The following is a 90,550-nucleotide window of genomic DNA, read 5'->3' as shown; positions in this document are numbered from 1 at the left end:
ATTCACACGCATTGATTCTCTGATAGCGAGTGGCTCACCAAATGGGGTCCTACCAACCAGTTCGGGGTCGAGCGCGGACGTCGGCTCGTCGAACAGCATGAGCTTCGGGTCCATCGCGAGTGCGCGGGCGATGGCAACTCTTTGCTGCTGACCACCCGACAACTGGGCCGGGTAGGCGTTGGCTTTGGCGCTCAACCCGACCTGATCGAGGAGGTCCTTCGCTCGTTCGACAGCCTTCTTCTTACTGACGCGCTTCACCTGCGTCGGCGCTTCGATGATGTTCTCGAGAGCGGTGCGGTGTGGGAACAGATTGAAGTGCTGAAACACCATCCCGATGTCGCGGCGCTGTTTGGCCGCTGCTCGCGGGTGAAGTTCGTACAGTTTTCCGTTCTTCTCCGAGTAGCCCACCAGGTCGCCGTCGACGTACAGTCGGCCGGCGTTGACCTGCTCGAGGTGATTGATGCAGCGCAAGAACGTCGACTTGCCCGACCCGGACGGCCCGACGAGGCACAGAACTTGGCCGGGATCGATTTCGAGTGAGACCCCTTTGAGAACCTCGAGCGCGCCGAAGTTCTTACAGACCCGGTCTGCCTTGACCATCGGTGTCATCTGCGTTCTCCTCCTGGAATATCCGGGAGTGTCTCCACTACCGTTTCTTTGCCCTGTGCGTCGGCGAGTGCCTGAAGCTGGCGAGTGGTGAGCGTCCTCGTCGACCCTTTCGAATAGTGGCGTTCGACGTAGTACTGGCCGACCATGAGAACACTGGTCATTGCGAGGTACCACGTAACCGCGACCATCAAGAGTGGGATCGGCTCGAAATTTGCACCGGATATGTCTCTCGCTCGTCCGTAGAGTTCGGTACTCAACGGCACTGCGGTCACCAGCGAAGTCGTCTTGAGCAAGCTGATCAATTCGTTGCCGGTCGGTGGGATGATCACCCGCATCGCCTGGGGAAGGACCGTTCGCCGCATCGTCTGGCCCCACGTCATTCCCAAAGCCACTGACGCTTCGGTCTGACCTTCGTTGACCGAGGCGATACCTGCACGGACGATTTCGGCCATGTACGCCGCCTCGTTCAATGCGAGTCCGATGACTGCGAAGAGAAACGCCGCCTGGAGATCCTGCATGTCGAAATGCACGAACTGATGGACGAACGGAACGCCGAGATCGATGCTCTTGTATATGGAGGGGAAGAGACCCCAGAAGACGAGCTGGACGTAAACGGGCGTGCCGCGGAAGACCCACAAATACACCCAGGCAGCGGACTTCAGCACCGGGTTCGGCGACAGCCGCATTACCGCGAGGACGATGCCCAGAACGATCGCGGCTGCCATCGACAGAATTGTCAGTTGAATGGTGACCCAGGCGGCCTTCGAAATTCGATCGTCGAAGAGGTACTGGCGGTAAGTCGCCCAGCCGAACTGTTCATTGGTCGCCGAACCGTAGATAAAGAGCCCTACCAGGACCACCACCACGACTGCTGCGACCCATCGGCCCGGTCTGCGCAGTGGGATCGCCTTGATCGGCGCCGGATCGCCAGTCTCAGTTGTTGTCATGTTCATCAGCTTTCCGCGCCGTTGATCTTGGATACTTCGATGACGCCGGCCTCGACACTCCAGGTCTGCGCGATCTGTTGATAGACGCCGTTGTCGATCAGGTACTGCATTGCCTGCTGCAGGGCGGGACCAAGGGCGGAACCCTTCACGATCGGCCAGCCGTACGGCGCGGAATCAAAGGGCTGACCCGCAGCTTCCATCCGCCCCTTACTCCGTTTGATCGCGTAGCCGGTCACCGGTGAATCCGCAGACAACGCGTCGACTCGACCCAGGATGAGTGCGTTGGCCGCATCGTCCTGACTGTCGTACTTGATCTTCTCGATGGGCGGCTTGCCCGCAGCAACGCATGCCTCGCTCTTGGCGGGTACTTCGTCGATGTCCTCGGTAGTTGTGGTCTGTACCGCCACTCGCAACCCACACGCATTGTTCGGGTCCACGGGATTGTCCGGCCGCTGAGCCCACTGGATACCTGCGCTGTAGTACGTGACGAAGTCGACCGACTTCTCCCGCTCCTTGGAGTCGGTGAACGAAGACATGCCGAGGTCGTAGCTTCCCGACTGGATAGCGGGGATGATCTTGTCGAAGTCGGCCTGGTTATAGACAGCTTCGACCCCGAGCACAGTCGCCACTGCGTTCATGATGTCGACGTCGAAGCCGACGATTTTGCCATTCTCATCTTTGAATTCGTTTGGTGCGTAAGGAATGTTGACCCCGACCTGCAGCTTGCCCGACTCCCTGACGTTCGGGGGCAACAGGGCGGCGATCTCGGGCACCTTCTGGATGTCAAGTGGCGGCCCCTCCGGAACGAGGCCCTCGTTGTTGGTCACACACCCGCCGCACAGTGCGACGATCAAGCCCACCAACAAGACTCGCACCACGTTGGCGCGGATACGCCCGCCACTGCTCGAGCCATAACTCACGCCACGTGGCCTTGGTGCCCGTGCGTTTTCATCGACCACGACTCTGCTCTCCACTCGTCGATCGCCGCACTTGCAACGTCCATCCGAAATTCAGTCGAACGGTAGGTTACGGCAGGAGTTCCACCGTCGCCGACTTCGCAAGATTCCGGCCTGTCGTACAAGAATCAGCGACGCAGAGTGTGTGCGTACACGACTTCGGAAAATTCGCTGGTCGATGCCAAACCGCCGAGGTCGGCGGTCGCGATGCCCGACGCGATGGTCGTGCGAACGGCATCTGAAATCCGGCGTGCTGCCGCAGACAACAACCGATCGCCACGCGCATCACCGAGCCAGTCGAGCATCATTGCACTCGAGAGGAACAGTGCCGTCGGGTTCGCCCGATTCTTCCCGGCGATGTCGGGTGCGGCACCGTGCGCAGCCTGAGCCATGACCTGCGTCTCGGAAGCGTTGATCGACGGCGCGGTTCCGAGTGAACCGGACAGCTCGCCCGCCAGATCCGACAAGATGTCGCCGAACATGTTTTCGGTCACCACGACATCGAAGTCGCCGCCGCGCCGAACCAGGTGCGCCGCCATCGCGTCGACGTGCTCGTCGTCGACGACTACGTGTGGGTACTCCGCAGCGACGGTTCGGCAGGCGTCACGGAACAGGCCGGTGGTCAGTGTGAGGACGTTGGCTTTGTGGACGATCGTGACGTGATTGCGCCGTCGCGACGCCAACGCGAAGGCAGTGCGTGCGATCCGTTCACACGCAGCGCGGGTGAACACACCGACGGCCAGCGCGATGTCGGGCGTCGGCATGAATTCACCACTGCCGACTGCCATGTTCCGATCCGCGTACAACCCCTCGGTGTTCTCGCGGACGATCACCAGATCCATGTCGGGGACCATCGCCTTGACACCGGGGAACGCCGCTGCCGGCCGAATGTTCGCGAACAGCTCGAACTTCTTCCGGATGACGCCGCCGGGTGTGAGTTGTCCGCGAAACCTCTCCGGATAGGACGCACTGTCGTGGGGTCCGAGAATCCAACCCTGCAGCTGCCCCAACGCATCGATGGTTTCGTCGGGAATCGGCGTGCCGTGAGTGTCGATGGCCGTACTCCCGAGCGGAAGCTCGACCCACTCGACGGGCGGAGCATGAACCGCTGACAACGCCGCATCCACGATCTGCCGTGTCGCCGGGACGATTTCGTGGCCGATTCCGTCGCCGTGCATGAGTCCCAGCCGCATGGCCGAAGTACCGATTGCGCTCGCACCTGTCATCAGGCAATCATTGCTCACCATGGTCCAGTCGGTGGAATTGCTCCTCGATCCGGTGAGTGAGTCGGCAGTCCGAGCACAGTGGCAGCTTCTCGCCGACGCCGGTTTACCCAGTCAGGCCTCTCATCACAGCCCGTCCAACCGTCCGCACATCACACTGTTCGTCGCCCGTGAGATCCCCGCGGAGGTCGACGGACTGTTGAAGCGGCGCTTCTCGGCCCCGGACTTCGAGGTCCGACTCGGTGGCTACGTCGTGTTCGGCGGCAAGCAGATGGTCTTGGCGCGCTCGGTCATTCCTTCGCGCGCACTCCTTCACCTGCACCGAGAAATAGCCGAGGCAACCGTTGGTTCGACGGCGCTTCCCGCCCACGTCGAGCCCGGCGGGTGGACTCCTCATGTGACGCTCGCCCGACGCGTCGAACCTGCACGTCTGGGTGAAGCCATTGCCCTGGTCGGTAACGACGTGATTCACGGGCGCAGCGGCGCGATCAGGCGCTGGGACGGCGAACAGAAGACGGAGTGGTTACTGACGCCGCCGCTGTGACAGATCGGGTTGCACGTCGGGTCACCAGGATTCCCGCGATCACCGCGAGTGCACCAACCGGCTGATTCCAGCCAACGCTTTCGTTCAAGACTATTGCGCCGAGAGCGACGCCCACCACTGGACTGAGGTAAGTGACGGTGGACGCCGCAGTCGGCCCCCACCCCTGAACGACATTGGTGTTCCAGATGAATGCGAGCCCGGTCCCCAGTGCGCCCAGAGCGATCATCGACAGGACAACTGCCGGCGTCAGGTGCATCGGTGTATTCGCGATGACCGGTGAGGCCAGAACCATCACGAATGCACCGATACTGATCTGCAATAACGCGACCGTGCGGGTGTCGACGCCGAGAGGAAGCACGAAACGTCTGAGGTAGACAAACGAAATCCCGTACGAGGCAGTCGCTCCCAGGCAAGCGACCTGAGAACTGACACTTCCGCCGACGCCGAGATTCCACGGCGCCAATACGATCAGCACCCCACCGAATCCGAGAAGCAACCCCAGCGATTTGTATCGCGTCAGCGTCTCCCCCGGCAGAAAGGCAAGGGAGACAGCCATAGTCATCAGTGGCGTGGTGGCGTTGTAGATGCTCGCGAGTCCCGAGGACATGTTTTGCTCCGCCCAACTGAACAGCAGCCACGGCACGATGCATTGTGTCGCTGCGAGAAAAGCCATGTGTTTCCAGACGCGAAAGTCCCTCGGTAGGCCGATCCGGCTGACCGCTGACACGAGAACCAGCGCGAGCGCACCGAAGACCAAGCGCCACAGAACTACCTGCGTGAAGGACAGACCTTCGAGCCCGATCTTCATGAAGAGGAAACTGGCTCCCCACACCACCGCAGCTGCGGTGTATTGAAAGGCCAGACTTGCCCTCAAAGGGTGAAGTCTCCGTGCGGACTGACGTCGTGACGAGTGTCGGGCGTTCGGCCGGCAAGAGCTAGTACGTTCAGGACCAGTAGGACCAAGACGCTGACGACGATGATTGCCATGTGTCCAGCCTGACGGAATGTCCCACGTGGCAGTAGTGGCAGAAAAGCCAGACTTGGACGATTTTCTGCCACTTTCCTGTTTTTCTGTCACACTCGAAAGATGCTCGCGAAAGTGGTGGTCCCACTGATGCCGATGACCGAGGCGTTCGAACTCGGCGTGGCATGTGAAGTCTTCGGCTTCGACCGATCCGACGACGGCCTCCCCACGTACGACTTCTCTCTGATCGCCGCAGTTCCGGGTCCGATCCGAACGCGGTTCGGGTACAACATCGATGTTCCGTACAACCTCGATTCTCTCGACGACGCCGATCTCATCGTCGTGTCCGCCGGCGGAACCTACGACGCCGGCGACGCGTACATGTGCTCACCGAGTCCCGACTCGAGTGTCGATCCCCTGTTGGTCAAACTCAACGAGGCCGTAGCCCGGGGCGCCAAGGTGGCGAGTCTGTGCACCGGAGCGTTTGTCCTCGGGGCAGCTGGACTACTGGACGGAAGGCGATGCACGACGCATTGGCGGCATGCAGAGAGGCTTGCCCAGACGTATCCGGAAGCCAAGGTCGATCCGGACGTGTTGTACGTGGACGAAGATCCGGTGTTCACCAGCGCAGGCACCGCGGCAGGAATTGACCTGTGCCTGCACATCGTCCGAAAAGAACAGGGTTCTCGCGTTGCCAATGGCATCGCGAGAAGGATGGTGGTGCCGCCCCATCGTGACGGTGGGCAAGCCCAGTACGTTGCCACTCCCCTCGCCTCGACGCCGAGTGCAACCCTTGCCCCGCTCCTCGACTGGATGACGGAGAACCTCGCCCTCGACCTCACTGTGGGCATGGTCGCAGCCCGCGCGAACATGTCCGCGCGCACGTTCGCGCGCCGTTTCCAAGCGGAAACGGGAACAACCCCCGCCCGCTGGCTCAGCGATCAGCGAGTACTGGCCGCCCAACATCTCCTCGAGAATTCCGACCTCTCCGTCGACGTCATCGCAGAACGCGTCGGATTCGGCGGCGGTGCCGTGCTTCGCCAGCACTTCATTCGTCTGCGTTGCACCACGCCGCAGGCCTACCGCCGGACGTTTCGGGCGACCGAGAACGCAAGCTGAAATCGGCTCAGGGAAGAATCAGCGGTTCCGGGGCGTTGCACACACCAACAGCCCGCACAATGGAAAGGACCCCTGTGGCCACCCAGACACTCACCCAGCAGAACTTCGACGAAACGATCAACGGCAGCGACGTCGTCCTCGTGGACTTCTGGGCCTCCTGGTGCGGCCCGTGCCGCCAGTTCGCACCGACGTTCGAAGCCTCTTCGGAGAAGCATGCCGACGTCGTTCACGCCAAGGTCGACACCGAGGCCGAGCAGGGAATCGCAGCGGCCGCCAACATCCGCTCCATCCCCACGATCATGGCCTTCCGCGAAGGCGTACTCGTGTTCAACCAGGCCGGCGCGCTTCCCGCCGCTCAGCTCGAGGAGCTCGTCACTCAGGTCAAGGCACTCGACATGGACGAGGTCCGCAAGCAGATCGCAGAGCAGACCGCATCTGCTGAATAGCGTGAAAAGGCTGGGCCGGAATCGAAGTCGATTCCGGCCCAGCCTTTTTCGTTGCTGCCTAGTGAGCCGCGCTGTCCCAGCTTCGACCGGTTCCCACCGAAACATCCAGAGGCACCGACAGCTCGATGGCTGTGGCCATCTTGTCCTTGACCAGAGCGGTGACCTCCTCCAACTCGGAGGCAACCACTTCGAGCACCAATTCGTCGTGCACCTGCAACAGCATGCGCGACTTCAATCCGGCGTCAGCGAGAGCCTTCTGCACGTTGATCATCGCCACCTTGATGATGTCGGCCGCAGTGCCCTGGATCGGCGCATTGAGGGCAGCACGTTCGGCAACCTCACGACGCTGACGGTTGTCGCTGTTGAGGTCCGGCAGGTAGCGACGACGACCGTAGAGCGTCGAGGTGTAGCCGTCCTTACGTGCCTGCTCGACCACCGCGTGGAGGTAATCCCGCACGCCGCCGAAACGAGCGAAGTACGCATCCATCTGCTGCTTCGCTTCTTCGGTCGAAATCTTCAGCTGCGACGCCAATCCGTAGGCACTGAGCCCGTAGGCCAGACCGTACGACATCGCCTTGACCCGGCGCCGCAGTTCTGGAGTCACCTCTTCGATCGGTACACCGAATGCGCGCGAGCCGACAAAGCTGTGCAGGTCCTCACCGGTGTTGAATGCCTCGATCAGTCCCTCGTCGCCTGATACGTGCGCCATGATGCGCATTTCGATCTGGCTGTAGTCGGCAGTGAGTAGAACGTCGAACCCTTGCCCGACTACGAATCCGTCGCGAATCTCGCGCCCCGCGTCGTTTCGCACCGGGATGTTCTGCAAGTTCGGATCGGTCGACGACAGACGTCCGGTCGCGGCAACCGTCTGGTTGAACGTCGTGTGAATGCGTCCGTCTTCGGCTACGGCCTTGAGAAGACCGTCGACGGTCACCTTCATACGCGTCGCATCACGGTGCGCGAGAAGGTGTTCGAGGAACGGGTGTCCTGTCTTGTCGAACAGACCCTGCAACGCCTCGGCGTCGGTGGTGTAGCCCGTCTTCGTCTTCTTCGTCTTGGGCATGTCGAGTTCTTCGAACAAGACCACCTGCAGCTGCTTCGGCGAACCCAGGTTGATCTGCTTGTCGATCACCTCGTAGGCCGAGTTTGCTGCGTCGGCGACCTGGGAGGCGAAACGGCTCTGAAGATCGTGCAGATGCGCGCTGTCGACGGCGATGCCGGTGGCCTCGATCTGAGCGAGCTCGATCGTCAACGGCAGTTCCATGTCGGAGAGGAGCGACTTGGATTCGATCGACTCCAACTCGGTGTCCAGTGCAGCTGCCAAGTCGAGAACGGCCTGAGCGCTGAGCATCGCGGTCTCGGCCGCTTCGGCATCGAGCTGTTCGGTGTCGTCGAGCAGTGAAAGCTGTTCCTGGCCGGATGTTTCGGCGCGCAGTTCACGCTTGAGGTAGCGGAGCGAGAGGTCGTCGAGATTGAAGCTGCGCTGGCCCGGCCGGACGAGGTACGCGGCCAGAGCAGTGTCGCTGGTCAGTCCACCGAGCGTCCAACCGCGCCCACGCAGAGCATGGATCGCCCACTTGGCTTCGTGCAGCGCCTTCGGCTGCGATGCGTCGGCGAGCCAATCACCGAGAGCTGCTTCGTCTTCCGGTGTTGCCGTCGACGCCGCGATGTATGCACATTCACCGTCGGAGGCCGCGATCGCGAGTGCAGTGACGTCGCCGGCAAACGGAGTTCTGGTTCCGAGCACCGTCACGCCGTGACGCTCACCGGTTCGTGCGTGGGCGTCGAGCCACGCGGCAACCGCACCCGGGGCGAGTGCGTCGCCGCTGACCTCGAACCCTTCCTCTGCTTCGGGCTCGGACGACGACAGGGTCGCGAACAGTCGATCGCGGAGAACCTTGAACTCGAGATCGTCGAACAACGCATGAATCTTCTCGCGGTCCCACGGGGCCAACACCAACTGCTCGGGCGTGTACGGCAAGGGAACGTCGCGAACCATTTCGGTGAGCTGACGATTGAGCAGGACGTTCGCGAGGTTCTCCCGCAGTGAGTCGCCCACCTTGCCGCGGACCTTGTCCACGTTGTCGACCAGTCCCTGCAGGTCGCCGTACTCACGGATCCACTTGGTGGCGGTCTTCTCGCCGACGCCGGGGATGCCGGGGAGGTTGTCACTCGGGTCGCCGCGCAGTGCAGCAAAATCGGGATACTGCGCCGGGCTGAGGCTGTACTTCTCCTCTACGGCCGTCGGCGTGAATCGGGTGAGCTCCGAGACACCCTTCTTCGGGTAGAGCACAGTGACGTTGTCGGTCACCAGTTGCAGCGAGTCACGGTCACCGGTCACGACGAGAACCCGGTATCCGAGGGCCTCCGCCTGCGTGGTCAAGGTGGCGATCACGTCGTCGGCTTCGAAACCTTCCTCGGCCATGACCGGGATGCCCAGCGCGCCGAGAACGTCCTTGGTGATGTCGATCTGGCCCTTGAATTCGTCCGGAGCCTTCGCGCGCTGCGCCTTGTATTCGGGGAACAGGTCGGCGCGAAACGTCTGACGCGACACGTCGAAGGCCGCGGCCAGGTGGGTGGGCTGCTCGTCACGAAGAAGGTTGATCAACATCGACGTGAAGCCGTACACCGCGTTGGTGGCCTGCCCACTGTGTGTCTTGAAGTTCTCTGCAGGCAGCGCGTAGAAGGCGCGAAACGCCAACGAATGCCCGTCGAGAAGCATCAAGAGAGGGCGATCGTCCGCCTTGCCGGTGGTGCCGGCTGGAGCGGTGGACGTGCTGGACCGAGTTGTGGTTGCGGGGCTCACGGTTCATCAGTCTAGGGATCGCGACCGACATCGACGCCTTCGCCGTTGTTTACGCAGGAACAGACACAAGAATCGGACAATTGATGCAGCCTTCGGCCTTCGATACGGAACCGAAACATCCCGGAAATCTCAGAACCCCATCTGAAGCGAACGGAGCCGTTAGAGTCCGGAAATCGCAGCAGCGAAACAATCCCTCTGCTGCGCGGCACCTTTGTCCAGACGCGCTATTCCCGACCCGCTCGGAGGACGTACGTGGCCCCACCCGTAGTGAAACGGCAGACCCTCGCGACACTCAGCCGACTACTGGCCTTTGCATTACTGACGTTCTTCGCATTACTCAGCCTGGCCGGAACTGCTTCGGCTCAGGAACCGACCACTTCCCCTACACCGCCGACCCCGACAGCATCCGCAACACCGACAGCACCGGTTCCCGACAACGCTGTCCCCGTCAGCGGCAATCTCAACAACGGCGGCACACGCCTCGAGGGCGTCACCGTCCGTGCACTCGATTCTTCCGGCACGGAAGTCGCCACCGGAGAATCGGCATCGAACGGCCGTTGGGAACTGGCCGTGGCACCGGGCACCTACACCTTCGAGATCGTTGCCGACACACTTCCCGACGGGGTCAGTGTGCAAGCCGCTGTCGAACGCGAGGTGGTGGCCGGCCGCGCGAACACCGTGATCTTCTCGTTCGGCGAGGTACGTACCGCCTCGAATGTCAGCTTCGGCGAGAAGCTGATCCGCACGACGGTCGACGGTCTGCGGTTCGGCCTCGTGATCGCGATCGCCGGTGTGGGTTTGAGCCTGATCTACGGCACCACTGGCCTGACCAACTTCGCTCACGGCGAGATGGTGACGTTGGGAGCCGTTGCTGCCTGGGTGATCAACACGTCCTTCGGCGTTCCGCTGATTCCCGCCACGATCCTCGCGATCTTCGTCGGCATCGGCATCGGCCTGCTGACCAACGGAATCGTCTGGAAACCACTGCGTAAGCGCAAGACCGGGTTGATCGCGCAATTGGTGGTCTCGATCGGTCTCGCGATTTCATTGCGCTACTTGATCCTGATCTTCTTCTCCGACCGCGCCGAACCGTTCGACGACTACCAGGGCCAGGTCGAGAAGAACTGGGGCCCGATCGCACTGACCGACGCCAACGCGATAGTCATGATCGTCAGTCTGGTCGTCCTGGTCGGCGTCGCACTGCTTCTGCAGAAGACTCGCATCGGAAAGGCCATGCGTGCCGTCTCCGACAATCGTGACCTCGCCGCTTCGTCCGGAATCAACGTCGAGCGCGTGATCATGTTCGTCTGGGGTCTCGGCGGCGGATTGGCCGCCCTCGGCGGTGTGCTGTTCGGCATCTCCGAACTCGGCGGACGCGTCCAGTGGGAAATGGGCTTCAAACTGTTGCTGCTCATGTTCGCCGGAATCACCCTCGGTGGTCTGGGAACCGCGTACGGGGCGCTACTCGGCTGCGTCATCGTCGGACTTCTGGTCCAACTCTCGACGCTCATCATCAACCCAGACCTCAAATACATCGGCGGACTTCTCGTCTTGATCGTGATCCTCGTGGTTCGCCCCCAGGGCATCCTCGGATCCAGACAAAGGATCGGGTGACGAACATGGACATCATGGGAGCTTTCCAGGTTTCCTTCGCCCAGCTGATCGGGCCGTCGGCAATCTTCTACGCACTGTTGGCAATCGGGTTGAACCTGCACTTCGGCTACGCCGGACTGCTCAATTTCGGTCAGATCGGTTTTGCCCTTCTCGGCGGCTACGGCGTCGGCATCATGACCGTGACCTACGACCAGCCGCTCTGGCTCGGCATCCTCGTCGGACTCACCGCAGCGGGGCTCCTCGCGCTCGTGCTCGGTATCCCGACGCTGCGTCTGCGCGCCGACTATCTCGCCATCGTGACCATCGCCGCTTCGGAGATCTTGCGTCTGATCTTCCGCTCGACCGCGTCGGATTCGGTGACCGGTTCCACTAATGGCCTGTTCGGTTTCGCAGACCCGTTCACCGCACTGAGCCCCTTCGACTCGGCCAAGCAGTACTCATTTCTCGGCGTGAAGTTCTACGGAGACGACCTCTGGTCGATGGTCGTGGGGTGGACGCTGGTCTTGATCTTGTGCGGATTTGTCTACCTGTTGACGCACAGTCCGTGGGGGCGCGTCCTCAAGGCGGTTCGCGAAGACGAGGACGCAGCGCGATCGTTGGGCAAGAACGTCTTCGTGTACAAGATGCAGGCGCTGGTTCTCGGCGGCGTGATCGGTGGTCTGGCCGGGGTGTTCAACGCTTTGCAGACCAAGTCCATCAACCCGGACTTCTACTCGACCGCGCAGACGTTCTTCGCGTTCGGCGCACTGATTCTGGGCGGGGCGGCAACGGTATTCGGCCCGGTGGTCGGCGCAATGTTGTTCTGGTTCCTCCTCGCCATCCCTGATGCCTTGCTGCGTCAGGCGATCTCCGGCGAGAATCCGCTGCTCTCGCTGACCGAACAACAGGTCGGGGCCACCAGGTATGTCCTGCTCGGATTGATGATTGCTCTCCTGATGGTCTTCAGACCGCAGGGAATACTGGGTAACAAGCGGGAGGTGCAACTCAATGCTTGACGCCGATACCAGAGCACAGATCTTTGCCGACGTTCCTCACCTTCCCGGATCGGCGAAACCCGACCCGGTGTTGGTCGCTGACAACGTCTCGCGGACGTTCGGCGGTCTCAAGGCCGTCGACGTCGATCACCTCGAGATTCAACGAGGGTGCATCACGGGTCTGATCGGTCCAAACGGTGCCGGAAAAACGACGCTCTTCAACCTCCTTACCGGATTCGACCGGCCGGACACCGGTACGTGGTCGATGGACGGTCAATCGCTGGGCCGCATGTATCCCCACCAGGTAGCCAGGAAAGGAGTGGTACGGACGTTCCAGTTGACCAAGGCGCTCTCCAAACTCACCGTGCTGGACAACGTACGTCTCGGTGCCACCGGCCAACGTGGTGAACGCATTTTTGCATCTCTCGTCCCGTGGATCTGGAAAGGCCAGGAACGCGAGATCACCGAACGCGCCAACGAACTCCTCGCACGATTCAAACTCGACACCAAGGCCGACGACCTCGCCGGTTCACTCTCCGGTGGGCAGCGCAAACTGCTCGAAATGGCTCGCGCACTCATGACCTCGCCCTCGGTGGTGATGCTGGACGAACCGATGGCGGGGGTCAATCCTGCTCTGACGCAAAGCCTGCTCGGACACATCAAGTCATTGCGCGACGACGGAATGACCGTCGTGTTCGTCGAGCACGACATGGACGTGATCCGAGACATCAGCGATTGGGTGGTGGTCATGGCGCAGGGCAGCGTCATCGCCGAATCCACCCCGGACGAACTCTCGTCCAACACAGCCGTCGTCGACGCATATCTGGGCAGCCACCATGACCAGGCTCTCGAGTTCGACGACAACGGAAATCCGGTGGGCGAGACGGCCGTTCTGGCCGCCGCCCTGGCTGAAGCCGAGGTCGAAACCCTCGAGTCGGGCGGGGACCTGTCGGAACCCGACGTCGACAACCTTCCGGCCGATCTCGCCGCGACGCTGGAATCGAGTCCCGAGGAACCGCGCGGAAGGCACGAGAAGCCATGAGCGAGAACAAAGCACGAGCACTCACGCCTGCAGAGTTCGCCGCGACGGCCGAGGAGCATCAGCGACTGTCGGCAGGTGCCCTGCTCCGCGCCGACAGCCTCGTCGCGGGCTACATTCCCGGCGTCAACATCCTGCGTGAGTGCAACTTCTTCCTGAAGGAAGGGGAAATCGTCGGGATCATCGGACCGAACGGCGCAGGCAAATCGACACTCCTGAAATCACTGTTCGGACTGATACCGGTACGCGAAGGGTCGGTCACCCTACGCGAGGACAACATCACGTCTGCGCCCGCTCACGTCCTCGTTCAGAAGGGAGTCGGGTACGTCCCTCAAACGCAGAACGTCTTTCAGACTCTGACCATCGAAGAAAACCTCGAAATGGGCATTTATCTGCGTCCCAAGGCATTCGCGGAACGATTCGCCTTCGTGAGTGAACTATTCCCTCTTCTGAGTGAACGACGAAAGGTGAAGGCCGGCGCACTCTCGGGTGGTGAACGCCAGATGGTCGCGATGGGCCGGGCCCTGATGATGGATCCGTCGGTGCTGCTGCTCGACGAACCGTCCGCGGGCCTGTCCCCCATGTTCCAGGACGAGGTGTTCATCCGCTGCAAGAAGATCAATGCTGCGGGTGTCTCGGTCATCATGGTCGAGCAGAACGCGCGCCGCTGCCTTCAGATCTGCGACCGCGGTTACGTACTCGATCAGGGTAAGAACGCGTACACCGACACCGGCGCCAATCTGATGAACGACCCCAAGGTGATCGAGTTGTACTTGGGAACGCTCGCTGGAAGCAAAGAGAAGTAGGACAGACACGAGAATGGGCCAGGGTCGCGAGACCCTGGCCCATTCTCCTTGGCTGCTTACTTGCCCACCACCACGAATCCTTCTGTGGTCAGGGTGTTCTCAGGGCCGAACTTGAGCTTTCCGTACGAACCGATGGACGGCTCCCCCGAATCGTTGAAGTCCAACTCACCGGTGATGCCGTCGTAGTCGATGTCGGTTCCCGCCTTCACCAACGGCAGGCACTCGACGTAGGACGTGCACTTGGTGCCGCCTTCGGTGACGCTGTTGATGTTGGCCGCGATGTCGGTACCGGCCGTCGACTTCGCCTGCTCGGCAGCGAGCGCTGAGATCACCACCGCGTCGTATGACTCTCCGGCGTAGTTGAAGTCGATCAGAGAGGGGTTCACAGCCTTCAGACGATCCTGGAAGGCAGCTCCGACGTCCGTCAGGGGCGTCGTTCCCTGCATGGTGTCGAGCAACGGCTTCGCCACGGATTCGCCGAGAGCGTTGCCCATGTTGCCGTCGACGCCGTACATCGCCATTCCGTCCGACGGGCCGATGCCCACTTCGTGCATGCGCGTGATGATCTTCGCCGACTCTTCGAAGCCCACCAGTGCCACTGCATCCGGATTGAAGTTCTTGACTTGATCGACTTCGGAGTTGAACGACTGCGCGTTCGGGTCGTAGATGATCTTCTCGATCTGATCGGAGGGGACACCCGAATCGATCAGATTCTTTTCGATGTTGTCCGCCAGACCCGTCCCGTACGGGTCGTTGAGGGCCATGATCGCTACGCGCTGACCACCGTCGTCCGAAATGAGCTGTGCGACGGCCTGAGCCTGTAGTACGTCCGTCGGAGCGGTGCGGAAGTACATGCCCTTGTCTGGGTAGCAGACGAATTGGTCCGAGGTGTTGGCAGGCGAGAACATCACGACGCCTGCGCTGGCGATCTTGTCGATCACCTTGAGCGAGACCGAAGACGATGCGGCGCCGACGATGACCTGAGTGCCTGCAGCCAATTCGCGGTCGACGGTGGTATTGGCGGTGTCCGTTGTGGTGTCACCCGAATCGCCGGGAATCAGCTGGACCGGTTGGCCGAGAACACCTCCGGCTGCATTGACGTCGTTGACTCCCAGCTGGGTGCCCGCGACCATCGGCGGCCCGAGGAACGACAAGCTGCCTGTATCGGGAAGAAGCGTGCCGATGCGCAGCGCTTCCGTGGACGGGGTGGCGCCGGCCTTGGCCTGCTCCGGGGTGCAATCAGTCGTGACGGATGTCGTCGCGGCAGAAGCGCCGGACGTAGAGCCACTCGAAGACGAGTCATCCGACTTGTCCGAGCTACAGCCTGCAAGTGCCAGTGATGCCGCGCCGAGAACTGCAGCAGTACGCACAAGTGTTCGTCTAGCCATCCCACGCTCCTAAGATCAGCCGGTGCTCGCGCCACCCGAACTGGCGCTCGCTGTGGGATCAGACGCTAGACCTTGGAACCGTTTCGCGATCCTTCAAGAAAGCCCTGTGACCTGACTGTTATCTGAAGGTGCACAGTGTTTACACGGCTGTAGCGCTGCGCGACGTTTCGACGGTCGACGCAGCCACTCAGTGCAGCCGGATAACCCGGACACTTTGCTCAAGCGTCCGGTTCACCGCCCAGAGTTTCCAGTACGACCTGTGCGACCGCCTTCATCGTGGAGCGCCGATCCATCGCGGCGCGCTGAATCCACTTGAACGCCTCAGGTTCGGTGAGCGCTTGGCGAACCATCAGAACACTCTTGGCTCGCTCGATCAGCTTGCGTGCTTCGAGCCGGTCGGAAAGATCAGCGACCTCACGCTCGAGCGCCGTCACCTCGCGGAAACGACTGACCGCCAATTCGACAGCGGGAACGAGGTCACTGATCGAGAACGGCTTGACCAAGTAAGCCATGGCGCCGGCATCGCGTGCGCGCTCGACCAACTCGCGCTGACTGAACGCTGTGAGAATGACAACAGGAGCGATGCGTTTGGCGGCAATCTCCGAAGCGGCGTCGATGCCGTCTCTCCTGGGCATTTTCACGTCCATGATGACCAGATCAGGCTTGAGCGACTCGGCCAACTCCACCGCAACCTGCCCGTCACCGGCCTCACCGACGACGTCGTAGCCCTCTTCGCGGAGCATCTCGACCAGATCCATGCGGATCAACGCCTCGTCTTCAGCGACGACAACACGACGGGGTGCGAGCTGATTGCCTTGCGGCTGCGGCGAATTCATGGCCACCATCCTCCTCCATCGAACCGCCCCGACACGAGACGCGAACGATTAGAGGGTACCGGTGTTTGACATTGAAATCGCATCTTCTAATGTAGTCATCGCAACAAGCCCTCGTATCCCAATTGGCAGAGGAAACGGATTCAAAACCCGTCCAGTGTGAGTTCGAGTCTCACCGAGGGCACAACGAGACAAACATCAAAACCCCCTGGAGACAGGGGGTTTTGGTCATCCTAGAGCGGCTTCCGGTGAATCTTCTGGACACGCTTTGGACACAGACTCCGCCGCCGCCGCGTCCAAGGCGTCTGCGAGGTCTCCCAGTTGGTCGGCGAACAGGTGGCCGTACCGGTCCATCGTCAGCGTCGCCGACGCGTGTCCTAGCTGAGCTTGGATCGCCTTCGGATTCGCCCCAGCCGCAATCATCAACGAGGCCGCCGTGTGGCGCAGCGCGTGAACACTAATCTGCGGGAAATTTGGGTCGTCTGCCTGGCACCGTTCCACCGCACCGGACCACCACGACTTCCCCGAGGGCAACGTCATGTGGCCGCCTCGCACGTTCGGGAAGACGATGTCATCCCTCCCCTTACCCTCGCACTGCCTCGCGAGTGCCTCCGCGACCAAACGAGGTACCGCAATGGTGCGTTGGGCGTGAGACTTGGGCGAGCCCAACTCGACTCGTCCAGCCACAGTGACCGCGTTCTCGACAACGCGAACCCGTCGGCGCAACAGGTCCAGGTGACGAACCCTCAACCCTGCCGCTTCACCGAACCGCAGTCCGCCGAACCCGAGGAGCAACACGAGACCTCGACGCTCCCCCGCCTGCTCGGCCAACGCTTGCAGTTGCGTCATCGTCAGGTAAGTCTGCTCCCCCCGTTTCCGTCGAGGCAGTTTCACCCCGCGAGCGGGGTTGACCACTAGCAGTCGATCCGCGACCGCATCATCCAAGATCGACGCGAGGACGCCGAAGCACCGCGTGATGGTGACGGGACCGCTGTCCACCGACATATCTGCCACCCATTGTTGGACATGGGTCCGCTTGACGCGCCCAACCGGGGTTTGACCCCACTTCGGTTGGACGTGGTTGTCCCACGCCGATTTCACGACGCGGGCAGACGAGGGTTTGAGATGCGCCTGCCGCCCGAGCCACTCAACGCCCAACTCTCCGATAGTCGCTCGCCCTGCGCTCTGTAGTACGAATGCCCCTGTCTGCTTGTCCACCTCGACTCGCGCTGCGTACGCGTTCGCGTCCCGCTTCGTCTTGAACCCGCGCTTGCGGGTCGTTTGGTGGTCCGGTGTTCGGTAGCGGACCTCGTACCGGGTTCCAGCCTTGGTCGCATACTCAGAAACGGTCGCCATTACTTGGACTCCAGGGCGGCCGAGAGCTGTGCGCGCAGGTCTCGTGAAATCTGTCCTCGGCGCTGGTTGTTCGCGTCAGGCTCGAGTGCTGCCAGCCGCTCCCGCTCGTCGGCGAGTGAATGACCCCACAGCCGCAGTGCTGCCGCCATCAGCTCTACCATTTCAACGTCGAATGCCTTAGCTGCGCGCTTGTCCGCCAAGGCCGCGCCGTCCGCCGCGTCGAAGACCGCGTTCAGTTCGGCATCCGTAGTAACCCTCAGATCCGCCTTCGCCTCGGCAACCCCCGGCCACCCGTTCGCCCGCGCCCGGTCCGTCAGCGTCTCGTGCACCTCATGTTGCTGTGCGGTCTCGACGCCCGCCCAGGGTGCGCGGTCGTCGCCCTCGAACCGGACAGGTCCACCTTCCAGGGCTCGTGCGAGCGCGGCCGACGAGACCGCGAGGCCGCCCGTCAGCTCCACGAAGTCGTCAGTGGCGACCAGGTCCACCAGTCGCACAGTGCCCCCTGTCACCTCCCCGAGTGCGTCTGCCAAACCGAGAATCGTGGGCATCGTTGGGTTGACCCTCCCGGCTTCCATGTCGCCGACACGTCCTGTGCTCCAAGGCATTCCTCGATCCCTCAGTGCTCTAGCGAGCTGCTCGAGCGTTACTCCTGTCTCCAGCCGCAATCTTCTTGCGTTCACACCGATCACATCGGCCAAATCTGTTGTCATGCGCCCACTATAGAACAAGTCGCGCCACTTGACGCGATGTGACACGACGTGTTTATATTTTCTCGTGTTACTGCTCCTCAAGAGAACATTCATCGACACGAGATCGGAGGCGATTGTGACTTCCACCGAGATTCCACGGTTGCTGTCAGCGAAGGAGGCAGCCGAGGTGCTGCTCACGAGCGAAGGAGCGCTGGCCGCGCTGCGGTATCGAGGCGCGGGTCCGAAGTTCAGGAAGCTAGGCCATCGAGTCGCGTACGCGGTCCAGGACCTGCGGGACTACATCGACTCCGACATTCGTACGGGAACGGCCGCCGACGCGACGGCCTGAATACGAAAACGCCCCCAGTGCGCCAACACCGGGGGCGAATCCAACCACCAACCCGAGCACGCAGCTCGGACCGAAAGGGAAATCAACGCATGCTTATTCAATCAAGCACCCCCGAGAACGCGCAACCAAGCCCCGACGCCCCCGTTCGCGCCAAGTTCGCGCCGACGGATGGATCAGTCTCGATTGGCCGTCAATCTGGCCCACGTTTTGTCATGCGTGATGTGGACGACGTCCATTCCCTAATTGACGGCCTGCAGTCTGCTGTCCGCGAGATGGCTCGCCACCAGGAAGCCGAGGCCACGGCATGAAAATTCCGGCCAGCCAGAGGACCGAACGCCGGGACACGACCCGGCCGGTCGGCGAGCATCGTCGTTCGGGAGACGGTACGACACCGAGCAGTGGAGGCCACCAGACGAGCGTCACCGCTAAGCAGATGGAAGCTCTCGGCGCGCTGCTGCGACTCATCGACGAACGTTACTCCTCCGGAACCGCTTCCGAGTTGGTCTATTTCAAAGGTGTTCGAGTCTCGCTCCACATACGAAACAGCCAGTCGCCCGACGGAATACTGCTCCGCATCAGCTCTACCTACGGTGCCGAAGTTCTCAAGCTGGTCCCGGCAGTGTCCCAGCAGTTCGCCGCGGAGACCTTGGACAGCCAAAGCGTCCAAGACACCATCGACCAGGCACGCGACTGGCTCGACCGCGAGGTGCGCAGGGTTGTTCCTGCAGTGCAGCAAGCCAAGGTGCAACTACTCACCAAGCAGCTCGTAGACGCTGAGCAGACGCGGCAGAGCGCCAACGCCTCAGTGTGGAATCGGCCGACCACTACGGAGGCCACCGAATGACCGCCCAGGAGCGATTCGAGCTGAAGGCGACCGGGTGGGCGTTCCTCGTCTACCTGCTGATCTGGGGCGCGCTCGTCTTCTGACCGCGTGACCCCTGACACCAGTAATCCATGACGCGCCCAGCGGACCCCGCCCCCATTCGGGTACCCGCTGGGCGCGTTCGTTCACTCGGAATCCCAACGAGCGCCCACGAGGACCCGTCTCCGGAATCTGTTGTCGCCGAGTGTTTTTCTCCCTCTTGACCTCCCTCAATTCCGACTGGCCTCGACCAAAATAGTAATACTTCTCCGGCAGGGACATCACATGATTTCGTTTCCTATGAGCAACCAAGAACCTAGACACGACGAGGCCGCAGAGGCCCCGGTACAGCGACCGAAACCCGGAACTCCCGAGCATCAGGAGTGGGTCCGCGCCAAGGCTCGCGAGAGGGCTAAGAAGCGATCGCGACGGCTCATGGCCGACCCTGCAACTGCGGCCGTCGAACGCGAACGTCGTCGGCTCCGCAGCATGGAAGCGCGGCATCGCCGAGCAGTCGGAATCCTGCCTCTACCAATCGGCCAACGCGTCCCGAAAGAGCAGTGACCCCGAACAGCAGTCCGCCCCAATTGCTGGCAGGCAACCGGGGCGAACGGAGCGCGCACGTACACGCTGAACACGACAACCCCAGCGTAACACGCGCTCCTCAGAACAAATGAGGAGCAATAGTGAAATCCGCAGCACAACAAGCCAAATCAACACCCCGCCCCATAGCGCCCCCTGCTGGCCCGTTCGCTGACCACGCCCTCGCGCTGGCCGCTGACGGCTGGTCCGTCTTCCCTCTCGTCCCGCGAGACAAGATCCCCTTCGCGGGGTTTCGTTGGACCCACGAAGCGACCACCGACCGGGCGCAGATCGAACAGTGGACCCGCACCTACGGAAAGGCCAACATCGGCCTCCGTCCGGACTTGGGAATGCTCGTTGTGGACATCGACTCCGCAGCTCTCCTCGCCCCGTGGATGAACGAGCGCGGCCTCTCGTTGCCACCGACACGTGTCGTCCGCACCAATCGCGGAAGCCACTACTATTACGCGCACTCATCGGAACGTCCTCTACTGGCCACGATTCCGGGCGTGGACCTCAAGACCTCGAAGGGGTATGTCCTGGCTCCGGGGTCCGTCCACAAATCCGGCCGCATCTACCGCGTGTGGCGAGACCTCCCCATCGCCGAACTTCCGGCCGAATGGCTGGAGCATATTCAACGCCCGGAGCCGAAACCCCGTCCTCCCGTGGTCACGAGGCCAGGAGGAGCTTCCGTGGGAACACCTGGTCTTCAACTCGTCCGACTGCTCGCGGTTAAGCGGCCAGGCGACGGACGCCGCAGTTACTACCAGTGGTGCGTCGGCGCAGCGTACCGGGACTATGGCGGCTCGCCTGACCTCGTGAACCGACTCCGCGACATGGCAGTACAAATCGGACTCGACCCGGCCGACGTGGACCGAATCGCGGCCTGGACTGCGGATCAATACCCCAATACAAATGACTCTCTCCCTCCGGTCGATGGGGTCTCCAACCTGGATCGGAGCACACTCAATGCCTAAGCTCGGCGAATTCGAGGGCGACCTCAGCAGCATGAAACCGAGGATCATCGACCCCCGACTGGAAGCGTGCGTGACGCCTGCGACGCCGGCTGGGACGGCCGCTGGGACAGGTACCCGTCCCACCTCCGACAACGCTCCATCGCAGGTCAGAGCATATGAAAAAGCGAATGGGACGGGTGGGACGGGTTCGAGGGGGGTAGACCAAAAGACCCCTGATTCAGCGCCGCTCGGATCAATTCTCGATGACACCGAGAAGCTGATCCGCAGGTGGATTACCTACACCCACGAGGCCCATTACGTCACCAACGCTCTGTGGGTCGCCGCAACTCACCTCATTGACGAGTCGAACTACGCCCCGCCATTGGTTCTGAACGCTCCTCGCATGAACTCCGGCAAGACCACGGTCCAGGACATCACCCGGATGATGTCTCGAGACTCCCTCGCCGCTAGCAACGTGACAGGCGCAGCCCTGTTTCGACTGATCGACGCGAAACACCCGACGATCTTCATTGACGAGGCCGACAACTCGAACCTCGACGCGGAAGGTGGTGAGGTCTTTCGCGCCGTCATGACCTCCGGCTTCAAGCGCGGCGCGTCGTCCAACTTCATTCGTTCCGTTCAGGGCAAAGGCGACTTCGTGCCGAAGGTCTATAACGTGTTTGGGTTGGTCTGCATCGCGGGCAACGGCAAATTCGCTCCGGAAACGGTGCTGTCTCGCGGGTTCGTGATTCCGCTTCTCCCCCGCACAGCAGCCGAAGAGGCCGTCGCAGAAGAGTTTGACGAGGAATACCACGAGGGCTTGTTGGATGAAGTACGCGGACGATTCGACACCTTCGTTGCCGCAATGGAACCGGGCACAGTTCGCGGTCGAGAGGTCGAATGCACTGTTGGTGGTCGCAACGCACAGAAGTGGCGGTTTTTGCTCCGGATCGCGGACCTTGCCGGGGGCGAGTGGCCTAGACGAACACGGGAAGCCGCCGAGTACCTGTGCGGTGTCGGCAAAGAATCGAAGGAATACGCCAACGAGGCCACGTTGTTATTGCGGGATCTTCGGACGGTATTCGTCTACCTGCTCGCGACAGACGATCCGCAGAACCCCGACGCGAAACTGCGGGAAGGGATTCCGACTCGAACACTCCTGTCGTACCTGCATCAGCCCGACCACCCGGACTTCACCCGTCCACTCGTGAACTCGAAGGGCGAGTTGGTCGAACTGCCTCCGGTCGATCCGTGTTGGGCATCGAAGTCCGACGAGTTGGACGACAACCGTTTGACTCGAATTCTGCGGGAGTCCTTCGCGATTCACTCGAGCAAGAAGCGGAACATGTACCCGGACGGTAAGCAGCTCCGGGGCTACGCAGTCGCAGACTTGGTGGACCTCTTCGGCAGGTTCCTGTGACCTCCTTTTGGTCTAACCCCGGAAACCCGTCCCATACGTCCCATTTTGGTTTCTCACCCCCTCTGACCGGCCACGGAGCACTACTGAGGACCGGGACGGGTAGCCGTCCCAACGACACGTCCCAGACGCACAAAGCGTCCCCAGCGGGACGCCTGGACGGGAGCGCACTAGACGTCGATGCACTAACGCCCTCTCGCGGCTCGCTCTCGAAAGCCAAAGCGGAGGCGTTCCCACGCCGCACGGGCACCGAAACCGTCGGAACGCCCGCGAGGCCAAAGGGAAGCCAAACGAGACCCACCGACGCCCCCTTCGGGGGGAGCGCCTCCGCTTTTGGCTCGTCTGGGGGACCTTCCGACCTGGCCGTTTCGCGGGAAACGCCCCCTGGCCTTCTGGCCTTTGGCCTCGCAAACAGCACCCAATCGGAGGCGTCCACCCCCGCCGCCCTTGAACCCAAGGAGATTCTCAAATGACGCGGAACCTGCAGTACAACGAACTGATCGAAGTTGTCAGCGCCTGGTGGGACTCCCGAGTAGTCCAAGACACCCAAGGTTCGCTCTCGACTGCCGAGGCCCTCGGCGACCTCGCCAAATGGTGCAACAACCTCGGGTACGAGACACCGCTCGAGCTTCATTCGAAACAGATCATCTCGCAGAACCACGCCGGGAAAACCACTGACCTGCACTCCCGCACGCAGCGGGGTTGGCGCGGGTTCTCGATCCCGAACCTGGAGGACACCAACTGGAAAGCAGCGTGGGCCGCAGTCCCGACTGAAGAAGTGCCGAAACGCCCACGAGGGGTGCTCGGGTTGGCGGTCCGAGTTCGCCGCTTATGGCTCCAAGGTCGCCTCGGGTTCATCCCCTGTTCGGAGATCCGTCCGACCCGCCAACTCCTCGCGCTGACGAACGCCAGCGCCGCAGACCTTCTGTTGGCGGCCGAGCTCATCAACAAAAATCTCGACCTCGTCCTGTCGGCTGACGTGCGGGATCGCGAGGTAACCGCGCATTGGGCGAAAGTCGAACTCCGAGAATCGCAACGCGAGTTGAACCGTCGCGTTCAGGCTCGCCAACGTCGCGACATGTTCCCACCGACCCACACGGAAATCGAATCCGAAGCGGCTTCCCTCGCCGTCTGAAACCTCGTGCGGGTCGGAACGCCCACCAACCCCCGCGAACGTCTCCCGTGGACGGGAAGACACCAGAACACCACCCCGAGAGCGGTTCGGCCAACAACCTACGACCGGACGGAAAACCCGTGAAGATCAACGTAAATATCGACACCGCCCTCTCTGACGACAACGTTCTCGACCTGATCGACGAAACCCGTTGCGCAGGCATCGGACCGCAAGCGCAGGTGGCGTCCCGAATGGCAGTCGCGCAGGCGCTACTCGGACTCACTCAGGAAGTGCGAGCACTCCGCGAAGAAATCGCCGCCAAGCAATGACCCCGGCCGCATTCATCACAGGCGTCGTCGCGCTCGACCCCAGAGCTGCCGCGCTCGTCGCGAAGGCCATCCGAACCGGAAACGAGCAGCTCCGCGCCCACGGCGCACCGGGGTTCACCCGCGACGTACTGGCCGCAGGCGTAGCGCTCGAGAACGCCAGCCGCGCAGGCGCGAACGCCATAACCGCCAGTGCCGCAACAACATCCAATGATGGACTGGTCCAGGACGCCGAGCGGCTGACAACCGAGCAGGCCGCAAACCTTCTCGGGGTCACTCCAAACGCCGTGCGGGACTTGGCGCGCCGAGGTCGCCTCGACGGCCACAAGATCGGCCAGAACTGGACCTTCGACCCCTGGCAGATCGAGGCCCGCAAACGACACCAACGACAAGGCAACTCATGACCACCAAGAAGAAACCCCCAATGACAGCGAAGGAACGGACACGAGTCCTCGCCGCTGCCGCCGACAAACGCGCATTGAAGCGCCAGTATCCGGGCTTCTACGCCACGCGAGACGCCACCGTGAAAGCGGCCGTAGCCACAGGCCGAATCCTCGCAGCTCGAATCGGGTACTGGAACGACCAATACGACCTCAACCCGGTGGAGACCACCGAACGACTGCGGGCGTTGCAGCCCGTGCTGCTGGCCTCGAACAACCCGACCTCCACGGAAGACCGCGTGTGGCACGAGCGCCACCTCGCCGCAGGTGGGAAGCAACCCGAAGCCGACCTCGGATGGTTCGACACGGCAGACCTCACCGCCTCGGCCGCACCTCTCACCCCCGGCACCAGCAACACCACCCACCTCGCCAGCGTCGCCAGCGCCGACGACCTCGGATGGTTCGACGCCGCCGACCTCGAAGCCGACATCGCCGCATCGGCACCGGCCGAGACCCCAACCACCAACAACACCGCCTCGTCTGACGACGACGGCTGGTTCTCCTGAGGAGCTAGAACATGGCTGCAAACATCAATGACGTCCAACGCCTCCGCGACACCGTTCAGGCACTCGGGGCCGAACTGCCCCAGTCGCTAGCCAAGACCGCCGAGCTTGCATCGGCTATCGCCAGTAGATCGGAGGTTTCAAGAGCACCGAATCTCGAAGGGCTTCTGAGCGATCCTGATCTGACGGCCGCTGAAATCGAAGGTTTCATTTCGGACGTGGGTACGGCCAGCGCCCGCGAGTACCACTCGTCGCGCCCACGCGAAATCGCCGTCCATACCCTCATCCAGCAATTCACCGAAGACCTGCGCGGAGCCGGGGGTGACGCCCTGATGGACACCCTTCGACCCAAATTCGAGGAAGCCGCCGGCGCCTTCGCCGAGGCGGGCCGGCGGCTGAATGGCGGGGCATCGGCCGAGTCCATCCTCGCCAGCGGCGAACCCGAGCAGATCGACGCATGGCGCGCCCTGCCACAGGCGCAGGCAAAGGCCGATTCGATTCGCAACCTCGTTCGTCTCATGGTTGTGCACTTCGGTGTTGTGAGGACAACCGAGTACACCGAGGACCACGCACAAGCCGCGTTCTTCTCGGCCTCGTCTGCTCAGTTGATTCAGGCGGGGCACGCATTCGGGGGTACACACCACGGCCTACGGGGTGGAGTGTGGGCCAAGGTGCCGTTGCGAGTGCTCAACACGGTCACCGAAGCGCGAGCGATCATGGCGGATGCAGAGTCCGGACCGTTGGAACCTGCCCGCAAACCCACCGAGCGCGAGCTCGATAGTTTGCCGCACCGCTAGACAGTTCGAGGGGGTCCGAGAGGGTCCGGTCCGATATACCCCGTCACAAATGTCGAAGTACCTGGGGGCCAACTCCTCCGAGGTCAATTGGCTGTTTCTCCCTCCGACATTCTGCGGGGCTCTCGTCCCCGGTCGTGGGGGTTCTCGACCTCCTCGCGGGGTATTCCGAGGCCCCCACGGGCTCCGAATCCCTCCGAGGCCAAGCGAGACCCCAGAACGACAGTGCCGGAACCAATTCCACAGCGGGCGTCAACGTCACCGGCCTGGTACTCCAATTCGCATCAGGAACCGGAATCGAAGGCAGGTTAGGGCAAGCCATTCTCCCCCACTGATCCAGCCTGCGTCCGGCCCTTCGCGTGCAGCAACCCGCCGCGACCAGGGAACCCCCTAACCAACTCGGCCACTGGCCAGCAGGTAGGGGGTTCTGTGGTCTCCGGGAGACTCCCCCTGATCATCTAGTCTGTGCTGGCCGGGACGCGCTTGAGCTTCGGCCACTTCGCCGTAGCCCTGCCGCGTAGCCCCTGCGGCCGGGTCAATCCATGGCTTGCGACTAGAGAACGCGTCGCGTCTTCGATTGCGTCGAATGCGTTCTCCGTTTCTCTGACCAGTCGCCGCACTTCGAGAACAGATGTCTCGGGTATCACACCCTTGTCGACGTAATTGGTCGGCAGCATAACCTCCCCAAAAGTCAGTTCTCGAAGCTGCTCAAGCGTGGAGTTCAAAAATCGGTCGACGGTTAGGAGTGAAACCATTTGAACTCTTCGCCGCAGTTCTTCGGTGTGTTCTTCGTACATCTGGATCTGATTCTCGACAACATCGCTAGCTGCCTCACTCAGCGCTTTGTCAGCCTCGCTCGACCCCTCGCGATCCGCTGCGGCGTCCGCATCACGACCCTGCACCCAAGCAACCGCGAGGTCTGTCTGCAGGCGTGTAGTCGTCGCACGCAATGCCAAGAGTTCGCTGACTTCCTCTCGCAGCTTGTCTTCGACCTGCAACTCGCGGTCTCGTTGTTTCTCGGAACGCGAGTTGCGTTGGGTCAAGAAGACTCCGCCTAGCGCTAGCACTCCGCCCATCGCTGGCCCGCTGACCAGTTGCGCCCATAAACTCATCTGCGGATCGTAAGCGACCACCACGACAGCTACCCTGCTGACGGACGTTCACAGGATGAATGCCTTCATCAGTGCCACTCGACCGAGACACTCGACACCGAATAACAGTCTCGATTGCGATTCGCTTACCCTCGCATTTGTGGAAACTGCCCAAATCGCCCTCATAGTTTCAGTTGTCAGCGCGTGTGTCACGCTCGGCGGCCTCGTGTGGCAGTTCATGCTCTATAGACTCTCCGGGTCTCGCTTGAAGGTCCGTTTGCGGCCGGGATTTCTCGATCACCAAAACACTATTTACCGAGGCAAAGGAAGAAGTGGGCTCCCGGCCAATCAACATCTCTTCGATGGCGGAATTAGCCAATTCGGAGTGGAACTGGCGCTAATCCAGGTCACGAACATCGGCCGCGTTGCGGTCTCAGTAGAGGACGTTTCGCTTGACCTCGGACGAATGACCTGGTGGAAACTTTGGAGACGAAGCATTGCTGGAATACCCGTTCAAGCACACGAGGGGCACGACAAGAATTCGGCACGACTGGAGCCGGGAGCCAGTGTCACCGTGATATATCCCCTTTGGGCATTGGTGAAGGGGACCAAGCACGCAGCTGACCGTAGGTCCTTGACCGTTCGCGGGACCGCAACCCCAACAGGTCGCCGCGCGCGTCTATCCCCTCGCCGACATTCATGGCGAATCCCGCGCAATATGAATTCGCTCTTCCCAGACTTTCAGCTCACACCCGACGTTCGCGCCTACCGAATGCTCTGGCACATGACGTCCGAGAAAGACGGCAGGACGCCTTTCGCGAGACACTGGCACAAAATTCGAAAATCGCTGTCAGAAGGTGCCAACGAACTAGAGCTCGACAAATTACTTGAGGACCTGGCTCCTGACTCCAACGCATTCATGACCGCAGCGAATGTCAAAGCCGCCTACGACGGCGAAGATTTAGCCGAGTGGGGAATTGCACAGGTGTACTGAACAATCGGGGGCGCTATGTGGACACGGTTTGGACACATTCCGCCCTCAGTGAGCATCAAGTCGTGTCACTAGATAATTGGTAAATTTGCAGGTGGCGGCCGGTACGGCTCCATCGCCGCTGGACCCTCGGTGGTCGATTTTTATTTCGAGTCTCACCGAGGGCACCACCTGCCGCAGCTGGCCGCACCGCAAGGTTTCGGCATTCGGCTGTACCCCAGATCGACCGCCGTTAGATTCGATCCATGAACGGTCACCGGCTGATTGCTCTGCTCGGAGCCATATCGATTCTCGCGCTGCTCACCGGGTGTCAAACAGACGGCCAATCCAATACTGCCGGCGAATCCAGCACTGCCGGCGAATCTTCCACCCAGGCCGTGCTCGATGCTGCAACACAGACCGGCACCCTTCAGGTCGGCTCTCCCCCGATCGATGCCCCATCCACCGAGATCTCCATGCCTCCCCCGTTCCCGAACGACACGGAGGTCCCTTCACCGACTCCGCGCGTCGATGTGACCGAGATCGACGTAACCGATCACGATGGTTTCACCCGAATCACCTACCGATTCGACGGAAATGGATCAGTGTTCTGGAAAACCGAATACGTCAGTGAAGCAATCCGAGCGGGTGACAGCACAGTCGTGGACGTCGGAAGTCGATCGATACTTCAAGTCGACCTGATGGGAGTCCAATCGGATTCGTCGCTCAACTCCGTATCTCACGAGGGCGAAAACATCACGCGCATAGACAGTGCAGCCAGGAACAGTGCGATCCTGCAGTCGTTTGTCGGCACGGTCGACATCCGTCCGGCATACACCGTATCGACATCCGATTCACCGTCCCAGTTGACGATCGACATCCCCAAAGCAGACAGCTGACTGTCGAATACCCAATTGCGCGCTCAGCTCAGCCATTCCAGCGCAGCGGTGCTCGACGCGGTAATTCGGGTATCGCGGGGCGGATGAATACTCCGTCTCGAAACCGAGGTCTCACAATCGATCCGAGGCGATTGCGGGGTCCGGTTCAACACGACTGTCATGATTCTCACTGCATGCCCGAACTTCCGCTGCTCGAACTGCTGCTGCCAGTGTTTGTTCCAGCAGGACCGCCACCGTCATGGGGCCGACGCCACCCGGCACCGGTGTGATCGCACCGGCATGTGGGAGCGCAGCGGCGTACTCCACGTCTCCGACGTTGCCCGCGTTGTACCCCGCATCGATTACCACTGCCCCAGGCTTGATCCACGCCCCTTTGATCAGTTCCGGAACACCGACGGCCGCGATGACGACGTCTGCCGAGGCGACGTGGGCGGCCAGGTGGACGGTTCGCGAATGGCAGTACGTCACCGTTGCGCCTCGACGCAGGAGGAGCATTCCCATCGGCAATCCGAGTATCGGGCTTCGGCCGACCACGACGGCATGCTTTCCGGTGAGTTCGACGCCTGTGGCGTCGAGGAGGCGCAGGATGCCACTCGGCGTACACGATTCGAATCCCCCACCGGTCAACGCCATTGCCGCAAAAGATGCCGAAGTGACGCCGTCAACGTCTTTGTCGGCCGAGATGGCATCGAACGCGGCCCGTTCGTCGATGTGGTCTGGCACCGGGTGTTGCAGCAGTATGCCGTCGATCGAAGGGTCCGCCGACAACGCTCTCAGCACGCCGACCAGTTCTTCGGTGGTTGTACTCACCGGGAGTTCGACCGTCCGCGACGTCATTCCAACGGCGACAGATCGTTTGGCCTTCATCTGTACATACGCCTTCGAGGCCGGGTCCGCTCCCACGATGACGGCGGCCAGGCAAGGAACGTGCCCCGCCTCATCACGAAACTGCCTGGTGCGCACTGACAGGTCCGCGAGCGCAGCATCGGCAATTGCGCGTCCGTCGATTATTCGAGCGGCCACGTTCTGGCTGGGCAGATTTTCGGGAGACAGATTTTCGGTAGGCCGATTCTCGGTAGACATGGATCCCCCTTCACACAAGATGTGTGAAGCACCCAGGCGGTCGATGCCTCGCGATGTGCACTCCCCGGTGGTAATCCCCACCCGCGCCAGTCGTGCGTGGTCAGCGTACCGCGCGGTTGCTTCACCGCCACGAAACGCGTCGAGAACGCCACTCACACAACGAGACAAATCGACATAACCTATCAATAGGTAACGATCTGACCTGCAGTTATTCCATCCTGTGCAATTAGATGGCACGATGGGGGCAACCGCACGGGCACCAAGCATTGGAGGCACCGATGGACAACGGCAAGATAAACCTGACCTATGACGGTCGGGTGTCACTGAGCTTCCAACTGGCGATTCCGCACGCACCGGACAAGGTCTGGAAAGTGATAACGGAACGCGAGTACCTCGACGCCTGGTTTCCGGCGGACGTCGATTTCGATCTCACTCCCGGCGCGGATCTACTGTTCAAGGTGACACCGGAACAAGTCGAGCGTTTCGGACTGCCCGCAGATCACGTGACGCGCGGGACGGTCATCAGCGTCCACCCGCACCGAATTCTCGAATTCCTCTGGGACGCAGACACTCTTCATTGGGAACTGGCACCGGACGGCACCGGCGGCTGTTGGCTGACTCTCACCCACACGATGGAGGACGAGGAATCCGCGTACGCGCACGCCGCCGGCTGGCACGCGGGCTTGGAAGTTGTTGCGGCCCAACTCGATGGACGCGAAGTCGACTGGTCTCCGTGGGACCGCGCCGACGAACTCTCACCGCAATATCGCAAGTCTGCTTGATTCTGGGCCCGAGTTCAGTCTCGGGCCCGCATCTCATTCCCCTTTGCGCGGGAAATGCCTGATCATTCCTTCTTGGACCACCGTCGCCAACAGCAGTCCTTCCACCGAGAAGTACCGTCCCGTTGCCAGACCGCGCGAACCTGCGGCGACCGGCGATTCGGTGGCGTACAGAACCCAGTCGGTGAACCGGAACGGGCGATGGAACCAGATCGAATGATTGACCGTCGCCGCGACGATACGATCATGACCCCAGGACAAACCATGAGTGGTCAGAATCGAATCGAGCACGGTGGTGTCGGACGAATATGCCAGCGTCGCAGCGTGAATGAGCGAATCGTCCGGCAGATCACCGTCGGGGCGCATCCACACCCGATTGTGGTTGAGTTTCTCGCCGGTGCCCTTGAGGATCCACGCCGGATCGTTGGCGTACCGCATGTCGATCGGCTTGAGCGCCGCACTGAAATGCGGCAGTTTTTCCTCGTACCCCACCAGATGATCGCCGATGGGAGGCAACGACTCCGGAAGTGGAACATCCGGGATCTCGACAGCATGGTCGAGCCCCTTGCCGGAGTCCTGGAACGCCGCGAGCATCACGAACAATTCGTTCTCACCCTGATAGGCAGTCACCTGACGGTTGGCGAACGCCCGCCCGTCGCGATGACGATCCACCCGATACTCGATGGGCGCCTTGACATCTCCGCCGCGAATGAAATGGGCATTCACCGCATGGATGGGGCGATCACCGTCGACGGTCCGCCCGGCGGCCATCAGTGCCTGAGACACCAACTGACCGCCGAACGTCCGCGAACCTACCTGTTTCGGGTGGTATCCACGGAACGCGTCTTCACCGATCTGCTCCAGATCCAACAGACCGAGGAGAGTACCGAGGTCGGTGGACGCGTTCGCGTGGGTCACTCAGTGGTCCTCTTCGCCGATACGGTGGACGTGAATGAGGTTGGTGGAACCGACAGTTCCCGGAGGGGATCCGGCAACGATGACCACGAGGTCGCCCTTGACGTACCGCCCGAGGGAGAGCAACGCACTGTCCACCTGACGCACCATCTCGTCGGTTGTGGCCACCGCATCGACCAGGAACGTCTCGGTTCCCCACGTCAGCGTCAGCTGACTGCGCACCGCGGGCAGCGGTGTGAAGGCGAGCAACGGCAGCGGCGTGTGCAGACGAGCCAGTCGACGCACAGTGTCACCGGACTGAGTGAACGCAACCAAGGCCTTGGCGTCGAGACGTTCGCCGATGTCGCGTGCTGCGTACGAGATGACACCGCGCTTGGTGCGCGGGACGTGGGTCAACGGTGGGACACGGGTTGATTCGTTCTCGACGGCCTCGACGATGCGGGCCATGGTGCGAACGGTTTCCATGACGTACTTGCCCACCGAAGTCTCGCCCGAGAGCATGACTGCGTCGGCGCCGTCGAGAACGGCGTTGGCGACATCGGATGCCTCTGCGCGAGTGGGACGTGAGTTCTCGATCATCGACTCGAGCATCTGCGTCGCGACGATGACCGGCTTCGCGTTCTCACGAGCAATCTGGATTGCGCGCTTCTGAACGAGCGGGACCTGCTCGAGCGGCAACTCGACACCGAGGTCACCGCGGGCGACCATGACGGCGTCGAACGCGAGCACGATGGCTTCGAGATTGTCGATGGCCTCGGGCTTCTCGAGCTTCGCGATGACGGGAACGCGGCGCCCGACTCGATCCATGATGGCGTGAACCAATTCGACGTCCGCCGGTGAGCGAACGAAGGAGAGTGCAATGAAGTCGACACCCAGCTTGAGAGCGAACTCGAGGTCGGCGATGTCCTTGCCCGACAGGGCTGGAACGGAGACGTTCATACCGGGCAGTGAGAGGCCCTTGTTGTTGCTGACCGGACCGCCTTCGGTGACCCGACAGACGACGTCGTTGCCGTCGATGGACGTGACGACCAGGCCGACCTTTCCGTCGTCGACCAGCAGTCGATCGCCGGCCTTGGCGTCGCGCGCCAATTCCTTGTACGTGGTCCCGACGCGATCGTGCGTTCCCTCGACGTCGTCGACGGTGATACGAACCTCTTCACCGTTGGCCCAGGTGGTCCGCTCGTCCTTGAATCGGCCGAGGCGAATCTTGGGCCCCTGAAGGTCGGCGAGAACACCGACGGCCTTTCCGGTGGCGTCCGACGCGGCGCGGACGCGAATGTAGTTTTCTTCGTGATCGGCATGCTCGCCGTGGCTGAAGTTGAGGCGCGCCACGTCCATGCCGCTCTCCACGAGCTCACGGATGCGGTCGCCAGAAGCTGTCGCAGGTCCAAGTGTGCATACAATTTTTGTCCGTCGGTTCACGGCTCGAGCCTAGTCGCTACCCCACCGCACTTCTATCCGGCATTTGCGACCTGCACTTTCTGTACTTACTCGATTCAGTTGGTCAGCTCACGAACAGCGGAAATGCCTTTGGATGAACCGGAGCCGGAAGCGCCGACTCGCCTGTGAGAAACATGTCGACGGCACGTGCGGCCGACCTTCCCTCGGCAATCGCCCACACGACCAGCGACGCCCCGCGATGCGCGTCGCCGCAGACGAATACGCCGGGTGTCCGGGTCTGCCACCCGACATCACACTCGATTCTGCCGAGTGGATCGGTGCCGACATCAAGGTCGGTGAGCAGTGGAGCGGTTTCGACGCCGTCGAAACCCAGAGCGAGCAGGACCATCTCGCACACCAGATCCGTCGTGTCGCCGGTCTCCACCAGGGTCCGTTGTCCGTCCTTCGCTCGTGACACGGCTACCGGAACCATCCGGATTGCGCGGACCGCACCCCCACCGTCGTCGAGAAATTCCTGCGCCGCCCATCGGAATCGTTTGTCACTGCCCTCCTCGTCCGCCGGCGAGGTGCGCAGGACCCGCGGCCACAACGGCCATGGGTCGCGATCTCGATCGCGGCGTGCCGGAGGTGGGACGTGGTAGTCCAATTCCGTCACCGAGAGCGCACCCTGGCGATGCACCGTGCCGAGGCAGTCGGCGGCCGTGTCGCCGCCACCGATGATCACGACGTTTTTACCTCGCGCCGAGATGCTCGACGCACCATCACCCTCGCATTCGCGGTTGGCCGCCCGCAGGTACGTCATCGCAGGATGGATTCCGCGAAGACTACGACCCGGTACGTCGGTGTCTCTGACACGATCAGCCCCGACCGCCAGGATTACCGCCTCGAAATCCGTCAGGAGGTCGTGCGCGCTCACGTTCACTCCGACGGCGCAGTCAGTGACGAATCGGGTCCCCTCGGCGGTCAGTTGGTCCAGCCGCCGGTTGATGAGGGCCTTGGGCAACTTGAATTCAGGAATTCCGTAGCGAAGCAGTCCCCCGATCCGATCGCTCCGCTCGAACACCGTGACACTGTGTCCGGCTCGTGTCAGTTGTTGAGCCGCGGCCAGTCCCGCCGGTCCCGAACCGACAACCGCAACACGGTTTCCGCTGTGAACTACCGCAGCCTGCGGCCCCAACCAACCCGACTCCCAGGCGTTGTCGACAATCGCCTGTTCGATGCGCTTGATGGTGACACCCCCCGACGTGTGCTTGTCGTCGAGTGCGAGAACGCACGCCGTTTCGCACGGTGCGGGGCACAGATGTCCGGTGAACTCGGGGAAATTGTTGGTGGAATGCAAATTCTCCGAGGCTTCGGACCACCGTCCACGCCGAACCAGGTCGTTCCATTCCGGAATGAGATTGCCGAGCGGACACCCCACGTCGGCCGAATGGCAGTACGGCACAGCGCAGTCCATGCAACGCGAGGCCTGTGCAGATACGTCTCGATTTCGCACGACGGGATCCAGCGACTCGTATACCGACGCCCAGTCGCCGACACGCACATCGGTCGATCTGGTCGGTGAGCCGGATCGTTTCACGTTGAGGAACCCGCGTGCGTCAGGCATGAGCCGGCTCCACCAGTTCGTTCTCTTCCACGACCTTCCGGTAGTCGACAGGCAAAACTTTGGTGAATCTCGGACTCTGGCCAACCCAGTCGTCGAGAAGTTTTGCCGCCACCGGCGAGCCGGTCGCAGCCAAATGCTCGCCGAGAATTTCGACCAGCTGACTGCAGTCTTCCGCCGAAGGCCGCTCCAGAACGACCATGTCGCCGTTGACCTTCTCTGCCTTCACGTCGAGTACGAAGGCAATTCCGCCCGACATTCCCGCAGCAAGGTTCCTACCAGTTGGGCCGATGATGACGACGCGACCCCCGGTCATGTACTCGCACGCATGGTCTCCGACGCCTTCCACCACAGCGACCGCGCCCGAGTTGCGCACCGCGAATCGTTCCCCGACACGCCCCCTGGCATAGAGCGCACCGCTCGTAGCGCCGTACAGCAGCGTATTGCCGGCAATCACCTGATCCTCCGCCACGAAGGGCGCGTCCTCACTCGGCCGAAGCGCGATTCGTCCACCGGAGAGCCCCTTCCCCACGTAATCGTTTGCATCGCCGACGACGACCAGCGAGATGCCGGGCGGCAGGAACGCACCGAGTGACTGGCCTGCCGTTCCACGGAGCACGACGTCGATGGTGCCTTGAGGTAGCCCGACGGCGCCGTAGCGTCTGGTCACCTCTGCGCCCAGCCTCGTCCCCACCGCCCGATCCGTATTGTGTACTGGCAGTTCGATATGCACGGGTCGAGCGTCCTCGAGTGAGTTCGCGGCGCACTCGATCAGGGTGCGTTCGAGTTCGCTCGAAACAGGTACACACGGCGGGTAGGCCGCGCCGGTCGGCGCGGCCGGAACGTCGAAGAGTGGTGAGAGGTCCAACGTGCGGCTCTTCCAATGCGCCACCGCCGGAGACATTTCCAATACGTCTGCGTGCCCCAGCGCATCGTCGATACTTCGAAACCCCAGTTCTGCCAACAACCGTCGTACGTCGGCGGCGATGAAGCGAAAGAAGTTCTCGACGTACTCGGGCCGGCCGGTGAATCGCTCGCGCAGTTCGGGATTCTGCGTCGCTACTCCGACAGGGCAGGTGTCGAGGTGACATACCCGCATCATGACGCACCCGGCCGCGATGAGTGGCGCCGTGGAAAACCCGTACTCCTGCGCCCCCAGCAACGCGGCGACGACGACGTCCCGCGCCGTGCGCACACCCCCGTCACACTGGACGACGATCCGATCGCGTAACCCGTTGAGCACCAGGGTCTGCTGAGTTTCGGCCAGCCCGATCTCCCACGGCGTACCCGCGTGGTGGATGGACGAGAGTGCCGCAGCACCCGTCCCGCCGTCGTGACCGGAGATCAGCACCACGTCGGCGTGCGCTTTGGCCACACCTGCCGCAACAGTCCCGACTCCGGCTGCGCTGACCAACTTCACGTGTATCCGCGCGCGATTGTTCGCGCACCTGAGGTCGTAGATCAATTGGGCGAGATCCTCGATCGAATAGATGTCGTGGTGCGGGGGCGGAGAAATGAGCCCGACCCCAGGCGTCGAGTACCGGGTTTCCGCGATCCACGGGTACACCTTGGACCCCGGAAGCTGCCCTCCTTCACCCGGCTTGGCACCTTGGGCCATCTTGATCTGAATGTCGGTGGCATTGACCAGGTAATCGCTGGTCACCCCGAAGCGACCACTCGCGACCTGCTTGACAGCGCTTCGACGCTTGTCGTCACGCAACCGCTCCGGCGACTCTCCGCCCTCACCGGTGTTGGAACGCCCGCCGAGAGCATTCATCGCAACCGCCATCGTCTCGTGCGCCTCCGCAGAGAGGGAACCGTAGCTCATCGCACCGGTGTTGAATCGAGCGAGAATCAACTCGACGGGTTCGACCTGATCGAGCGGAATCGGCGGACGAACCTCACACCGAAATCGAAACAATCCCCGCGGTGTTCCGCCCTGCGCGCTCAGTCGATCGACTTCATCGCTGTAGCGACGAAACATCTCACTTCGCCCGGTCCGGGTCGCATGCTGAAGGAAGAACACGGATTCGGGTGTGAACACATGCAATTCACCATCGCGGCGATACCGGTACTGTCCGCTGTCGGTCAACTGACGATTGTCGAACTGACGATGCTGCACTGCGGACGACGAGAACGCAGCCGTGTGGCGCATCAGAACTTCGCGCGCGACTTCGGTGATACCGATCCCGCCGATCCGGCTCCGTGTGTTGCAGAAGTATTCGTCGACCAACTCTCGACCCAAGCCCACGGCCTCGAATACCTGTGCGCCCGTGTAGGAGTGAACCGTAGCGATTCCCATCTTCGACATCACTTTGAGCACGCCGAAATTTGTTGCTCTCAGGTAGTTGTCCGACGCAGTCTTCGGATCTATCCCGGGAAGTTCGTCCTGCTCGCTGAGGGCTTGGACAGATTCGAGAGCAAGATACGGGTGGACAGCCGCCGCACCGTAGCCGATCAGCAGCGCGATGTGATGAACTTCGCGCGCGTCACCCGAGTCGACGACGAGGGAAACCTTGGTCCGCAGGCCATGACGAACCAGATCGTGGTGCACGGCTGATACTGCGAGCAATGACGGAATGGGAGCCTGCTCAGGGCCTGATCCACGGTCGGAGATCACCAGAATCTCGATTCCGGCTGCGGCGGCTGTTCGGGCGGACTCACGAAGCCTCTCGACGCCTTCGGTGAGACTGCCCCTCGGATCGAAACCTGCGCGAAGGACAGCGCTTCTCGGAGTTCTTGCGCCGTATAGTTCGGCGACCTTCGCCATCTTCCCCGGTCCGATCACCGGTTTGTCGAGAACAATCCTTCGGCACGACAGCGCCGACGCTTCGAACAAGTTCTGCTCAGCGCCGAGGGTGACACCAAGCGTAGTGACGACTTCCTCGCGAATCGCGTCCAAAGGCGGGTTGGTCACCTGAGCAAAGAGCTGAATAAAGTAGTCGTACAACAGCTTCGGCCGATCCGAAAGAACGGCGAGAGGCGTGTCGACACCCATCGATCCCAACGGCTCCGATCCTGAGCTTGCCATCGGGACAAGAATGTCCCGCAGGTCCTCGGCGTGGTATCCGAAGAGCAACTGCCGTTGCAACAGCGGAGCCGGATCGCCTCGGGCAGGCGCAGTCTCGGGGATGTCCTCGAGGTCGACCAATCCCCCGTCGACCCAGTCCCGGTAGGGGGCTGTGCTCGCGAGTTCGGACTTGATCTCCGCATCGGAAACGATCCGATGGCGAGCGGTGTCCACGAGAAACATGCGTCCCGGTTCGAGGCGCCCCTTCTCCAACACCTCGGACGTGGGAGCGTCGAACACACCGCTCTCACTGGCCAACACGATACGGTCGTTCTTCATCCGCCACCATCGCCCTGGGCGAAGACCGTTGCGATCCAACACGGCCCCGACAACAATGCCGTCGCTGAACGTCACGGACGCCGGACCGTCCCACGGTTCCATCAGACAACCGTGAAATTGGTAGAAGGCCTTTATCTCGTCGGGCATCGAAGAATCGTTCTCCCAGGCTCCGGGAATCATCATCGCGATGGCGTGTTGCACACTGCGGCCCCCGAGCGTCAAAAACTCCAGTACTTCGTCGAACGACGAAGAGTCGGATCCTCCCGGGGTGCAGATCGGAAACAGGCGATCGATGTCCCCACCTAAAAGTGTGCTCCGCAGCATCGGCTCGCGAGCGCGCATCCAATTCCTGTTTCCCACAATCGTATTGATCTCGCCGTTGTGGGCGATGCAGCGATACGGCTGAGCGAGTGGCCACGACGGAAATGTGTTCGTGGAGTATCGACTGTGCACGACTGCCAACGCAGTTCGCATTCGGTCGTCGCGTAGGTCGGTGAAGTAACCGGATAACTGCGTCGGCGTCAGCATGCCCTTGTACACGATGGTTCGGGCGGACAACGAGGGAAAATACACTGCAGTGTCGGCCGAGTGAATCCGCTCGGCTTGTCTCCTGAGGGCAAAGACTCGTCGGTCCAAGGCAATTCCGCCCACACTACGATCCCGTGACTCGGCGCACGTCACAAAACACTGACTGATGTACGGAGCGCACTGCGCGGCAACGGTTCCGACGCAGTCGCGGTCGACCGGCACCTCTCGCCACCCGATAATCCGCAGTCCTTCTGCCGCTGCGTACCGGTGTATCCGAACTACCGCGCGCCAACGTGCTTCCTGATCCACCGGGAGAAAGCAGTTTCCGGCCGCGTAGGTGTTCTCACCCATAGCGTTGGGTGGTGGAAGCTCGAACTCGGTCACCGCGTCGAAGAACTCCGTCGGCAGCTGAATCAGAATGCCCGCGCCGTCTCCGCTGTTGGATTCGCGCCCAACTGCGCCGCGATGGGAGAGATTGCCCAGGACCGCGAGCGCATCGTCGACAATGGAATGCAGGTGGCGTCCAGAGGTGTCTGCTACCACGGCTACACCACACGAATCGGTTTCCTGATCGGGGTCGTACAGGCCCCGAGGTTCAGGTATTCGAGAAAACAGCACTCGGCGACCTCCACGCGGACATGCAGCCGACGTGCGCTAGTTTATCAGCCCATAACCGCAGGTCGCGAGAGCAAAACGGTGACCCCCTGATACGGAGGCATCAGGGGGTCACACTTGCCGAGGGTCGTTTCGATCAGCTACGCAAAGGGCGGTTGTACTGATCGCGCACACTGCCGGTCAACATCATGATTCCGTCGATGAGCGGCCAGATGCCACCGATTCCACACGTCAACCAAGTGACCGCGATCTGTGCGACAGCCATGCCGGGCTGGTTGAGATAAAAACGTCCTGCACCGAATCCGCCGAGCAGAATGCCCAGCAATCCGGCAGTCGTCTTCGACTTGTCCGAGTACGGTTCACCGGTCATCGGGTCACGTCCGTATGGTGCGGACGGGTCGACCAGGCCGTAGCCAGGCTGAGGATAACCCTGAGCTTGTGGGTACCCCTGAGGCTGACCGTAACCCGGCTGTGAGTATCCCGGCTGGGGGTAGCCCTGCGGCGGAGCCGCGTAGGGATTCGGAGTCTGATCTGCCGGTGCACCGTAGACGGGACCGTCCGTCGGGGTTTGGGTCGGCCTCGAGTAGTCCGGCGCCGGATAGTCGGTCGCCGGATAATTCTGGGCGGCGTAACTTTCCTGCGACGTGTACGGCGCTGTGGGCTGATTCGGGGTGGAATCAGAATCGGCAGCGGGAAACGCTGTGGTCGATTCGGTTCCGGTCGGCGGCGGGTAGATGGGGTGGTTTCCCCATCCCGGACCGTTTCCGACTCCCGAATACGTGTCCCAGCCTGGACCGGTGCCGGTGGTCTCCGTCGACGGCGTCTTTTCGGTGGGTGCCGAGGTTTCCGTCAACGACGCATCCGCCGTCGCGTCGTAGTCGAACGGCGACCCGAACTGCGGTGGAACCGGCGGCTGTGATCCAGACGAGTCCCCCGACTCGGAAGGTTCCGGATTCTTGTTCAAGTTAGGCAACGTACTTTCCTTCGATTCGACGACGGTACGTAATAGCTTTTGTTATCGGACTTCGAGAAGGTTCGACCTTCTCGAGGCCAGTCCCCCACACATGTTTCCTCGGTTCGCGCTCGCGACTCATCCTCGCAATGGCCGGCGAGCACCGTCCCGCGCATTGCCCGAAAGTATCACGATGCCGTCGACGAACGCCCAGATCCAGATTCCGATCGCAAATGGAATTCCGATGAGGACCGCCGACATGAACAGCGCGAAGAACATGCCGAGCAGTTGGCACAATCCGATGCCGACACTTCCGATATAGAGGCGCCCGACTCCACAGATTCCGAAGAAGCCCAGCAAGATCTGCAACAGTCCAGCGGTGGCCTTCGACTTGTCGGAATACGGTTCCCCGGTTACCGGGTGCCGACCGTACGGGGCGTAGGGATCTCCGAACCCGTACATCGATGGAGACGGCAATGGCTGCTGATATCCGTACGGATTGGGCGCGCCGTAGACCGGTCCCTGATCCTCGGGGAATCCCCCCTGCGAATAGGGACCTGTCACGGCTTGTCTTTCTTCGACAGCTTCACCGCGTCCGACGACTCATCCGACGCTGCCGTGGAGTCGCTTGCCTCACTGGAAGCGGATTCAGCAGCATCGGATTCAGAATCTTCAGCGTCGGCGCCTTTCGCGTCGGCCTTCGCCGAATCAGTTTCGGTAACTGGCGCCGCGACTCCTGCTTCGCCGGCAGCTACCGCAGCGACGTAGTCCTTCGACTTCAAATCAGCCGGATCCTCACGACCCTTCTTCGCCAGGAAGAAGTAGGCCAGTGCGGCGAAGAACACGATCCCCGAAGTGAATGTGTTGACGCGAATGCCGGCGATCTCGTAGGCGAAATCGTCGCGCATCAGTTCGACGACGAACCGGCCCAGGCAATAGCCCGCGACGTACAGAGCAAATAGGCGTCCGTGGCCGATCTTGAATCGGCGGTCGACGAGGACCAGCAGGATCACGATCAGGACGTTCCACACAGCTTCGTAGAGGAACGTCGGGTGAACGACCCGAATGACTTCTCCGTTGGAGACACCTGCCAGTTGATCGAGCTGGCCGGAAGAGTTCACACGCTCGAAGATCTCGAGGCCCCACGGGACGGTGGTCTCGCGACCGTACAACTCCTGGTTGAAGTAGTTGCCGATACGACCGATGGCCTGCGCGAGCAAGATTCCGGGCGCAATCGCATCACCGAGCGCGGACACCGGAATGCCGCGTCGACGGCAGCCGATCCACGCACCGATGCCGCCGAGGAACACTGCTCCCCAGATTCCGAGGCCTCCCTGCCACACCTTGAGTGCGTCGAGTGGCTGACCGTTCTCGCCGAAATAGGCGGGCCAGTCGGTCAAAACGTGGTAGAGCCTGCCACCGATCAGACCGAAGGGAACGGCCCAGATCGCGATGTCGAGAACGGTCCCCTTCTCGCCGCCGCGGGCGACCCAACGACGATCTCCCCACACGATCGCGACGATGATGCCGAGGATGATGAAGAGCGCGTAGGCGCGAAGCGCCACCGGTCCGACGTACCAGACGCCTTGGGGCGGGCTGGGGATATAGGCCAGCAGGTCCACAGTTGAGGTCACGACGCCACGGTAGCCGAGCGGACGCCCTCGGCGAGTTCTTCGGTGAGCGAGCGAACCGCTCCCAGGCCGTTCTCGACCGCGGAGACCAGAGCCGAGCCGACGATGACGGCATCGGCGTATGCCGCGATTTCGGCAGCCTGTGCGCCGGAGCGAACTCCCAATCCGACGCCGACGGGAATGTCGGAATGCGCGCGGATTCGTGCGGTCAGTTCCGGAGCCATCGAAGACACGGCGTCGCGAGCGCCGGTGACACCCATCGTCGAGGCCGCGTAGATGAATCCACTACTCGCATCGAGTGTCATCGCGAGTCGTTCTTCCGTCGAGGACGGAGCGACAAGGAAGATCCGGTCGAGGTGGTGCTCCTCGGATGCTTCCATCCAGGCGCCGGCTTCTTCCGGAATGAGGTTGGGGGTGATCAGTCCGAGCCCGCCGGCGGAAGCGAGGTCTCGTGCGAACTTGTCGACGCCGTACTGCAGTACCGGGTTCCAGTAGGTCATCACGACGGCCTTGCCGCCGACCGAACTGATCTGCTCGATCACGGTGAAGATGTCGCGAAGGCGAACGCCGTTGGTGAGTGCGGTTTCGGCTGCACGCTGGATGGTCGGACCGTCCATGACCGGATCGGAATACGCGACACCGACTTCGATGATGTCGCAGCCGCCGTCGACCATCGCCTTGAACACGTCGATCGATTCGGGAACGGTCGGATAACCGGCAGGCAGGTAACCGACGAGGGCGGCACGCTTGTCAACCTTGCACGCGGCAAAGGTGGGTGCGAGGCGTGATGGTCGTTCGCTCACTTGTCCGAGCCTTCCGTGTTGTCGTTCTCGTCTGCTGCATCATCCGGAGCGGCTGCCTGACCTGAGGCGCCGTCGAAAAGACCGAACCAGCTTGCGGCGGTGTCCATGTCCTTGTCACCGCGACCGGAGAGATTGACGACGATGATCGCGCCCTCACCGAGTTCTTTGCCCAGTCGGAGTGCGCCGGCGACGGCGTGGGCCGATTCGATGGCCGGGATGATGCCCTCGCGGCGTGAGAGCAGCAGCAGCGCATCCATGGCTTCACTGTCGGTGACGGGTTCGTAGGTCGCGCGCCCGATATCGCTCAGGTAAGCGTGCTCGGGTCCGACGCCCGGGTAGTCCAGACCAGCAGAGATCGAGTGCGATTCGATGGTCTGACCGTCTTCGTCCTGGAGCAGGTACGAGTAGGCACCCTGGAATGCACCAGGGGTACCGCCGGCGAACGTTGCTGCATGCCTTCCGGTTTCGACACCGTCGCCGGCTGCTTCGTAGCCAACCAGCCGTACCGACAGATCGTCGATGAACGGGTGGAAGATTCCGATTGCGTTGGAGCCGCCTCCGACGCAGGCTGTGACTGCATCGGGCAGGCGGCCGGTCAGTGCCTGAACCTGGACGCGTGTTTCGAGGCCGACCACTCGCTGGAAGTCCCGAACGATGGTGGGGAACGGGTGCGGGCCTGCCGCGGTACCGAAGCAGTAATAGGTGTTGTCCGCGTGGGCAACCCAGTCGCGCAAGGCTTCGTTGATCGCGTCCTTGAGCGTGCGCGAACCGGTCTCGACCGAGACGACCTCCGCGCCGAGAAGTCGCATGCGCGCGACGTTGAGTGCTTGCCGTTCGGTGTCGACAGCACCCATGTAGATGACGCACTCGAGACCGAGCAGTGCACAGGCGGTGGCCGATGCCACACCGTGCTGGCCCGCTCCGGTCTCGGCGATGATGCGGGTCTTGCCCATACGCTTTGCCAGCAGAACCTGACCGAGAACGTTGTTGATCTTGTGAGAACCGGTGTGGTTCAGATCTTCACGCTTGAGAAGGATGCGCGCACCGCCGGCGAACTCGCTCATTCGCGTTGCCTCGAAAATCGGCGACGGGCGCCCGGTGTAATCGCGCTGCAAGCGGTCGAGTTCGTTCAAGAACGTGTCGTCCGCGCGAGCCTTTTCGTACTCCGCAGTGACTTCGTCGATAACCGCCATGAGGGCTTCCGGCACATGCCGTCCGCCGTAGACGCCGAAATGGCCTCCGGCGTCGGGATCGTGGGAGCGCTCGGTGAGTCCCGCGCTGGCCGGCGGCAGATTGCCGCCCTTGAATATTGCACCGGAGCCTGGTTCCTGAGTACGTGAAGTCACCCCACCAGTCTGCCCCAACGGTGTCGCTGGTCACCGCCCGGGTGCATCAAAGCACGCCGGGCGGGTGAAGCGATTTATCGAGACGGTTTGGGGCAGGACGGGTGCGCACCTGCATTGACCAGATCTGCGACGGCCTTGCGAGGGTCGCCGCTGGTCACGAGGCCTTCACCGACGAGCACTGCGTCGGCGCCCGCCCCGGCGTACGCCAACAGATCGGCAGTTCCGCGAACACCGGACTCGGCAATCTTGATCGTCTCGGTCGGAAGACCGGGAGCGATGCGACCGAAGGTGTTCTTGTCCACCTCGAGAGTCTTGAGATTGCGGGCGTTCACACCGATCACCTTGGCGCCGGCTTCGAGCGCGCGGTTGGCTTCTTCCTCGGTGTGCACCTCGACGAGGGCAGTCATTCCCAGAGATTCGGTGCGATCGATCAACGAGGCGAGCGCCTGCTGCTCGAGTGCCGCGACGATCAGCAAGATGACGTCGGCGCCGTGAGCGCGAGCCTCGTGAATCTGGTACGGCCCCACGATGAAGTCCTTGCGGAGCACCGGAATGGTGACCGCTTTACGGACTGCGTCCAGGTCGGCCAACGAGCCGTGAAAACGGCGCTCTTCGGTGAGAACACTGATGATGCGTGCGCCACCGGCTTGGTACGCCGCGGCAAGCTCAGCGGGATCGGCAATGTCGGCCAACGCACCCTTTGACGGGCTCGCTCGCTTGACCTCGGCGATGACGCCGATGCTCGATTCCAGAAGTGCTGCTGCAGCATCGAGTGCAGGCGGTGCAGCGGCCGCAGCAGCCTTGACTGCAGCGAAGTCGAGTACGGCTTCGCGGGCGGCGACATCAGCGCGCACCCCGTCGAGAATCGAGTCGAGTACGGTCATCGTGGCCCGAATCCTTTCTGGGCAAGAGCCCGATGTGAGATACGTCATCAGGGTGGTCTCAGCCTAGTGGGACGAAATTTTGCTACTCCGTCGGGGTACCCACGCAGGTGAGGGTTCAGTCTTACTCAGTGGGACGACCCCGGTTTCGCGCCGTTGTCTCCCCCAACTCCGTCGTCCCCGTCAGTCTCTGTCGGGTCCTCTCCGGCGTCGAGCGCATCCCACAACATCCGTTGTGTCACAGGCTCGTCCGATGCGGGTTTGTCTCCCTGACCGAGCTTGGCTGCGGCCTCGCGGCGCGCGGCAGGGTTGTCGTATTTCGACGACAACCCGCCTCGCACTGGAGGTTTGCGCATCAGAAGTACCGCCGCGCCGAGCGCCGCCACCGCTCCGACCAACGCAAGCAAGGCAGGCAATACCGAAACAGTCGTCGAGAGATCTTCCGGGTGACCGGACAACTCGGCCAAGTCCACCGCTCGGTCCGCAGAGGCTCCGGACACCAACAACTGCACTGCCGGAACCGCTACCGCGATGGCGACGAGGGCAACCAACAGTCCGACTACCCGAAGTGCCCAACCTCGCACCGCAAACGACGCCGCGATCGCCGCCAGAAGCGCGAGCGCGAGCGGAGTCATCGCCGCCGCCCAGGTGCTGCCGTCGAGATCCGTCGTCCTCTCCAGCGTCTTGCCGTCGCTCGAGGTCAGATGAACCCACGTCATTCGTGAGCTGCCCCACAGAGCTGCTGCCGACAACGCCAGCAGAAGCGTTCTCGGCACGGCGGTGCCACGAGAAACGCTTGTAGGCTCCGCTGCACTCGACTCGTTCTCACTCACTGATCGTCACCTCCGATGGTGCGCAGGGTGTGCGCCGACGCAATCGCGCTCAGCACTGCCATCGCCTTGTTGCGGGCCTCGGTGTCCTCGTAGACCGGATCCGAGTCGGCGACGACGCCGGCGCCCGCCTGGACGTATCCGATCCCGTCCTTGATCAATGCCGTTCGGATCGCGATCGCGGTGTCGGCGTCGCCGGCGAAGTCGAGGTAGCCGACGATGCCGCCGTAGATACCGCGCCTGGTCGGTTCCAGTTCTTCGATCAGCTGCATCGCTCGGACCTTGGGTGCCCCCGAGAGGGTTCCAGCGGGGAAGCATGCGGTGACGGCGTCGAGAGCGTGCTTTCCCTCGGCCAGATGACCGGTGACGGTCGATACGAGATGCATCACGTGGCTGTACCGCTCGATGTGCCGGTAGTCGTGCACCTTCACCGTGCCCGGGCGACAGACACGACCCAGATCGTTTCGCCCCAGATCGACGAGCATGAGGTGCTCGGAGTTTTCCTTCTCGTCGGCGAGGAGATCTTTCTCGAGCAGGATGTCGTCCTCCTCTGTGGCACCGCGCCATCTGGTTCCAGCGATCGGGTGTGTTGTCGCGACGCCCTCGGCGACGGTTACCAGTGCCTCAGGGCTCGAACCGACGATCGAAAACGCCGTCTCTCCATCACCGTTCGGCACGTTGAGCAGATACATGTACGGGCTGGGGTTCGACGCTCGCAGCATCCGGTACACGTCGATCGGTGCTGCAGTGCAATCGATCTCGAATCGCTGCGAGAGAACTACCTGGAATGCCTCGCCCGCTTCGATGTCGCCGATCAACTTGTCGACATCGACACCGAAGCTCTCGGTGGTGCGCTGACGACGGTAGTTCGGAGTCGCTTTCGAAAATGTCGACACCGTCGATTTCGCCGGCGCCGCGAGAGCACGAGTCATCGCGTCCAACCTGGCGACTGCGTCGTCGTACGCCGTGTCGACGCGCTCGTCCGTGCCATCCCAGTTGACGGCATTGGCGATGAGGGTGATCGCCCCTTCGTGGTGATCGACTGCGGCGATGTCGGCGGCAAGCAGCATGACCATTTCGGGGATCTGCAGGTCGTCGACCGCGGAGTCACCCAATCTCTCGAGGCGCCGCACCGCGTCGTAGCCGAGGAATCCGACCATTCCGCCGGTCAGCGGGGGCAGGTCGGGCAGCCGCTCCGAACGAAGCAGCTCGAGGGTGGCACCGAGCGCGTCGATCGGGTCGCCGCCGGCCGGAGCGCCGGCCGGAACGTTGCCGTACCAGGCCGCCTCTCCGTCCACGACGGTCAGTGCAGCCGGACTCCCGACGCCGATGAACGACCACCGCGACCACGAACGACCGTTCTCGGCCGACTCGAGCAAGAAGGTGCCGGGACGATTGCCGGCCAACTTCTCGTACGCCGAGAGCGGAGTTTCGGAGTCCGCCAACACTTTCCGAGTGACCGGAACGACCCGGTGCTCAGCTGCGAGAGCTCGGAACTGCTCCCGGGTCGTGGTGGAATCGGACGCGTCACCGACGATCGCGGTGTCGGACGACCGTGCGGACATGGAGGTGGGCTCGCCGTGCATGGCTCCATCATCCCAGGCTCCCCCATGTGGCCGTCGTGCGCGGGTAACCTCGGCCGAATGAAACCAGGCCAACTCGCTCCCGATTTCTCACTGCCCGACCAGGACGGGACTCCGCGCTCGCTGACGAGCCTGCTCGAGAACGGACCCTTGGTCCTCTTCTTCTACCCGGCAGCCTCGACACCGGTGTGCACCGCCGAGGCGTGCCACTTCCGTGACCTCGGCAGCGAATTCGCCGCGGTGGGCGCTTCGCGAGCGGGCATCAGCACCGATACGGTCGAAGCTCAGTCCACCTTTGCCACCGCACAATCCTTCGACTACCCCCTACTCGCCGACACCGACGGCAAGGTAGCCGAACAGTTCGGCGTCAAGCGCGGACTCCTGGGCAAGTTGGCTCCGGTCAAACGCTCGACCTTCGTGATCGACACCGACCGCACCGTCCTCAAAGTCATCTCGAGTGAACTACGCGCCAACACCCACGGCGACCAGGCGCTCGAGTTCCTTCGCAATCGAAGCTGACTCACCTGGGCGACCTGATTCTCTGCGCAACCTGACTTCTCTGCGCGATTTGAAATCTCTAGGCGACCTGAATCGAGCGCTTCGCAAGCCCCATCCAGAATCCGTCGATCACCTGGGTGGGCACCTGTTCCGGATCGGACGACGCACCGAGCGTGACGAACAACGGGGCGAAGTGCTCGATGGTCGGATGCGCGTACGGCATCCCGGGAGCTTGAGCGCGGAAGTCGATCAAGGAATCGACGTCACCGGCAGCGAACCTCTCCCCTGCCCACGCGTCGAATTCCGCCGACCATCCCGGGGCCTGCGCCTCCGGTGACGGATCGCGCAGGAACGGTAGCCCGTGCGTGGTGAATCCGGATCCCACGATCAGTACACCTTGCTCACGGAGTGGCCGTAGGCGCTGTCCGAGATGGAGCAAACGCTCGGGATCGAGGGTGGGCAGCGAAATTTGCAGTACCGGGATGTCTGCGTCCGGGTACATCACCGTGAGCGGCACGTAGGCACCGTGATCCAGGCCTCGATTCGGCTGCTGAACCACGCGTTCGTTGTCCGGCATCAACGCGGCAACCTGGGCGGCGAGTTCCGGAGTGCCGGGAGAGTTGTACTTCGCGCGGTAGAACCTCTCGGGAAAACCACCGAAGTCGTAGATGAGCGGGGTGCCCGTGGTCGTCGATCCGATCGTCAGCGGTGCTGATTCCCAGTGCGCCGATACGACGAGGATTGCCGTCGGCCGCGGAAGATCGCCGGCCCACGCCCCCAACTGGTCAACCCACAACGCGCTGTCCACCAGCGGCGGAGCACCGTGGCTGAGATACAGCGCAGGCATGGTTGTGGTGGACATACGGACTCCTCGGGATAGACATTCGTCGTAAGTTGAAGGTTCAACCTAATATAGAACTCAACACTTGCGTCCCGCAACTATTCCCCGCAGGATTCTTCTGGACATGCGTCTGAGACGCTGTACACAAGCACGCTCCGTGCACGAAGAATGCTCGACCCGAAGGAGAAGTCACCGATGAGTGAACCGACCGCGCAGCCCGACGCGCAGTCTCAGACGAAGTGGCTCACAGCCGAGCAGCAAGAAGCATGGCTGACACTGATCGCTCTCGTGACACGGTTGCCTGCCGCACTCGACACTCAACTACAACGCGATTCGGCACTCACACACTTCGAATACTTCGTACTCGCGGCACTCTCGGACGCCCCCGACCACAAGCTCCAGTTGTCGGTACTGGCCCAGCGCGCGAACGCGTCCCTGTCCCGCCTCTCGCACGTGATCACGAAGATGGAGAAGGCCGGCTGGGTGAAACGGGAAGTCATTCGTGGCAGCCGCGGCTCCAACGCAGTGCTCACCGACGAGGGAATGGCAAAGGTGGTCGCGGCCGCGCCGCCGCACGTCGCCTCAGTTCAAGGTCTCCTCTTCGAGGGCCTCGACGATCGCCAGGTCGCCCAGCTTTCGTCGTTGGGTACAGCAATGCTCACCCAACTGGACAAGGGAATCGCCGCCGGACTCGGCAAGGCCTGACCACATCCCCGAGACGAGCGACTGATGATCAAGACGGCAGCTTCGCGAGGTCGAGTGCAGCCAAGTGACTGAACAGCATGCTCGCTCCGATCGGGTTTCCACCGCCGGGGTACGTAGTCCCGCTGGCCGCTGCCATCGTGTTCCCCGCCGCGTACAACCCGGCAATCGCCGTACCGTCGGCTTTGAGCACCCTCCCGGTCGCGTCGGTCCGTAGACCACCTTTGGTCCCGAGGTCGGAGATGCCGAAAGCGGCAGCGTGAAACGGCCCTTGAGCGATCGGTACGAGCGGCGAAGCCCCCTCGGAGAAGGCGCGGTCGTACGCAGTGTCTCCTCGACCGAAGTCCGTGTCGACGCCAGTCGCCGCAAACGCGTTGAATCGCTTCACGGTCTCCACCAGTTCCGCTGCGGGAACATCGATCTGGGCAGCGAGGTCTTCGAGTGTCTGTGCACTCTTCCACAACCCCGCAGCCACATACTGCTCCGTCTGGGCCATGGGTACGTTGGGTGCCTTCACCGGCGGCACTGCGCCTTCTCTGTTGTCGTAGATCATCCAGTACGGCGTGGTTACTTTCCCTGCCCGCATGTGTTCGATGACGGCGCGACCCAAGCGGTCGTACGGCGCTGATTCGTTGACGAATCGACGACCGTCGTCGTCCACGAAGATTCCGCCGGTGAACCACAGCGCAAACGCGGAGCGCCCATCTGGATGGGTGAGTCCCGGCGACCACCAGGCCTCGCCCATCAGGTCGGTGTCGGCACCCGCGGCGACCGCCGCCTGGTGCGCCTTCCCGAGGTTGCCGGGGCAACCCATCGTGTCGAGAGCGGATCCGGGGACACCGAATTCGGCCCGCAAGGTCTCGTTCTGCTCGAATCCACCGGCGGCGAGGATCACTCCTCTGCGTGCCTGAATGGTTCGACGCCGACCATCTCGGTCGACGACGGCTCCGACCACCACTCCGTCCTCGACAACCAGTTCCTCGAGAGTGGTCTTCAGGTGCATGGTGGCGTTCGGGAGTTCCGCAAGAGCCAACAGGAATCGACCGATCAACGACTGGCCGCCGACGAGGTACTTCGGCAACTCCTCCCCCAGCCGTTCCGTCGCCAGCGGCGGACGAAGCGAATCACGAAGCGCACCCAGCTTGTTCGCGTTCATCGGCTTGGGAACAATGTGCCGTCCACTCGCTCGAGCCTTGGGCTCTTCACCGAAGTAGTCGGGCCACGGCAGTATCTGAAACTCGAAGTTCGAGTCCTCTTCGAGGTAGTCGATCAACCCGGCGCCACCTCGAACGTAGGCTTCCTGAACGTCGGCGGGCGTACGATCACCCACCACTGATCGGTAGTACTCCAGCGCATCCTCGATGGTGTCGTCGTCCCCGCCCCGACGAAGAACGGCGTTGCACGGGAACCACATTCCGCCGCCGCCCGAGTACGCCGTTGTTCCGCCGTACTTGTCGGTTGCTTCGATCGCAATGACGTCGAGGCCTTCGCGGGCTGCCGTGTACGCGCCGGTGAGTCCGCCGCCTGATCCCACAGCGAGTACGTCGCACGTCTCGTCCCACTTCGTCATCGTCAGCCTCTCTGATTCTGGGCACAGTTTCCGAACATGTTCTAGAAATCGTTCTAACACATGGACTTAGCGATCGCGGGGGTTCGAAATTCTGTCCCACCGAGCGGGAGCGAGACATGACGCCGAGCGGGAGCGAGAACGAGCAGCGATAGCGCACACTTTGCTCGCACGGGTCTGATCCCGTAGTGTCTGGACACATGTCTGGTAAGACCAAGTTCGAGTCCACTCGCCGCAGACTGACCCAGCAGCAAGCCGAAACCGTCGATCGATTGACCGCGGCAGCGATCACGGTCCTGCGCGACAAAGGGTTTGCCGATCTGACCGTGCGGATGGTGGCAGCAGAAGCCGGTGTCGCCGCGGCTACGGCATACACCTATTTCTCGTCCAAGAGTCACCTTGTGGCAGAACTGTTCTGGCGTCGCCTCGACGCGGTACCCCACGAGCCCTCCCCGGAGGCGGAACGGGAAGCGCAGGTCTGTTCGGTCCTACGCAGCGTCGCACTGCTCGTCTCCGACGAACCGGAGCTGGCGGCGGCAGTGACCACGGCGATGATGGGCAACGATCCCGACGTCGAACACCTCCGCGGACGTATCGGCAAGAACATCCGCGAGCGACTCATCGAGGCACTGGGTCCGTCGTACGATCCCGACGTACTCGAAGCACTCGAAATCTCCTGGTCCGGAGCGCTTGTCCGAGCAGGCATGGGGTACGAGTCGTATTCGCAGATCGCAGATCGTCTCGAAGTCACTGCCAGGCTGATCATGGCGGGTCGCGACAACCTCCACTAGACCGGAGTCATGGCACTCACCAACCATGTTCCCTCGACTCGATCGAGCGTCACCTCGACTCGGCTCGACGTCGACGCTGGTGCCGGCCGCGCGATACTCGTCGTGATCTGATCGACGAACAGGAGCAATTCCGCTCGGTCTGCAGCAGCGGAGAGCACTCCCACGTCGACTACTCGCGCCTTCGTGCTGATTCCTTGCTCCTTCGACTGGGGTGCAACGGTTTTCGATCCGAATTCAGCGAAGCGGTCCTGAAATGTTCCACTTGCGCCCTCGGCAGCATGTGCAAGATCCTCGTCCACCGTGTCGCTGTTGTAGCTCAAGAGATTCTCGACGAGCATCGGCGCCACACCGATCACCTCGACACGTGCGGTTTCAGCGGCTGCCGAACGGTGGTGACTCCAGAGCAGAGTCCCGCCGACTCCCACCAAGATCAGCGCTGCAAACGCCAAGACCGCGCGCTTCACGGGACGAACTCCACACTCGACATCAGTACCCGACCGTCGACCTCTTCGACACCGACGCGCAGACGGTAGGTTCGCGCCGAAGACTCTCCCGCTGAATTAGCGACCTGAGCCGATGCCGCGATCAGTACCACCCCCGAGGTTCCGGATTCCGATGCCAGGGCTGCGGTGTCGACACGCCCGTCGGAATCGACGGCAAATTCACGGATGGACGCGACGAACGCAGATTCGCCGGACTTCAGTTCGTCGGCAAAGGCTCCCGTACTCAGGGCCTGTAGCGTCGCGAGATTCTCGTCGACTGTGGCAGAGTGAACGTCGATCAGAGCGAGGGCTCCTGCGACCGCACCGTCGACGTACTCTTGACGCTGGGTCTCGCGCGCCCGGTCGGATTGAACTGCCAGAGCACCGAAGACCACAACGACGCTCAGAGCCGCGAGTGCGATCCATGCCAAGGCAGTGAGAACACCGCGTTTCCCTAGGACCGGCTCGAGCACCTCGCCTCTCAACGATTCGTCGGCGTCAGCAACTGTTGCCACGGCTCACCCTCCCCCGAATCGGAAGCAGCAGGAGCTAATTCCGTGTGTTGATAGTCGACACCGTCAGGCCCGGTGTACAACTCGCCGGGAGCATTGGTCCCCGACGGCACGTACGCTTCGGGGCTCCGACAGATCTCCGGGCTCGGTGCTCGTTTGCCCGGTACCTCCATACAGGGAATGTTCCGGGATCCACGAACTGCGAAGACCGAGTTCTGCGGAACTTTGCAGTACAGATCAGCCGGGGTGTCCGGCACACTCATCTGGGTCGGGTCCCGTCGCTGATCGGCCGGAAGGTAACCGGTCGAGCACGCCGCGGGGTCCTGCGCTTGGAGGTGGAAGTTGACGTTCGCGGCGCCGTCCACCTGCCCGCGTTGGACAACGGTTTCCTGTGCCGCAACCAGTGGCGGCAAGATGACGAGCACCTGCTCCAACCCGGCGTTGTACGTCAAAGCCACCTGAGCGGTGCTGGTGAAATTGGCAAGCAGCACAGGCAAAGTGGGCTTGAGGCCTTGAAACAGCAGGTCGGCTTCAGTCGCGAAGCCCGGTCCGGTCTCGAGGATATTGCGCACGGACCCGTCGGCGACCGCCAACTGTCCACTGAGTTGAGCGACACTGGACGCCCACTGGCGAATCTGATCGCCCGTCACCACCTGTGTCTGCAGGAGCGGATCCAACTGCTGTACGAGCGTCGTAGCCGGCGTTGTGGCAGCAGACATCTGATCGACGAACGAAGTGGTCGAATCCAGCAGACGAGCCAGATCCTCTCCCCTGCCTCCGAAAGCTGCCGCGGACTCGTCGATCACCGATCGCAACTTGTCCTGCGGTACGGATGCGAGCATCGCCTGCGCCTGATCGAGGACCGGTCCGATCTCGGTCGGGATCGTGACAGCGTCGGGGCCGATCACGTCTCCGTCGGTCAGAAAGGGTCCGTCCGCGGTGCTCGGTTGCATGTCGACGTATTGCTCGCCGATTGCCGACACGCTTCGCACCGCTACTGTGAGCCCGCTGGAGGGAACGGGAACCGCACTCTCCAAAGATAATTCGGCGCGTACCACTCCCGGAGACAGACGCACCGACCTGACCTGACCGATGGTGTCGCCGCGATAGGTCACGTTCGCGTTCCGATACAGGCCGCCGGCGTCGGGCAGTTCGACTGTCACCGAGTAGCGCCCGATGCCGAGCATGGTCGGAACTCTCAGGTACGAGATAGCCGCTGCGCTCATGCCTATCACCGCCAGGATCGCGAAGATCGTCAATTGCCTTCGCACCAACTTCGTGAGAATCATCGTCCACCTCCCTGGGCGGGTTGCGCTGTGCCAGGTGGGCCGGGCTGCCCTGTGCCGAGTGGGGCGGTCAAGGGATCGACCAGTACTCCGTTCTCCACGGGGGTTTGCGGCGCCCCGAACGGCGTACCGAAGCCGAGACCTGACTGGAGGCGATTACTCGTGAGGTCGATCAGCGCCCACAAATTGGTGTAATCGCCGCGCATTCCGTCGTCGATGGTCGTCTGGGGGAAGGGGAAGGTACTCAGGTTGCCCAAATTGTTGATCAGGTCCGGTCCTGTTTCGACCACCTTCTGCAGCGTCGATTCCAAGGCGCTCAAATTGGCTTTCAAATCGTCGCGGGTCCGGTCGACCAGATCGGTCCCGACGTCCCCGAACCTGCCGACCGCATCGAGGGCGGTGGTCAGGTCGACGCGTTGGGCGCTGAGTTCCGCCAAGGCTGGATCAAGGGTCTCCAACGCCTCACCGAGAACGTCTCGCTGAGCCGTGATCTCGCCGGCGAAGACGTCGAGATTCTCCATGGTCGTGACCATCGCATCACGTTGGCGGTCGAGTGTTTCGGTCACGGTATCCATCTGACTCAGCAGGTCGCGAGCCGCGTCGGTCCGTCCGCCGAGCGCCGTGTTCAGCTCCGTGGTGATGCTGTGAATCTGAGCGAGCCCGCCGCCGTTGAGGACCAATGACAGTGCCGTCAACGCTTCCTCGGTGGTGGGATAGACACTGGCCGATGCAAGGGGAATCACGGATCCTTCCGACAACCGCCCTTCCGGCGCCACCTCGGTGGGCGGCGCGAGCGCGACGTGTTTGGATCCGAGCAGACTGGTTTGGCCGATCTTGGCAGTCGCGTTGGCGGGCAGCGACACCGAGCCGTCGAGCGCAACCGTCACCCGTGCGTGCCAGTTGTCGGTCTCGATCGCACTGATACTTCCGACTGTCACGTCGTTGACCATGACCGGAGAGTTGGGACTGATCGACGTGACGTCGGGCATCTCGATCACGACCGAGAAACTTCCCTCACCGCGGCCGGCCGCGCCTGGCAGCGACACCGAATTCAGCCCGCTCCATTGACAACCCGTCAGAACGAGCACGGCGCTCGCCGCCACACACACTGTTCCCCACCAGCGGGCAGTCATCGTGATCCTGTCGACGGCATGATCAGTCCGGTCAGACTCGACGCAACCGGTACCGTCGGAAAGCCCAAGGCGCCAGTCGGTTCCAGATCAGGCTCGCTGTACACCAGTTGGTCCGGAAGAGCGCCGAGCGCCCGGGTCGGATTGATGCTCAGGTCCGGGTAGTTGGCCTTGATCGTGTTGAGCAACGGGCCGAGGTATTCGATGCACAAATCCGCGCCCTTCTTCGAGGTGTCGTTGGCCAGGCCGGCGATTCCGCCGCAGATCAAGTCGATCGGGTTGCCGACGTTCTGGAATGCGGGCACACCCACCATCGCTCCTTGGGCCGGCCGGTAGACGTTGTAGTAGTTCGACAACGCTGTCGGAGCCAGATGCAGTACCTTCTCGAGGCCTGCGCGCTTGTCGACCAGTACCTGGGACACGTCGGCCAACTTCGCGATCTGCTCCGTCAAGCCGGTTCGGTTCTGTTCGACGAACCGCTGTACGTCGACGACGGCGGCGTCCAGATCGGCGAGAGCCGGAGCCAATTGCGTCCGGCTCTCGGCGAGCACACTCGAGACATTTGCCAGTCGTCCTTGGAACTGAACGATCTGTTCGTCGCTTGCGGCGAGTGCGGTCGTGAAGGTCTGCAGGCCGCGGATGGTGCCGAACAGATCGGCTCCGCCTTCGTCGAGTGTGCTCATAGCCTCCGAGAGTTCGGTCACCGAGCGCCCCAGCGCTTCCCCGTTGCCGACCAGTGCGGATCCGGCACCGTCGAGGAAGTTGGCGGCGGGACCGCGATCGTCCCCGACGGGACCCAAAGCATCGGCAGCCCGGCCCAGCTGTTCCTTGATCTGGTCCCACTCGACCGGGACGGCCGTTCTGTCGAGTGGGATCTCCGCACCGTCATTCAGTGCGTCGGCGCCGTCCGTCACCGCCGGCGTCAACTGCACGAAGCGGGCCGAGACCAGCGACTGGGCAACGATCACCGCTTTCGCGTCCTCGGCGACGGGAACCTCGCGCGCCAATTTCAGTTCGACGCGCATTCGATCTCCCTGTGGGGCGATCGCGGTGACGCGGCCGACGTCGACTCCCACGACACGAACGTCGTCACCGACATACAGACCGGTCGTCGAGGTGAAGTAGGCCGTCACGTTGTAGTAGCGCAGATGTTGCACCGCAAGGTATCCCGACACGACGACGATCGCCGCACCGATGACGCTTCCACCAACAACGGCGATTCGACGCCAGTTCATCGGTTTGCGAACTCGTAAGGCACCCATCATCGAACCTCCGGAATCGGTAGCGGCGCAGGTGGTAGCCCGAACATCGCGTTGATCAACGGTTGGGTGTATTGCGCTGGCACCAGGTTCTGAACGTAGGCGTAGTAGAAGGGGCCGCTGGCCACGGTGTCACCGAGCGTGCCCACGTACGTACCGAGACCGTCGATTCCCTGAGAAAGGTTGTCCTTGTTGTTCTGCAGAATTCCGACAACCGTGTCGAGTTTGCCGAGGACCGGCTGCAATTGCGCCTCGTTGTCGTGGACGAGTCCGCTCAGCTGGGTCGACAACGCCGAGATGTTCGTGATCACTTCCCCCAGCGCCGCCTGTCGCCGATCCAGTTCTCCCAACAAGGCGTTGCCGTCGACGAGTAGCGCGTTGACCTGTGGTCCACGCTCGGCCAGCGTCCCGGCGACGTCGTTTGCATCGGACAGCAAGGTGCGCAACATGTCGTCGCGTCTATTGACGCTGTCGGAGATCCGTGCGACACCGTCCAGCGCCGGCCTCAGGTTCGGCGCACTGTCGGACATCACCTGCCCCACTGCGTCGAGCGATTCGGAGAGTTGGTCGAGATCGATGTCCTCGACCGTCGTGGTGAGGTCACCGAGCACGTCGGGCAGCGAGTACGCCGATCTTGTTCGCTCGACCGGGATCTCACCGCCGACCGCGATCCTTCCCGGACCGTCCAGATCGAGCGATACCGCTCGCTTGCCGAGCAACGACATCGTGGTGACGGCCGCCGATGTGCTTTCTCCCAAACCGGTCGAGCCTTCCAGTGTGAAATCCACGCGCGCGAGTCCGTGCTCGACCTCGATCCGATCCACCGTTCCGATCTTCACTCCGGCGGCGTTGACTTCGTCTCCCGGCGCGAGACCGCTGGCGTCGGCGAACACCGCGCTGTACCCGACACCCGATTTCAGGAACTGCAGATTCTGATACTGGAGCGATGCCAATACGACGGCGGCCGTGACGACCAATCCCACGACCCCCACGCGTACGGCCTGGCTCTGTGCCATCTCTCTCATCGTGGTGCGCACCTTCCGGTCGTCTGATCCACCAGGTCGACAGTGAGCGGCGTACCGTCGGCACCGTCGACCTTCAGTGCGATTCCGCACAGATAGAAGTTGAAGAACGACCCGTACGAGCCGACTCGGATCAGCTGCTTGTAGTTCGAGGGCATGGACGCGAGAATCCGATCGAGCTCACTCTGTTGCTCGATCAGCGGATTCAGGCTTGCGTCCAGCTTCGACAGGTTTCCCGCGATGTCCGGGCGAACTCCGGCGAGGAGATCGGCGAAGGTGCCTGATGCGGTGTTCACACTCTCGACGGCAGTCCCGATCATCTCCCGGTCCGCCGCGAGCCCGCTGACCAGCTGTTGTAGGTGATCGAGAGTGTCACTGAACTGACCACCGCGGCTGCGCAATTCGCTGAGCACACCGTCGAGGTTGCCGATCACTCGACCGATCAGTTGGTCGCGGTCTGCGAGAGTGTTCGTAATCGATCCGGTGTGCGCCAGCACCGATGCCACAGTTCCGGACTGGCCTTGAAACACCTCGAGCAAGGACATCGACAACGCGTTGACCTGCTCCGGGTCCAGGGCTTGAAACAGCGGCTTGAAACCACCGAGTAGCGCATCGAGGTCGAGTGCCGGTGCGGTGCGATCGACGGGGATGCTCTCGCCCTCCGGTTGCGGTTCCGCGATCCCCGGATCGTCGAGCAATTCGAGGTATCGATTACCCACCAGATCCTGATATCGAACAGCGGCTCTGGTCGATACGGTCACGGTGTCACCCGTATCCACACTGAAACTCACGTGGGCACGGTGATTCCCACCGAATTCGACGGAGCCGACAGAACCGACCGGCACACCGGCGATGCGCACCTTGTCGCCGGCTCTGAGCCCGGAGGCGTTGACGAACTCCGCCGAGTACGACCTCGCGTCGCCACCTCGCATCTGGCCGAACACGAGGATCAGCCCGGCGTTGACGAGGATCATCACCAGAACAAAAATTCCGAACTTGACGGTGTACCCACGAACTTTCATCGGATCTCCGTCCCGAACAGGTAGCTCATCAGATCCGGGACCGTGTTCATCGGTTGCCCACCATTCGGCTGACGCTCGGGCGCAAACGGATTCACCCCGGTGTCGGTCACCAGGTACGGAGCATTGACGTTCGGGTCGCGCAGTGGAAGGCCCATACACTGCGGGCCACCGGTTGCCGCGACCTTCGGAAGGTCGTCGGGATATCGGTACGGTTCGGTTCCGGCGATCAGACCGATCGACATCTTGATTCCTGGTTGTCCGTTGTAGGCGCCGTCGCCGATCTTCTTGCTCTCCTGAAGTCCGTGGAACATGCAGGGAATCACCGGGGAGTATTCCTCGAGCAGTGCGGTGGTCGGCCGCAGTAACGACAGAACGGTGTCGATACCGTCGGCGTTGGCTCCCAGTACATCTTCTCCGGTGCGGGCGACCCCGATCACGTTGAGCAAGAGGAGATCAAGATTCTGCTGCTCGTCGAGAACAGTGGTTCCCGTAGTCGTGAGCGAGTCGAGGGTGTCCATCAAGTCGAGAACAGCGTCGCGGTAGGTCTGCGTGACGGCTGGCAGGTCAGTCAACACATGATCGAGAGCCTCACGTGCAGTGTTGAATTCGAGCAAGGAGGAATCTGCTTGTTCGAGTGCGACCCCGAGCCGTTCGCCGCGTCCTTGCAGAGCAGTCGAGAGGGCACCCAATGTCGAATCGAGTTTGCCCGGGTCCACCGTCAGGAGCACGGCGGTGAGTTTCTCGAACACCGTGTTCAGCTCGACGGTCACCCGGGATGCGTCGATCGTCGCCCCGGCGGCAAGTCGCGCACTACTCGGCTGCTCCGGCGAGGACAGGCTGACGAACTTCGCGCCGAAGGCCGTGTTCGACGTGATCGCCACATCCACGTTTGACGGAATCGACTCGAGCGCTTCGGGATCGATCGACAACGACAGTTGCGCGGTGGCGTAGTCAGTCGGCGTGATGGACTCCACCGAGCCCACGGTCACCCCGGCCATCTTCACCCGCGCGCCCGGATCCATCACGAGCCCCGCGCGCTCCGCGATCACCGTGATCGGGACGCGAGTGACAAACACCTGGTTGAAAGACGCGACCGACAAAGCGATGACCCCGACGATCGCCGCAGCCAAGCCCAGAGCAGCCAACTTGTAGCCGTATCTGTGCACGCAGTCCCCCTAACCGGACAGATTGAAGTTGCCGGAACCGCCGTAGAGCGCGAGTGAGACGAGCAGGGTCACCGCCACGACGCAGATCAGCGAGAGCCGAACCCCGCGGCCCACTGCAGTTCCCACGCCCGACGGTCCCCCGGACGCGTTGTATCCGTAGTACGTGTGGATCAGCATCACCAGTAGTGCCATCACGAGCACTTGAACGAAGGACCATGCGACATCGACCGGATCGAGGAACGTCGTGAAGTAGTGGTCGTAAAGCCCTGACGATTGACCGAACAGGACGACCGTGGTGAACCTTCCGGCCAGAAAAGATCCTACGAGTGCCAGGGAGTACAACGGCAGAATCGCCAGCATCCCCGCAGTGACGCGGGTGCTGACGACGTACGGGACCGAACTGATCGCCATCGATTCGAGGGCGTCGATTTCCTCACTGATGCGCATGGCACCGATCTGCGCGGTCGAACCTGCTCCGATCGTGGCCGACAGGCCGATTCCCGCGATGACCGGCGCGGCGATACGAACGTTGATGAAGGCGGAGAAGAATCCGGTGAGCGCTTCGACTCCGATATTTCCCAGTGAGCTGAAACCTTGGATCGCTATGGTGCCGCCCGAGGCGAGAGTCAGAAATCCCACGACCGCAACCGTGCCGCCGATCACTGCCAAAGCTCCGGTGCCCATGCTGATCTCGGCTACCAGTCTCAACACTTCCTTAGGGTGTTTGCGAATTGCCCACGGGATGTGAGCGATGGCGCGCGCGAAGAAGGCAGCTTGTCGCCCGACATCGTCGATCGAGCGTGACGTTCGAGCCACCCGCGCCCGCGTGCGTCCGAACTTGCCGATTTGTGCCAGCGAATCCGACAGCGTCACCTCGATCACCCCGCCGTCAATCGGATGCCGACCGCGGTGACGATGGTGTTGACGACGAACAACGCCATGAATGCGTACACCACCGTTTCGTTGACGGCCTCCCCCACGCCTTTCGGCCCACCCCGTACCGACAGTCCGCGATAGCAGGCCACCAATCCCGCCAGCATCCCGAACAGTGCAGCTTTGACCATCGACAACGCCACCTCGGGCAGGCCGGTCAACAACGTGATTCCCTCGACGAAGGCGCCAGGGTTCACGCCCTGGAGAAACACCGAGAAGGCGTAACCGCCGGCGATGCCGATGACGCAGACGAGTCCGTTGAGCAGCAAAGCCACCACGGTCGACGCGACCACCCGAGGAATCACCAGCCGAGTGATCGGATCGATCCCGAGCACCTCCATGGCGTCGATCTCTTCACGAATCGTTCTCGATCCCAGATCGGCGGCGATGGCAGTCGCGCCCGCACCTGCCACGATCAGCACCGTCACCACCGGACCGACCTGAGTCACGGCGCCGAGCGCGGCCCCGGCGCCGCTGAGGTCGGCGGCACCGATCTCACGGAGCAGGATGTTGAGCGTGAAACTCACCAGGACCGTGAACGGCACGGCCACCAATACGGTCGGCACGATCGACACCCGGGCGATCATCCAACTCTGCTCGAGAAACTCCTGCACCTGAAAGCGGGTGCGGAACAAGCCCACTGCGACATCGGCGCCCATCCGGTAGAACTGGCCGAGTTCGCGCATCGGGCCCGCAAGTGCAACTCTTCCGCTGTACACGTCAATGCCCCGAAGGACATGACGTGGAGTTGCCGTAGTCGACCTTGAATTGCTTGATCCCGTTGAGCCAACCGGACGAGAGCCTGCTCGGATCGCCGAGCTTGCTGATGTCGGGCATGTGATCGGCGATCTTGCCGAAGATCAGATCGACCTCCATTCTGGCCAGGTTGGCGCCGACGCAGTAGTGCGGCCCGGTTCCTCCGAACGCGAGGTGCGGGTTCGGGTCTCGGGTGATGTCGAAGACGTCGGGGTTCCCGAAGACGGTTTCGTCGAAGTTCGCCGAGCCGTAGAGCAGTACGACGCGCTGCCCCTTCGCAATCGCAGTGCCGGCAATCTGTGTGTCCACCACTGCTGTTCGTTGCATCGACGTCAGTGGCGAAGCCCAGCGGATGATCTCGTCCGCGGCGGTGCGCGGACGCTCGCGCTTGTACAATTCCCACTGATCCGGATGCTCGAGAAATGCCATCATGCCGAGTGTCGTTGCGTTTCGCGTCGTTTCGTTGCCCGCGACAGCCAACATGATGACGAAGAAACCGAACTGTTCCGGGGTGAGTTTCTGCCCGTCGATGTCGGCATGCACCAAGCGTGAGATGATGTCGTCGAGCGGTTCCTCCCGTCTCGCCTCAGCCAGTTGATAGGCGTAGCCCAGGATCTGCGCCGACGCCATCCGAGACTCGCCGGCGAGCGACTCGTCGTCGTATCCCGTCATCTGATTCGACCATTCGTACAGCTGACGGCGCCCGTCCTGCGGTACACCGATCAGCTCCGAGATCGCCTGCATGGGTAACTCGCTGGCGACCTGGCTGACAAAATCACCGCTACCTTCCGCCACGGCAGCCGACGCTATGTCTTCTGCCCGCGCTTCCAACCCGGCCCGCATCGCTTCCACCGACCGCGGAGTGAACAAGCGCGCCACCAACTTGCGCAGCTGTGTGTGCTCAGGGGCGTCCTTGTTGATGAGGACGTGTTTTGTCGCCTCCAACTCCTCCGCCGAGATGTTGTCTTCATGCCGCGGAATGCAGCCGTTGACGTTGCTCGAGAACTCCTCGCTGCGCAACGAGACGTCGCGGACGTCTGCGTGGCGGGAGACAACCCAACAACCACCGTCGTGAAATCCGCCGGTACCCGGTTCCTGGGCGTTCCACCAGACCGGAGCGCATCGTCGTAGTTCGGCGAACTCGGCAAGCGGGACGCGCTCGCCGTACAGATGCGGGTCGGTCACGTCGAACCCGTCGGGAAGGTCGATCTCAGGCATTGCAGATGCTCCTTTACGGATGGGTGCCGGGTGCCGGGTGTTGCGTGTGAGCGCTAGTCGATCCGGTGGACCGGGTCGCTGTTCTGTGAGAACTCCTTGGCCCAGCGGTAGTCCGGCTTGCCGCTCGGCGCTCGAACGACCTCGTCGGCGATCCAGAAGGAACGCGGAATCTTGTAGCCGGCGAGGTGACTGCGGGCGTGCTTCTCGATGGATTCGAAATCCGGTTCCACACCGTCGCGGATGCGAAGCACCGCCGCCACCCGATTGCCCCACCGCTCGTCCGGAACACCGATCACTGTCGCGTCGTAGATGTCGGGATGGGCCTTCACCACGGCTTCGACTTCTTCCACGAAGACCTTCTCGCCGCCGGTGTTGACCACCATGTTTCCCCGTCCGAGGAGGGTGACCGAGCCGTCGTCCTCGATCCGCGCCCGGTCTCCGGTCACCACTGCCCGCGCGCCGTTCACCTCGCGGAATATCTCGGCCGACTTCACCGGATCGTTGTAGTAGCCGAGTGGAACGTTTCCGAGTTTCGCCAGCCATCCTTCGGCGCCCGAGCCCGGCTCCAACACTCGGTTGTCGTCGTCGACGACGACCGTGAATCTGTTGGCGCCCACTTTGGGTCCGCCACGCTGCTCGAGCCCTTTGGTTGCGAATCCGATTCCGCCGAAGCCTGTTTCGGACGATCCAACCGAATCGGAGATCATCAGATTCGGAAAGACGTCGAAGAACGCATCTTTGACCGATCCGGAGAAGAGCGCAGCGCCGGAGGCGAGCACGGCCAGGCTCGACGCATCCGGTTGCAATTCGTGATGGGCTTCGACCAGTGGACGGCCCATGGCGTCGCCGGTGATGACCATGACCTGCGGGCGATATTCGGCGACGACTTTCCAGACCTGCGCCGCATCGAACTTCGGTTCGAAGATGACGGTGTTTCCGGAGAACAGAGCGTTGAACGTCGGCATCAGTGCCGAGGTGTGGATCAGCGGTGGAAGCATGCACCACCGCATCGGTTCGGCTGCCGCGGCGCCACCGCGCGACTGCTGGTACTCGTCGGCGATCGGCTCACCCGAATAGAAGTCGTAACCGCCGGCCAACACGCGCCAGATGTCTTCCTGCCGCCAGACGACGCCTTTCGGTCGTCCGGTTGTTCCGCCGGTGTAGAGAACGTAGACGTCGTCGCCGGAACGCTCGGGAAAAGCATGTTCACCTACGCGCAGCGGGGATTGGTTGCCGAGCGCATCCTCGTACGCCACTGCCCCCGGAATCGACGGTTCGTTCCCGAGAGCGAGTTCGTCCGCCACCTCGATCACGTACTTGACCCGCGGCGCGGACACCAACGCCTCGGCAACCCGCTCAGCGAAACCACGATGGAAAACCAACGCCGTGAGATCCGCGTTCTCGTACAGGTAAACCAATTCGTCGCTCGTGTAGCGGTAGTTCACCGTGATGGGAACGCCGCGGATCTTGAAGGCCGCGAGGACAGCAACCATCGCCTCGATCGAGTTGTGCAGTTGAATACCGATGTGCGAACCGACACCTAACCCGACGGACTGGAAGTAATGCGCCAATCGGTTGGCCCGCTCGTCGAGCTCACGGTATGTCACCTCGTCGCCGGAAACGATCAGCGCGAGGCGATCGGGCATCGCATCGACGGAATGCTCGAACAGGTCTGCAAACGTGTACGCCATAGGTTGAGTCCTTCGGGTTCGGCCGGTCAGACGACGAAGAGAGGCAAGGGGATTCCGCGATCTTCGAATACGAATGCCGCGCCGGTACTGACCTTCGTGATGGCGACTTCGACGCATTCCGGAGCGGGAGCTTCGGTGATGTCGACGGCCAGAAGAAGCCCCGCGGCATCTTCGGCCACCACTCTCACGGTGAAGTGCGGATTCACGCCGCGGACCAAAGCTTGGAGAGGATCGAGGTGCTCGCTGCCGAGCAAGGTCGGCCAACCGCCGTCTCGGTCGACAAGAGCTTCTCGCGAGATCCGCAGCTCCAGAGCACCGCCGTCCTGTCGAATCTCGCTCTCCACATACTGCTTCGGATTCAGCAAGGGATGCACGGACAGGACCAATGCCAACGATTCCAGCGTCGAAGGAAGCCCGAGCGCATCTCGAATACGCTGTGCCGCAACTCCCGCGATTCCGGTCAATTGCTTTCGCGTGATCTCGCGAGCCTTGTCTTCGTCGGCACGGCGGCGAACCGCTGCCAGAAAGCCCAACGCCAACAGATGATGCTGCACGCAGATCTCCTCTGCGATACGAACCAAGGCTGATCGCGAGAAGTCGGAAAACCTCAGGTCGGACAACAACGGACCCGAGTAGTCCGCCCTACCGTCCCCACCGTGATCGATCGGGCTCAGCTCGACCGTCACCGCGGCGGTGCTTCCGATCTGCTCGGTGTGCGCGGTCATCACGGGAGGCGTGTGCGACGGGTCGATGGACACGGTCCAGGCGCAGTGCGGATGTCGGTCGGCGGGCCTGCGCGGTGGTCGGTGAATCGGCCGGATCTGGGCGCGCGGGTTGGTCGCGATGGCCGTTGCATCGAAAGTCGGATCCTCGATGTCGTGACACATCGAGGTCACGAACTCATCGCCCAACGGCTCGACGTCCATGAGTGCTCCGCAATGGTCGAGCCAGAATTCACCGTGCAGCGGATCGTCGACCCGGTATCGGAAGTCCATGAACTGTGGAGGAGCGCCGATGTCGAGTTGTAATCCTTTGAAGATCGTCACGACGTCGTCGCCCTCGTATCCGAGAGCCTTCTGCATGCGGCGGGTGTACCAGGGGCTGGCCGACTCCCACTCCTCGACGGCCACCTGTGCCATACCCTCGCGTCCGAATTCGACGATCAGATGCGCCATGCCCGAGCGATCGATCAGCTGCCCGCACAGGAGCAACTCGGGCACCAGCACGGCAAGGTCGCGCTGCGAGAGTGCCTCGAAGGAATCGCGCACCGGCATCGGACTCACCACAGCGAAACCGGCGCGGTGCCCACCGGATACCAGCCCGGTAGCGGGTCGCCCGAGATCGATCGCTGGATCCGGCCCTGCATCCCCTTCGAGAGAGCGTTGTTGCCGATCATCTCCATGAACAGTGCCGACACGTTCCCGAAGTCGAAGAAGTCACGCTGCCACGACCATTGGAAATCCCCGCCGTAGCGGAACCAACTACCACCGATACCGTAGACGGAGTAGTTGCTACCGTCCTCACGCTTGGCATCGGAAATCTGCTTCCACAAGCCGATCACGTTTCCGCTACGGTCGTCGATCACAAAGTCTTGATACGGATACTCCCAGCCTTCGAGGCCCTTCATCTCGAGACCGAGCGCGACTTCGCGAATCTCCTCGCGCCCCACCGCCATGAAATCCTGCTTGGGGCCGTAGTTCCACCCGTACGTGGCGTCCTCGGTATACATGTCCGCCAACGGTTTCCAATCGCCGGCGGCTTCGGCCTTTTTGTTCGCCTCGATCCAGCGTTGGACCATCTCGTCGAGCTCTGCGCGGTCGAAACCCGTCATCTGAACTTCCTCCCTCGAGCACATGAATTCGCTGCAATCAATCGACAATTCTCAGGGCGCCGGTCGGGCAGTACCTGACCGCCATCTCGGCTTCACCGCGGAGCGACTCGGGTGGGTCCGAGTCCAGAAGACTGACCTTCCCCCGCTTCGGGACGACAAAGATCTCCGGTGCCTCCAGCTCACACGCCGCATGGCCTTGGCACAGGTCGAGGTCGACTTCGACGTGCATGATCACCCCTCACGCCCGGGACGTGTTCGGCGCCGGTACCTCACCGCGCACGGCTGCTGCAACTGGACGACCATCTTGCTGTGGTCGTTTCGGTAGGATTCCGACGGCTGCGCCATCTCGAACTCGAAGTCCCGCAGCAGGATCGAGAAGATCGCTTTGAGCTGCATCTGGGCGAACGCAGCGCCGACGCAGCGATGCCGGCCGGCTCCGAACGGAATCCACGTCCAGCGGTTGACGATGTCCTCTTGATTCGGGTCGATGTACCTCCCGGGATCGAAGGTGTCCGGCCGGGGAAAGTCCTCGGCGATTCGATTGGAGATCGCGGGTGTCGCGGCGACAAGATGGCCCTCTCGGATCTCGAAGCCGCCCACTTCGAAATCTCCACGTGCCACCCGCAACAGGATGATCAACGGCGGATGCAGTCGAAGGGTTTCCTTGACCACAGCCTCGAGAACCGGAATCTGGCGCAGGGCATGAAAACTGATGTCGGCGCCGTCGGAGTACAGATTGTCGAGTTCGTCGACGACGTCCGTCATGGTGTCGGGATGCCGCAACATCTCGATCAGCGACCACGCTGCCGTGCCGGAAGTCGTATGGTGGCCGGCGAACATCATCGAGATGAAGATTCCGGTGATCTCGTCGGCACTGAACCGGAGGTCGCCGTTCTCGTCCTTGACCGAGACCAACACGTCCAACATGTCGCGGTCATCCTTGCCCTGCGGAGGATTCGCGATGCGCCCGTTCATGATGTCCTGTACCAGAGCGACCAACGCCAACCGGGCCTCGTCGCGGCGGCGGAAACTCTCGATCGGCGCGTACGGATCCACGAAAGCCAATGCATCCGTTCCCTGTTCGAGCTCGTGATACAGCTTGGCGAAGCTATCATCCAGTTCGTCGCGGAACTTCTTGCCGATCAGGCACGCCGACGAGGTATAGATGGTCAGCTCGGCGAAGAAGTCGAGCAGATCGATCTCGCCTTCGTCTCCCCACTGCGCGACCATCGCCTCGACTTCGCGGCCGATCGTGGCGGCGTGCCCGCGCATCTGTTCGCCGCGCAGAGCCGAGTTGTGCAGCATCTCTTTACGCCGCTCCGGGCTGGCGTCGAAGACGACGCCTTCACCGAATATCGGCTTCATGAAGGGGTAAGCCGCTTGTTGGTCGAGATCCTCGTCGGTGGAGCGGAAGAAGAACTCGTTTGCCTCGGCTCCGGACAGCAAGATCACTGTGCGGTCGGCAAGTTGAAAGGCGCCGACGTCACCACATTCCTCACGCACCCGGCGCATGAGCGCTATCGGGTCGGTTCGCAGTTCCTCGAGATGCCCGTGCGGGAGATCCCCGCCGGACACCCGCGGCGGCTCTGGCAGTGTTCGCGACGTCTCTTGCACTCCGTGCGTCATGTCGTCTCCTGTGAGTTCGCAGTGGGAAGTTTGTCCAGTGGCGCCTCGGGCTGAACTTCGACGAGCACGATGTGTGCTCCTCGCGGCGCCGACACAACGGCGACGATGGCATTGGCGATGTCCGAGGCGCGCAGAAAGTAACCATGGCGGGCGAACCCCCACTTGCTCCACGATTCCCCGACCGGTCCGATGATCTCCGGCGTCGTGTCCATCCCCATGCCGGTCAGTGTCGGCCCGGGTCGCACGATCGACGCGCGAATGCCTGTTCCCTCGAGCTCCATTCGCATCTGACGCCCCATTGCCTCGAGCCCGGCCTTCGCCGCGTCGTACGCACCCATGAGTGGACGCTGGCGCTCGGCACAATCCGAGCCGATCAGTACGAAGTCACCGCGCTGTCGTTGCCTCATACCGGGGAGAACACGATGCGCCAATCGCTGCGCACCGACGAGGTGAACTTGGATCTGCCGTAGAAACGCCTCAGGATTCATCTCGTCCGCAGCCCCGAATTCGAGGTCTCCGGCACCGGAGACGACGATTTCCGCGGGGCCGTGGACTGCCTCTGCGGCCGAGACGAACCCGTCGACCGAATCACCGTCCGTGACGTCGAGGAAGTGGGCGAACGCTTCACCACCGTTGCTGCGGATCTTCTCGGCGATGGCTTCGCATTCGGCGACTCGACGCGCACCGAGTGCAACCGGATGCCCGAGTTCGGCCAGGGCATACGCGGTGGCTGTGCCGATTCCCGACGACGCACCACTGATCAGTGCCGGCCGGCGAACAGGATTGGGTTCGAAACGAGGCATCAGCGCACCTGCACTTTCACCGGCAGGGCCGCAAAGCCCCGGACATTTGTCGAATGAACACGCTCGATTCCGGACTCGACGACTTCGTAGTCGCTGACCCGACGCCCGAACTCCGCCAGGGCGATCTTGGCTTCGAGCTTGGCAAGGTGGGCACCGAGGCAGAAGTGCACGCCACCACCGAAACTCGCGAGTTTGCCCGACGAACTCCGGCCGATCTGGAAGCTGTCGGCATCGTCGAAGACGTCGGCGTCTCGGTTGGCCGATCCGATCAGGAGCAGGACCTTCTCCCCCGCCGGAATCGTGCGCCCGTGGTATTCGAGGTCGACAACCGAAGTCCGAGCCACGATCTGACTCGACGTGTCGTAGCGAAGAGTCTCTTCCACCCATTCCGAGGCTCGTTCGGGATCGTCGAGGACCGGTGCGATCTGCTCCCGGTGGTGCGAACCCCAGTACAGAGCGTTTCCGAGAAGCTTGGTCGTGGTCTCGTTTCCGGCCACGACCATCAGAAACATGAATCCGAGGATCTCCTGGTCCGAAAGCTTGTCTCCGTCGATCTCGGCGTCGAGCAAGGCCGAGGTCAGATCGTCCGTCCGCGATCGGCGACGCTGCGCGATCATCTCCTTGTAGTAGCCCATCAAACTGATCGAAGCCTCCACCGCAGGTTGCGGCACGTCGAGAACACCCGCCTCTCGATGCACCACCAGATCCGCCTTGCGCCGCAGTTCGGCTCGGTCGGGTTCGGGGACACCCATGAGTTCGGAGATGACGTCCATCGGCAGCTTTCCCGCCACCTCCGTAATCCAGTCGAACTCCCCCGCGCCCAGCGCGGGTATCAGATGTTGCTTCGTCAGTTCGAGTATCCGGCCGTCGAGCTCCGCAACACGCCGCGGTGTGAATCCGCGAGAAACCAACTGGCGCAACCGCATATGGCGGGGATCATCCATAGCGAGAAACGACATCACATAATGCGCGTGTGGACCGTAGGCTGCGGGGTCGAGTGATACTCCGTTTGCGCTCGACAGACGCTTGTTGTCCTTGAATCCGTCGACCACGTCCGCATATCGCGACAATGCCCAAAATCCCACGTCCGGATTGTGATACAGGGGTGATTCTTCGCGCAGACGCTTGTACGTCGGATACGGATCGTCGTGAAAGTGGTAGTCGTACGGATTGAAGACCACCGGATCGATCAAAGCTTCTGTCATGATTTCTCCAGGATCAGTAGAGCTGAGGCCTCGAGGCGTCCAGCGATTTGCGCGTAGGTTCCGTAGCCGATCCCTGCCCGCAGAAGCGCCCCGGCATAAAGCATTTCGAGCGCTTCCAACACTTCGGGTTCGCCATTCGGATCCAACGCCGAGGCGAGTCGTTGATGGATCTCGAGCCCGATCCGGCCGCGAAGATGTTCCACTTCAGGGTCGGATCCGAGCAGTGCATTGGTCACGGCGGCCGATACCTCCGGTTCGTCCGCGAGAAGCAGCGCGATATTTCGAAGTACAGACAGCACGTGCGCGGTGCGATCCAACCCTGAGCCATCAGGCGCCGACGAGTTCTGAAGTCTTCGCCAGAAAACCTCTGCGACGAGATGCTCCTTGGACGCGAAATACGTGTAGGCGGTCGCAGTTCCTACACCCGCTTCGGCCGCAACCGAACGGACAGTCAGCCCGGAAAACTCTTGTTTGCGTAGAACTTTCACTGTTGCTTCGGCAAGCCTGGCCACAGTTTCCGCCTGTTTGCCCGTGAGGCGCCTGCGAGTGGATTCGTAGACAATCGATCCCCCGCCACTTGAATCGCCCCGTTTGCTGGACACGTGTCTGGACGTTACTACAGCGTCCTGTCCAGGGCAACGAAATGGGGAAACTTGGAAAATTCACCACGAACAGGCAGCAGCGACGCGAAAAGTTCTACTACAGACCGATCTTCATCCCGGCACCAGCGTCCACGCGCAGTTGCTGGCCGGTGACGAATCGCGACTCGTCCGAGGACAGGTACACGACTGCATGCGAGATGTCCGCGGGTTCGACCCACGGGATCGGCATCGCCTGCATGAACGGGAACGTCACAGCCGCATCCTCGGCGGTCGGATTCTCGAGGTCGGGACGGAACGTCCGGTACATCGGCATGCTCTGCAACATGTCGGTGTTCACATTGGTCGGATGAATCGCGTTGACGCGAATGGAACTCGGCCCGAGGGTCAGCGCCAACGAACTGGTGTAGGCCTGAATCAGCTTCTTGGCCAGGCCGTATCCGTCGCCACCCGGACCCTGGAGCGCCTGTTGCCCGTTGAATCCGGTCTGCGGCACCAGACCGGCAACAGAGCCGATCGCGATGATCGAACCCCCTTCGCCGAGGTATTCCATCGACGCGTGCACTGTATTGACGACACCGAGAAAGTTCACATCGAAGGCGTCGACGAAACCGGCGGTCGACACGTGTTTGCCCAGCGGACAGATACCGGCGTTCGCCACGACGACATGCAATCCGCCCAACTGCCCTACCGCCTCGGCAAGTGCTGTTTCGAGTCCGGCGCGATCACGGACGTCGACACGCGCCGTCACCACCTGCTGCCCGGCCTCTTTTACCAGGCGAGCGGTTTCCTCCAGATCGGCTGGACTGGCGAGCGGGTATTCGTTGCTGGCGATGTCTGCGCACAGATCGAAGGCGATGATGTGCGCGCCCTCCTGCGCGAGACGGACGGCGTGACTGCGCCCCTGACCTCGAGCAGCGCCGGTCACCAACACCACTTTTCCGTCAACTCTGTTCATTTCGACCTCTCTCCTGTGGATGTGAAGACGTGGTTGTGAATGTGCGGTGAACCGTAGCGGCGCCGCACCGGACACGAGGCGCTTTTCGTCGAAGCAGATCCGAGACCCTCTCGAGACTGCTGGGCTCTCGAAATCTCTTATGCCCCAAAAACCATTGCCTCAACCACAAGTGTGAACTAGAGTCCAGACACATGTCCAGAAAGAGAGGGTTTGCGCTATGACGCTTCGACCCGCAGACAGTTCTGCACTTCTCGTCGACGGAAAACTGGTTCCCGGATCCGGCGGGACCTTCGAAGTTTTCAACCCGGCGACCGAGGAACTGATCGGCCGTGCGGCCGAAGGCACCGCCGCGGACATGGACGCGGCCATCGCCGCTGCGCGCCGTGCGTTCGACGACACCGAATGGGCACGCGATCACGGGTTTCGCGCTCGCTGCCTGCGCCAACTGTGCGATGCACTCCAGTCCCACATCGAGGAGTTGCGTGAGATCACCGTCGCCGAGGTCGGCGCACCGGTCATGCTGACGAGCGGTCCGCAACTCGAAGGCCCGATCGAAGATCTTCGCTACTGGGCCGATCTGATCGAAACCTATTCGTGGGAACAAGATCTCGGGCACGCGTCACCCATGGGGATTCCGACCCATCGCCGACTGCTCAAGGAAGCCGTCGGCGTCGTCGGCGCAATCACACCGTGGAACTTTCCGCACCAGATCAATTTCGCCAAGCTCGGTCCCGCCCTCGCAGCCGGCAACACCATCGTTCTCAAACCCGCGCCGGACACGCCCTGGTGCGCCGCGCTGGTCGCCAAGGTGATTGCAGAAGAAACCGAGATCCCGGCCGGCGTAGTCAACGTCGTGACGTCGACGGATCACTCCCTAGGCGCGCAGCTGTGCAGCGATCCGCGCGTCGATCTCGTGTCCTTCACCGGTTCCACCGCCACCGGACGCACAGTGATGGCCACGGCCGCGCAAACTCTCAAGAAGGTCTTCCTCGAACTCGGGGGTAAGTCCGCATTCATCGTCCTCGACGATGCGGACATCAAGGGTGCATGCTCGGTTGCCGCGTTCTCCGTCTGCGTTCATGCCGGTCAGGGATGCGCGCTCAGTACCAGACTTCTGGTGCCGCGCTCTCGGTACGACGATGCTCTGGCCGCGGCATCTGCCGCGATGGCGGGTATCCGAGCCGGCGACCCCAGCGCGCGCGGAACGGTGTGTGGCCCGGTCATCTCGGCGCGCCAGCGCGCCAGGGTGGAGAGCTACCTCGCCCTCGCGGTCGAAGAGGGCGGCACGATCGTGACGGGTGGGGGCCGTCCCGACGATCGCGAGAGGGGTTTCTTCGTCGAACCCACTCTCATTGCCGGGCTGGACAACTCGTCTCGCGTAGCGCAGGAGGAGATTTTCGGGCCCGTCCTCGTGATCCTTCCGTACGACAACGACGACGACGCTATCCGGATTGCCAACGATTCCCCATACGGCCTGTCCGGGTCGGTGTGGGGCACCGATCCCGATCGCGTCGCGCACGTCGTTGCCGGTGTCAGAACCGGAACGCTGAGCGTCAACGGCGGCGTCTGGTATTCGGCCGACGCACCGTTCGGCGGCTACAAACAATCCGGGATCGGCCGCGAAATGGGCCTCGCGGGTTTCGAGGAATACCTCGAAACCAAGCTCGTCGCTTCACCTTCCTGACATTCCACACCCTCACCCCACACCCTCACCACAGAATGATCACCACGAAAGTAGGTCGACATGGGACGTTTCGACGGTCGCACCGCGATAGTCACCGGAGCAGCGCAGGGTATCGGAGAGGCGTATGCCCGCGCTCTGGCCGCGGAGGGGGCCAACGTGGTCGTGGCGGACCTCAATCGCGAACTCGGTGAAGCAGTCGCCAAGCAGATCAACGCGGACGGCGGAAATGCCGTGTTCAAGGACGTCGACGTCGCCGACGGGGAGTCGACTGCGGCACTCGCCGACTTCACGATCGAGCAGTTCGGCAGCATCGAGCACCTGGTGAACAACGCTGCCATCTACGGCGGAATGAAGATCGATTCCCTGTTGACGGTGGACTGGGACTACTACCGAAAGTTCATGAGCGTCAACATGGACGGCGCATTGCACGTGTGCCGGGCGGTAGTACCTCACATGCGAGCGAAGGGCGGTTCGATCGTCAACCAGTCCTCCACAGCAGCCTGGCTGTACTCGAATTACTACGGACTCGCGAAGGCCGGCGTCAACAGCCTGACACAACAACTCGCGACCGAACTCGGCTGGTCGAACATCCGGATCAACGCCATCGCTCCCGGCCCTATCGACACGGAGGCGACTCGAACCGTCACCCCCGGCAACATCGTCAAGGACATGGTGAAACGAATCCCGTTGCAGCGCATGGGAACACCGGACGATCTCGTCGGCATGTGCCTGTTCCTCCTCTCCGACGACGCAGGCTGGGTGACCGGGCAGATCTTCAACGTCGACGGAGGCCAGGTGTACCGGTCATGACGCAATCGGCGCCGAAAGCCAGCGCTTCGAAAACCAGACTGGGATACATCGGCCTAGGCAACATGGGCGCGCCGATGGCGCAGCGCCTCCTGGACTGGCCGGGCGGACTGGTGGTGTGTGATGCCCGCGCAGAAGCGCTCGAACCGTTCACCGCTGCGGGCGCGAGCGCAGCATCGACGCCCGCCGACGTTGCAGCGCAGGCGAGCATCATCTCCGTCACGGTGCTCGACGACGCGCAGGTACGCGAGGTTGTGTGCGGGCCGCACGGGATTCTGTCGACCGCACAGCCAGGCACTGTCGTCGCGATTCACTCCACTATCTCGGACACCACGGCGGTGGAACTCGCTGACATCTGTCAACAGCGTGGTGTTCTGCTGGTCGACGCGCCGATCAGTGGCGGTGCCGGCGGCGCAGCGCAGGGCAGGCTGGCAGTGATGATCGGCGGCTCCGACGAGGCGTTCGAAGCCGTCCGCGAGCCCTTCGGATCCTGGGCCGAGCTGGTGGTTCACGCCGGTGACGTCGGCGCGGGAACGCGAATGAAGCTCGCACGCAACCTTCTTCACTTCGTCTCGTTCACCGCCACGACCGAGGCCGCGCGACTCGCCGAAGCAGCAGGACTCGATCTCCGCACGCTCGGAAAGGTCGTCAGGCACACCGATGCGATCACCGGTGGCGCGGGCGCGATCATGCTCCGCGACACCACCGCACCGGTCTCGGAGGACGACCCGTGGTTCTCGATACTGCGGCATGTTCGCAATCTCGGGGAGAAGGACTTGGCCTTGGCCATCGACCTCGGTGATCGGCTGAATCTCGACCTGCCGCTCGCGCACCTTGCGCTCGCCGGACTCGGTGCCGGTCTGGGCGTCGGGAATGACAGCGAAGACAGGCCGGCCGAACCTTCAACGGCATCTACTATTCGGGAGCACGCATGACCGACACCACTCACATGACCGATGCCGGTGGAACCGACGAAAGCCGCATCTCCGAGGCCCGTGCTCGTGGCGTCGCGAAGATGAACGAGGTGTACGGCTGGGAGCTTCCCGCCGACGTTCCCGGCGACTTCTTCGCGGTCACCGCCGACCACCTCTTTGCCGACATCTGGACGCGACCGGGACTGTCGGTACGTGATCGACGACTACTCCTGATCGGTGCCATCACCGCCCAGGGGCAGAACGATGTGGCGAAGATCCAGATCAACGCTGCTCTCCACAACGAGGAGTTGACCGAGCAGCAGTTCGAAGAGGCCGCAATCTTCCTGTGCCACTACGTCGGCTGGCCGCTGGCCACCGGGCTCAACAATGCGCTGATCGCCGTGAAGGCCGACAGACGTAAGGCCGCGCGCGCCAAGGAGAAGGCCGCGGCCGATTCCGCGAAAACGGACACCGACTGACTTTCGGTCGAGATACTGCCATCAGGGCATCGATCACACCCACCGATTCCCCCACCAACCAACCAGAAGAACGAAGGATCCGAATCCATGGCCGAGGCCAGCTCAATCCGTCCGCAGTCCTCCGCAAACATCGAGCAGTGGCACTTCGAGGCTGACGTCGTCGTCGCCGGCTACGGCATTGCCGGAGTGAGTGCTTCGATCGAGGCCGCGCGAGCGGGCGCCGACGTGTTGGTGCTCGAGCGCACGAGCGGCTGGGGCGGCGCTGCGGCGCTGGCAGGCGGATTCATCTATCTGGGCGGCGGGACCCCGTTGCAGCAGGCACTCGGGTTCGAGGACTCCCCCGCCAACATGAAATCGTTCATGATGGCCGCACTCGGTCCCGGCGCCGACGAGGAGAAGATCACCGACTACTGCGAAGGCAGCGTCGAGCACTACAACTGGCTCGTCGACAACGGTGTGCCGTTCAAGGAGAGTTTCTACGGCCAACCCGGCTGGGAAACACCCTTCGACGACGGACTCATGTATTCCGGCGGCGAGAACTCGGCACCGTTCAACACGATCGCGACACCGGCCCCTCGCGGGCACGTTCCACAGATGAGCGGCAAGCGCACCGGGGAGAAGGGCGGTGGTTTCATGTTGATGAAGCCACTGATCGAGACGGCCGAAAGCCTCGGCGTACGAGCAGAATACGACATGCGAGTCCAGCGCCTGGTCGTCGACGGAGATCGAGTGGTCGGCATCATCGCCAAGCAGTACGGCAAGGAAGTGGCAGTTCGAGCACGCACGGGTGTCGTACTGGCGACGGGAAGCTTCGCCTACAACGAAGCGATGATTCAGTCGTACGCCCCACGGCTGATCGGGCGCCCCGGTGCGGCTATCGAAGAGCACGACGGAAAGTCCATCCAGATGGCGCAGGCTCTCGGGGCCGACCTCGCGCACATGGACGCCACCGAGGTCGCATTCTTCGGCGACCCCCAGTTGATGATCCGCGGCATTCTCGTCAACGGACGCGGCCAGCGCTACGTCAACGAGGACACGTATCCGGGAAGAATCGGCCAGGAGACGCTGCTGCGCAACGAGAATCAGGCCTACCTGATCATCGACGAAGCTTCCTACGAAGAGGGCTGCGCCGCCGACAGTTCCACACCGTTCTTCAGATTCCAGCCCAAGTGGGTGGCCGAGACCGTCGAGGAACTCGAATCCGACATGGGCCTGCCGGAAGGCACCCTTCAGTCGACGGTCGAGGTCTACAACCGGCACGCCGCCCGTGGTGAAGACCCGGTACTCGGTAAGAAGAAGGAGTGGGTCAAGCCGATCGGCTCACCCGTCGCTGCGCTCGATCTTCGCAATTTCACCGCCGGATTCACGCTCGGCGGCCTGCGCACGTCGATCAACTCGGAGGTCATCCACGTCTCCGGCGAACCGATCCCGGGTTTGTTTGCCGCTGGACGCTGCACCGCCGGCGTCTGCGCCGGTGGATACGCCTCCGGAACGTCCCTCGGTGACGGCAGCTTCTACGGGCGACGCGCCGGAGTCAGCGCTGCCAAGGGCTGAGCGTCTCTTCTCAGATGTCAGCGTCCTCGCTGCGACGTTCGAGGAACAACGTGTCACGCCACCGCCCACCCAGTTGAGCGATACGCGACCGAGTGCCGACGACTCGGAATCCGACGGCCTGGTGCAAGGCGACGCTTGCCCGGTTCTCCGGGAAAATCGACGACTGCACTGTCCAGATCTCACTGGCGTCGGCGGCTTGCACCTGTCGGCGAAGCAGCAGCTTGCCCACGCCGCGCCCGCGAGCGCCGCTACCGATGTAGATGGAGTTCTCGGCGACCCCGCGGTAGCAGTCTCGCGAGGACACCGGGCTGAGGCTCGCCCAGCCTTCGACGCGGCCGTCGATCTCGGCCACCCATCGATGATCGGGTAACCATTGCGCGTCGAGCTTCTCGGCGGATGGCACCGAGGTGGTGAACGTCGCGGTTCCGGTGTCGATTCCTTCGCGGTAGATCGAGCGGACGGCATCCCAGTCGCCGGATTCCATGCGGCGCACCACCACGTCATCGGGAAGAACTCCCAGTGTGTCTTCGACCGGACCACGAGCAGCCACGACGGCGGCCGCTGCCATCAGATCGGAGTATGCCGTTCCGGCAACACTGACAACCGAAGTGCCTTCACGCACCGAAGCCTCGACAAAACCGACCTCGATCAAGGCCTCGAGGTGGGCACTCAACGCCGACGGCTCGAGTGATGCGGCGTGTGCAATCGTGTCGACGTCGATCGGACCGCCGGCAGCAAGTCGGAGCACTCGCAGCCGCGTCGGATCACCCAGGCACGCAAACCTGCGCGCAAGTACGTCGGTGTCGAGGGGAGCGAGTGTTTCTGAACTCATGAGGCGACTATAACGCCGCTGACCTGCAGTTCGGTCGGCTAGGTTCGGCAAGAGTGTCCCGGAGTGAGAAACAACTCAGCCACCGACCCCAGGGTTCGCCGGCTAACGCGCACCGATCGACGCGGCAATCATCGACCACGAGTTGTGAAGATCGTCCTGCCAGTAACCCCAAGAGTGAGTGCCAGTTGCCCGGAAATCATAGGTGGCCGGGATGCCCAAGGAGTCGAGCCGCTCGGCCAAACGCTGGGTGCACTGGTTCGTCCCGGCCTCGATGACTCCACCCACGATCACCTGGTTCGCCAGAACGCCGAGGTCGCCGTTGACCATCGGTCCGCCCAGATTCTCGTGTGGGCCGGGCAGGCCCGATCCATTGCTGATGTAGAGGTCGACCCCCCGCAATCTCTCGGCATTGACCACAGGATCGTTGGCTACCCAGCCCGGACCGCCGGGAGGACCCCACATGTTGTCCACGTTGCCGCCGCGGAATCCGACCACGAATCTCACGTAGTCCTGACCGGGTTGAGTACTCGTCTCGGCACACCCGCTGAAAGCACCGACGGCACGGTAAACGGATGGCGCCGCCTCGGCCAGGCTCAGAACCGAGGTACCTGCCATCGACAATCCGGCAACGGCATTCGTACCCGTAGTCCCGAGCGTGGCATCGACGATCGGTGGCAACTCCTGGGTGAGAAAGGTGGTCCACTTGTTCAGTCCGAGAACAGGATCGGGCTTCTCCCAGTCGGTGTAGTAGCTGTAGGCACCGCCGATCGGGTTGACGACGTTGACGTTCTTGTCGCCGAAGAAGTCGACGACGTCTGTCCGTGTCTGCCACGTCGCCGTGTCCTCGCCTCCGCCGGCGCCATTGAGTAGATAGAGGGTCGGCCGGGGCGCACTTGTGTCTGCCGGCCGAATCACCTCGAGCGGAATCACCTTGTCCATCGCAGCCGAGTAGACGTACATAGTCAGCTGACGGGCGTTGATCTCCTCGACGTGATCGAGAGCTGAACCGCCTGAAGGGGATGTCGGGGCCGGGTCAGCCGAGGCCAACGCTGCTTCGCCGAACAGTCCCGTCCACGCGACGAGGGCGACGACAAGCATTGCCCGAGTACGTCCGATTCTTCTCATTGCCGCTCCTCGTGCTCGATTGCGGTGCCCGGCAACAGCTCGGTGGCGCTCGCTTCGCGGGCGTGCGGCTTGGTGGCTTGAAGTTGTCATGCCCGTTCGGGGTATCCGGAAAACATCGAGAGCACCCGGGCGAGCACCGGTCCGATGACCGCCATGGCCGGAGGTTCGATCATCTCGTTGTGTTCGCAGCGCACGGGCACCTCCACGATCCGGCCCGTCACGAGTGGGCTCCATTCCTGCGGCGACCTGTCGCGCGGAATCGTGTCGTCGTCTCCGGATGCCAGGAAGATCAGCAGATCTCCTTCGTAGACCTGGGGAACGAACTGGTGCGTGATTCTCTGCGAAGTCTCGTACCCTCGGGCAATCCGTTCGAGGTCCCGACCGTCGACTCCCGTCTCGGGCCCGAGCCTCCGGGCCAACACGGCCGCCGCCTCGTCGAAGGTCAGATCTCGGTCGGTCTCGATCTCGAGGCCGAGTCCTCGCAGTATGTCTCGGACGTCGAGTTCGGCTGACGCAGGGGCATCGCCGTTGTCGGGGTAGCTGTCCATCATCGCCAGTGTGGCGACGTCGCGGCCGGACGATTGCAGTTCGACGGCCATGGCGTGCGCGATGACTCCGCCAAGGGACCACCCGAGTAAGTCGTACGGCCCGTCCGGCGAAACGGCCTCCACCTCTTCGACGTAGCGATGGGCTAACTGTTCGATCGACTGATAGTCACCGTCGTCGCTGAGAGCGGGGAGCTGAAGTCCGTACACGGGTCTGTCCTCGGGCAGATACCGCACCAAGCCGGCATACCCCCAGGACAGGCCGATACCGGGGTGCACACAGAACAGCGGTCGCCCAGTCCCTTTCGTCCGCAGTGGAACAACCACGGCGAGAAGCTCTTCCATACCGGCGTCGGCTGTCGGCATGTCGAGGCGTCGAGCGATTCCAGCGGGTGTCGGGTCGAGGAACATCCACTGAAGCGGGATTCTCCGTCGGAAACGAGAGTGCAGTGCGCTGACGATTCGGGTGGCCACCAGGGAGGACCCGCCCAGGTCGAAGAAGCTGTCGGTAGTGCTCACCCGGTCGACACCCAGAACCTCGACGAACGAGTCGACCACGGCGCGCTCGGTGTCGGTGACCGGCTCGCGGAACTCGGCTGCAGCCGAACCGAATTCGGGTTCCGGTAAGGCCTTTCGGTCGAGCTTGCCCACCGGTGTCATCGGAATCCGCTCGAGAAGCACCACTGCCGACGGAACCATGTGCGAGGGTAGTCGGTCGGCTGCGTACGCCCGTATCTCGTCGGTGCCGGTGGCGTCAGCAGCTGACGCACGCACGTACGACACCAGGACCGTTTCACCCGACGGTCCCGTGTGGCCGACAGTCGCGGCGAAGTCCACCGACGGATGGCGTGAGAGAACTGCATCGATTTCCCCGAGTTCGATCCGAAAACCACGGACCTTGACCTGGAAGTCGCTGCGCCCGATGTATTCGAGCGTGTGATGCACTCCATCGCCGGAGCCGACGATTTTGGCACTGTCACCGCCGGATTCACGCCAACGCACGACATCTCCGGTGCGGTACATCCGGCGCCCCGGCGACCCGTACGAGCACGCGACAAATCGTTCCGACGTGAGCGACGCCCGATTATGGTACCCACGTGCCATACCTGGACCGATGATGTACAACTCCCCCGGCACGCCCACCGGGACGGGCTGCAAACGCTCGTCCAGCACCAGGAAGCCGAAGCCCACTGCCGGCGAGCCGATGTTCACTCCCGCACCGGGTTTCATCGAATCGCTGACGCTCGCCTGCACGGTGGTTTCAGTCGGGCCGTAGCCGTTGTGCAGCCTCCGACCCGGCGCCCATTGCGCGACGACCTCCGGCGGGCAGGCCTCGCCCACCAGATCGAGAACACGGAGCGCCTCGAAACCGTTGTCACCCAACGCCGCCAGCGCGGTCGGTGTAATGGTGGCATGAGTGACCTGCTCGCGCCGGAAAACATCGGCCAATTCGGCGCCACCGTACACAGCAGGCGGAACGATCACGACTTGCGCCGAGGCGCTGAATGCCATCGTCAACTCGAAGATGGAAGCGTCGAAACTCGGCGATGCCAACTGAGAGACATGAGAGTCGTGAGTGACCTCGAACCTCTCACGAGTTTCGGCCGTGAAGCTCGCCAAACCTCGATGAGTAATGTTCACTCCCTTGGGTTTCCCGGTAGATCCCGAGGTGTAGATCAGGTAGGCCGGATGATCGAGGTTCAGTTCACCGGTTCGATCGTCATCGGTGATCGGTTCCGGCGACAGCGCGGCTACCCGCCGGGCGAAGTGTGGGTCGTCGAGTTCCAGCCAGGGAACAACGTCGGGTAGGTGAGTTCGGCTGGTCTGAACAGTCAAACCGAGCGAGGCTCGGCAATCGGCGAGCATGTATTCGACGCGCTCGCGCGGATAGGCCGGATCGACAGGCACAAAAGCCGCTCCGGCTTTGGTCACCGACCAGATCGCCACCACCGATTCGATCGAGCGAGGCATTCCCAGTGCCACGAAGGTCTCCGGGCCCACACCGCGACCGCACAACTCCCGGGCAACACGATTCGACCACTCGTCCAGGTCGCGATAACTGAGCTGCCGGTTCTCGAGCGACAGGGCCACCGAGTCAGGATCGATCGCCACGGCGTCCGCCAACAACTCAGGCCACAATTTCGGAGGTACTTCGGGGAGCCCATGCGCCGGCGTCAACTCGCGACGTTCGAGATCGCCGAGTAGGTCGATGTCACCGATCGGTACCTGCGGATTCCGGGTCACGGCCTCGAGCACACGAACGAACATGTCGGCAAAACCGCCGACCGTACCGGGGTCGAAGAGATCAGTGGCAAAGTCGACGGCTCCGCTCATCCCTCCCGGTTCACCGCGATCGTCGTACTCCTCGGCCAGAAGGAATTCCAGGTCTACCTTCACTACCTCGAGTTCAGGGTCGATCCCACGGACTTCCAGTCCCGGTAGCTTCAGAATCGGTCGTTTGTTGTTCTGGAATTCCAGCGACACCGAGGAAATCGGTGCATAGGCGCTCGACCGTTTCGGCCCGACCGCGTCCACTACCCGCTCGAAGGGCACGTCGGAATGAGCGAACGCGGCGAGGTCGACTTCGCGGCAATGCTCAACCAACTCCCGGAACGATCGAGCCGGATCCACCTGTGTGCGCAGTGCGAGCGTGCCGACGAACATGCCGACCAGATCATCGAGGGCACGATCTCCCCGGCCGGCGATCGGCGTGCCGATCACGATGTCGTCGGTGCTGCCCAAACGTGCCAGCAAGAGCGCGAGCGCTGCATGCACAGTCATGAATGCAGTGGACTCGTGCTGCCGCGACACGTTCCGAATACGGCGGTGAAGATCACTGCTGATCGAGAAGTGAATCCGCGAGCCGTGAAAACTCTGTTGCGTCGGCCGGTCTCGATCGAGCGGAAGTTCCAAGAGGTCGGGAGCACCTGACAATGCACGTCGCCAGTAAGCCAACTGCTCGGCGATCACCGACCCGGGGTCGTCGACTGAGCCCAGAATCTCCCGTTGCCAGAGCGCGAAGTCGGCGTACTGGACTGGAAGCGGCGTCCACTGGGGATCCCCGCCGTACGCGTGGGCCTCGTATGCAATCATCACGTCTCGGGTCAACGGAGACATCGAGAAGCCGTCAGCCGAGATGTGGTGCACCACTACGGCAAGCACGTGTTCGCGCTCATCGATGGTGAACAACGCTGCCCGCAGGGGAATTCGTGCGGCGACGTCGAAACCGGCCGAGACCATCCGGGCAAGCTCGTCACGGAGATGATGTTCGTCGGTCACCGATGTCTCGGTCAGTTGCGGCAGCTCGGCGCTCTCGGTGGGCAGGATGTGCTGGACCGGTCCGTCACCGTGGACCGGGAACATCGTTCGCAGCGATTCGTGGCGGGCGATGACATCGGACATCGCTGATCTCAAGGCCGGTTTGTCGAGTTCACCGCTCAACCGCACCACGAGCGGAATGTTGTATGCAGGAGAACTGGTGTCGAGTTGATTGACGAACCACATCCGCTGCTGAGCAAACGACAAGGGGATGTTGTCGGGTCGGGGGCGCGGTCCCAGTCGCTCCGCCCCTTCGGCAACCGACTGGCCGATCACCGTAGCCAACTCGGCCACCGTCGGCGTCTCGAACAGATCCCGCACGCCTACGGTAGCTCCGAGCACCGCCCGTAGCCTCGCCGCGACCGAAGTGGCGCTCAGAGAATTTCCACCGAGCTCGAAGAAACTGATGTCGGTACCGACTCGTTCGAGGCCGAGCACCTCGCCGAACACGTCCGACACTGCCTGTTCGACCGGGCCGACCGGGGGACGGAAATCCCCTGTGGTCGTCTCGATTTCGGGTCTTGGCAACGCCGAACGGTCGACTTTTCCGACAGCGGTCAACGGAATGTTCTCCAGCACCGTGAGAACGGCAGGCACCATGTGCGAAGGCAAGCGCCGGGCCACGGCGCGACTCAGGATCCTGGTGTCCAGTCGACCCGCCGTGGGCACGACGTACGACACGAGTCGGGTGTCTCCAGTGGGGGCGGAATCGGCAACCGTAACGGCAAAACCGACGTTGGGCTCCGACATGAGCACACTGTCGATCTCACCGAGTTCGACACGGAAGCCTCGAACCTTGACCTGGAAGTCGCTTCGCCCGACGTACTCGACACACATGTCCGCCGTCCATCGCACGATGTCGCCGGTGCGGTACATCCGCGTTCCTGGGTCAGCCGGGTTGGCAACAAAGCGTTCTGCCGTCAACCCCGCCCTTCGGTGATATCCCCGTGCCACGCCTGGTCCGGCCAGGTACAGCTCGCCGGGGACCCCGACGGGAACCGCTTGAAGTCGAGTGTCGAGCACCAGTTCGCTGACGCCCCTGACGGGTCCACCGATGGTGATTGGTTCTCCGGCGGTCATCGGCGGGCTGACGTTGGACATGATCGTTGCTTCGGTCGGTCCGTACGCGTTGTACAGGCGGCGGCCAGGTGCCCAGCGAGCGACGAGGTCGGGCGGGCACGCCTCGCCCCCGAATACGACTTCCGAAAGTTGTTCCAGCCCAGCCGGGTCCACCGATGCCAATGCCGCTGTGGTGACGAACGCGTGCGTGACGGCGTGCTCTGCCAGAAGTTGCGCCAGGTCCTCGCCCCCGTAGATCCCGGGTGGAGCGACAACCATCGTCGCCCCGGCTCCGAAAGCCTGCAGATATTCGAAGAGCGACCCGTCGAAACTCGGAGTGGAGAAGTGCAGCGTGCGTGATTGTGGAGTTGCGCCGTAGCGTTCGAGCTGGTCTCGGGCGAAGTTGTCGAGCCCTCGCTGCGTGACCACGACGCCCTTGGGCACGCCGGTCGACCCCGAGGTGTAGACCACGTAGGCAGCTGAATCCAACCCGATCGGACGGAGTCGGTCGTTGTCGGTCAACGGGCTCCCCGAGAATCCCTCGCACTTCTTAGTGAAATGCGGATCGTCGATAATCAGCCACTCCGCGATATCGGGCAATCGATCTCGGCCCGCGGTGGTGGTCAATCCGAAGCTGACCTTCGAATCGATCAGCATGTGATTGATCCGCTCGTCCGGATAGTCGGGATCGATCGGCACGAACGCAGCGCCTGTCTTGGCGACGGCAAGTATCGACACCACGGACGCGAGAGAACGTGGGACACCGACCGCTACATAGTCCTCGGTTCCCAGGCCGTGCGAGACGAGCATGCGAGCAATGCGATTGGAAAGGATGTCCAGCTCGCCGTAGGTCATGCTGCCGTCCGCCGATTCCACGGCCGGTGCGTTCGGATCACGCTGGGCTGCCTCGTCGAAGATCTCCGGGAAGACGCGCGACGACCCGCCGGCCGTGCCACGGACTGGCACCAATTCAGCATGTTCGGAGGCTGCGAGCACCGACACCACAGCCAAGGGACGATCCGGCTGGGTACACGCTTCGAGTACGCGCCGCAGTCGTCCGGCGATCTCTTCGATGTCGGCGGCACCGAAAACCTCGGGTATGTACTCGAATTTCAGGCGGAGCCTGGTGTCGACCGATGCTACGAGGCTGAGCGGGTAGTGGGCAGCGTCCTTGGCTTCGACATCGGTGATCCGGACCCCCGCAATATCGGTATCGGACGAAAGCCCCTGACGGTCAACGGGATACGATTCGAAGACAGTCAACGTGTCGAATCCGATCTCCGGCCCCGCGCCTACGTGGATCTCGGAAAGCCCGAGACAGTGGTGATCCGACAGCTCTGCTTGCTCGGCCTGGATCCGCGCGAGGAGTGTGCCGATACTTTCACTCGGGCGCAGCGTGATTCGGACCGGAATTGTGTTGATGAACAGCCCGACCATGGTTTCGATCCCGGTCAGCTCGGGAGGTCGACCCGACACCGTCGCTCCGAACACCACATCGTCTCTCCCGGTCAGTGCAGCAAGGACGATCCCCCACGATGCCTGAACAATCGTGTTGATCGTCAGCCCGAGTTCACGCGCCATTCCGCGAAGTGAGGTTGTGAATTCCTCGTCCAGATCGAACACCCACTCGGCCGCCATGGTGGAGAGTCGACGCGATCGAACCGCTGGAGCCAACAGCGTCGGTCCTTCGACTCCGCTCAGCGTCCTCGCCCACACAGCTCGGGAAGCTTGCTGATCGCGGCGGCTCATCCAGGTCAGATAGTCGCGATACGCGCGCGCGTGAGGCAAGGCCGCCACTTGACCGTCGGCGGCATAGAGCGTCGCCAATTCCCGGATCAGCAGGGGCATGGACCAGCCGTCCAGAAGGATGTGATGATTGGTGAGCACGAGCGTGAACTTTTCGGGGGCGAGAGCGATCAGGGTGAATCGGATCAACGGCGCCCGTGCCATGTCGAACGGGCGCGCTCGGTCCTCGGCCAGCGCTCGATCAATTTCCTGATCTGGTGCACCCGTGAGGTCGATTTCCTGCCACGGCGCTGCCACGTTGCTTCGGACCACCTGGACGGCACGGCCGTCGGCGCTGTGAAGGAAGGCGGTACGCAGGTTCTCATGCCGGCCGAGCAGCGCGTCGGCGGCGCGGCGCAGGCGCTCCGAATCGACTGCGCCGGCTAGATCGAGAGCCACTTGTACGAGGTATGCGTCGACCGATCGTTCGGCCAATTCGGCGTGGAACAACAACCCCGCTTGCAGTGGAGAGAGTGGCCAGACATCGCTCAGGTCGGGACACCGACTTTCGAGGTCGTCGATCGCCTCCTGTCGAAGATCGACCAGATCGAAGTCCGAGGGTGTGAATCCGCCGCCGCCCGCCGCGAACTCTCCGAGCCCGGCCAGTGCGTCGAGCCACCACTGCCCCAGTTGCCGAACGTCGTCCGCACCCAGAATGTCCGGTGGGAACGTCCAGCCGGCAACGAGCTGCGGACCGTTCTCGGTATCGCTGTCGACCGTCATCACGTTGACCTCGAGGACGCTGGCGAGTGGGAGATCGACGGCCGCAACCGTCCGCAGGTCCTCGTCACGGATCGGTACCCATCCCGCTGAAGCGTCGGCGTCGGTTCCACCGACGCGTCCGAGGTAGTTGAAGCTGATCTGAGGCACCGGAAGTTGCGAAAGAGTGTGTGCCGTTTCGCGGTTCAGATAGCGCAGCAACCCGAAGCCGATGCCGCGGTCCGGCACCGCCCGGAGTTGTTCCTTGACAGTCTTGGCAGCGACGCCGGCAGCCGGGCCGCCGGCGAAGGCGTCACCCGGATCCACTCCGCTCAGATCGATCCGCACCGGGAAGATCGTCGTGAACCATCCCACCGTGCGAGCAAGATCTGCCCCGGGAACCACCTGTTCCTCGCGTCCGTGCCCCTCGAGACTGATCAATGTCTCCGGATTGTCGATGCCGCGGTCCATGCGCCAGCGGACCATCGCAAGTGCCAAAGCCGTCAACAATCCGTCCTCGACGCTCCCGTGAATCGCCTGCGGAACTGTCGTCGACACGGCCTCGGTCAATCCCGTGGGAACTCGTACTTCGATGTCAATGGTGGCCGAGGCGGTGTCCCTCTTCGTCAGGGCGTGCACACCCAGAGTCGGATCGGGACCCTCGAGCACCTCTCGCCAATAGTCGATCTCAGCCACCCGATCGGGCTCGCACGCGGCGTCGACGAGGCCATGTGCCCATCGACGCATCGAGGTTCCGACCGGAGCAAGTGACGGGTCGACGCCTGACTGCACCTGCGCACAGGCAAGTGCAAGATCGGGGATCAGGATTCGCCAGGAAACACCGTCCGTCACCAGATGGTGCGCTACCAGTAGCAACCGTTTCCGGCTCTGCCGGTCCTTTTGAATCTGCCCGTCGGTGTCGAGCAGGACTGCCTGCACCATCACACCTGCCTCCGGGTCGAGCCGCCCCAGAGCTGCGTCGAGTTCTGTCGAGACCGTCTCCGCGGCAGAACCCCCGAGGCTCCCGTGGCGTACGACGGTCTCCGCTCGCACCGTACCTACAGGCGCAACGTCCATCCGCCGAGCGGATTCAGGATGATGCGTCGCCCGGATGCCCGCGCGGAGGATGTCGTGGTGGTCCAGCACAGCCTGCATGGCCAGTGTCAGCGTGACCTCGTCGAGCGTGGCAGGAACCGAGAGCAGAACAGATTGGGAGTACCGGCGAAAATCTCCACCACGGTCAAGGATCCATTCGACGATCGGCGTCAATTCGATCTCACCGACGCCGCCGCCAGGTAATTCGTCGACGACGACACGGTTGCCAGCCGTTCCGGCCGTCTCGGACAGCGCCGCAACAGTTTTGCGTTCGAACACCTCGCGCGGTGTGATCAGAACTCCGGCAGACCTGGCGCGCGTCACCAACTGGATGGACATGATCGAGTCACCGCCGAGAGTGAAGAACGAATCGTCGACCCCCACCTCCTCGAGTCCCAGAACTTCGGCGAACAGACTCGCAAGGATGTTTTCCGTCGCGGACGCGGGGCCACGACTTACGGTTGCCTGTCGCCCGAAGTCAGGTTCAGGCAATGCATTCCGGTCGAGCTTTCCGTTCACCGTCAGCGGCAAACCCTCGAGAACCGTCACGACAGCGGGGACCATGTGGGGCGCCAACCTCTGTGAGACATACTCGAGCAACGCCGCCGGAGAGATAGTGGCACCGGACTCCGGCACCACGTAGCCCACCAACCGGTCTCTGCGGGCTACCACCGCCGACTGAGACACGCCCACTCCGGAGAGCAGTGCAGCCTCCACCTCGCCGAGTTCGATTCGGTACCCCTTCACCTGCACCTGCAGATCGTTTCGTCCGAGGTACTCCAGCTGCCCGCTGTCATTCCAGCGCCCCAGGTCACCGGACCGATACATACGCGCACCACTGACCGCGAGGTCGGGAATGAACCGCGCGGACGTCAGACCGAACCGGCCGAGGTATCCGCGTGAAACCTGATCACCGGAGACATACAGTTCACCCACCACACCGGGCGGCACCGGGTGCAACCGCTGATCCAACACATACACACGCAATCCGGGTAACGCCCGACCAATCACCGAGGCCGATCGTTGACGCACCAGCACACGATCGAGCGGTAAATGGCTGACGTGCACAGTGGTCTCCGTGATGCCGTACATGTTGACCAGATCTGGTGACGAAGTCCCGCGACGGGCGTACCAGCGCGTCAACTGTCCGAAGTCGAGCGCTTCTCCGCCGAAGATCACGTAGCGCAATGACAGGGCCGCACCCCCGGTAAGCCGGTCGGCTTCCGCCAATTGATAGAAGGCAGTGGGAGTTTGATTGAGCACCGTGACACGTTCGTGCCGTAGCAATTCGAGGAATGCCTCTGGTGAACGGGCCGTGAAGTAGTCGACCAGTACCAGTCGGCCACCGTGTGCGAGTGCGCCCCACATTTCCCAGACCGAGAAGTCGAATGCCTCCGAATGGAACATCGTCCACACATCGCCGCTGCCGAAGCCGAAGAGCGCTCTGGTGTTTGCCAGCAACGTCACTACGCTGCGGTGAGAAACCTGCACCCCCTTCGGGCGCCCGGTGGACCCCGAGGTATAGATCACGTAGGCCACCGATTCGGGTCGGAGCGGTAGCAGCCGATCTCGGTCGGTCACCGCAAGCGGAGAAAACCTGTGCAGCGCATCGAGAATTACCGGGTCGTCTACCGCAATCACTGGAATCTCGCTGTCTGCGATTGCGTCACTGTCTCGTATGTAGTCGCCGTCGGCCCGGGTGGTCAACACACACTTCGGCCGGGTGTCACGCAGCACGAAGTCCACCCGGTTTACCGGAGAAGTCGAGTCCACCGGTACGTATCCGCCACCCGCCTTCACCACCGCCAGCAATGCCACCATCAGGTCGATCGAGCGGGCCATCGCGACTGCCACCAAGGTTTCCGGCCCCACCCCCTGCGCCACCAACAGTCGAGCAAGGCGGTTTGCTCGCTCGTCGAGTTCGCGGTACGTAACCGACAATCCGCCGCAGCGCACCGCCACGGCATCACCGGACGTCAGCGCTGTGCGATCGAAGAGATCCGACAACGAATCCTCGTCTGTTCCGGCGCCAGAGGGCGTGGGCGCAACCAGCACCCCGCTGAGTTCGCCGGCCAGAATCATGTCGATATCACCGACGACCACCGACTGGTTCTCGGTCACGGCGCCGATCACTCTTTCGAAGCGCGCCGCGATGCGCGCCACCGACATTCGATCGAAAATATCTGTTGCATAACGGAAACCGGCGCTGATACCAGCGGGCTCACCGTGCTCGTCGACGTGCTCCATCACACTCAGTTGCAGATCGAATTTCGCAACCGCGAGATCGACGTCGAGCGAGCGAACCGTCAGTTCCGGCAAGTCGAAGCGCAGTCCCGTATCGGTCTGGAATTCGAGGAGTACCTGAAACAGAGGTGAATGCTCGGTGGAACGGTCGGGCGAGAGGTAATCCACCAACCTCTCGAAGGGGATGTCTGCATGGTCCAGAGCACCGAGATCCGTTGACCGCACCGCGGCTAACACCTCGGCAAAGGTTGCTCCGGATGAGACAGGTGTGCGAAGGACGAGCGTGTTGACGAACATCCCGACCACATCGTCGAACACCGATGCACCGCGACCTGCGACCGGAGTCCCGATCACTACGTCGTCCGCTGTAGTGAGCCGTGCCAGCAATACCGCCAGAGCCGCATGCATCACCATGAACAGAGACGAACCGTTCTGGTGTGCGAGTTCGTTCAAAGCTCGATGGATCTCGGGCGAGAAGTCCATCGAAACCACCGCGCCCTCGGCAGACCGTTTCGAGGTTCGTGGTCTATCGAGAGGGAGCGGCAAGACGTCCGGAATACCCGACAGCTTCGCTGTCCAATAATCGAATTCGGCCGAGGGCGAAGTTTCCGGACCAACGTCTGCGTCGACGATCTCACGCTGCCAGAGGGTGTAGTCGGCGTACTGAATCGGCAGCGGCACCCAGTCCGGGCTCCGACCTTGCGTGCGCGCGGTATATGCACTCATCAGGTCGCGTGCCAGTGGTGCCATCGAGAAGCCGTCTGCGGCGATGTGGTGAACAACGATCGCGAGTACATGCTGCTCCGGTCCGGTTCGGAGTAACCTCACGTGCAGCGGGAACTCTTCGGACACATCGAATCCGATGTCGAAGAACGCGCGCAAGTCCGTGAAAAGCCCCTCGCCGGGAATCGGCACGGGGTGGATTCGAGGAGCAGCGACCGCGGGTTCGGCGATCACCTGGTAGGGCCCGTCTGCGGACGCAGGAAAGATCGTTCGAAGGGATTCGTGCCGTTCCACCACATCACCCAGCGCGGCTTGGAGCGCACCCGAATCCAGGAACCCGTCCAGTTGTAGTGCGACGGGGATGTTGTAGAGCGGAGACGACGTGTCGAACTGGTTGACGAACCACATCCGCGATTGCGCGAACGACAGCGGAATACGTTCTGGCCGTGCCCTACTCGTGAGGGGCACACGAGTAGCTTCCTCGAGTCCAGGCTCGCCCGGCGCGGAGTCGATTGGATCTATCGAGGCCGCCAGGTCCGCGACCACGGGGGCGTCGAACAGTGCATTGACCCCCATATTGGTGTGCAATGCGGCGTTGATGCGGGCGATGACTCGAGTGGCGCTGAGGGAATCCCCGCCGAGTTCGAAGAAACTGTCGTCGGCACCCACCTGGTCGAGACCGAGAACGTCGGCAACAGCACGGGCGATTCCGATTTCGGCAGGAGTGGCGGGAGTCCGAAACGCAGCGCTCGCAAAATCAGTGTCCGGGAGGGCTTTACGGTCCAACTTCCCATGCACCGTCACCGGAAACTCCCCCAACACCACCACCGACGGCACCATGAACCCCGGAAGAGACCTCCGCACCCCCTCCAAC

Annotated in this window: 77 protein-coding genes, 1 tRNA gene and 1 riboswitch; of the genes, 29 read left to right on the top strand and 49 right to left on the bottom strand. The window is 62.4% G+C overall.

Translation table 11 applies throughout. The features are described from left to right. From QM609_RS23320 to QM609_RS23305, 4 genes are all read right to left on the bottom strand, one after another. On the bottom strand, positions 1 to 609 hold a 609-nt coding region (locus tag QM609_RS23320), incomplete at its 3' end, for an amino acid ABC transporter ATP-binding protein (protein WP_283337502.1). Then, positions 606 to 1,562, bottom strand: a complete 957-nt coding sequence (locus QM609_RS23315; RefSeq protein ID WP_050656521.1) for an amino acid ABC transporter permease — start codon at positions 1,560 to 1,562, stop codon at positions 606 to 608. The genes QM609_RS23315 and QM609_RS23320, both read right to left, overlap by 4 nt. Beyond that, complete coding sequence (locus QM609_RS23310) at positions 1,562 to 2,476, bottom strand: ABC transporter substrate-binding protein (protein WP_371683520.1); 915 nt, start codon at positions 2,474 to 2,476, stop codon at positions 1,562 to 1,564. The genes QM609_RS23315 and QM609_RS23310 overlap by 1 nt, the downstream gene beginning before the upstream one ends. 164 nt (positions 2,477 to 2,640) lie before the next feature. Next, entirely contained in the window at positions 2,641 to 3,738 is a 1,098-nt protein-coding gene (locus QM609_RS23305; protein ID WP_050656520.1) for an isocitrate/isopropylmalate dehydrogenase family protein, read from the bottom strand. Between QM609_RS23305 and QM609_RS23300 the strand changes: the two genes are divergently transcribed. Continuing rightward, positions 3,704 to 4,279 (top strand): 2'-5' RNA ligase family protein, encoded by a 576-nt coding sequence (locus QM609_RS23300; RefSeq protein ID WP_179090806.1) that lies wholly within the window; start codon positions 3,704 to 3,706, stop codon positions 4,277 to 4,279. The genes QM609_RS23305 and QM609_RS23300 overlap by 35 nt on opposite strands. Here QM609_RS23300 and QM609_RS23295 read toward each other — a convergent pair. Further along, positions 4,224 to 5,153, bottom strand: a complete 930-nt coding sequence (locus QM609_RS23295) for a DMT family transporter (RefSeq protein ID WP_050656519.1) — start codon at positions 5,151 to 5,153, stop codon at positions 4,224 to 4,226. The genes QM609_RS23300 and QM609_RS23295 overlap by 56 nt on opposite strands. A gap of 213 nt (positions 5,154 to 5,366) precedes the next feature. On the opposite strand from QM609_RS23295, the gene QM609_RS23290 reads away from it, so the two are divergent. Both QM609_RS23290 and trxA read left to right on the top strand, forming a co-directional pair. Further along, positions 5,367 to 6,362 (top strand): helix-turn-helix domain-containing protein, encoded by a 996-nt coding sequence (locus QM609_RS23290; RefSeq protein ID WP_003944097.1) that lies wholly within the window; start codon positions 5,367 to 5,369, stop codon positions 6,360 to 6,362. A 74-nt stretch (positions 6,363 to 6,436) separates the two neighbouring features. Next, positions 6,437 to 6,808, top strand: a complete 372-nt coding sequence (gene trxA / locus QM609_RS23285; protein ID WP_003944106.1) for a thioredoxin — start codon at positions 6,437 to 6,439, stop codon at positions 6,806 to 6,808. Between the two features lie 58 nt (positions 6,809 to 6,866). On the opposite strand, the gene polA is transcribed toward trxA, so the two are convergent. Further along, on the bottom strand, positions 6,867 to 9,614 hold the full coding sequence (gene polA / locus QM609_RS23280) for a DNA polymerase I (RefSeq protein ID WP_007728727.1): 2,748 nt from the start codon (positions 9,612 to 9,614) through the stop codon (positions 6,867 to 6,869). A 303-nt stretch (positions 9,615 to 9,917) separates the two neighbouring features. On the opposite strand from polA, the gene QM609_RS23275 reads away from it, so the two are divergent. From QM609_RS23275 to QM609_RS23260, 4 genes are read left to right on the top strand one after another with little or no spacing between them, the layout of a single operon-like run. After that, positions 9,918 to 11,228 carry a branched-chain amino acid ABC transporter permease gene (locus QM609_RS23275; protein WP_037120375.1) on the top strand — a complete coding sequence of 437 codons (1,311 nt, stop codon included), beginning with the start codon at positions 9,918 to 9,920 and terminating at the stop codon, positions 11,226 to 11,228. A gap of 5 nt (positions 11,229 to 11,233) precedes the next feature. Next, positions 11,234 to 12,223: a branched-chain amino acid ABC transporter permease gene (locus QM609_RS23270; protein ID WP_003944088.1), complete on the top strand. Its 990-nt coding sequence runs from the start codon at positions 11,234 to 11,236 to the stop codon at positions 12,221 to 12,223. Continuing rightward, positions 12,216 to 13,244, top strand: a complete 1,029-nt coding sequence (locus QM609_RS23265) for an ABC transporter ATP-binding protein (protein WP_029255470.1) — start codon at positions 12,216 to 12,218, stop codon at positions 13,242 to 13,244. Before QM609_RS23270 ends, QM609_RS23265 begins: the two co-directional genes overlap by 8 nt. After that, positions 13,241 to 14,047 (top strand): ABC transporter ATP-binding protein, encoded by an 807-nt coding sequence (locus QM609_RS23260; RefSeq protein WP_003944041.1) that lies wholly within the window; start codon positions 13,241 to 13,243, stop codon positions 14,045 to 14,047. Before QM609_RS23265 ends, QM609_RS23260 begins: the two co-directional genes overlap by 4 nt. Positions 14,048 to 14,103: 56 nt before the next feature. Here QM609_RS23260 and QM609_RS23255 read toward each other — a convergent pair whose 3' ends face one another. Both QM609_RS23255 and QM609_RS23250 read right to left on the bottom strand, forming a co-directional pair. Beyond that, entirely contained in the window at positions 14,104 to 15,435 is a 1,332-nt protein-coding gene (locus QM609_RS23255) for an ABC transporter substrate-binding protein (protein ID WP_003944031.1), read from the bottom strand. A 218-nt stretch (positions 15,436 to 15,653) separates the two neighbouring features. Then, positions 15,654 to 16,271: an ANTAR domain-containing response regulator gene (locus QM609_RS23250; RefSeq protein WP_003944029.1), complete on the bottom strand. Its 618-nt coding sequence runs from the start codon at positions 16,269 to 16,271 to the stop codon at positions 15,654 to 15,656. Positions 16,272 to 16,378: 107 nt separating this feature from the next. Between QM609_RS23250 and QM609_RS23245 the strand changes: the two genes are divergently transcribed. Next, a tRNA-Leu gene (locus QM609_RS23245) sits at positions 16,379 to 16,452 on the top strand. 44 nt (positions 16,453 to 16,496) lie between these two features. Here QM609_RS23245 and QM609_RS23240 read toward each other — a convergent pair. Both QM609_RS23240 and QM609_RS23235 read right to left on the bottom strand, forming a co-directional pair. Next, positions 16,497 to 17,624 (bottom strand): site-specific integrase, encoded by a 1,128-nt coding sequence (locus QM609_RS23240; RefSeq protein WP_182262515.1) that lies wholly within the window; start codon positions 17,622 to 17,624, stop codon positions 16,497 to 16,499. Then, complete coding sequence (locus QM609_RS23235; protein ID WP_283337495.1) at positions 17,624 to 18,334, bottom strand: helix-turn-helix domain-containing protein; 711 nt, start codon at positions 18,332 to 18,334, stop codon at positions 17,624 to 17,626. Before QM609_RS23235 ends, QM609_RS23240 begins: the two co-directional genes overlap by 1 nt. Before the next feature lie 115 nt (positions 18,335 to 18,449). On the opposite strand from QM609_RS23235, the gene QM609_RS23230 reads away from it, so the two are divergent. The 10 genes from QM609_RS23230 to QM609_RS23185 all read left to right on the top strand — a co-directional run bounded on the left by QM609_RS23230 (position 18,450) and on the right by QM609_RS23185 (position 25,659). Then, positions 18,450 to 18,662, top strand: a complete 213-nt coding sequence (locus QM609_RS23230; protein ID WP_283337493.1) for a helix-turn-helix transcriptional regulator — start codon at positions 18,450 to 18,452, stop codon at positions 18,660 to 18,662. Between the two features lie 304 nt (positions 18,663 to 18,966). After that, positions 18,967 to 19,506 (top strand): hypothetical protein, encoded by a 540-nt coding sequence (locus tag QM609_RS23225; RefSeq protein WP_283337491.1) that lies wholly within the window; start codon positions 18,967 to 18,969, stop codon positions 19,504 to 19,506. Between the two features lie 318 nt (positions 19,507 to 19,824). Then, positions 19,825 to 20,088, top strand: a complete 264-nt coding sequence (locus QM609_RS23220) for a hypothetical protein (RefSeq protein ID WP_283337490.1) — start codon at positions 19,825 to 19,827, stop codon at positions 20,086 to 20,088. A gap of 122 nt (positions 20,089 to 20,210) precedes the next feature. Continuing rightward, positions 20,211 to 21,083, top strand: coding sequence for a bifunctional DNA primase/polymerase (locus QM609_RS23215; RefSeq protein WP_182262510.1), 873 nt, complete (start codon positions 20,211 to 20,213; stop codon positions 21,081 to 21,083). 382 nt (positions 21,084 to 21,465) lie between these two features. Then, complete coding sequence (locus tag QM609_RS23210; RefSeq protein WP_182262509.1) at positions 21,466 to 22,482, top strand: DUF3631 domain-containing protein; 1,017 nt, start codon at positions 21,466 to 21,468, stop codon at positions 22,480 to 22,482. A 466-nt stretch (positions 22,483 to 22,948) separates the two neighbouring features. Beyond that, positions 22,949 to 23,614: a hypothetical protein gene (locus tag QM609_RS23205; RefSeq protein WP_182263491.1), complete on the top strand. Its 666-nt coding sequence runs from the start codon at positions 22,949 to 22,951 to the stop codon at positions 23,612 to 23,614. Positions 23,615 to 23,733: 119 nt separating this feature from the next. After that, positions 23,734 to 23,922, top strand: a complete 189-nt coding sequence (locus QM609_RS23200) for a hypothetical protein (protein WP_283337486.1) — start codon at positions 23,734 to 23,736, stop codon at positions 23,920 to 23,922. Further along, positions 23,919 to 24,323: a helix-turn-helix domain-containing protein gene (locus QM609_RS23195; RefSeq protein ID WP_283337485.1), complete on the top strand. Its 405-nt coding sequence runs from the start codon at positions 23,919 to 23,921 to the stop codon at positions 24,321 to 24,323. Before QM609_RS23200 ends, QM609_RS23195 begins: the two co-directional genes overlap by 4 nt. 20 nt (positions 24,324 to 24,343) lie before the next feature. Then, a complete protein-coding gene (locus QM609_RS23190; RefSeq protein WP_283337484.1) occupies positions 24,344 to 24,865 on the top strand; it encodes a hypothetical protein in 522 nt (173 codons plus the stop codon). 11 nt (positions 24,866 to 24,876) lie between these two features. Continuing rightward, a complete protein-coding gene (locus tag QM609_RS23185) occupies positions 24,877 to 25,659 on the top strand; it encodes a hypothetical protein (RefSeq protein ID WP_283337483.1) in 783 nt (260 codons plus the stop codon). Between the two features lie 455 nt (positions 25,660 to 26,114). Here the strand turns inward: QM609_RS23185 and QM609_RS23180 are convergent, their stop codons facing one another. Next, positions 26,115 to 26,792, bottom strand: coding sequence for a hypothetical protein (locus QM609_RS23180; protein ID WP_283337482.1), 678 nt, complete (start codon positions 26,790 to 26,792; stop codon positions 26,115 to 26,117). A 739-nt stretch (positions 26,793 to 27,531) separates the two neighbouring features. Between QM609_RS23180 and QM609_RS23175 the strand changes: the two genes are divergently transcribed. Further along, complete coding sequence (locus QM609_RS23175; RefSeq protein ID WP_156511741.1) at positions 27,532 to 27,741, top strand: hypothetical protein; 210 nt, start codon at positions 27,532 to 27,534, stop codon at positions 27,739 to 27,741. A gap of 242 nt (positions 27,742 to 27,983) precedes the next feature. Next, a complete protein-coding gene (locus tag QM609_RS23170; protein WP_050656518.1) occupies positions 27,984 to 28,616 on the top strand; it encodes an AMIN-like domain-containing (lipo)protein in 633 nt (210 codons plus the stop codon). Positions 28,617 to 28,727: 111 nt separating this feature from the next. On the opposite strand, the gene QM609_RS23165 is transcribed toward QM609_RS23170, so the two are convergent. Continuing rightward, positions 28,728 to 29,699 carry a bifunctional 5,10-methylenetetrahydrofolate dehydrogenase/5,10-methenyltetrahydrofolate cyclohydrolase gene (locus tag QM609_RS23165; protein WP_050656534.1) on the bottom strand — a complete coding sequence of 324 codons (972 nt, stop codon included), beginning with the start codon at positions 29,697 to 29,699 and terminating at the stop codon, positions 28,728 to 28,730. Positions 29,700 to 29,722: 23 nt separating this feature from the next. Next, positions 29,723 to 29,803: riboswitch (ZMP/ZTP riboswitch) on the bottom strand. A 174-nt stretch (positions 29,804 to 29,977) separates the two neighbouring features. On the opposite strand from QM609_RS23165, the gene QM609_RS23160 reads away from it, so the two are divergent. After that, positions 29,978 to 30,481, top strand: a complete 504-nt coding sequence (locus QM609_RS23160) for an SRPBCC domain-containing protein (protein ID WP_042923025.1) — start codon at positions 29,978 to 29,980, stop codon at positions 30,479 to 30,481. Positions 30,482 to 30,514: 33 nt separating this feature from the next. On the opposite strand, the gene QM609_RS23155 is transcribed toward QM609_RS23160, so the two are convergent. The 12 genes from QM609_RS23155 to QM609_RS23100 all read right to left on the bottom strand — a co-directional run bounded on the left by QM609_RS23155 (position 30,515) and on the right by QM609_RS23100 (position 46,918). Beyond that, complete coding sequence (locus QM609_RS23155; RefSeq protein WP_003944096.1) at positions 30,515 to 31,396, bottom strand: acyl-CoA thioesterase; 882 nt, start codon at positions 31,394 to 31,396, stop codon at positions 30,515 to 30,517. Continuing rightward, positions 31,397 to 32,815, bottom strand: a complete 1,419-nt coding sequence (gene pyk / locus QM609_RS23150; protein WP_003944038.1) for a pyruvate kinase — start codon at positions 32,813 to 32,815, stop codon at positions 31,397 to 31,399. It abuts the gene before it with no gap. Positions 32,816 to 32,897: 82 nt separating this feature from the next. Beyond that, positions 32,898 to 34,400 (bottom strand): glutamate synthase subunit beta, encoded by a 1,503-nt coding sequence (locus tag QM609_RS23145; protein ID WP_050656517.1) that lies wholly within the window; start codon positions 34,398 to 34,400, stop codon positions 32,898 to 32,900. After that, positions 34,393 to 38,892 (bottom strand): glutamate synthase large subunit, encoded by a 4,500-nt coding sequence (gltB, locus tag QM609_RS23140; protein WP_050656516.1) that lies wholly within the window; start codon positions 38,890 to 38,892, stop codon positions 34,393 to 34,395. The genes QM609_RS23145 and gltB overlap by 8 nt, the downstream gene beginning before the upstream one ends. A gap of 133 nt (positions 38,893 to 39,025) precedes the next feature. Continuing rightward, a complete protein-coding gene (locus QM609_RS23135) occupies positions 39,026 to 39,853 on the bottom strand; it encodes a TM2 domain-containing protein (protein WP_007728705.1) in 828 nt (275 codons plus the stop codon). 126 nt (positions 39,854 to 39,979) lie between these two features. Further along, the gene (locus QM609_RS23130) at positions 39,980 to 40,405 is read right to left on the bottom strand and encodes a TM2 domain-containing protein (protein ID WP_050656515.1); all 426 of its coding nucleotides are present in this window, start codon (positions 40,403 to 40,405) and stop codon (positions 39,980 to 39,982) included. Then, positions 40,402 to 41,475, bottom strand: coding sequence for a prolipoprotein diacylglyceryl transferase (lgt, locus tag QM609_RS23125; RefSeq protein WP_003944040.1), 1,074 nt, complete (start codon positions 41,473 to 41,475; stop codon positions 40,402 to 40,404). Before lgt ends, QM609_RS23130 begins: the two co-directional genes overlap by 4 nt. Continuing rightward, positions 41,472 to 42,275 carry a tryptophan synthase subunit alpha gene (trpA, locus tag QM609_RS23120; RefSeq protein ID WP_050656514.1) on the bottom strand — a complete coding sequence of 268 codons (804 nt, stop codon included), beginning with the start codon at positions 42,273 to 42,275 and terminating at the stop codon, positions 41,472 to 41,474. Before trpA ends, lgt begins: the two co-directional genes overlap by 4 nt. Then, positions 42,272 to 43,621, bottom strand: coding sequence for a tryptophan synthase subunit beta (gene trpB, locus QM609_RS23115; protein ID WP_050656513.1), 1,350 nt, complete (start codon positions 43,619 to 43,621; stop codon positions 42,272 to 42,274). The genes trpA and trpB overlap by 4 nt, the downstream gene beginning before the upstream one ends. A 74-nt stretch (positions 43,622 to 43,695) precedes the next feature. Next, entirely contained in the window at positions 43,696 to 44,505 is an 810-nt protein-coding gene (trpC, locus tag QM609_RS23110) for an indole-3-glycerol phosphate synthase TrpC (protein ID WP_003944016.1), read from the bottom strand. Positions 44,506 to 44,630: 125 nt separating this feature from the next. Next, complete coding sequence (locus QM609_RS23105) at positions 44,631 to 45,335, bottom strand: TIGR02234 family membrane protein (RefSeq protein WP_050656512.1); 705 nt, start codon at positions 45,333 to 45,335, stop codon at positions 44,631 to 44,633. Beyond that, a complete protein-coding gene (locus QM609_RS23100) occupies positions 45,332 to 46,918 on the bottom strand; it encodes an anthranilate synthase component I (RefSeq protein ID WP_058227001.1) in 1,587 nt (528 codons plus the stop codon). Before QM609_RS23100 ends, QM609_RS23105 begins: the two co-directional genes overlap by 4 nt. Before the next feature lie 57 nt (positions 46,919 to 46,975). On the opposite strand from QM609_RS23100, the gene QM609_RS23095 reads away from it, so the two are divergent. After that, positions 46,976 to 47,434 carry a peroxiredoxin gene (locus QM609_RS23095; RefSeq protein ID WP_007728696.1) on the top strand — a complete coding sequence of 153 codons (459 nt, stop codon included), beginning with the start codon at positions 46,976 to 46,978 and terminating at the stop codon, positions 47,432 to 47,434. A gap of 58 nt (positions 47,435 to 47,492) precedes the next feature. On the opposite strand, the gene QM609_RS23090 is transcribed toward QM609_RS23095, so the two are convergent. Next, entirely contained in the window at positions 47,493 to 48,275 is a 783-nt protein-coding gene (locus QM609_RS23090) for a dioxygenase family protein (RefSeq protein WP_050656510.1), read from the bottom strand. 174 nt (positions 48,276 to 48,449) lie between these two features. Between QM609_RS23090 and QM609_RS23085 the strand changes: the two genes are divergently transcribed. Then, on the top strand, positions 48,450 to 48,959 hold the full coding sequence (locus QM609_RS23085; protein ID WP_030536759.1) for a MarR family winged helix-turn-helix transcriptional regulator: 510 nt from the start codon (positions 48,450 to 48,452) through the stop codon (positions 48,957 to 48,959). A gap of 28 nt (positions 48,960 to 48,987) precedes the next feature. Here the strand turns inward: QM609_RS23085 and QM609_RS23080 are convergent, their stop codons facing one another. Next, complete coding sequence (locus QM609_RS23080) at positions 48,988 to 50,526, bottom strand: FAD-binding protein (RefSeq protein WP_050656509.1); 1,539 nt, start codon at positions 50,524 to 50,526, stop codon at positions 48,988 to 48,990. A 197-nt stretch (positions 50,527 to 50,723) separates the two neighbouring features. Here QM609_RS23080 and QM609_RS23075 point away from each other — a divergent pair, with 197 nt between their 5' ends. After that, positions 50,724 to 51,314: a TetR/AcrR family transcriptional regulator gene (locus tag QM609_RS23075; RefSeq protein ID WP_003943994.1), complete on the top strand. Its 591-nt coding sequence runs from the start codon at positions 50,724 to 50,726 to the stop codon at positions 51,312 to 51,314. On the opposite strand, the gene QM609_RS23070 is transcribed toward QM609_RS23075, so the two are convergent. The 20 genes from QM609_RS23070 to QM609_RS22975 form a co-directional block, all read right to left on the bottom strand. Further along, positions 51,311 to 51,778, bottom strand: a complete 468-nt coding sequence (locus QM609_RS23070) for a hypothetical protein (RefSeq protein ID WP_050656508.1) — start codon at positions 51,776 to 51,778, stop codon at positions 51,311 to 51,313. The genes QM609_RS23075 and QM609_RS23070 overlap by 4 nt on opposite strands. Further along, positions 51,775 to 52,311 (bottom strand): Rv1363c family protein, encoded by a 537-nt coding sequence (locus QM609_RS23065; RefSeq protein ID WP_228232694.1) that lies wholly within the window; start codon positions 52,309 to 52,311, stop codon positions 51,775 to 51,777. Before QM609_RS23065 ends, QM609_RS23070 begins: the two co-directional genes overlap by 4 nt. Beyond that, positions 52,278 to 53,597, bottom strand: coding sequence for an MCE family protein (locus QM609_RS23060; RefSeq protein ID WP_042450461.1), 1,320 nt, complete (start codon positions 53,595 to 53,597; stop codon positions 52,278 to 52,280). Before QM609_RS23060 ends, QM609_RS23065 begins: the two co-directional genes overlap by 34 nt. Next, positions 53,594 to 54,727, bottom strand: a complete 1,134-nt coding sequence (locus tag QM609_RS23055; protein ID WP_179090807.1) for an MCE family protein — start codon at positions 54,725 to 54,727, stop codon at positions 53,594 to 53,596. Before QM609_RS23055 ends, QM609_RS23060 begins: the two co-directional genes overlap by 4 nt. Next, positions 54,724 to 55,986 carry an MCE family protein gene (locus QM609_RS23050; RefSeq protein ID WP_050656507.1) on the bottom strand — a complete coding sequence of 421 codons (1,263 nt, stop codon included), beginning with the start codon at positions 55,984 to 55,986 and terminating at the stop codon, positions 54,724 to 54,726. The genes QM609_RS23055 and QM609_RS23050 overlap by 4 nt, the downstream gene beginning before the upstream one ends. Next, entirely contained in the window at positions 55,986 to 57,008 is a 1,023-nt protein-coding gene (locus QM609_RS23045) for an MCE family protein (RefSeq protein WP_076949010.1), read from the bottom strand. The genes QM609_RS23050 and QM609_RS23045 overlap by 1 nt, the downstream gene beginning before the upstream one ends. Beyond that, on the bottom strand, positions 57,005 to 58,027 hold the full coding sequence (locus QM609_RS23040) for an MCE family protein (RefSeq protein WP_007728666.1): 1,023 nt from the start codon (positions 58,025 to 58,027) through the stop codon (positions 57,005 to 57,007). Before QM609_RS23040 ends, QM609_RS23045 begins: the two co-directional genes overlap by 4 nt. Then, on the bottom strand, positions 58,024 to 59,193 hold the full coding sequence (locus tag QM609_RS23035; RefSeq protein ID WP_283337476.1) for an MCE family protein: 1,170 nt from the start codon (positions 59,191 to 59,193) through the stop codon (positions 58,024 to 58,026). Before QM609_RS23035 ends, QM609_RS23040 begins: the two co-directional genes overlap by 4 nt. 9 nt (positions 59,194 to 59,202) lie before the next feature. Further along, complete coding sequence (locus QM609_RS23030; RefSeq protein ID WP_081305311.1) at positions 59,203 to 60,075, bottom strand: MlaE family ABC transporter permease; 873 nt, start codon at positions 60,073 to 60,075, stop codon at positions 59,203 to 59,205. Beyond that, positions 60,072 to 60,812: an MlaE family ABC transporter permease gene (locus QM609_RS23025; protein WP_030536769.1), complete on the bottom strand. Its 741-nt coding sequence runs from the start codon at positions 60,810 to 60,812 to the stop codon at positions 60,072 to 60,074. Before QM609_RS23025 ends, QM609_RS23030 begins: the two co-directional genes overlap by 4 nt. A gap of 34 nt (positions 60,813 to 60,846) precedes the next feature. Continuing rightward, a complete protein-coding gene (locus QM609_RS23020) occupies positions 60,847 to 62,100 on the bottom strand; it encodes a cytochrome P450 (protein ID WP_007728658.1) in 1,254 nt (417 codons plus the stop codon). 53 nt (positions 62,101 to 62,153) lie between these two features. Beyond that, positions 62,154 to 63,791: an acyl-CoA synthetase gene (locus QM609_RS23015; RefSeq protein WP_007728656.1), complete on the bottom strand. Its 1,638-nt coding sequence runs from the start codon at positions 63,789 to 63,791 to the stop codon at positions 62,154 to 62,156. Between the two features lie 26 nt (positions 63,792 to 63,817). Beyond that, the gene (locus QM609_RS23010) at positions 63,818 to 65,065 is read right to left on the bottom strand and encodes a hypothetical protein (RefSeq protein ID WP_007728650.1); all 1,248 of its coding nucleotides are present in this window, start codon (positions 65,063 to 65,065) and stop codon (positions 63,818 to 63,820) included. Positions 65,066 to 65,070: 5 nt separating this feature from the next. Further along, on the bottom strand, positions 65,071 to 65,622 hold the full coding sequence (locus tag QM609_RS23005; protein ID WP_007728648.1) for a Cif family virulence factor: 552 nt from the start codon (positions 65,620 to 65,622) through the stop codon (positions 65,071 to 65,073). A gap of 37 nt (positions 65,623 to 65,659) precedes the next feature. Beyond that, positions 65,660 to 65,851 carry a ferredoxin gene (locus QM609_RS23000; protein ID WP_020907945.1) on the bottom strand — a complete coding sequence of 64 codons (192 nt, stop codon included), beginning with the start codon at positions 65,849 to 65,851 and terminating at the stop codon, positions 65,660 to 65,662. A gap of 2 nt (positions 65,852 to 65,853) precedes the next feature. Further along, a complete protein-coding gene (gene cyp51 / locus QM609_RS22995) occupies positions 65,854 to 67,248 on the bottom strand; it encodes a lanosterol 14-alpha demethylase (RefSeq protein ID WP_007728646.1) in 1,395 nt (464 codons plus the stop codon). Then, positions 67,245 to 68,051, bottom strand: coding sequence for an SDR family oxidoreductase (locus QM609_RS22990; protein WP_003944110.1), 807 nt, complete (start codon positions 68,049 to 68,051; stop codon positions 67,245 to 67,247). The genes cyp51 and QM609_RS22990 overlap by 4 nt, the downstream gene beginning before the upstream one ends. Further along, positions 68,051 to 69,256 carry a cytochrome P450 gene (locus tag QM609_RS22985; RefSeq protein WP_003944019.1) on the bottom strand — a complete coding sequence of 402 codons (1,206 nt, stop codon included), beginning with the start codon at positions 69,254 to 69,256 and terminating at the stop codon, positions 68,051 to 68,053. The genes QM609_RS22990 and QM609_RS22985 overlap by 1 nt, the downstream gene beginning before the upstream one ends. Beyond that, positions 69,253 to 69,819, bottom strand: coding sequence for a TetR/AcrR family transcriptional regulator (locus QM609_RS22980; RefSeq protein WP_024487471.1), 567 nt, complete (start codon positions 69,817 to 69,819; stop codon positions 69,253 to 69,255). Before QM609_RS22980 ends, QM609_RS22985 begins: the two co-directional genes overlap by 4 nt. 136 nt (positions 69,820 to 69,955) lie before the next feature. Continuing rightward, on the bottom strand, positions 69,956 to 70,813 hold the full coding sequence (locus tag QM609_RS22975) for a mycofactocin-coupled SDR family oxidoreductase (RefSeq protein WP_047272231.1): 858 nt from the start codon (positions 70,811 to 70,813) through the stop codon (positions 69,956 to 69,958). Positions 70,814 to 71,030: 217 nt separating this feature from the next. Here QM609_RS22975 and QM609_RS22970 point away from each other — a divergent pair, with 217 nt between their 5' ends. The 5 genes from QM609_RS22970 (at position 71,031) to QM609_RS22950 (ending at position 76,251) form a co-directional block, all read left to right on the top strand. Further along, positions 71,031 to 72,497, top strand: a complete 1,467-nt coding sequence (locus tag QM609_RS22970; protein WP_030536772.1) for an aldehyde dehydrogenase — start codon at positions 71,031 to 71,033, stop codon at positions 72,495 to 72,497. A 60-nt stretch (positions 72,498 to 72,557) separates the two neighbouring features. Further along, positions 72,558 to 73,307: an SDR family oxidoreductase gene (locus tag QM609_RS22965; protein ID WP_030536773.1), complete on the top strand. Its 750-nt coding sequence runs from the start codon at positions 72,558 to 72,560 to the stop codon at positions 73,305 to 73,307. Beyond that, positions 73,304 to 74,239, top strand: coding sequence for an NAD(P)-dependent oxidoreductase (locus QM609_RS22960; RefSeq protein ID WP_076949008.1), 936 nt, complete (start codon positions 73,304 to 73,306; stop codon positions 74,237 to 74,239). Before QM609_RS22965 ends, QM609_RS22960 begins: the two co-directional genes overlap by 4 nt. Next, on the top strand, positions 74,236 to 74,697 hold the full coding sequence (locus tag QM609_RS22955) for a carboxymuconolactone decarboxylase family protein (protein WP_003944075.1): 462 nt from the start codon (positions 74,236 to 74,238) through the stop codon (positions 74,695 to 74,697). Before QM609_RS22960 ends, QM609_RS22955 begins: the two co-directional genes overlap by 4 nt. An 87-nt stretch (positions 74,698 to 74,784) precedes the next feature. Continuing rightward, positions 74,785 to 76,251, top strand: coding sequence for an FAD-dependent oxidoreductase (locus QM609_RS22950; protein WP_050656861.1), 1,467 nt, complete (start codon positions 74,785 to 74,787; stop codon positions 76,249 to 76,251). A gap of 10 nt (positions 76,252 to 76,261) precedes the next feature. Here the strand turns inward: QM609_RS22950 and QM609_RS22945 are convergent, their stop codons facing one another. The 3 genes from QM609_RS22945 to QM609_RS22935 form a co-directional block, all read right to left on the bottom strand. After that, positions 76,262 to 77,083, bottom strand: coding sequence for a helix-turn-helix domain-containing GNAT family N-acetyltransferase (locus QM609_RS22945; RefSeq protein ID WP_003944042.1), 822 nt, complete (start codon positions 77,081 to 77,083; stop codon positions 76,262 to 76,264). A gap of 102 nt (positions 77,084 to 77,185) precedes the next feature. Further along, complete coding sequence (locus QM609_RS22940; protein WP_003944025.1) at positions 77,186 to 78,208, bottom strand: alpha/beta hydrolase; 1,023 nt, start codon at positions 78,206 to 78,208, stop codon at positions 77,186 to 77,188. Positions 78,209 to 78,294: 86 nt separating this feature from the next. Next, on the bottom strand, positions 78,295 to 90,550 hold a 12,256-nt coding region (locus QM609_RS22935; protein WP_283337471.1), incomplete at its 5' end, for a non-ribosomal peptide synthetase.

Origin of the sequence: Rhodococcus sp. IEGM 1302, from assembly GCF_030056935.1 — a bacterium.
Taxonomy (GTDB): Bacteria; Actinomycetota; Actinomycetes; order Mycobacteriales; family Mycobacteriaceae; genus Rhodococcus_F; species Rhodococcus_F qingshengii.
This window is presented reverse-complemented; position numbering and strand designations above follow the sequence as displayed.

Coding starts and splice junctions, on each gene's coding strand:
- QM609_RS23315 (WP_050656521.1), bottom strand. CDS start 1,562: ATGAACATGACAACAACTGAGACTGGCGATCCGGCGCCGATCAAGGCG.
- QM609_RS23300 (WP_179090806.1), top strand. CDS start 3,704: ATGGCCGAAGTACCGATTGCGCTCGCACCTGTCATCAGGCAATCATTG.
- QM609_RS23305 (WP_050656520.1), bottom strand. CDS start 3,738: ATGACAGGTGCGAGCGCAATCGGTACTTCGGCCATGCGGCTGGGACTC.
- QM609_RS23290 (WP_003944097.1), top strand. CDS start 5,367: ATGCTCGCGAAAGTGGTGGTCCCACTGATGCCGATGACCGAGGCGTTC.
- QM609_RS23270 (WP_003944088.1), top strand. CDS start 11,234: ATGGACATCATGGGAGCTTTCCAGGTTTCCTTCGCCCAGCTGATCGGG.
- QM609_RS23265 (WP_029255470.1), top strand. CDS start 12,216: ATGCTTGACGCCGATACCAGAGCACAGATCTTTGCCGACGTTCCTCAC.
- QM609_RS23260 (WP_003944041.1), top strand. CDS start 13,241: ATGAGCGAGAACAAAGCACGAGCACTCACGCCTGCAGAGTTCGCCGCG.
- QM609_RS23255 (WP_003944031.1), bottom strand. CDS start 15,435: ATGGCTAGACGAACACTTGTGCGTACTGCTGCAGTTCTCGGCGCGGCA.
- QM609_RS23250 (WP_003944029.1), bottom strand. CDS start 16,271: ATGAATTCGCCGCAGCCGCAAGGCAATCAGCTCGCACCCCGTCGTGTT.
- QM609_RS23240 (WP_182262515.1), bottom strand. CDS start 17,624: ATGGCGACCGTTTCTGAGTATGCGACCAAGGCTGGAACCCGGTACGAG.
- QM609_RS23235 (WP_283337495.1), bottom strand. CDS start 18,334: ATGACAACAGATTTGGCCGATGTGATCGGTGTGAACGCAAGAAGATTG.
- QM609_RS23225 (WP_283337491.1), top strand. CDS start 18,967: ATGAAAATTCCGGCCAGCCAGAGGACCGAACGCCGGGACACGACCCGG.
- QM609_RS23220 (WP_283337490.1), top strand. CDS start 19,825: ATGAGCAACCAAGAACCTAGACACGACGAGGCCGCAGAGGCCCCGGTA.
- QM609_RS23210 (WP_182262509.1), top strand. CDS start 21,466: ATGAACTCCGGCAAGACCACGGTCCAGGACATCACCCGGATGATGTCT.
- QM609_RS23205 (WP_182263491.1), top strand. CDS start 22,949: ATGACGCGGAACCTGCAGTACAACGAACTGATCGAAGTTGTCAGCGCC.
- QM609_RS23195 (WP_283337485.1), top strand. CDS start 23,919: ATGACCCCGGCCGCATTCATCACAGGCGTCGTCGCGCTCGACCCCAGA.
- QM609_RS23190 (WP_283337484.1), top strand. CDS start 24,344: ATGACAGCGAAGGAACGGACACGAGTCCTCGCCGCTGCCGCCGACAAA.
- QM609_RS23185 (WP_283337483.1), top strand. CDS start 24,877: ATGGCTGCAAACATCAATGACGTCCAACGCCTCCGCGACACCGTTCAG.
- QM609_RS23175 (WP_156511741.1), top strand. CDS start 27,532: ATGACGTCCGAGAAAGACGGCAGGACGCCTTTCGCGAGACACTGGCAC.
- QM609_RS23170 (WP_050656518.1), top strand. CDS start 27,984: ATGAACGGTCACCGGCTGATTGCTCTGCTCGGAGCCATATCGATTCTC.
- QM609_RS23165 (WP_050656534.1), bottom strand. CDS start 29,699: ATGTCTACCGAGAATCGGCCTACCGAAAATCTGTCTCCCGAAAATCTG.
- QM609_RS23160 (WP_042923025.1), top strand. CDS start 29,978: ATGGACAACGGCAAGATAAACCTGACCTATGACGGTCGGGTGTCACTG.
- QM609_RS23145 (WP_050656517.1), bottom strand. CDS start 34,400: ATGCCTGACGCACGCGGGTTCCTCAACGTGAAACGATCCGGCTCACCG.
- trpC (WP_003944016.1), bottom strand. CDS start 44,505: ATGACCGTACTCGACTCGATTCTCGACGGGGTGCGCGCTGATGTCGCC.
- QM609_RS23100 (WP_058227001.1), bottom strand. CDS start 46,918: ATGCACGGCGAGCCCACCTCCATGTCCGCACGGTCGTCCGACACCGCG.
- QM609_RS23095 (WP_007728696.1), top strand. CDS start 46,976: ATGAAACCAGGCCAACTCGCTCCCGATTTCTCACTGCCCGACCAGGAC.
- QM609_RS23090 (WP_050656510.1), bottom strand. CDS start 48,275: ATGTCCACCACAACCATGCCTGCGCTGTATCTCAGCCACGGTGCTCCG.
- QM609_RS23085 (WP_030536759.1), top strand. CDS start 48,450: ATGAGTGAACCGACCGCGCAGCCCGACGCGCAGTCTCAGACGAAGTGG.
- QM609_RS23080 (WP_050656509.1), bottom strand. CDS start 50,526: ATGACGAAGTGGGACGAGACGTGCGACGTACTCGCTGTGGGATCAGGC.
- QM609_RS23075 (WP_003943994.1), top strand. CDS start 50,724: ATGTCTGGTAAGACCAAGTTCGAGTCCACTCGCCGCAGACTGACCCAG.
- QM609_RS23060 (WP_042450461.1), bottom strand. CDS start 53,597: ATGATTCTCACGAAGTTGGTGCGAAGGCAATTGACGATCTTCGCGATC.
- QM609_RS23055 (WP_179090807.1), bottom strand. CDS start 54,727: ATGACTGCCCGCTGGTGGGGAACAGTGTGTGTGGCGGCGAGCGCCGTG.
- QM609_RS23050 (WP_050656507.1), bottom strand. CDS start 55,986: ATGGGTGCCTTACGAGTTCGCAAACCGATGAACTGGCGTCGAATCGCC.
- QM609_RS23045 (WP_076949010.1), bottom strand. CDS start 57,008: ATGAGAGAGATGGCACAGAGCCAGGCCGTACGCGTGGGGGTCGTGGGA.
- QM609_RS23040 (WP_007728666.1), bottom strand. CDS start 58,027: ATGAAAGTTCGTGGGTACACCGTCAAGTTCGGAATTTTTGTTCTGGTG.
- QM609_RS23025 (WP_030536769.1), bottom strand. CDS start 60,812: ATGCGCGAACTCGGCCAGTTCTACCGGATGGGCGCCGATGTCGCAGTG.
- QM609_RS23020 (WP_007728658.1), bottom strand. CDS start 62,100: ATGCCTGAGATCGACCTTCCCGACGGGTTCGACGTGACCGACCCGCAT.
- QM609_RS23015 (WP_007728656.1), bottom strand. CDS start 63,791: ATGGCGTACACGTTTGCAGACCTGTTCGAGCATTCCGTCGATGCGATG.
- QM609_RS23010 (WP_007728650.1), bottom strand. CDS start 65,065: ATGCCGGTGCGCGATTCCTTCGAGGCACTCTCGCAGCGCGACCTTGCC.
- QM609_RS23005 (WP_007728648.1), bottom strand. CDS start 65,622: ATGACGGGTTTCGACCGCGCAGAGCTCGACGAGATGGTCCAACGCTGG.
- QM609_RS23000 (WP_020907945.1), bottom strand. CDS start 65,851: ATGCACGTCGAAGTCGACCTCGACCTGTGCCAAGGCCATGCGGCGTGT.
- cyp51 (WP_007728646.1), bottom strand. CDS start 67,248: ATGACGCACGGAGTGCAAGAGACGTCGCGAACACTGCCAGAGCCGCCG.
- QM609_RS22990 (WP_003944110.1), bottom strand. CDS start 68,051: ATGCCTCGTTTCGAACCCAATCCTGTTCGCCGGCCGGCACTGATCAGT.
- QM609_RS22985 (WP_003944019.1), bottom strand. CDS start 69,256: ATGACAGAAGCTTTGATCGATCCGGTGGTCTTCAATCCGTACGACTAC.
- QM609_RS22975 (WP_047272231.1), bottom strand. CDS start 70,813: ATGAACAGAGTTGACGGAAAAGTGGTGTTGGTGACCGGCGCTGCTCGA.
- QM609_RS22970 (WP_030536772.1), top strand. CDS start 71,031: ATGACGCTTCGACCCGCAGACAGTTCTGCACTTCTCGTCGACGGAAAA.
- QM609_RS22965 (WP_030536773.1), top strand. CDS start 72,558: ATGGGACGTTTCGACGGTCGCACCGCGATAGTCACCGGAGCAGCGCAG.
- QM609_RS22960 (WP_076949008.1), top strand. CDS start 73,304: ATGACGCAATCGGCGCCGAAAGCCAGCGCTTCGAAAACCAGACTGGGA.
- QM609_RS22955 (WP_003944075.1), top strand. CDS start 74,236: ATGACCGACACCACTCACATGACCGATGCCGGTGGAACCGACGAAAGC.
- QM609_RS22950 (WP_050656861.1), top strand. CDS start 74,785: ATGGCCGAGGCCAGCTCAATCCGTCCGCAGTCCTCCGCAAACATCGAG.
- QM609_RS22945 (WP_003944042.1), bottom strand. CDS start 77,083: ATGAGTTCAGAAACACTCGCTCCCCTCGACACCGACGTACTTGCGCGC.
- QM609_RS22940 (WP_003944025.1), bottom strand. CDS start 78,208: ATGAGAAGAATCGGACGTACTCGGGCAATGCTTGTCGTCGCCCTCGTC.